This window comes from Paraburkholderia denitrificans, assembly GCF_042655705.1.
Lineage (GTDB): Bacteria > Pseudomonadota > Gammaproteobacteria > Burkholderiales > Burkholderiaceae > Paraburkholderia > Paraburkholderia denitrificans.
Window position 1 is genome coordinate 282952 of the sequence record NZ_JBHSMP010000016.1, and the last position, 91567, is coordinate 374518.

General features: G+C 62.9%; 84 protein-coding genes and 1 pseudogene (1 of these 85 cut by a window edge). 38 read left to right on the forward strand and 47 right to left on the reverse strand.

Annotated elements, in window-relative coordinates; translation table 11 throughout:
* Positions 1-1677, reverse strand: partial view of a bifunctional aconitate hydratase 2/2-methylisocitrate dehydratase gene (gene acnB / locus ACFPTO_RS14160; protein ID WP_377711960.1) — the 5' portion only. The gene continues 909 nt to the left of window position 1, outside the view; 1677 of the gene's 2586 nt are visible here — the first part of the coding sequence; its start codon is at positions 1675-1677; the stop codon falls past the left edge of the window.
* Positions 1678-2128: 451 nt separating this feature from the next.
* Here acnB and ACFPTO_RS14165 point away from each other — a divergent pair, with 451 nt between their 5' ends.
* From ACFPTO_RS14165 to ACFPTO_RS14185, 5 genes are all read left to right on the forward strand, one after another.
* Entirely contained in the window at positions 2129-2989 is an 861-nt protein-coding gene (locus tag ACFPTO_RS14165) for a MurR/RpiR family transcriptional regulator (protein WP_377711961.1), read from the forward strand.
* A gap of 265 nt (positions 2990-3254) precedes the next feature.
* Positions 3255-4301: a C45 family autoproteolytic acyltransferase/hydolase gene (locus tag ACFPTO_RS14170; protein WP_377711962.1), complete on the forward strand. Its 1047-nt coding sequence runs from the start codon at positions 3255-3257 to the stop codon at positions 4299-4301.
* Positions 4302-4344: 43 nt separating this feature from the next.
* A complete protein-coding gene (locus tag ACFPTO_RS14175) occupies positions 4345-5688 on the forward strand; it encodes an aspartate aminotransferase family protein (protein ID WP_377711963.1) in 1344 nt (447 codons plus the stop codon).
* A gap of 27 nt (positions 5689-5715) precedes the next feature.
* Positions 5716-6282: a carboxymuconolactone decarboxylase family protein gene (locus ACFPTO_RS14180; RefSeq protein WP_377711964.1), complete on the forward strand. Its 567-nt coding sequence runs from the start codon at positions 5716-5718 to the stop codon at positions 6280-6282.
* A 672-nt stretch (positions 6283-6954) separates the two neighbouring features.
* On the forward strand, positions 6955-7251 hold the full coding sequence (locus ACFPTO_RS14185; RefSeq protein ID WP_377711965.1) for a YodC family protein: 297 nt from the start codon (positions 6955-6957) through the stop codon (positions 7249-7251).
* 71 nt (positions 7252-7322) lie between these two features.
* On the opposite strand, the gene ACFPTO_RS14190 is transcribed toward ACFPTO_RS14185, so the two are convergent.
* Positions 7323-7955, reverse strand: a complete 633-nt coding sequence (locus ACFPTO_RS14190; protein ID WP_377711966.1) for a LysE family translocator — start codon at positions 7953-7955, stop codon at positions 7323-7325.
* Between the two features lie 225 nt (positions 7956-8180).
* The gene (locus tag ACFPTO_RS14195) at positions 8181-8501 is read right to left on the reverse strand and encodes a superinfection immunity protein (protein WP_377711967.1); all 321 of its coding nucleotides are present in this window, start codon (positions 8499-8501) and stop codon (positions 8181-8183) included.
* A 185-nt stretch (positions 8502-8686) separates the two neighbouring features.
* On the opposite strand from ACFPTO_RS14195, the gene ACFPTO_RS14200 reads away from it, so the two are divergent.
* A complete protein-coding gene (locus ACFPTO_RS14200; RefSeq protein ID WP_377711968.1) occupies positions 8687-10147 on the forward strand; it encodes a M20 family metallopeptidase in 1461 nt (486 codons plus the stop codon).
* Positions 10148-10258: 111 nt separating this feature from the next.
* On the opposite strand, the gene ACFPTO_RS14205 is transcribed toward ACFPTO_RS14200, so the two are convergent.
* Complete coding sequence (locus ACFPTO_RS14205; protein WP_377711969.1) at positions 10259-14971, reverse strand: DEAD/DEAH box helicase; 4713 nt, start codon at positions 14969-14971, stop codon at positions 10259-10261.
* A gap of 272 nt (positions 14972-15243) precedes the next feature.
* On the opposite strand from ACFPTO_RS14205, the gene ACFPTO_RS14210 reads away from it, so the two are divergent.
* Positions 15244-16290, forward strand: coding sequence for an aldo/keto reductase (locus tag ACFPTO_RS14210; protein WP_377711970.1), 1047 nt, complete (start codon positions 15244-15246; stop codon positions 16288-16290).
* Between the two features lie 92 nt (positions 16291-16382).
* Here ACFPTO_RS14210 and ACFPTO_RS14215 read toward each other — a convergent pair whose 3' ends face one another.
* Both ACFPTO_RS14215 and ACFPTO_RS14220 read right to left on the reverse strand, forming a co-directional pair.
* Positions 16383-17378 (reverse strand): tyrosine-protein phosphatase, encoded by a 996-nt coding sequence (locus ACFPTO_RS14215; protein WP_377711971.1) that lies wholly within the window; start codon positions 17376-17378, stop codon positions 16383-16385.
* Between the two features lie 220 nt (positions 17379-17598).
* Positions 17599-17724: a BON domain-containing protein gene (locus tag ACFPTO_RS14220; protein ID WP_377712115.1), complete on the reverse strand. Its 126-nt coding sequence runs from the start codon at positions 17722-17724 to the stop codon at positions 17599-17601.
* On the opposite strand from ACFPTO_RS14220, the gene ACFPTO_RS14225 reads away from it, so the two are divergent.
* Together ACFPTO_RS14225 and ACFPTO_RS14230 are read left to right on the forward strand one after the other, a co-directional pair.
* Positions 17705-17884, forward strand: a complete 180-nt coding sequence (locus ACFPTO_RS14225) for a hypothetical protein (protein WP_377712125.1) — start codon at positions 17705-17707, stop codon at positions 17882-17884. The genes ACFPTO_RS14220 and ACFPTO_RS14225 overlap by 20 nt on opposite strands.
* Before the next feature lie 142 nt (positions 17885-18026).
* A complete protein-coding gene (locus ACFPTO_RS14230) occupies positions 18027-19514 on the forward strand; it encodes an RNA polymerase factor sigma-54 (RefSeq protein WP_377711972.1) in 1488 nt (495 codons plus the stop codon).
* A gap of 42 nt (positions 19515-19556) precedes the next feature.
* Here ACFPTO_RS14230 and ACFPTO_RS14235 read toward each other — a convergent pair whose 3' ends face one another.
* On the reverse strand, positions 19557-21233 hold the full coding sequence (locus tag ACFPTO_RS14235) for a bifunctional aminoglycoside phosphotransferase/ATP-binding protein (RefSeq protein WP_377711973.1): 1677 nt from the start codon (positions 21231-21233) through the stop codon (positions 19557-19559).
* Positions 21234-21400: 167 nt separating this feature from the next.
* Here ACFPTO_RS14235 and ACFPTO_RS14240 point away from each other — a divergent pair, with 167 nt between their 5' ends.
* A complete protein-coding gene (locus ACFPTO_RS14240; RefSeq protein WP_377711974.1) occupies positions 21401-22366 on the forward strand; it encodes an acetyltransferase in 966 nt (321 codons plus the stop codon).
* Here ACFPTO_RS14240 and ACFPTO_RS14245 read toward each other — a convergent pair.
* Positions 22329-22601 carry a phosphoketolase family protein gene (locus ACFPTO_RS14245; protein ID WP_377712117.1) on the reverse strand — a complete coding sequence of 91 codons (273 nt, stop codon included), beginning with the start codon at positions 22599-22601 and terminating at the stop codon, positions 22329-22331. The genes ACFPTO_RS14240 and ACFPTO_RS14245 overlap by 38 nt on opposite strands.
* 221 nt (positions 22602-22822) lie before the next feature.
* The gene (locus ACFPTO_RS14250; protein ID WP_377711975.1) at positions 22823-23950 is read right to left on the reverse strand and encodes an aminotransferase class V-fold PLP-dependent enzyme; all 1128 of its coding nucleotides are present in this window, start codon (positions 23948-23950) and stop codon (positions 22823-22825) included.
* 324 nt (positions 23951-24274) lie between these two features.
* Between ACFPTO_RS14250 and ACFPTO_RS14255 the strand changes: the two genes are divergently transcribed.
* From ACFPTO_RS14255 to ACFPTO_RS14285, 7 genes are all read left to right on the forward strand, one after another.
* Entirely contained in the window at positions 24275-25261 is a 987-nt protein-coding gene (locus ACFPTO_RS14255; protein ID WP_377711976.1) for a zinc-dependent alcohol dehydrogenase family protein, read from the forward strand.
* Positions 25262-25408: 147 nt separating this feature from the next.
* A complete protein-coding gene (locus tag ACFPTO_RS14260) occupies positions 25409-25894 on the forward strand; it encodes a universal stress protein (RefSeq protein ID WP_377711977.1) in 486 nt (161 codons plus the stop codon).
* Positions 25895-26337: 443 nt separating this feature from the next.
* Positions 26338-26871: a hypothetical protein gene (locus tag ACFPTO_RS14265; protein ID WP_377711978.1), complete on the forward strand. Its 534-nt coding sequence runs from the start codon at positions 26338-26340 to the stop codon at positions 26869-26871.
* The gene (gene phbB, locus ACFPTO_RS14270) at positions 26861-27607 is read left to right on the forward strand and encodes an acetoacetyl-CoA reductase (protein WP_377711979.1); all 747 of its coding nucleotides are present in this window, start codon (positions 26861-26863) and stop codon (positions 27605-27607) included. Before ACFPTO_RS14265 ends, phbB begins: the two co-directional genes overlap by 11 nt.
* Before the next feature lie 137 nt (positions 27608-27744).
* The gene (locus tag ACFPTO_RS14275; RefSeq protein WP_377712119.1) at positions 27745-29553 is read left to right on the forward strand and encodes an alpha/beta fold hydrolase; all 1809 of its coding nucleotides are present in this window, start codon (positions 27745-27747) and stop codon (positions 29551-29553) included.
* 146 nt (positions 29554-29699) lie between these two features.
* Positions 29700-30131, forward strand: a complete 432-nt coding sequence (locus tag ACFPTO_RS14280; protein ID WP_293035398.1) for an Hsp20/alpha crystallin family protein — start codon at positions 29700-29702, stop codon at positions 30129-30131.
* A 208-nt stretch (positions 30132-30339) separates the two neighbouring features.
* Positions 30340-30543 carry a hypothetical protein gene (locus tag ACFPTO_RS14285; RefSeq protein WP_377711980.1) on the forward strand — a complete coding sequence of 68 codons (204 nt, stop codon included), beginning with the start codon at positions 30340-30342 and terminating at the stop codon, positions 30541-30543.
* A gap of 184 nt (positions 30544-30727) precedes the next feature.
* On the opposite strand, the gene ACFPTO_RS14290 is transcribed toward ACFPTO_RS14285, so the two are convergent.
* The 4 genes and pseudogenes from ACFPTO_RS14290 to ACFPTO_RS14305 form a co-directional block, all read right to left on the reverse strand.
* Positions 30728-30913: a hypothetical protein gene (locus ACFPTO_RS14290; RefSeq protein WP_377711981.1), complete on the reverse strand. Its 186-nt coding sequence runs from the start codon at positions 30911-30913 to the stop codon at positions 30728-30730.
* 254 nt (positions 30914-31167) lie between these two features.
* On the reverse strand, positions 31168-32073 hold the full coding sequence (locus ACFPTO_RS14295; protein ID WP_377711982.1) for an SH3 domain-containing protein: 906 nt from the start codon (positions 32071-32073) through the stop codon (positions 31168-31170).
* Positions 32074-32103: 30 nt separating this feature from the next.
* Positions 32104-32472: a DUF488 domain-containing protein gene (locus tag ACFPTO_RS14300; protein ID WP_377712121.1), complete on the reverse strand. Its 369-nt coding sequence runs from the start codon at positions 32470-32472 to the stop codon at positions 32104-32106.
* A gap of 48 nt (positions 32473-32520) precedes the next feature.
* Positions 32521-33141: pseudogene (locus tag ACFPTO_RS14305) on the reverse strand (uracil-DNA glycosylase family protein); the annotation flags it as partial.
* 116 nt (positions 33142-33257) lie between these two features.
* Here ACFPTO_RS14305 and ACFPTO_RS14310 point away from each other — a divergent pair.
* The 6 genes from ACFPTO_RS14310 to ACFPTO_RS14335 all read left to right on the forward strand — a co-directional run bounded on the left by ACFPTO_RS14310 (position 33258) and on the right by ACFPTO_RS14335 (position 41464).
* On the forward strand, positions 33258-34316 hold the full coding sequence (locus ACFPTO_RS14310; protein WP_377711983.1) for a patatin-like phospholipase family protein: 1059 nt from the start codon (positions 33258-33260) through the stop codon (positions 34314-34316).
* Entirely contained in the window at positions 34313-35800 is a 1488-nt protein-coding gene (locus ACFPTO_RS14315) for a GntP family permease (protein WP_377711984.1), read from the forward strand. The genes ACFPTO_RS14310 and ACFPTO_RS14315 overlap by 4 nt, the downstream gene beginning before the upstream one ends.
* Positions 35801-36021: 221 nt before the next feature.
* A complete protein-coding gene (gene hpnR / locus ACFPTO_RS14320) occupies positions 36022-37566 on the forward strand; it encodes a hopanoid C-3 methylase HpnR (protein ID WP_377711985.1) in 1545 nt (514 codons plus the stop codon).
* A 153-nt stretch (positions 37567-37719) separates the two neighbouring features.
* Positions 37720-38619 (forward strand): LysR family transcriptional regulator, encoded by a 900-nt coding sequence (locus ACFPTO_RS14325; RefSeq protein ID WP_377711986.1) that lies wholly within the window; start codon positions 37720-37722, stop codon positions 38617-38619.
* A 136-nt stretch (positions 38620-38755) separates the two neighbouring features.
* Positions 38756-40504, forward strand: coding sequence for a D-lactate dehydrogenase (gene dld / locus ACFPTO_RS14330; protein ID WP_377711987.1), 1749 nt, complete (start codon positions 38756-38758; stop codon positions 40502-40504).
* A 255-nt stretch (positions 40505-40759) separates the two neighbouring features.
* Positions 40760-41464, forward strand: coding sequence for an SDR family NAD(P)-dependent oxidoreductase (locus ACFPTO_RS14335; RefSeq protein WP_377711988.1), 705 nt, complete (start codon positions 40760-40762; stop codon positions 41462-41464).
* A 72-nt stretch (positions 41465-41536) separates the two neighbouring features.
* Here ACFPTO_RS14335 and ACFPTO_RS14340 read toward each other — a convergent pair whose 3' ends face one another.
* Positions 41537-41869, reverse strand: a complete 333-nt coding sequence (locus ACFPTO_RS14340) for a hypothetical protein (RefSeq protein ID WP_377711989.1) — start codon at positions 41867-41869, stop codon at positions 41537-41539.
* A 101-nt stretch (positions 41870-41970) separates the two neighbouring features.
* Here ACFPTO_RS14340 and ACFPTO_RS14345 point away from each other — a divergent pair, with 101 nt between their 5' ends.
* The gene (locus ACFPTO_RS14345) at positions 41971-42174 is read left to right on the forward strand and encodes a hypothetical protein (protein ID WP_377711990.1); all 204 of its coding nucleotides are present in this window, start codon (positions 41971-41973) and stop codon (positions 42172-42174) included.
* Between the two features lie 412 nt (positions 42175-42586).
* Positions 42587-42871 (forward strand): hypothetical protein, encoded by a 285-nt coding sequence (locus ACFPTO_RS14350; protein WP_377711992.1) that lies wholly within the window; start codon positions 42587-42589, stop codon positions 42869-42871.
* A gap of 85 nt (positions 42872-42956) precedes the next feature.
* On the opposite strand, the gene ACFPTO_RS14355 is transcribed toward ACFPTO_RS14350, so the two are convergent.
* Positions 42957-43940 carry an LOG family protein gene (locus tag ACFPTO_RS14355; protein ID WP_377711994.1) on the reverse strand — a complete coding sequence of 328 codons (984 nt, stop codon included), beginning with the start codon at positions 43938-43940 and terminating at the stop codon, positions 42957-42959.
* A gap of 262 nt (positions 43941-44202) precedes the next feature.
* Here ACFPTO_RS14355 and ACFPTO_RS14360 point away from each other — a divergent pair, with 262 nt between their 5' ends.
* Positions 44203-44793, forward strand: coding sequence for a BPSL1445 family SYLF domain-containing lipoprotein (locus ACFPTO_RS14360; RefSeq protein WP_377711996.1), 591 nt, complete (start codon positions 44203-44205; stop codon positions 44791-44793).
* Between the two features lie 313 nt (positions 44794-45106).
* Positions 45107-45793 (forward strand): CBS domain-containing protein, encoded by a 687-nt coding sequence (locus ACFPTO_RS14365; protein WP_377711998.1) that lies wholly within the window; start codon positions 45107-45109, stop codon positions 45791-45793.
* Positions 45794-45892: 99 nt separating this feature from the next.
* On the opposite strand, the gene surE is transcribed toward ACFPTO_RS14365, so the two are convergent.
* Complete coding sequence (gene surE / locus ACFPTO_RS14370) at positions 45893-46681, reverse strand: 5'/3'-nucleotidase SurE (RefSeq protein ID WP_377712000.1); 789 nt, start codon at positions 46679-46681, stop codon at positions 45893-45895.
* A gap of 257 nt (positions 46682-46938) precedes the next feature.
* Between surE and ydiK the strand changes: the two genes are divergently transcribed.
* Together ydiK and ACFPTO_RS14380 are read left to right on the forward strand one after the other, a co-directional pair.
* The gene (ydiK, locus tag ACFPTO_RS14375) at positions 46939-48000 is read left to right on the forward strand and encodes an AI-2E family transporter YdiK (RefSeq protein WP_377712002.1); all 1062 of its coding nucleotides are present in this window, start codon (positions 46939-46941) and stop codon (positions 47998-48000) included.
* A 237-nt stretch (positions 48001-48237) separates the two neighbouring features.
* Positions 48238-50907, forward strand: a complete 2670-nt coding sequence (locus tag ACFPTO_RS14380; protein WP_377712004.1) for an ATP-dependent Clp protease ATP-binding subunit — start codon at positions 48238-48240, stop codon at positions 50905-50907.
* A 224-nt stretch (positions 50908-51131) separates the two neighbouring features.
* Here the strand turns inward: ACFPTO_RS14380 and ACFPTO_RS14385 are convergent, their stop codons facing one another.
* Genes ACFPTO_RS14385 through ACFPTO_RS14415 form a run of 7 tightly spaced genes read right to left on the reverse strand, consistent with a single transcriptional unit; the run spans position 51132 to position 59058 of the window.
* The gene (locus ACFPTO_RS14385; protein WP_377712006.1) at positions 51132-52769 is read right to left on the reverse strand and encodes an AMP-binding protein; all 1638 of its coding nucleotides are present in this window, start codon (positions 52767-52769) and stop codon (positions 51132-51134) included.
* A gap of 54 nt (positions 52770-52823) precedes the next feature.
* Positions 52824-53234 carry a RidA family protein gene (locus ACFPTO_RS14390; RefSeq protein WP_377712008.1) on the reverse strand — a complete coding sequence of 137 codons (411 nt, stop codon included), beginning with the start codon at positions 53232-53234 and terminating at the stop codon, positions 52824-52826.
* A 43-nt stretch (positions 53235-53277) separates the two neighbouring features.
* Positions 53278-54471, reverse strand: a complete 1194-nt coding sequence (locus ACFPTO_RS14395; RefSeq protein WP_377712010.1) for an acyl-CoA dehydrogenase family protein — start codon at positions 54469-54471, stop codon at positions 53278-53280.
* 1 nt (position 54472) lies between these two features.
* On the reverse strand, positions 54473-55330 hold the full coding sequence (locus ACFPTO_RS14400) for an enoyl-CoA hydratase family protein (protein WP_377712012.1): 858 nt from the start codon (positions 55328-55330) through the stop codon (positions 54473-54475).
* Between the two features lie 37 nt (positions 55331-55367).
* A complete protein-coding gene (locus tag ACFPTO_RS14405; RefSeq protein ID WP_377712014.1) occupies positions 55368-55919 on the reverse strand; it encodes a MarR family winged helix-turn-helix transcriptional regulator in 552 nt (183 codons plus the stop codon).
* Positions 55916-56701: an SDR family NAD(P)-dependent oxidoreductase gene (locus tag ACFPTO_RS14410; protein WP_377712016.1), complete on the reverse strand. Its 786-nt coding sequence runs from the start codon at positions 56699-56701 to the stop codon at positions 55916-55918. Before ACFPTO_RS14410 ends, ACFPTO_RS14405 begins: the two co-directional genes overlap by 4 nt.
* Complete coding sequence (locus ACFPTO_RS14415) at positions 56698-59058, reverse strand: bifunctional salicylyl-CoA 5-hydroxylase/oxidoreductase (protein WP_377712018.1); 2361 nt, start codon at positions 59056-59058, stop codon at positions 56698-56700. Before ACFPTO_RS14415 ends, ACFPTO_RS14410 begins: the two co-directional genes overlap by 4 nt.
* A gap of 92 nt (positions 59059-59150) precedes the next feature.
* On the opposite strand from ACFPTO_RS14415, the gene ACFPTO_RS14420 reads away from it, so the two are divergent.
* On the forward strand, positions 59151-59336 hold the full coding sequence (locus tag ACFPTO_RS14420; RefSeq protein ID WP_377712020.1) for a hypothetical protein: 186 nt from the start codon (positions 59151-59153) through the stop codon (positions 59334-59336).
* 151 nt (positions 59337-59487) lie between these two features.
* On the opposite strand, the gene ACFPTO_RS14425 is transcribed toward ACFPTO_RS14420, so the two are convergent.
* Positions 59488-60261, reverse strand: a complete 774-nt coding sequence (locus tag ACFPTO_RS14425; RefSeq protein ID WP_377712021.1) for an SDR family oxidoreductase — start codon at positions 60259-60261, stop codon at positions 59488-59490.
* 179 nt (positions 60262-60440) lie between these two features.
* Between ACFPTO_RS14425 and ACFPTO_RS14430 the strand changes: the two genes are divergently transcribed.
* Entirely contained in the window at positions 60441-61256 is an 816-nt protein-coding gene (locus tag ACFPTO_RS14430; protein ID WP_377712023.1) for a ProQ/FINO family protein, read from the forward strand.
* Between the two features lie 142 nt (positions 61257-61398).
* Here the strand turns inward: ACFPTO_RS14430 and ACFPTO_RS14435 are convergent, their stop codons facing one another.
* From ACFPTO_RS14435 to ACFPTO_RS14465, 7 genes are all read right to left on the reverse strand, one after another.
* Positions 61399-61641, reverse strand: a complete 243-nt coding sequence (locus ACFPTO_RS14435; RefSeq protein ID WP_377712025.1) for a hypothetical protein — start codon at positions 61639-61641, stop codon at positions 61399-61401.
* A 96-nt stretch (positions 61642-61737) separates the two neighbouring features.
* Entirely contained in the window at positions 61738-62367 is a 630-nt protein-coding gene (locus tag ACFPTO_RS14440; protein WP_377712027.1) for a transglycosylase SLT domain-containing protein, read from the reverse strand.
* A gap of 112 nt (positions 62368-62479) precedes the next feature.
* Positions 62480-63376: a fructose bisphosphate aldolase gene (locus tag ACFPTO_RS14445; protein ID WP_377712029.1), complete on the reverse strand. Its 897-nt coding sequence runs from the start codon at positions 63374-63376 to the stop codon at positions 62480-62482.
* Positions 63377-63638: 262 nt separating this feature from the next.
* Positions 63639-64196: a DUF4760 domain-containing protein gene (locus tag ACFPTO_RS14450; RefSeq protein WP_377712031.1), complete on the reverse strand. Its 558-nt coding sequence runs from the start codon at positions 64194-64196 to the stop codon at positions 63639-63641.
* Between the two features lie 313 nt (positions 64197-64509).
* Complete coding sequence (locus ACFPTO_RS14455) at positions 64510-65283, reverse strand: slipin family protein (protein WP_377712033.1); 774 nt, start codon at positions 65281-65283, stop codon at positions 64510-64512.
* A complete protein-coding gene (locus tag ACFPTO_RS14460; RefSeq protein WP_377712035.1) occupies positions 65280-66806 on the reverse strand; it encodes an NfeD family protein in 1527 nt (508 codons plus the stop codon). Before ACFPTO_RS14460 ends, ACFPTO_RS14455 begins: the two co-directional genes overlap by 4 nt.
* Positions 66807-67394: 588 nt before the next feature.
* Positions 67395-67571: a hypothetical protein gene (locus tag ACFPTO_RS14465; RefSeq protein ID WP_377712037.1), complete on the reverse strand. Its 177-nt coding sequence runs from the start codon at positions 67569-67571 to the stop codon at positions 67395-67397.
* On the opposite strand from ACFPTO_RS14465, the gene ACFPTO_RS14470 reads away from it, so the two are divergent.
* The 3 genes from ACFPTO_RS14470 to ACFPTO_RS14480 all read left to right on the forward strand — a co-directional run bounded on the left by ACFPTO_RS14470 (position 67570) and on the right by ACFPTO_RS14480 (position 71176).
* On the forward strand, positions 67570-67965 hold the full coding sequence (locus tag ACFPTO_RS14470; RefSeq protein ID WP_377712039.1) for a DUF3597 domain-containing protein: 396 nt from the start codon (positions 67570-67572) through the stop codon (positions 67963-67965). The genes ACFPTO_RS14465 and ACFPTO_RS14470 overlap by 2 nt on opposite strands.
* Before the next feature lie 715 nt (positions 67966-68680).
* Positions 68681-69634, forward strand: coding sequence for a cobalamin-binding protein (locus tag ACFPTO_RS14475; protein WP_377712041.1), 954 nt, complete (start codon positions 68681-68683; stop codon positions 69632-69634).
* A 243-nt stretch (positions 69635-69877) separates the two neighbouring features.
* Complete coding sequence (locus tag ACFPTO_RS14480) at positions 69878-71176, forward strand: cobyrinate a,c-diamide synthase (protein ID WP_377712043.1); 1299 nt, start codon at positions 69878-69880, stop codon at positions 71174-71176.
* A 42-nt stretch (positions 71177-71218) separates the two neighbouring features.
* Here the strand turns inward: ACFPTO_RS14480 and cobD are convergent, their stop codons facing one another.
* Positions 71219-72301 carry a threonine-phosphate decarboxylase CobD gene (gene cobD / locus ACFPTO_RS14485; protein WP_377712045.1) on the reverse strand — a complete coding sequence of 361 codons (1083 nt, stop codon included), beginning with the start codon at positions 72299-72301 and terminating at the stop codon, positions 71219-71221.
* A gap of 6 nt (positions 72302-72307) precedes the next feature.
* Positions 72308-73303 (reverse strand): CobD/CbiB family cobalamin biosynthesis protein, encoded by a 996-nt coding sequence (locus tag ACFPTO_RS14490; protein WP_377712123.1) that lies wholly within the window; start codon positions 73301-73303, stop codon positions 72308-72310.
* Positions 73304-73459: 156 nt separating this feature from the next.
* Between ACFPTO_RS14490 and ACFPTO_RS14495 the strand changes: the two genes are divergently transcribed.
* Positions 73460-74929, forward strand: coding sequence for a cobyric acid synthase (locus ACFPTO_RS14495; protein WP_377712047.1), 1470 nt, complete (start codon positions 73460-73462; stop codon positions 74927-74929).
* 191 nt (positions 74930-75120) lie between these two features.
* Here the strand turns inward: ACFPTO_RS14495 and ACFPTO_RS14500 are convergent, their stop codons facing one another.
* From ACFPTO_RS14500 to ACFPTO_RS14555, 12 genes are all read right to left on the reverse strand, one after another.
* A complete protein-coding gene (locus ACFPTO_RS14500) occupies positions 75121-75888 on the reverse strand; it encodes an ABC transporter substrate-binding protein (protein ID WP_377712049.1) in 768 nt (255 codons plus the stop codon).
* 153 nt (positions 75889-76041) lie between these two features.
* Positions 76042-77100 (reverse strand): arginine N-succinyltransferase, encoded by a 1059-nt coding sequence (astA, locus tag ACFPTO_RS14505; protein WP_377712051.1) that lies wholly within the window; start codon positions 77098-77100, stop codon positions 76042-76044.
* Positions 77101-77112: 12 nt separating this feature from the next.
* Entirely contained in the window at positions 77113-78135 is a 1023-nt protein-coding gene (locus ACFPTO_RS14510; RefSeq protein ID WP_377712053.1) for an arginine N-succinyltransferase, read from the reverse strand.
* A gap of 209 nt (positions 78136-78344) precedes the next feature.
* Positions 78345-79316, reverse strand: a complete 972-nt coding sequence (locus ACFPTO_RS14515; protein ID WP_377712055.1) for a GlxA family transcriptional regulator — start codon at positions 79314-79316, stop codon at positions 78345-78347.
* 47 nt (positions 79317-79363) lie between these two features.
* Complete coding sequence (locus tag ACFPTO_RS14520) at positions 79364-80581, reverse strand: aspartate aminotransferase family protein (protein ID WP_377712057.1); 1218 nt, start codon at positions 80579-80581, stop codon at positions 79364-79366.
* A gap of 175 nt (positions 80582-80756) precedes the next feature.
* Positions 80757-81737, reverse strand: a complete 981-nt coding sequence (locus ACFPTO_RS14525; RefSeq protein WP_377712059.1) for a GlxA family transcriptional regulator — start codon at positions 81735-81737, stop codon at positions 80757-80759.
* A gap of 63 nt (positions 81738-81800) precedes the next feature.
* Entirely contained in the window at positions 81801-82613 is an 813-nt protein-coding gene (locus ACFPTO_RS14530) for an ABC transporter ATP-binding protein (RefSeq protein WP_377712061.1), read from the reverse strand.
* 38 nt (positions 82614-82651) lie between these two features.
* Positions 82652-83365, reverse strand: a complete 714-nt coding sequence (locus tag ACFPTO_RS14535; protein WP_377712063.1) for an ABC transporter permease — start codon at positions 83363-83365, stop codon at positions 82652-82654.
* 19 nt (positions 83366-83384) lie between these two features.
* Positions 83385-84074: an ABC transporter permease gene (locus ACFPTO_RS14540; protein WP_377712065.1), complete on the reverse strand. Its 690-nt coding sequence runs from the start codon at positions 84072-84074 to the stop codon at positions 83385-83387.
* 264 nt (positions 84075-84338) lie between these two features.
* Positions 84339-85280: a citrulline utilization hydrolase CtlX gene (ctlX, locus tag ACFPTO_RS14545; protein ID WP_377712067.1), complete on the reverse strand. Its 942-nt coding sequence runs from the start codon at positions 85278-85280 to the stop codon at positions 84339-84341.
* Positions 85281-85327: 47 nt separating this feature from the next.
* Positions 85328-86398 carry an ornithine cyclodeaminase gene (locus ACFPTO_RS14550; RefSeq protein WP_377712069.1) on the reverse strand — a complete coding sequence of 357 codons (1071 nt, stop codon included), beginning with the start codon at positions 86396-86398 and terminating at the stop codon, positions 85328-85330.
* 176 nt (positions 86399-86574) lie between these two features.
* Positions 86575-87006 carry an Lrp/AsnC family transcriptional regulator gene (locus tag ACFPTO_RS14555; RefSeq protein WP_377712071.1) on the reverse strand — a complete coding sequence of 144 codons (432 nt, stop codon included), beginning with the start codon at positions 87004-87006 and terminating at the stop codon, positions 86575-86577.
* A 240-nt stretch (positions 87007-87246) separates the two neighbouring features.
* Between ACFPTO_RS14555 and ACFPTO_RS14560 the strand changes: the two genes are divergently transcribed.
* The 3 genes from ACFPTO_RS14560 (at position 87247) to ACFPTO_RS14570 (ending at position 89419) form a co-directional block, all read left to right on the forward strand.
* A complete protein-coding gene (locus tag ACFPTO_RS14560; RefSeq protein ID WP_377712073.1) occupies positions 87247-87831 on the forward strand; it encodes a helix-turn-helix domain-containing protein in 585 nt (194 codons plus the stop codon).
* Positions 87831-88361 carry a GNAT family N-acetyltransferase gene (locus ACFPTO_RS14565; protein ID WP_377712075.1) on the forward strand — a complete coding sequence of 177 codons (531 nt, stop codon included), beginning with the start codon at positions 87831-87833 and terminating at the stop codon, positions 88359-88361. Before ACFPTO_RS14560 ends, ACFPTO_RS14565 begins: the two co-directional genes overlap by 1 nt.
* A 134-nt stretch (positions 88362-88495) precedes the next feature.
* Positions 88496-89419, forward strand: coding sequence for a glutaminase (locus tag ACFPTO_RS14570; protein ID WP_377712077.1), 924 nt, complete (start codon positions 88496-88498; stop codon positions 89417-89419).
* A gap of 20 nt (positions 89420-89439) precedes the next feature.
* Here the strand turns inward: ACFPTO_RS14570 and ACFPTO_RS14575 are convergent, their stop codons facing one another.
* Together ACFPTO_RS14575 and ACFPTO_RS14580 are read right to left on the reverse strand one after the other, a co-directional pair.
* Positions 89440-90675 carry a GGDEF domain-containing protein gene (locus tag ACFPTO_RS14575; protein WP_377712079.1) on the reverse strand — a complete coding sequence of 412 codons (1236 nt, stop codon included), beginning with the start codon at positions 90673-90675 and terminating at the stop codon, positions 89440-89442.
* A gap of 377 nt (positions 90676-91052) precedes the next feature.
* Positions 91053-91202 (reverse strand): hypothetical protein, encoded by a 150-nt coding sequence (locus ACFPTO_RS14580; protein ID WP_377712081.1) that lies wholly within the window; start codon positions 91200-91202, stop codon positions 91053-91055.
* Positions 91203-91567 lie beyond the last annotated feature (365 nt).

A 91567-nucleotide genomic window follows, 5' to 3' on the forward strand; every position in this document is an offset into this window, starting at 1 on the left:
GATGGCGTACAGCGGGATGGCGTTGACGAGGTCACGCAGGGTCACGCCCGGCTGCATCTTGCCCTTGAAGCGGACCAGCACCGATTCCGGCATGTCCAGCGGCATCGTGCCGGTGGCGGCTGCGAAGGCGACCAGGCCCGAACCGGCCGGGAAGCTGATGCCGATCGGGAAGCGCGTGTGCGAGTCGCCGCCGGTGCCGACGGTGTCGGGCAGCAGCATGCGGTTCAGCCACGAGTGGATCACGCCGTCGCCCGGGCGCAGCGCAACGCCGCCACGGGTGCTGATGAAGTTCGGCAGGGTCTGGTGGGTCTTCACGTCCACCGGCTTCGGATAGGCGGCGGTGTGGCAGAACGACTGCATGACGAGGTCGGCCGAGAAGCCGAGGCACGCCAGATCCTTGAGTTCGTCGCGGGTCATCGGGCCCGTGGTGTCCTGCGAGCCGACCGAGGTCATCTTCGGTTCGCAGTAGGTGCCCGGGCGCACGCCCTGGCCTTCCGGCAGACCGCACGCGCGGCCAACCATCTTCTGGGCCAGCGAGAAGCCCTTGCCCGTGTCGGCCGGCTGCTGCGGCAGGCGGAACAGCGTCGACGGCGCGAGGCCGAGCGCTTCACGTGCCTTGGCGGTGAGGCCGCGGCCGATGATCAGGGGAATACGGCCACCGGCGCGCACTTCGTCGAACAGCACGTCGGACTTGACCTGGAACTCCGAGATCACTTCGCCGTTCTTCAGGGCCTTGCCTTCGTACGGACGCAGTTCGACGACGTCGCCCATTTCCATCTTCGACACGTCGAGTTCGATCGGCAGGGCGCCGGCGTCTTCCATCGTGTTGTAGAAAATCGGGGCGATCTTGCCGCCGAGGCACACGCCGCCGAAGCGCTTGTTCGGGATGAAGGGGATGTCTTCACCCGTGAACCACAGCACCGAATTGGTGGCCGACTTGCGCGAGGAACCGGTGCCGACCACGTCGCCCACGTAGGCGACCAGGTTGCCCTTTTCCTTCAGCGATTCGATGAACTTGACCGGGCCGCGCTTGCCGTCTTCTTCCGGGGTGATGCCGGGACGGGCGTTCTTCAGCATCGCCAGCGCGTGCATCGGGATGTCCGGGCGGGTGGTGGCGTCCGGGGCCGGCGACAGGTCGTCGGTATTGGTTTCGCCCGTCACCTTGAAGACGGTGATGGTCAGGCTTTGCGGCACTTCCGGACGGCTGGTGAACCATTCGGCGTCGGCCCAGCTTTGCAGGACGGCCTTCGCGTTGGCGTTGCCCTTGTCGGCCAGTTCCTTGACGTCGTGGAACTGGTCGAACATCAGCAGGGTTTTCTTCAGTGCGTCGGCGGCGACGGTGCCCACTTCGGCGTCGGACAGCAGGCCGATCAGCGGCTGGATGTTGAAGCCGCCCAGCATCGTGCCGAGCAGTTCGGTGGCGCGCGTGCGCGAGATCAGCGCGCAGGCGGTTTCGCCTTTGGCGACGGCGGCCAGGAAGCCGGCCTTCACGCGGGCGGCTTCGTCCACGCCGGCGGGCACGCGGTGGGTGATCAGGTCGAGCAGCGTCTGCTCTTCGCCCGCGGGCGGATTCGTCAACAGTTCCACCAGCTCGGCGGTTTGCTGAGCCGTCAGCGGCAGGGAGGGAATACCGAGCGCGGCGCGAGCGGCCACGTGAGCACGAAAGTTTTCAAGCATGGGGGACCTGCTGAATTGGCGTTTCAGGGGGGAGGCTTGTAAGGCGCTCCGAGGCTGTTCCAGGCACTACTTTGATCGCGATTCTAATTGCAATGCCCTGTAGCGTCAAACATCTTATATCTTATATAAGAGTTGGAAAATAAAACCGTTGGGAATCATGGCTGTAAGGATGGGGGTGGATTTTTCACGCGCGGTCTGGGTGGCGCGTGGGGTGTGGGCTGCGCTCGATGGGTTCGAAGGCGCCTGTAGGGTGGGCGAGGTGCTCAGGGGAAGCAGAGAGCGTGGCTGGCGGCATGGACGTTCTGGTTCTGGTCTGTGAATCGTGTGCGAAGGCAACAATGTTTGCGACAGGACCGAGATCATTCGCCGCTCACCAGCGTCCGCCACTCTCCGCAACACTTCACAACACAAGTGCTAACATTTGTTGTCGCCACCTCCGAATGACGCCCGCATGCCAGACAGCTTCGATCAGCTTGCCGCGCTCATCCGCGCGCGCTTTGCCGAACTGAGTCCACAGTTCCAGACAGGTGCCGCGTTTCTGCTCGATCACCCCGACGAGGTGGCGGTGTCGTCGATGCGCAAGGTCGCCGAGCGTGCCTGCGTGCAGCCCGCGTCGCTCGTGCGGCTCTCGCAGCAACTCGGTTTCCCCGGCTGGAACGAGTTGCGCGCACTCTTCGTCGCGCGCGTGCGCACACGGCCCGAGCCGCTCGCGAGCCGGGCCCGCTCGCTCGTGGCGGGCAGCGCGAAAGACGCGCTCGCACACGATCTGCTCGCCGCGCAGCAGCACAACCTCGACGCCACCGCGGCGCACAACACGCGCACGATGATCGAGGCTGCACGGCTGTTGCGCAAGGCAAGGCACGTCAACGTAGCGGGTTTCCGTTCGTGCTATGCGGTCGCGTTCGGGCTCGTTTATGGCTACCGGCTCTTTCGTCCTTCGGTGTCGCTGCTCGCGGGCGAGGCCGGGACACTCGAGATGCAGCTTCTCGGCATCGAGCGCGATAGCGCGACGATCGTGGTCAGCTTCGCGCCTTATTCCGTCGAGGCGGTGCGCGTGGCCGAAGCCGCACTGGAGAAGGGCAGCCGCCTGATCGCAATTACGGACAGCGCGGTGTCGCCGATCGCACTGAACGCCGACAAGGTCCTCATCTTCACGCACGAGAGTCCGTCTTTCTTCCCGTCGCTCGTGGCGGCGAGCGCGCTGGCTGAATCGCTCGTCGCGCACCTGTTAGCGCTGGAGGGCACGGGCGGCGTCGCGCAACTCGAACAGGCTGAGCGATCGCTCAACGCCCGAGGCGCGTACGTGCCCTGAGCGTACGCCGGGCTGCTTTCCGATAGTCCACGCGCGTTTTCCCGTTTTCCAATCCGCAATTTTCGTTTTCCCGCGCGGGCTGTTCCGTTGAACGGAACGGCTGGCGTCGGCGCGTCGCCCTCAAATCCATTTGTTGTTTTGTATCCGTTGTTGACAACATATGTTGAGTGACGTATAAATTTTTCGCCTGGACCAACGCGGCTTCGCCGCGAGACGCTTCCCATCGGAAAGTCCCGGCGCGGCCCCGAACGAAGCGAGAACCCCCATGCAGGAACTGCCGTTTTTCCGGATCACCGGCGCGCCGGAAGCGATTGGGCGCCAGCTCGGCGTCCTCGCGAAACCCGTCTTCGACGCCTATATGGCGCAAAGCGCCGCCTGGCAGGCAGTGAGCCATTGGCGCGGCAGCACGTTCGCGCGGCAACTGCGCGATGCGGCAGAACACTATTTCCCGGCCTATGTCGCCGAACTCGACGCGATGGCCGACGCGCTCGGCTGGCCCGTGGAAGACCTGTTCCTCTGGAACTGCCGCGGCGAACTGATTCATCGCGTGCCGGACGGCTGCACGACACTTGCGGCGCCCACACCGGAAGGTGGCGTGATGGCGCACAACGAGGACGGCGATCCGTTTCTGCGCGGCGGCTGCTTCGTGGTCGAGGTCGCGCCCGAGGGCAAGCCGGGGTTCACGAGCTTCTACTATCCGGGCTCGCTGCCGGGGCACACATTCGCCGCGACGCGCGCCGGGCTTGCCCAGACGATCAACAACGTTCGGATCCGCGAGCCGCGTCCCGGCGTGCCGCGCATGATCCTTGCGCGTGCCGTGCTGGACGCGGCTTCGCTCGACGACGCCCTTGCGCTGTTGCGCGATACGCCGCGCGCGAGCGGATTCCATCACACGATCGGCGCTACGGATGCCTCGCACGGTGTGCGTCTGTACAGCGTCGAAGCTACCGCCGCGCGTTGCTCGATTCAGCCGATCAGCGCGCCATCGGGCCACGCGAACCACTTGATCCACGCCGGGTGCGAGTGTGAGCTGCAGATCGTCACCGAATCGTCGCGTGATCGCCAGGCGCGTCTCGCTCAATTGCTGCCCATGCGTGGCGCGCAACCGGACGGTGCCGCGTTTGTGGACGTCCTGCACGACCGCGGCGGCGACGGACTGCCGATTTTCCGCGACGATCCGCACGATCCCGACGATGAGAACACACTGGCCACGGCCTGTCTGCGCATTGCAGCGGACGGCGTGAGTTTCGATGTATGGCAGGGCGGAGAATGCGTGCTCGAACGCTTCATCGCCGCCGATTCGCGCCGCTGAACGATAGCGCGCGTCACGCTCCATTTCGCAAAGAGGGAACCTCATGTCCAAAGTCTTTCATCGCATGCCCAGGCAGACGCTACCGGTCGCGGTGGCCGGTGACGGCATCGAAATCATCGATTCGACGGGCAAGCGCTACATCGACGCCAGCGGCGGCGCGGCCGTGTCGTGCCTCGGCCACAGCAACGCGCGCGTGATCGAGGCGATCAAGCGTCAGGCGCAGCAACTGCCCTACGCGCATACGTCGTTCTTCACCACCGAGGCTTCGGAGCAGCTCGCCGATCACCTCATCGCCGCCGCGCCCGAAGGGCTCGATCACGTCTATTTCGTGTCTGGCGGCTCGGAAGCGATCGAAGCCGCGCTCAAGCTTGCGCGCCAGTATTTCGTCGAAAAGGGCGAACGCGCGCGCCACCATTTCATCGCGCGGCGCCAGAGCTATCACGGCAACACGCTGGGCGCGCTGGCGATTGGCGGCAATGCGTGGCGTCGCGAGCCGTTCCTGCCGATCCTGATCGAGTCGCACCACGTGAGCCCGTGCTACGCGTATCGCGAACGCCGCGAGGGCGAGACCGACGAAGCCTACGCGCAGCGTCTTGCCGACGAACTCGAACAGAAGATCCTCGAACTCGGGCCGGAGACGGTCGCGGCCTTCATCGCGGAAACGGTTGTGGGCGCAACGGCGGGCGCCGTGCCGCCGGTGCGAGAGTATTTCCGCAAGATCCGCGCGGTGTGCGACCGCTATGGCGTGTTGCTGATTCTCGACGAGATCATGTCGGGCATGGGCCGCACCGGCTATCTGTACGCCTGCGACGAGGACGGCGTGGCGCCCGATCTGCTGACCATCGCGAAGGGGCTCGGCGCGGGTTATCAGCCGATCGGCGCGACGCTTGTCAGCAAGCGCATCTATGACACGATCGTCGGCGGCAGCGGCTATTTCCAGCACGGCCACACGTACATCGGGCACGCTACCGCGTGCGCGGCGGCGCTCGAAGTGCAGCGCGTGATTGCCGAAGAGAAACTGCTCGATAACGTGCTCGCGCGCGGCGAGCAATTGCGCGCGCGCCTGCGCGAGCGCTACGCGGCGCACCCGTATATCGGCGATGTGCGCGGACGCGGGCTCTTCGTCGGCGTCGAGCTGGTCAAGGATCGCGAGACGCGCGCAACGTTCGACCCCGCGCTGAAACTGCACGCGGCGATCAAGCGTGAAGCGTTCGCGCGCGGTCTGATGGTGTATCCGATGGGCGGCACCGTCGACGGCAAGCACGGCGATCATGTACTGCTCGCGCCGCCGTTCATCTGCACGGCGCAGGATATCGATACGATCGTGGAACGCCTCGCCGACGCCGTCGAAGGCGCGCTCGTCGCGACCGGCGTGGGCGTGGCTTGAAGTGCGCCGCAATCACGGAGTCAACCGATGACGCAATCGAACCCACCACGGCTGCCCGCATTCGACGTGGCGCACGCGACGCCCGAGCAGAAAGCCGTGCTCGACGAAATCCTTGCCGGTCCGCGCGGCAATCTGAACGGACCGTTCCTCGGCTGGATTCACAGCCCGGAGCTGGCACAGCATGCGCAGCGCCTCGGCGCGTTTTGCCGCTACCGCACGGGCTTGCCGCTGCGGCTCTCCGAACTCGCGATTCTTGTGACGGCGGCATGCTGGCAGGCGCAGGCCGAGTGGTACATCCACTATCCGATTGCATTGCAGGCGGGCGTGCCCGAAGTGCTCGCGCAGCAGATCCGCACGGGCGCCGAACCGCACTTCGAGGATCCCGACGATGCGCTGATCCATGCTTTCGTCACCGAGTTGTACGACACGAAGCGGGTATCCGACGAGACGTACGCGCGTACGATGACGCGCTTCGGCCGTGAGGTGACGGTCAACCTGGTCGGTCTGCTCGGTTATTACGCGTTTGTCGCGATGACGCTGAACGTGTTCGAGATGCGCGCCGAGAGGCAGAACACGCTGCCGTTCGCCGAATAATCGCCCGGATCGCGGTTGCGGCCGCGAGCTGGCCGGTCTTTTGGGCATTTTTGTGCTTGTCTGAACGCCCCATCCGGTTTTGCTGGTTGGGCGTTTTGTGTTGATCGACGGACAGCGCGGATTGTCTGAAAATCCGGCTTGAACGTGTTTGCGTGACGCTGTTATTTCAATTCTGTTTTTTGAAGAATAGTCAGGCTATGACGTGAAATCGACTCGCGGTAATGATGTTGTCAAGATTATTCGAAAATCACTTCATGCGGTAAATCGAACGGGTGGACGATTCCTGCAGGAATCGCTTTCAGCCCCGGCAATCGCTCTTTTGAGCGGGCCATTATGCCGGGCGCGTGCATGTTACGCGTGTGTCGATATGTGGCATTGCGTTGCAACATAATAGCCATAAAGTTATTGAAGCTGTTTGTTCGTTGTATGCCGTTTGAAGTCATATGAAGCCTTGCAAAATCTCATAAAGTGATATGTCTGCGCGATGCGTTTCGCATCTCATGGAAAATCCCGATATGAGCGATTTTTTATAAAAATAACTTGCGTTGATTAATTCAGGTTGTTAATCTTGGCGGACCAAAAAAACTCCGACAACATTACTGGCAAAGCGGCGTGCGAGCGGGGATCGCGAAACTTATCAGGGTTTGCCTTTATCCTTTTCCGGGGAACCATATGCTTGATACGACGATCGACATAGCCGACGGCGAGCGTTCTGCCGAGGCGGGTATTGGTGACGTCGTCACCCTCAAGTCCGGCGGTCCGCGCATGACCGTCATGCATGCCGGTCCAGTGGGATTTGCCGAGGGTCACTGGCTGATCTGCCAGTGGTTCGACGAACACGGCGAACTGCGGCAGGACATGTTCGCGCAGGACATGGTCCAGAGCGTGCCGCGCTCCATTCCCGCGGCCTCAGTGAAACTTCGCCTGCCCGTCGGCCGCGCTCCGGCCAGCCGCGTCCGGGGTGTTTGAGGCGCCTCAGGCGCATTTCCCGTCTCACACTATTGCGGCCCCGACTTCGCAGGGCCGCTAGTCCTGTCTCCTCAGCGCTGACCCTCGGCCGCGATTCGCACCGCGAGGCCTGCAAGCACCGTTCCCATGAGCCAACGCTGGATCACGAGCCAGGCGGGGCGTCCGGTGAGGAACGCGGCGATCGTGCCGGCCGTCATGGCCACCGTGGCATTCACGCTGATCGAAAGCGCAATCTGGATCATGCCGAGCACGAGCGATTGCGCGAGCACGCTGCCGTGCTGCGGGTCGATGAACTGTGGCAACAGCGAGAGATACAGGATCGCGACCTTCGGATTCAGCAGGTTCGTCACGAGGCCCATCAGGAACAGCTTGCGCGGCCGGTCAGGCGGGAGTTGCCGCACCTGAAACGGCGAGCGGCCACCCGGTTTGAGCGCCTGCCACGCGAGCCACAGCAGATAAACGGCGCCGCCCAGACGCAATGCGTCGTATGCGACCGGCACCGCCATCACCAGTGCGGTAATGCCGAATGCCGCGCACAGCATGTAGAACATGAAGCCGAGCGCGACGCCGCCAAGCGAGATCAGGCCTGCCTTGCGCCCCTGGCAGATCGAACGCGAGATCAGGTAGATCATATTCGGGCCGGGCGTGAGCGCCATGCCGAGGGCGACAGCGGCAAAGGCGTAGAGCGGGGCGACGTGATGCATGACAGGCTCCGGTGGCGTTCGGGTAGGTAACCGCACTTCGGGTAGCTAACCGCACAATTAATAGCGCAGGTAACCGGGCAAATAAGCACATAAATAAGCTGGCAAAAAAGCGGGCTGGTTTGCGCGGCCGACGAGACAAGTAGCGATTATTTCATGCACGCACGCCACGCGCTCGCCCGAAACGGCCAATCAGGCCGTCTGGACGAGGCGAGGCAGTGCCAGGCCTTAGTGCGACGGACGCTCGCGTTCGGCTATCCGCGCCGCGCGTGCGGCGATGCGCTCGGACAGCAAGCGTGAAAACACGCCCATGCCGGCGCGGCGCTGGCGGTCCTTCGTTTCGGCGCCGAGATTCTTCGGCGGATTCGCCTGGAACGCCCAGCAGAGCGCAAGCACCCAGCCCAAACCGGTCCAGCCGAGCACGGCGTTGAAGAGCGCGAGGACCATCAGGTCGTGACGCCCACGCCGGTCCGCGATCAGCGCGGGCAGGAAATAGAGCGCGACCGCCGCCACGAGGACGACGATCTCGAAGATTGAGTGACTCGCCATGTCGATCCTCCAAAAACGAGAGGGTGCCGAATGTGGCCAGTGTATGGCCAGTGGCGACCGGTGATTCATTGTCGCGCCAAACCGGACGGCGCGCAGAGTCCGTACCTGGCCGGATGGCCAATGGAATATCGGCGGGCAGGGCATCGGGGCTATCATCGCTACTTTCTTCGCAGGGGTTCTCCACCATGATTTCCGATTCGACCCAGGCTACCCGGCAACTGGATCACGATGAACTCCGCACATTCGTCGAGCGCAAATGGAACGACGAGATCGTCCCCGCCCTGACTGACTACATCGCCATTCCCGCAAAAAGTCCGGCTTTTGACCCGGAGTGGGCGAAGCACGGTTATCTTGAGCGCGTCGTGCAGGATGCGGCCCAGTGGGCCGAACAACAACCGGTGCGCGGCCTGAAGCTTGAAATCGTGCGATTGCCGGGCCGCACGCCGGTGATCTTTTTCGAAGTGCCCGCCACGCGCCCCGGCAGCGAGGAGACGGTTGTGCTGTACGGTCACCTCGACAAGCAGCCGGAATTTGCGGGCTGGCGCAACGATCTTGGACCGTGGTCGCCGAAGTTCGAAGACGGGCGGCTCTATGGCCGCGGCGGCGCCGACGATGGTTATGCGATCTACGCGAGCGTCACGGCGCTCGCAGCGCTCGACGCGCAGGGCATTGAACGGCCGCGCTGTGTCGGGCTGATCGAGACGTGCGAGGAGTCGGGCAGTTACGATCTGCTGCCGTATGTCGATGCGTTGCGCGATCGGCTCGGCACGGTCGGGCTCGTGATCTGCCTCGATTCGGGTGCGGGCAATTACGACCAGCTCTGGCTGACCACGTCGCTGCGCGGCCTCGTGTCGGGCGATCTGGAGGTGGAGGTGCTCGAAGAGGGCATCCATTCCGGTTCGTATGGCGGCATTGCTCCGTCCAGCTTCCGCGTGATGCGCCAGTTGTTCGAGCGGCTTGAAGACGCAGCGAGCGGCACGCTGCTGCCCAAGGGATTCCATTGCGCGATTCCGGCGAATCGCATGAGCGAGTCCGAAGCGACCGCGAAGATTCTCGGTGAAAGCGTGTGGAAGACCTTGCCGTGGGCATGCGGACAAGACGGCCGCCGCGTGCTGCCCACGACCACCGATCCGCAACAGGCGCTGCTCGATTCGACGTGGCGCCCGTCGCTTTCCGTGACCGGCGCGGCGGGCTTGCCGGCGCTGGCCGACGCGGGCAACGTGCTGCGTCCGCGCACGGCGTTCAAGTTGTCGCTGCGGCTGCCGCCGCTCGTCGAGGCGTCGAAGGCTGTCGCCGACCTCAAGGCGCTGCTCGAATTCGAGCCGCCCTATAACGCGAAGGTCACATTCAAGCCCGATGCCGGAGCGGCCAACGGCTGGAGCGCGCCCGAACTCGCACCGTGGCTTTCGGATGCGCTCAACTTCGCGTCGCGCATGCACTACGGCGCGGATTGCGCGTATCTGGGCCAGGGCGGGACGATTCCGCTCATGAACGTGCTGCAGGCAGGCTTCCCGAAGTCGCAGTTCATGGTGTGCGGCGTACTGGGTCCGAAGTCGAACGCGCACGGACCGAATGAGTTCCTGCATGTGCCGTATGCGAAAAAACTCACGGCGACGGTGGCGGAGGTGATTGCGGCCGCACCTTGATACGGCTGGCGGCGCGAAGTCCTGGCCGGGCGCTGAGCGAGAAAGGCGTGCGCCCGATCTCTATCAGTCACGCCGCCTGTTACCGCAGCGACGCAGAGACGCTTCGCTGCGTCACCCGCTAACCGGTGCGTCGGCGTGATGGCCGCCATGCCCGCTGTGGCCACTATGTCCAGTCAGCCATGGCCGGGCGAGCCGCGCCTGCAACGCCGCGCGCGTGACATCGTCGAGTGCGCCGAGGAAGCGGGTCCGCCCGGCGATCAGTGTCGCGGCCGGTACGCCGTCGCGGAACACGACGCGGTTGCCCGCCACGGCGGGTACTTTCTCGCCGGGCAGCAGTGTGCCGGCCAGATTGAGCGGATCGGCCGCCGAAATGCAGACGAGTGCGCCTTCTCCAGCACCACGTCTCCTCACATCGCGCAGGAGCGCGACGGCCTCCGGCAGGGCGAACTGTTCGCCCGAGAGACCGGTGACGAAACGCCCGCCGCGCAGATGCCCGCGCGCCTCCATGCGATGCAGCACGCGCAGCAGATCGCGCCACGGCGGCAGCCAGGACGCCTCGCGGATCAGCAACTGCCAGCAGACCACGCCATAGCGCCGCAGCAGCACGTTCGCGACGTGCTCCATCAGTTCGGGATACGTGCTCGTGCGGCGTAGCGCCGTGGCGGCGCGCGGCCGTGCGGGTTCGCTTGCTGTTGTCGCCCGGTCATGTGTCGCGATGCTCCCGCTGTCGGCAGCGGAAGCATCGTGCGGCCCCGCTTCTGCGTCTTTCGCTTCGGGTGCACCACCACGTGCATCAATCGCCTGACCTGCAGGCAGTTCGATGCGTCTGAGCACGGCCCAGCGTCCCGCGTCGGCCATGCCGCCCACGAGCGGCGCGAAACCGCGTGGCCGTCGGCGTCCGTGGTGTGCGTTGCGCTTCGCTGCCGGTTTCACGAGCGCGCGCAGTCCGGCGAAGCTGTCCGCGTTGACCAGTCCCGCCGCGACCAGTTCGCCCAGCGCGTTTTCCAGTTCCACGCCAAGCAGATGTGCGTCGGCGGCCAGTTCGTCGAAGAACATCGCTCCGTGCCGCAACAGCATTTCGTAGACACGTCGCGCGCGCGGTGCAAGCGCTGCCGTCTCGGGCGCTTCGAGCAGCGCGGTCCAGCGCGTGAGTTCACGCCGGGGCAGCAGAACGACCGGCGTGCTGCGCACGGTCGTTCCCGATAGTACGCGCCCAGGCAACCGTCCCCATGCGAGCCACCCCGAACGGCACAGTTCGTCGAGCAGCATCGGGGTGAAATCGTCAATGCGCGCAGGCAGGATCTCGTCTTCCCATGCGAGTGCGGGCGCTTCCCAGCCCTCCATCTGTTCGATCACGGCGATGAGCGCGTCGCGGCCCGATCCGCGTGCAGCGGCAGCGACGCGCTGCCATTCGAACAGGAAGCGCATGAAATCATGGCGCTCGACGGGTTCGATCTCGCGCCGCAGCTTGCGCACCGTATAGCGGTGAATGCGCGCGAGCAGATGGCGCTCGCACCATTGCTCCGCGCGCTCGCCAGGCGTGAAGCGGCCGCGCATTGCCGTGCCCTGAGCTTCGAGCGCCGTGAGCGCGAGTGCGGCAACGCTCGCCTCCAGCGCGAGCGGCCGCGCGACCTGCGCAATCGTCAGCGGGCCGAAGCCCGAAAGCCGCGCACGCACCACCTCGATCAGCGCGGCCTCTTCGCTCCACGCTGCGTCGTATTCGGGCGGCGGTTTGAGCGCGGGTTCGCAGCGAGCCTGCGGATAGATGGCGCGCACGCACGCGAGTCGTTCGGCGCTCACCCAGAGCGCGTCGTGTTCCGCAATCGTCAGCCGGGTTGCGCGGCCCGCCTTCGCCAGCGCGTGCAGCCACTCTGGCCAGTGTGCTTCGCGTTGCGCTTCGTGTTCGGCGATGCAGCCGAGCGTGGTGAGTGCGTCGTGCATTTCATCGCTATCGCGCGCCTGCGGCCAGGCTTCTTCGCGCACGCTCTCAATTGCCTCCACGTCGAGCGCGCCGAGATCGTCCGCCGATTCGGGATCGCTCCATCGGCGGCTCAGCACGGCCTGGGTCCGGCGTTCTTCGAGCGGCGCGTCGTCGAGGAACGCATAGGGGCGCGCCGTGAGAATTTCGGCCGCGAGGGGCGACGGCGCGTTCAGCTCGCGTGATACGAGCCGCACTTCGCTCGCCTCGATGCGACGCAGCAGCGCGAGCCAGCCTTCGGTGTCCATCGCGTCGTGCAGGCAGTCATCGAGCGTCTGGTCGACAAGCGGATGCCGCGGAATCTCGCGCTCGCCCGCGAGATTTTCGACGCACGCCACCTGATCGGGAAACACCGCCGCGAGCAGGTCCTCGCTGCGCATGCGCTGGATCTGCGGCGGCGTCTTGTGCCCACCGGTCTGGCGCGGCAGCGCGAGCGCGGTCGTCGCGTTCCAGCGCCAGCGCACGCCAAAGAGCGGCGCGTCGAGCAGCGCCTGCACGAGCAGATGCTCCGCCGTATTCGAATGCAGGTAGCGCCACACATCGTCGAGCGCGAAGCTGTGCGCGCCGGTGAGCGAGAGGATGATCGCGTCTTCGGTGGCGGCGGCCTGCAATTCGAAGTTGAACTGGCGGCAGAAGCGCTTGCGTAGCGCGAGCCCCCAGGCGCGGTTGATACGGCTGCCGTAGAGCGAATGGATCACGAGTTGCGTGCCGCCCGATTCGTCGAAGAAGCGCTCCATCACGAGCGTCTCACGGGTAGGCAAGGCGGTGAGGGCGGCGTGCGAGCGCACGATATATTCGGCGATCTGGCGTGCGGCGGCGGCGTCGATTCCGAGCGCATCGACAAGCCACTGGCACACGCGTTCGATCGAGGCCGTGGCGGGCTGAGGATCGTTTCTGCGTGCACCCTCTGAATTGCAACTAACTGTCTGATCCGGTTCCCGCCCGGCAATGGATCGGTCCACGATGTCTTCCGCGGATTCAGCCGACAACGCGTCCGGGGCATTTTCATCCGTTGCGCGCAGCACACTTTCGATTTGTGTGCGCAACCGACCAATCGCAGTCGATAGCTCGTCGCTGCGCCCCGGTGCTTCGCCGAGCCAGAACGGAATATTCGGCGGCTGTCCCTGCGCGTCCTCGACACGCACGCGGCCCGCCTCGATGCGCAAAATGCGGTACGACGCATTGCCGAGTTGAAACACGTCGCCCGCAAGACTTTCGACCGCAAAATCTTCGTTGACCGTGCCGATCTGGAGGCCCTGCGGTTCGAGCAGCACCGCGTAATCGGCGTTATCGGGAATCGTGCCGCCCGACGTGAGCGCGACGAGCCGGGCGCTGCGCCGTCCGCGCAGTACCCGGTTCACGACATCGCGATGCAGATACGCCGCGCGCGGTCCGTGGCGGCTCGTGTAGCCCTCGGCGAGCATGCGCAAAACCGCGTCGAACTGCGCCCGTTCGAGCCGCGCCCACGGCGTCGCGCGGCGTACGAGTGCAAAGAGCGCGTCGTCGTCCCAGGTTTCGCAGGCCACTTCGGCGACGATCTGCTGCGCGAGCACGTCGAGCGGCGCATCGGGCACGGTGAGCCGGTCAAGCTCGCCGCGTCGCACACAATCGAGCAGTGCGGCGCATTCGACCAGATCGTCGCGCGAAGTCGGGAACAGGCGCCCCTTCGGCACGCCGCCGACTTGATGCCCCGAGCGGCCGACACGCTGCAAAAAGCTCGCAATCGAACGCGGCGAGCCGATCTGGCAGACGAGATCGACATCGCCGATATCGATGCCCAGTTCCAGCGATGCCGTCGCCACGAGCACGCGCAGATCGCCGCGCTTAAGGCGCTGCTCGGCGTCGAAGCGATGCTCGCGTGCGAGGCTGCCGTGATGCGCGGCTACCGCGTCGGCGTCGAGCCGGTCCGTGAGATGCCGCGCGATGCGCTCCGCCATGCGGCGCGTGTTGACGAACACGAGCGTCGTGCGGTGCTGCGCAACGAGTTCGGCGAGGCGGCCGTAGACGCGCTCCCACACGTCGTTGGCCATCACCGCTTCGAGCGGCACGGGCGGTACTTCGAGCGCCAGATCGCGGGCGCGCGCGTGCCCCGTGTCGACGATCTCGCAGGCGGGCGGCGTATCGGCGCTTGTGCCCATGCCGACGAGAAAGCGCGCGACCGTATCGATCGGTTTTTGCGTCGCCGACAGCCCGATGCGCAGGAGCCGCCGGCCGCACAACGCGTCGAGCCGTTCGAGACTCAGTGCGAGATGGCAGCCGCGCTTGTTGCCTGCGAGCGCATGGATTTCGTCGACGATCACGCTGCGCGCGCTCGCGAGCATGCGTCGTCCGGACTCCGAGCCGAGCAGCACATAGAGCGATTCGGGCGTCGTCACGAGGATGTGCGGCGCGCGTTTGCGCAGTGCGGCACGCTCGGATTGCGGCGTGTCGCCAGTGCGCACGGCGGTGCGGATATCGACGGGCGGCAGGCCGAGCCGCGCGAGTTCGTCCGCGATGCCTTCGAGCGGGCGCTCCAGGTTGAGCCGGATGTCGTTCGAGAGCGCCTTGAGCGGCGAAACGTAGACGACGAGCGTGGCGTCGGGCAGCGCGCCGCCGTTCGCGAGGCCTTCGCGCACGAGTTCGTCGAGCGCGGCGAGGAACGCCGTAAGCGTCTTGCCGGAGCCGGTCGGCGCGGCGACGAGCGTTGCGCGGCGGCTCGCGATCAGCGGCCAGGCGGTGCGCTGGGCGGCGGTCGGCGCCTCGAAACTGCGCCTGAACCAGCCCGCGACGCACGGATGAAAGCGCGTGAGCGGATCGTCGGCGGCAGCGGTGGCACTGCGATCTGGAGCGGAAGAGAGTGAAGTCATGCGCACGCAGTTGGGAACGTGTCGCGCGTGGTTTCAGCGCGCGCACACGATGCAGTCTCGCAGCTTTTCCGCGCGCCTGCTACGCGGCTACCAGGCGGCTACCAGGCGCCCGTCTTGCAACTGCGTGCCGTGCTGGAGCAGCACATCAGGCCGTCATGGCGCGGCACGAACGCGGCAGCATCCTGCATCCGGGTTCGCTTTCTGCACGCTCGCGCGTCGAGCGGTATGCTCGCCCCGTTGGTTTTTCCATGAACCCAGCACGGAGTCTCGACATGCGATACAACACCCTTGGCCACACCGGTCTGTTCGTTTCGGAACTGTGTCTCGGCACGATGACTTTCGGCGGCGGCGACGGTATCTGGCACCAGATCGGCGACGTTCAGCAGGCCGACGCCGACCGCCTCGTCGGCCGCGCCATCGACGCCGGTATCAATTTCATCGACACCGCCGATGTCTATTCGCAGGGCGTGTCCGAGCAGATCACCGGACAGGCCCTCAGGAATCTCAAGATCCCGCGCGAGCAGGTCGTGATCGCGACGAAGGTTTTCGGTCCGATGGGCGAGTCGCCCAATCAAAGCGGCGCGACGCGTTACCACATCATGGATGGCGTGAAGGCGAGCCTCAAACGTCTGCAACTCGATCACATCGACCTGTACCAGATCCACGGTTTCGATCCGGCGACGCCGATGGAGGAAACCGTACGCGCGCTCGACACGCTCGTGCAGCAGGGCCACGTGCGCTATGTGGGCGTCTCGAACTGGGCGGCGTGGCAGATCGTCAAGGCGCTCGGCATCGCGCAGCATCATGGGCTTGCGCGCTTTCAGTCGCTGCAGGCGTACTACACGATTGCGGGCCGCGATCTCGAGCGCGAACTGGTGCCGATGCTCGCGAGCGAAGGGCTGGGGCTGATGGTCTGGAGTCCGCTCGCAGGCGGGCTGCTGAGCGGCAAGTACGGGCGCGACAAGGACGGCGAGGCGGGCAGCCGGCGCACGACCTTCGACTTTCCGCCGGTGGAGCGCGAGCGCGCGTGGGCCTGCGTCGATGCGATGCGCGCGATTGCCGACAAAAAAGGCGTGTCGGTCGCGCAGATCGCGCTTGCGTGGCTGCTGCATCAGCCCGTGGTGACATCGGTGATCGTCGGAGCGAAGCGCATCGATCAACTCGACGACAACGTGGCCGCGACGCAGGTGAAGCTCTCAGCCGAGGAACTCGCCGCTCTCGACGATGTGAGCCGTCTGCCCGCCGAATATCCCGGCTGGATGTTCTCGCGCCAGGGCGAGCGGCGGCGCGATTTGATCAGCCAGTCGGAACGCGGTTAACGGTGCGTTGAAGTACATCGCAGGACGTGGCCGCGCACCGTACGGTGCGCGGCCTCGCCAACACGGATGAAAGCGCGCGAGCGGACTCTGCGTCACCCAAGCAATTTCGATTTCAGCAGATTCTGTGTGCCGCTACTCAGGTTCAGACCTTCAGTGATATAGCCGCTCATGGAACCGTAGCTTGTCACTGCCTGGTTAAAACCCGCCAACAGGAAATGCGTCTGAACGCCAAGCAGCGGATAGAAGTTGTCGGCGTAGGTTTGACCATAGTGGGCAATCATGGCGTTGTATTGCGACTCGATCGACGCCGCGGAATAAATGTTGGTCAGCAGATAATCCTGAATCACCACGCTTTGCGGCACTTCCGCGAGCGTCAGCAGAATCGCGGCGATCCAGCCCGCGCGATCCTTTCCGGCCGTGCAGTGAAAAAGCTGTGCATTCGCGCCGTTCGCCATGCCCGTGAGCACCTCGCCGATTCGTGCACGTATGCCGGCATCCGTGACGAATTGCCGTTCGATTTGTTCCATAAAGGCAGCGGCGTCGGCGGGCGACTGGAGCGTGGGCACGACCACGTTACCGCTCCCGAGAATATCGACGTTGACGTATTTCGCACCGGCTGGAACGGTATCGGGCGCATGCGCGACTTCCGAGCCGGTTCTCAGGTCATAGACGGCCTTGATTCCCAGTGTGTCGATCGTTGTGAGATCCGCAGCGGACAGGGCGAGTGCGTTAGACCGGTAAAACACGCCGCGGCGCAGTTTCTGCCCGCTAGCGGTCCGATAAGCCATATTGTCGTCGGCGCCTGCAAGGTCGCGAAAGTTGTTGACCGAAGCTAGGATCGGTGTAGGCGCAACCGGCGCGGGACCCGCTGGCGTGGCAGCGGCTGTACTGTCATTCCCCCCGCAAGCGGTCAGCAGCGAACTGCCGACTACTGGCAGTATCAGCGCACCGAACGCGCCCTGAACGGTTCGCTGCATCAGTCTGCGCCGGTCCGGCGAACCGAGTGCGCGTTGTGTTTCGTATCGGCAATGCTGCATTGCTACCCCTCCAAAAGAGAAAGCCGCAATGCTGCAATCCGCCGATTGCATCGATATGACCGATTAGTATTTCGAATTATTTTGGTGGTTATCCGAACACGGGCGAATGCGAGCGAACGGGTCGACATGGCGCGCGCGTTGTAACCCGTCGCCGCGTCAGCCAGCCGGAACGCGGTTCGCAGGACGTGGCCGCGCACCGTGCGGCACGCGGCCCATTCATGCAGAGCAGGGATGTCGGTGGCAATCGCCGGGGCACCGCATCACGCGGTGCTCAACGGGCCACGATCTTCAAATGATCTCTTACCTCGGTCACGCCCGTCACGTTCTGCGCGACCAGCTTCGCGTTATCGCGATCTTCGGCGCTCGGCACGGTGCCCGTGAGCGAAACGACGCACATCGCCCGCAAGGACCGCGCCGTGCTGCACAAAATCGCCTTGCGGCAGGCTACGAACGGCGGCTTATTCTGCTGCGGATGTATTAAAGCGCGGCTTGGCGGGGCTGAAACAGCCTGGAAAGAGGGTGGAAAAAAGTGCGCCAATCTTTCCGGTCGATTGTAAAAATGTCCGCTGATTCGCCGCGCACGTACGCCGCAACGATGGATTCCCCAATCCCGATTTCGTTTCAGGTCAGAGAGTTATAAAAGCTGGCACAGGTATTGCGTGAGTGCGTTCAATCTCATCGGTCAAGAATGGAACTGCCATGCCTTCCATCGCGCTTCACGCGCGTCAGCAAATTGCGCTGACGCCGCGCCTGCAGCAGGCGGTGCGCCTGTTGCAACTATCGTCGCTAGAGTTCCAGCAAGAGCTTCGCGAAGCACTCGATACCAATCCGTTCCTCGAATACGTCCCGCCCGCGCAGGAAACCGGGGAAGCCGCCGAGGCTGCGCAAGGCGCGGCGGGCATCGGCACGGTCGAGGCGGCGGTGCCCGAAGCGGGCGTCGAGATCGTCGCTAGCGACGGCATGGACGGCGCGATGGACGACGGTGCGATGTCGCTCGAATCGTCGTCGTATTCCGGCGAAATGGCCGTGCCCGGATCGCTGCGCGCGTCGAACCATCGCGGCCCCGATGACGGCGACTCCGAAGCCTCCGAGTGGGTGCGCACGCCGATATCCTTGCGCGAGCAACTACACGATGCGCTGCGGCTCGCGCCGCTCGACGACCTCGATCGCGCGGCGGCCCAGCTCGTGATTGAAGCGCTCGACGACGACGGCTATCTGCGCCAGGATCTTGCGGATATTGCGCACGTCGACGGCGTCGGCGACACGCTCGACGAAGACCGCCTGCGCGTGGCCTTGCGCGTGGTGCAGACGCTCGACCGGCCCGGCATCGGCGCCCGTTCGCTGTCCGAATGTCTCGCGCTGCAACTCGACGCGATGCCCGGCGACACCCCGCAACGCGATCTCGCGCACCGGATCGTCACGGAGCATCTCGAACGTCTTGCGCGCCGCGAGAACGGCGAATTGCAGCGCCAGCTTGGCTGCGATGCGCACACCCTGCAGTCGGCCTGCGCCCTGGTGCGCCATCTCGATCCGAAGCCGGGCGAGTATTACGGCCGCGCGGACGGCGGCTATGTCGTGCCCGACGTCATCGTGCGCCAGGTGCGCGGACGCTGGGTTGTCAGCGTGAATCCGGCGATCGAGCCGCGGGCGCGCATCCATAAGCTCTACGCGGAAATGTTCGCGCGCTCGGACCAGACGAGCCGCTCGCCGCTCGCGCAGCAACTGCAGGAGGCGCGCTGGCTGATCCGCAATGCGCACAAGCGCTGCGAAACGATCCTGCGGGTGGGCGAATGCATCGTCGCGCGGCAGAAAGCGTTCTTCCAGTACGGCGAGATTGCCCTGCGGCCGATGCTGCTGCGCGATGTCGCCGACGAGCTCGGCCTGCACGAATCGACGGTTTCGCGCGCAACGGGCAACAAATATATGGCGACGCCGCGCGGCATTTTCGAATTCAAGCGCTTTTTCCCGCGCGAACTGGAGACGCGCACGGGCGGCACCTGCTCGGCGGCTGCGGTGCGCGCGCTCATCAAGGAGATGATCGATTCGGAAGATCCACGTGACCCGCTTTCGGACGTCGTGCTCACCCAGGAGCTGGACCGGCAAGGCGTGCGCGTCGCGCGCCGCACGGTCACGAAGTATCGCCAGATGATGAAGCTGCCCGCTGCGGAAATGCGCAAGCAGTTTTGATGCGTAGGGATGCTGTGGAAGTTGTACGCTGACTCCGGCAGATTATGCGGGCGCGGTCCCCGTTTCCCGCATTCCGTGCATTCTTTCGAAAAGCGGCGCCCACCACGCGGTGCTTGCGAACGCATCCATCGGCACATTGGTGTCCAGATCGACGGTTACGTGCCGTTCCGCGCTGTCGAGCGGATCGGCGCTTGCCATCTGTGCCGCGAGCACCGCTTCCCCCGCATCCGAAGCATTCGAAGCATTCAATGCATCACGCGGCCCGCGTGCGCGCGCATTCACGCGTTCGACGAGCACCGCCGAATCGGCATGGAAGTGAAGGATCAAGAGCGGCACATCGAGCCGACGAGCCAGCGCCGCGAAACGCGCGCGATGCACGGCGTTCAGGAACGTCGCATCCACGAGCGTGGTATAGCCTGCGCCGAGCACGGTGGTTGCCAATTCGACTAGACGGTCGTAATGCGCCGCGATGGCTTCGGGCGTATAGGCGCTTGCTGGCAGCGTCTGCAAGTCGGGCGGCGCGAACGGCCGCACGCGCTTGCGTTCGATATCGCTCGAAATGCGGATTGCGCCGATTTGCTCCGCGAGCGCCTGGCTCGCCACCGATTTCCCCGAACCCGACAAACCATGGCACAGCAACAGCGTCGGCGTGCGCGCGCGCGTCGCGTGGGCCGCAAGATCGAGGTAGGGCGTGTACGGTCCGGCTCGCAGCGTCGAACCCTTCGCGTGCGGCGGCCCGGCCTTGAGCAGCGCGACCATTGCCCGCACAAGCGCCCGGTACGTCACGTAAAGCGGCAGCGCAGCGAGTCCGCCAAAGTCGCCGGTCGCTTCGAGATAGCGCGCGAGCAGGCGGTTTGCGTGGCGCGCGTGGCCGTGCGCGTGCAAATCCATGATGAGGAATGCGAGATCGGCGGTGACGTCGATCCAGCGCAGGTCGTCGCTGAATTCGATGCAGTCGAACATCAGCACCTGGCTGCCGTGACGAATGAGATTGTCGAGATGAAGGTCGCCATGACACGCGCGCACGAAGCCATTCGCACGGCGTGCATCCAGATGCGCGGCCAGACGTTCGAGTTCGCTTTCGCAATAACGCCTTAGTTGCGCAGTTCGAGCGATCTCAGCCGTGCGGGGATCACGCTCGACCGGTGCGAGCGCGGCCAGCACCTGGTCGCGCAGCAAAGCCGCCGTTCCGGCCCGCGTCGAGCCGTGCACGAGCCGTTGCGCATGCAAATGGTTTTTGGCGAGCTTTCGCGCGGCGATGTCGATATCGGTGTCGTCTAGCTCGTCATGTGCAACGCGATTGGAGAAAAGCTCGCGCTGATCGAAGCGCCGCATCCGTACCGCGTAATCGATCACGCTGCCATTGCCGCGGTCAAGGCGGCACCGTCCCGCGTCGAGCGAAAGCGGCTTCACGTCGAGGTAAATCGCACCGGAGAAGGGCCGGTTGAGCCGAATCTCGGCTTCGCCGCAGCGGCGTCGCGCATCGAGTCCGGTGAAATCGACGAAACCGAAATCGACGGGTTTCATGATCTTGTACGCGTAGCGCCCGGCCAGATAAACCACCGAAATATGTGTTTCGATGCGCACGATACGGCCCGCCGGATGCGGGTAGGTCGCGGCGCGCCGCAGCGCTGCGTCGATGGCGCGGCTATGGCGCCGGGCAGCGCGCAGACGGTTGCTCCGGTGCTGCGAGTGTGTGGGATGGGGCGCGTCGGACATGGGCTGTTGCCTCGGGCGTTATCGCGTTCGAGCATACACGGCATCGCGCAAGGCCGGTGTGCTGTCGGCCTGCTTGCCTGCCGACTGCGTCAAATGCGGGGAGATTTTGTCCGAATGGCCTTTGGTGCGCGATACTGTGAAAGTTATCGTACTGAGATTGACAGAACATGGCGCACTTCGACGTATTCAATGGCGACGCAGACGGTATCTGCGCGCTGCACCAGCTCCGGCTCGCGAGACCGCGCGAGGCCACGCTGATCACGGGCGTCAAGCGTGACACCGAACTCGTCGCGCGCGTGCCCGCGCATCGCGGCGATTCGCTGACGGTGCTCGATATTTCGTTCGATTCGAATCGTGAGGCGCTTACGAAACTGCTCGACCAGGATATCCGCATCGAGTACTTCGACCATCACTACGCGGGCGATCTGCCGCAAACGGTGAATCTCATCGCGCATATCGACACCACTGCCCAGGTCTGCACGAGCGTGCTCGTCGACCGGCATCTGGCTGGCCGCCACCGCACCTGGGCGATCACGGCGGCGTTCGGCGACAACCTGGGCGCGACGGCGCAGACGCTCGCCACGCAGGCGGGTCTCACGCAGGCGCAGACGGATCAGCTGCGCGAACTCGGCGACTCGATCAATTACAACGCCTATGGCGACACCATCGAGGATCTCATCATCGCGCCGCAGACGCTGTACGAGACGCTCAAGCCTTACGCCGATCCGTTCGATTTCATTGCTGCGGAGCCTGTTGTGCAGCGTCTCGCGGAATGCCGCAAGGAGGATCTGGCGCTCGCGCAAACCGTTACGCCGTTAATCGCGCTGCAGTACGGCAGCGTTTTCGTGCTGCCCGATGCGCCGTGGACGCGGCGCGTGCGCGGCGTGTTCGGCAACGCGCTCGCGACCGGTGAGCCCACGCGCGCGCACGCCGTGTTGACGACCAACACGGACGGCACCTATACCGTGAGCGTGCGTGCGCCGCTCGCGAGCCCGCGCGGTGCGGACGAACTGTGCCGCGCGTTTGCGGGCGGCAACGGCCGTGTGGGCGCGGCGGGCATCAACAGCCTCGAGCACGGCCGGCTCGACGCCTTCGTCACGGCGTTCGCGCGCGTGTTCGGGCGCACGCGCTAAGCGCTTCTACCCGCCGCTTCGATTTCGCCGGGGCCGCGCGCTGCGCGAGTCCGTCGACGCGATCGATCACCGCTTCGCACAGGTGATAGCGGTCGAGCCGGTTCAGCACGGTCATGTCGAACGGCGTGGTCGTCGTCCCTTCCTCGATAAAGCCGTGAACGTGGATGTTCGCGTGATTCGCGCGCCGGTAGGTGAGGCGGGGAATCGGCGGCGGATAGCTGTGATACGCGAAGATGACCGGCCGGCTCGTTGTGAAAAGTGCGTTGAAGTCGGCGTCGGAAGCGCGCGATCACGGATGCTTCGGCCGTTTACTGCGACGATACGGCCTAAGCCCGAGAACGCGCGTTCGCGTTCATGAAACGCGTTTTAGCGCTTTTCCTGCAGATGCGTTTATGCGTTTGCAATCCTGCCGAAAACGCTGCGGCAAACGCAACGCACCTGCTGCGGAAAAGCGAGTTAAAGGAAGCTGCCCAACGCCTTGTCGAACCGCGCGACCGTGCCTTCGACGTCATGCAGTTTGTCGAGGCCGAAGAGTCCAATGCGGAAGGTTCGGAAATCTTCCGGCTCGTCGCATTGCAGGGGAACGCCGGGAGCGATCTGCAAGCCGGCATCGGCGAATTTCTTGCCCGAACGAATGCCATCGTCGTCCGTGTAGCAAACCACGACGCCCGGTGCCTCAAAACCTTCGGCTGCCACGCTCCTGAAACCCTTTGCAGCCAGCAGCGCGCGAATGCGTTTGCCGAGTTCGAGCTGCTCGGCTTGCACCTTGTCGAAGCCGTATGCCTCGGTTTCCTTCATCACGTTGCGCAGCGTCACGAGACTGTCCGTGGGCATCGTGGCGTGATAACCGAACCCGCCGTTCTCGTAGGCTTCCATGATCTGCAGCCATTTACGCAGATCGCAGGCGAAGCTGGTGCTGGTGGTGGCTTCGATTCTTTCGCGGGCGAGCGTGCTGAGCATGACCAGCGCGCAGCACGGCGATGCGCTCCAGCCCTTTTGCGGTGCGCTGATCAGGACATCGACGCCACTGGCTTCCATGTCGACCCAGATCGTTCCGGAGGCGATGCAATCCAGCACGAACATGCCGCCGACAGCATGCACGGCGTCGGCGATCGCGCGCAAATAGGCGATGGGCAACATCATGCCGGAGGCGGTTTCGACGTGCGGCGCAAAGACCAGATCGGGCTTGTGTTCCTTGATCGCGGCAACGACTTCTTCGATCGGAGCCGGTGCGTAGGCGGCCTGCCTTCCCTGTTCGACCGGACGCGCTTTCAACACGGTCGATTCGGCCGGAATGCCGCCCATGTCGAAAATCTGCGACCAGCGGAAACTGAACCAGCCATTGCGGATGACCAGACACTTCTTGTTCGTCGCGAATTGCCGGGCGACGGATTCCATACCGAACGTTCCGCTGCCCGGAACGACAACCACCGATTTCGCGTTGTAGACCTTTTTCAGGGCGCGCGAAATATCGTGCATCACGCCCTGAAAGAGCTTCGACATGTGATTGATCGATCGGTCGGTGTAAACGACCGAATATTCGAGGAGCCCCTCGCGGTCGACATTGGGAAGTAAACCTGGCACGCTCGCCTCCGGTAAGAATTGAATTATCGTGAACAGTATTTTTGAATTGATACCGCTGCAACAACGCAAATAGGTTTTTCGCCTCAACGACAACAGATTCTAACGAAAGCTGCCTGCAACCTGGGGCATATTTTGTGTGTCATCTGGCGCACGCACACGCAGGATTCGCGCCACGCGACGCTCCCGTGCGCGCATGATATAGCGCGCACCGAATGCGTCAACATGCTGCACCGGCGTACAGATCGCGGCGCGCGCGCCGACCGCGTAACATGATCCGTGCGGGCGCCGTGGTGCGCGTGGCGCTTCTCCAGGAGGAGGCAGGCAATGCGAGCGATGTTGTTCGATGGCGCGAGTCCGTTGTTGCGCGAAGTCGAACTGCCCGACCCGAGGCCGGGCGCGGGTCAACTGCTGATCGACGTGCGCGCTTGCGGCGTGTGCCGCACGGATCTGCACGTGGTCGATGGCGACTTGCCGCATCCGAAGCAGCCCGTGATTCCGGGCCACGAGATTGTCGGTACGGTCGCTGCGACCGGCAGCGGCGTGACCGGCTTCGCGCCCGGCGACCGCGTCGGCGTGCCGTGGCTCGGCCATACCTGCGGCCATTGCCGCTTTTGTCTGCGGGGCCGGGAAAATCTCTGCGATGCACCGGGTTTCACCGGGTATACGCTCGACGGCGGCTACGCCGGGCGTACCGTCGCCGACGCCCGCTACTGTTTTCATTTGCCGCGCCAGTACAGCGACGTCGAAGCCGCGCCGCTCCTCTGTGCAGGCCTGATCGGCTATCGCACGCTCGCGATGGCGGGCGACGCCGAGCGTATCGGCATCTACGGTTTTGGTGCGGCCGCACATATCGTTGCGCAGGTCGCGCGTCATCAGGGGCGTACGGTCTATGCGTTCACGCGTCCCGGCGATGCTGCCGCGCAGCAATTTGCGCGACGCCTTGGCGCCGCATGGGCGGGCGGCAGCGATGAGGCGCCGCCCGAGCCGCTCGACGCCGCGCTTCTGTTCGCTCCGGTCGGCACGCTCGTGCCCGCGGCGCTGCGGGCCGTGACGAAGGGCGGAACGGTTGTCTGCGGCGGCATTCATATGAGCGACATTCCCGCGTTTCCTTACGCCTGGCTTTGGGAGGAGCGGCGCATCGTGTCGGTTGCGAATCTCACGCGCGAAGACGGCGCCGCGTTCATGGCGATTGCCGCGCGTCAAACGCTCGAAATCGATGCGACGTCTTATCCGCTTGCGCGTGCGAACGAGGCGCTGGCCGACTTGCGCGAAGGGCGGCTCACGGGAGCAGCCGTGCTGACAATGAACTGAACGCGAGTGCTTGCGGCCACAACGACGCCTGACCGTGGCAACGCACCGCATTGGCGCCAGGGATAATCCGTACCCAAATGTAGTTGAATGATCAGACAATCGTAGTGGAATGATCAGACAAACAGCGCGTGGCGTGAGCCGCGCACCATGGGCACAGCCCGGGAGGTCATGATGTACAAGCAGATTCTGGTGGCGATTGACGGCAGCCGAAGCGGCCGGCGCGCACTCGACGAAGCCGTGAAGATCGCGAAGGCGACAGGCGGCCATGTGCAGGCACTGTGTGTCGTGCAGCATCCCGCCCGGCTCGCGGACGTCGGCGCCGCTTATGCCGAAGAACTCTCCCACGATCCCAATGCAAACAATGCCGCCACGTTGGCGCTGGACGAAGCGAAGACGGTATTCGCGCAGGCGGGCGTCTCGGGCAGCACGCGTGCCGCCGATGCCGTCGGCGAGGATATCGCCGGAGTGATTTACCGCATTGCAGCAGAAGACGACGCCGAACTTGTCGTGATGGGCACACGCGGGCTTTCGGGGATGAAACGCCTGCTGCTCGGCAGCGTGGCAGAGGCATTTCTGCGTATCGCCGATCGTCCGGTCATGCTCGTGCGCAATGCCGAGGAAACCGGCGCGTAAGTGAGTGGAAAGGCACGGCAAGGCGCTTGATATTTCATGCAGCGCCTCGCACGTGCCTGATCATCTGTCGCGAAAATAGCGAATAAGCATAGAAGTAAAGCTGATCACGTGTCACATGAATCTTGATAAATGATCTGGATCATCCGGCGCGCGCGCACTCATTCCGCGCCGGCCTTTCTTCGTGCCTATGATGATGAGGGGATCTGGCGCATTTCGAACTTGCCGCACTCCAAATCATCGTAGAGACGCGGCCGTATCCGCCTTTCACGAGCCGCCGTGATCCTCCATGCACCGCCCGGACGCATTTGTCGTCGCGCCGCTTGTTGTCCGCTCTTTGCGGGTTGCTTGCGGCCCCGCGGAATGTCTGCGTCCGCGCTTCACCATTCGCGGTGCGCCGCACCTGGCGCCACGCCAGGCACTGCAATCTTGTGAGGACACTGAACATGGTCACCGCTTCCAATCCCTCGTTCGACGCCTGGCGCGTCAACGCCTCTGCTGTGCTACAGATGCTCTCGCAGGGTGAACAGTGGCGCGAGCAGCTTCTCGCGCTTCAGCAACACCGTTACGAACGCGACCGGGCCGCGCTCGAGGGCGTGATGGAGACGCTGCGCGCCGCGCAGGACTGGAGCGATTTTGCAACGGCAAGCCAGTCGGTGCTGCGCGACTATCTCGGCGCGAGTGCGGCGATCTGGCAAGAGAGCGTTGCCGCCGCCATGCAGGGCGCGGGCGCCTGGACCGATACCGCACGCGGCATCGCGCAGAGCTGGCAGGACTCGCTTGGCGGGTTGGAGCCGGGCGCGGCGACGGCATCGGCGATGCCCATGCGTGAATGGATGGCTGCATTCGAGCGCGCCGTCGGCGCGGCCGTGGCCAACGGTGTATCGATGACGAACGGCATGACCCATGGCGCGGCGGGACACGCGCACAACAACGGCAAGCAGGCTGCACACACACAAGGAGAACAACATGGCAGCTAATCGCATCGCATTCGTAACGGGGGGTATGGGCGGTCTCGGCGCGGCAATCAGCAGGCGGCTTTGCGACGCAGGCATGACGGTTGCGGTGTCGCACTCGCACGGCAACGATCACGTGCTTTCCTGGCTCGACGCCGAGGAGGCCGCGGGCCGTCACTTCGTGACGTACGAGATGGACGTCAGCGATTTCGAATCGTGCCATCACGCCGCCGAACAGGCGCTCGGCCAATTCGGCCATGTGGACGTGCTCATCAACAACGCGGGCATCACCTGCGACCGCACGTTCGTGAAGATGACGAAAGCCGATTGGGATTCGGTGCTGCACACCGACCTCGACGCGCTCTTCAATACGACGAAGCCCTTCATGCCCGGCATGCTCGAACGCGGCTTCGGGCGGGTCGTCAATATCGGTTCGGTGAACGGCTCGCGCGGCGCGTATGGACAGACCAATTACGCGGCGGCGAAGGCCGGGTTGCACGGCTTTACGAAATCGCTCGCGCTGGAAGTAGCGAAGAAGGGTGTGACCGTGAATACGGTGTCGCCTGGCTACCTCGCGACGCAGATGGTCGAGGCCGTGCCGAAGGAGGTGATGGACACGCGCATCCTGCCGCAGATTCCGGTCGGACGGCTCGGCCAGCCGGACGAAATCGCGGCGCTGGTGGCGTTCCTGTGCTCCGACGAAGCGGCGTTCATCACGGGTGCCGATATCGCAATCAACGGCGGGATGCACATGCAATGAAGTCTGCGACGAACCACACCAGGCCGAATGCACGGCATGCCGATACCGCATTGCAAGGGTCGGGCGCGATCAGCGCACCGAAAGGCAAGGAACCGGCGCACGCGCACAGAGCGGCGGTGCGGCCCGCGCCGCCCGCGATGACTCTCGTCGGCCTGCACGACGATCCGCTCGATCTCGTTGCGCATGCAAGTGTTGCTGCGCTCACGGGAGGGCTTTCGCCGGTTTCGGCCGTGCTGGCGTGCCTCGATTGGGGCATGCATCTGGCGATTTCGCCGGGAAAGTGTTTCGATCTCGCCCTGCGCGCTTCGCACGACGCGGCCGCTGCCTGGCGCGCCGCGCTGCCAGTGGTGGCTGGGGTGGCTGGGGTGGCTGGGGTGGCTGGGGTGGCTGGGGTGGCTGGGGTGGCTGGGGTGGCTGGGGTGGCTGGGGTGGCTACGGCGGCTGCGCCGCCGGTGAAGGCGCCGGAGGCGCCCGCAGACGATCTGCGTTTCATTGCGTCGTCGTGGTCCGCGTGGCCGTTCAGCGCGTGGCGCGACAACTTCCTGCGCACGCAGGAATGGTGGCAGGAAGCGACGACCGGCGTGGCGGGCGTCGAGCGCCATCACGCCGACATCGTGCGTTTTCTGGCGCGTCAGTGGGTCGATGCGTGCTCGCCGGGCAATTTCATCGCGACCAACCCGGTCGTGCTCGAAGCCACTTTGGCGAGCGGCGGCGCGAACTTCGCCCAGGGCATGAAGCACTGGATACAGGATTACGCCGCCGTGACAAAAGGTATGGGCGGTGCGCCTGTCCATACGCCGCTCGCGTATGAACCGGGCAAGGATGTTGCGCTCACACCGGGCAAGGTCGTTTGGCGCAACGCACTGTGCGAGTTGCTCCAATACGATCCGGCAACGACCAGCGTGGCGCGCGAACCTGTTTTCGTGGTGCCGTCGTGGATCATGAAGTACTACATTCTCGACCTCCAGCCGCACAACTCGTTGATCCGCTATCTGGTCGAGCAGGGGTTCACGGTGTTTGCGCTGTCCTGGCACAATCCGCGCGCCTCGGCACGCGATCTCGGCCTGGACGATTACCTGCAGGCGATGCTCGATGCGCTCGATGCGGCGCGGACGCGCTGCGGCGGCGAAGCGGTCCAGGCCGTGGGCTATTGCCTCGGCGGCACGCTGCTTGCCATCGCAGCGGCGGCGCTCGCGCGCGACGGCAAAGACGATGCGCTACGTTCCATCTCGCTGATTGCCGCGCAAACCGATTTCAGCGAGCCCGGCGAGCTAGGTTTGTATATCGACGCGAGCGAACTGGCTGCGCTCGACGCGCTCATGTGGCGGCAGGGCTATCTGGACGGCTCGCAAATGGCGGCGACTTTCCAGTTGCTCAACGCACGCGATCTTGTCTGGTCGCGCATGATGAGCGAGTACCTGCTTGGCCGCCGTTCGAAGGCCAACGATCTGATGTCGTGGAATGCGGACACGACGCGCATGCCGTACCGCATGCATATCGAGTATCTGAACGATCTGTTCCTCCACAACGATCTCGCCGAGGGACGCTATTGCGTGGGCGACGAACCGGTTGCGCTTTCGGATATCGAGCAGCCGATGTTCGTCGTCGGCACCGAGCGCGATCACGTTTCGCCGTGGCGTTCCGTCTACAAGCTGCTGCTCTCGACTCACAATCCGCTCACGTTTCTGCTGACCGCGGGCGGTCACAACGCGGGCATCGTGTCTGAACCTGGGCATCCGCGGCGTCACTACCGCTGCGCCACGCGCGAACCCGGAATGGCGTATCGCAGCCCACAAGCGTTCCTGGACGGCACGCCGCCGGTTGAAGGATCGTGGTGGCCGCGCCTCGCGGCGTGGTTGCAGGAACAATCGAGCGGTGAAATCGAGGCGCGCGCCGTAACCGGAGGATTTGAGGACGCACCGGGCGTCTATATTTTCGAGCGATAAGCGGTAAGCCACGCGAGGCGTGTGAAGCACATGGGGCCACGGTGCTCATCACCGCCTTGCGTTGCAGGGACGGTGAACGAATTAGGCCTGCGAATCATCGATCGGATGATTTGTGAACAGAGTGAACACAGCTCAAGGAGGCGAAAATGAGCAATATTTCGCGTTATGACCCGTTCGGGATCGAAGGCGTGCCCGAACTGTTTCATGGGCTGTTTCGTCCGTTGCGCAGCGCGGGCGGCGCGGAGGCGCAGCCTGGCGGCATCAGGATCGACGTGACCGAAGATGACGCGACGTATACCGTGAAGGCCGAGCTGCCGGGCGTCGAGAAAAATGACATCGATGTGAAGATCGAGGGCAATCTCGTTTCAATCGCAGCGAAGGTCGAGCGCGACACCGAGTTGAAGGACGGCGAGCGCGTACTGCGGCGCGAGCGTTATACCGGCAGCGTGAGCCGCGCGTTTACGCTCGCATCCGATATCGACGAGGCGTCGGCCGGCGCGCAATACAAGGACGGCGTGCTGACGCTGACGTTGCCGAAGCGGGCGGCGAGCGCGCGCAAGCGCCTCGAAATCAGTTGATGCCGAGAGCGGCGCGCTGCAATTTCCGGGCGACCGGGAGCGGTGTGTGAGCGCCGTGGCACGCAGGCCCATGCTGCGCGCGGTTCGCCAGTTTAAGGCCTGCGCGCGGTTGCGTACGCGTAACAAAGCGAAACACGTCTATAGCGAAACTGTACGTTTCGGCCACTATGCTACGCAACACCGGGCGTTTTCGCACAGGAGAGATTCGATGCTCAGTCACCACGAACTAGCGGCGCTGTTGCTGATTCGCGATGCACATACGCCAATCCAGACGCTTGACTCCGATTTTCTGGCTCTGCAGCACTATCAGCTCGTGGAAATGGACGAGCAGGCCGACGACACCGTGCCGCGACTCACGATACGCGGGCGCGAATTGCTGAGACGCCTGGACGGCGACGGCGCAGGGGGTTGAAACCCGCGTAAAAGGGATCAAAAGCGAGGGATTAAAAGCGAACGATCAACGGCAAGGACGCAATGGATCTGGGACTGTCAAGTGGCTGACATTTGACGCTACGCCGGTTACAAACGCGTAATGAAGTGCGACGCCTTCCGCGTTAAACTTCCGTGCCGTTTCAAAGCGGCCCTTTTTAACCGTATTACGCTGCCGTTAAAAATCCCAAAACATGAAAGCCGCATTCAAGCCTGTTTTCCGTTTGTCCGCCCTTATTTGCTGTGCTGCCATGGTCGCGCCGATTGCCGCGTTCGCGTCGCCAGCTCACGTTGTCTGCCACGTCGAGCATCACCATCATCATCCCGTGCGCGTTTGCCATCGCATTCACCATCGTTGAACTCAGGGTGCGACACCGCAACGCCGCGCATACACGCGGCGTTTTTGTTTGCTTCACGTTAATCAGTAATCCGTATATATAAGCACCGCGCCAACGCGATGCCCGGCAGCGGATCGGTTGTGGGCGTGCGGGTGGCCGGGTTGTTCGAAGCTGGCGCAGAAAGCGGGGGAAATGTTGAGAATCAGATGGACGGTGTGCGGCAAGTGGCACACCGTCCAGTGGGATGGTTGTTATCAACTGTTGCGGACTCAATTACCGCCGCCAGGTTGCCGGTTTCTGCCGCCGCCAGACGAACGGTCGCCGCCGCGAGCATCAGGCGGGCGTCCGCCGCCCTGACCGGCCTGCGCACCGGGTGGGCGACCTCCGCCGCTTGCGCCGGGCGGGCGTCCGGGGCCGGGTGCCTGCGCGCCTGGTCCCTGCCCAGCGGGCGGCCTGCCAGCGCCGGGCGGGCGGCCCCCGCCTGACGGCCTGTTGCCACCGGGTGGTCGGGCGTTGTTTCCGGGCCCGCCGCCCTGAGGCGGACGCCCGCCGACTCCGGGCGGTCGGTGCGGCGGCCGGATGGGAGGCGGCCTGACCGGCCGCGGCGGCGGACGACGCATCCAGTACGCCTGGTTGCGGAACCAGGGCCGGTCGCGATAGAAGTTGCCCCAGTACGCGCCGAGCGAAAACGTCACGACAGGCAGGCCGATCATGGGGCCGTAGCTCATGACGGGAACAGGTCTGCCCTGGAACGTGTAATTCAGGAAGCCGCCCCAGACCCAGCCGCGCAGGCCAGACAGACTGATGTCGCACCAGCTGAAGCCCGAGAGGCATCCCCACACCGAAACCGGGACGCCGCCCGGTACTTGCGCGACGATCGGATAATCGCCGGCAGGTCCGGCGAATAGATTCACAGTCGTATTGGTGAACGCCGGAGTCTGGGCGGCGGCCGGTGGCGAAGCGATGAAACTTCCCGCCAGACCGGCAAATACCGCACCGACGAGATGCTTGCGCATCGCAGTTCCTCCTTGAAGGGAGATCGCCCGACGATCGTTGTGCGATCTGTCACTACGGTAGCAGATAAGCCAGTTTGGGCACCGTCCCGCGTGTAACGGGGTATTTCGCGCGCCGCGCACCATACCGCTGCGGCTTGCGCGGTCAATGAGATCGCGCATGCGACCACGTATGCGACAGATTGCGCAGCGCTATTTGTGTTTGATTTTCTTCAGCAGATAGTCGCGCAGCAGGATCGCGTGGTTGTGCTCGACATCGCGCGTGCCATAGAGCAGGGCGATCGGCCCTTTCGCGCACGCGTCGGCGAGCGGCTGCCACGCTTCGGGATTCGCGTCGAGTTCGGCGAGGTAACGCTTGCCGAATTCGTCCCATTGCGAAAGATTCTGGTGATACCACTGGCGCAGCGGCGTGCTAGGCGCAACGTCCTTGAGCCATTCGACGTGCCCGAGCGCTTCCTTGCGGATGCCGCGCGGCCACAGCCGGTCGATGAGGAAACACGCGTGATCGCCGGTGGGCGGCGCTTCGTAGACGCGCTGAATGTCGATGGTCGGCTTGGTCATCGTTATATCTCCATTCTGCGGTTGCCGCGCCAGCGGGTGCGCGGCAGCCAGCGTTGCCGCAACGCGCTCGCGCAGTGCGGGCAGCACATCGTGCTCGAACCACGCATGGCGCGCGAACCAGGGTTGATTGCGCGGCGACGGATGCGGCAGCGGCACAAAGCCGGGAGCGTACTCGCGCCACGCCTCGACAGTTTCGGTGAGCGTTGCCTTGCGCCGGTCGCCCAGAAAATAGCGCTGCGCGTATTGCCCGATCAGCAGTGTGAGCTGCACGTCCGGAAGTTGCGCGAGCAAGCGTGCGTGCCAGCGCGGCGCGCACTCGGGGCGCGGTGGATTGTCGCCGCCAGCGCCGCGGCCCGGATAGCAGAAGCCCATCGGCACGATGGCGACTTTCGAGGGGTCGTAAAAGGTCTCGCGATCGATGCCGAGCCACGTGCGCAGGCGCTCGCCGCTCGCGTCGTCCCACGGCACGCCCGATGCGTGCACCTTTGTGCCGGGCGCCTGCCCCACGATCAGTAAACGCGCGCCCGGACCGGCTTGGAGCACCGGGCGCGGGCCGAGCGGCAGCGTGTCGGCGCACACGGTACAGGCGCGGATTTCGGTAAGCAAACGCGAGAGCGGGTGGGAAGGCGAGCGGGTGGAGGGCACGGTGAGCGGGCGGGGATTGCCGATGCAAGGAATGGTTTCGAGTCTACCAAAGGTATCGAAATGCGGCGGCGTCACATCTGTGCGAGCTGCTTGCGCCTTTTCCTGTACCCTCGTGAAGGTCGCGTTTTCACGGAGCCGCCATGCCCGCAGGAACAGAAACGACACGCAGCACGACCCGCACCGAACCTTTGCCGGTCGATCTCGCGCTGCAAGGCGGCGGTTCGCACGGCGCCTATACGTGGGGCGTGCTCGACCGGCTGCTCGAAGAACCGTGGCTGCAGATCGAGGGCATTTCGGGCACGTCGGCGGGCGCAATGAACGCTGCGGTGCTCGCAAGCGGTCATGCGAAGGGCGGCGTGCCGGGCGCGCGCGCCGCGCTCGAACGCTTCTGGCGCCGTGTGGCCGACGCCGCGCGTTTCAGCCCGTTCCGGCGCGGCTTTTTCGACATGATGCTCGGGCGCTGGACGCTCGATCATTCGCCGGTCTATCTGGCGTTCGACATGATGGCGCGCGTCATTTCACCGTATGACATGAACCCCGCGAGCATCAATCCGCTGCGCACGATCCTTGCGGACACAATTGATTTCGACGCGCTGCGCGACTCGCGCATCAAGCTCTTCGTCACGGCGACGCGCGTGCGCAACGGCCAGGCGCGCGTATTCCGCAACGCCGATCTCACGGCCGACGCGCTGCTCGCATCGGCGTGTCTGCCGACGCTGTTCCGCGCCGTCGAGATCGATGGCGAAGCGTACTGGGACGGCGGCTACGCCGGTAACCCCACCATCACGCCGCTCGTGCGCGAGACCGATTCGGTCGATACGATCCTCGTGCAGGTCAATCCCGTGGAGCGTCCGGGCACGCCGCGCTCGGCGCGCGAAATCGTCAACCGCATGAACGAGATCGCGTTCAATTCGCCGCTGCTTAAAGAACTGCGCATGATCGCGCTGCTGCATCAGGTGGCTGACCCGGGCAACAGCGAAGGCCACCGCTGGGCGACGATGCGCGTGCACCGCATTCACAGCGACAAGCTCGTCACGCTCGGTACATCGTCGAAGCTCAATGCCGAATGGTCATTCCTGACCATGTTGCGCGACGAAGGCCGGCAAGCCGCCGATACCTTTCTCGCGACGCACGGCGCGAGTGTCGGTGTCACGTCGTCGTTCGATTTCGGCGCGCTGCTCGACGGGGTGCTGCAATGAGCGCGGGCACGCTCGCGGTGGGCCTCGCGGGCATGCTCGCGAGCCTTGCGCTGCTCATCTGGCTCGCGTATCGCGGCTGGAGCGTGCTGCTGCTCGCACCGCTCTGCGCGATGCTCGCCGCGCTCATTTCGGGGCAACCGGTGCTCGCGCACTGGACGCAGACTTTCATGGGCAGCACGGGCCGGTTTCTCGCCCAGTTCTTTCCGCTTTTTCTGCTCGGCTCGCTGTTCGGCAAGCTCATGGAAGACAGCGGTTCGGTCGACGCCGTCGCGCAGTTCATGATCGACAAGCTCGGCTCGCGCCATGCGCTCGTCGCCGTCGTGCTGGGCGGCGCGCTCGTCACGTATGGCGGCGTCAGCCTCTTCGTCGCTTTCTTCGTGCTCGCGCCGATGGCGCAGGCGCTGTTTCGCTCGGCCAATCTGCCGCGCCGCCTGATGCCCGCCGCGATCATGCTCGGCACGGCAACCTTCACGATGTCCGCGTTGCCGGGCACGCCCGCGCTGCAAAACGCCATTCCGATGCCGTTCTTCGGCACCACGCCGTTCGCCGCGCCGGGGCTCGGCGTGATTGCGAGCATCGTGATGGCGGGCTTCGGGCTCTGGTGGCTTTCGCGCGTGGCGGCTTCGGCGCGCCGCAACGGCGAGGGTTTCGTCGAACCGGAGAACGGCGCTGCAAAGCAGCAGGAGGATGGCACGTCCGCGCTCGTGCGCGAACGCGCAAGCGTCGCGCAGACCTTCGACCCGGCTGAAATCGGCGGCGCCGAGCCGTCGAAGGAAGCCGGTCCGCCGCCGCCGTGGGTTGCGCTCACGCCGCTCGCGGTGGTCGTGGGCATGAACTTCGTGATGAATGTCGTGGTGTTTCCGCGCATCGATGCGTCGTATCTCGCCGAGCCGCGCTGGGGTGCGACGACGCTTTCTGCCGTGGCGGGCGTGTGGGGCGTGTCGGTGGCGCTCGCGCTCGGCATCGTCGTGCTCGTCGCGCTGAACCGGCAGCGCCTCGGCGCGCTGCGCGAAAGCGTCGACGCCGGTGCGAATGCGTCGGTGCTGCCGGTATTGAGCGTCGGCAGTCTCGTCGGGTACGGCGCGGTGATCGCCGCGCTTCCCGCGTTCGAGGCGGTGCGCGACTGGGTGCTCGGCATCGGCGGCGGCCCGCTCGTGTCGCTCGCCGTCGCGACAAACCTGCTTGCCGGGCTGACCGGTTCGGCATCGGGCGGCCTGACCATTGCGCTCGATGCGCTCGGCGAAACTTACATGCAACTCGCGGCTCAACATCACATTGATCCGGCGTTGCTGCACCGCGTTGCCGTCATGTCGTCGGGCACGCTCGACAGCCTGCCGCACAACGGTGCGGTCGTCACGCTGCTCGCTGTCTGCGGCTCGACACACCGCGAAAGCTACCGCGATCTCGTGGTGGTCAGCATCCTCGGCGCGTTGCTCGCGCTCGCGGTCGTCATCGTGCTGGGGACGTTGTTCGGCAGCTTCTGACGCTGCGGGGCAGTCTCAGCGCTTCCCCGGGCGTAGCCCGTCGAACGCGCGTAAACTCCCACGAAGCAGCAATATCGAATGGCTGGGGCACGCTTCTTGCGCCGCTGGTGAGCACCTCGCGTGCCTCGCGTACCTCGGCGGCGCGGTGTATGACGCCCGGCAAATCCGCGCGCGATGCGACAAGCGTGCTGCGACGGGCTGGCGCGTCGCAAGGAGGCTTCATGAAACTGCTTGCTGTCCATCCGAGCGGCCTGATGTATACGCGCGTATTCCTGCGGCTGGAACCGCTGGGGCTCGAATCGGTCGCCGGGGCCGCACGCGAGGCGGGCCATGACGTGCGCCTGCTGGACCTGCAGGTCGAAACGCACGCCGATCTGATGCGCCTCGTGCGTACCTGGCGGCCCGAGGCGCTTTGTTTCTCCGGCAACTATCTGGCGAACATTCCCGAGATCGTCGATCTCGCGAAAGCCGTCAAGGCGGCGCTGCCGTCGTGCTTTGTCTTCGTGGGCGGCCATAGCGTCTCGTTTACCGCGCACGACCTGGTGCGACACGCCGAAGGCGATATCGACTGCGTGGTGCGCGGCGAGGGCGAGGCCTCGATTGCCGCGCTGCTCGACGCCGTCGCGCACGGCGGCGATCTGCTCGCGGTGCCGGGCGTCGTGACGCTGCGCGGCATTGGGCCGCCGCCGGGCTTTGTCGAGCATCTCGATGCCGTGCGTCCCGCGCGCGACCTCCTGCGGCATCGCCGAAAGTACTTTATCGGCACGCTGGATCCATGCGCGTCCATCGAATTTGCGCGTGGCTGCCCGTGGGATTGCACCTTCTGTAGCGCGTGGACGTTCTATGGCCGCAGCTATCGCACGCGCAGCCCGGAAGTCGTCGTCGAGGATCTCGCCGCGCTGCACGAGCCGGGCGTATTCATCGTCGACGACGTGGCCTTCGTGCACGCCGAGCACGGCATGGCCATCGCCGAAGCGATCCGGCGGCGCGGCATCGAGAAACACTATTACCTGGAGACGCGCGGCGACGTTCTGCTGCGCAACAAGGAGGTGTTCCGGTTTTGGCGCACGCTCGGCCTCAATTACATGTTCCTCGGCCTCGAAGCTATCGATGAGGAAGGGCTCAAGGCGTTTCGCAAACGTGTCAGCCTCGACCGCAATTTCGAGGCGCTGGAATTCGCGCGCTCGCTCGGCATCTCCGTCGCGATCAATCTGATCGCCGATCCCGACTGGGACCGCGATCGCTTCGAGACGATTCGCAAGTGGTGTCTTGAAATTCCCGAAATCGTCAATATCAGCGTCAATACGCCGTATCCGGGCACCGAGAACTGGCAACACGAATCGCGCCCGCTCACGAGTCTCGATTACCGGCTTTACGACATCCAGCACGCGGTGGTGCCCACGAAACTCCCGTTGCCCGAGTTCTACGCGGAACTGGTGCGCACGCAACAGGTGCTGAACCGCAAGCATCTTGGCTGGGTGGCGCTGCGCCGCGCGTCTCGCCAGGCGGCGCGCCTTCTGCTGCACGGCCAGACCAACTTCGTACGCATGCTCTGGCGGTTCAATTCGGTATTCGACCCCAACCTGCAACTGGCCGATCACGCGCGCGCGGTGCGCTACGAAATGACGCCGCCGCCGCGGATATCCGGCGAATCGCATATCGATATGAAAACCATCTACATTCATGGCCCGGCCGGACGCAAGGGCCGCAAGATCGACGACGCCACTGAAAAGTTCGTCGACGAGACGCGCACGGGCACCGAGTGAGCCTGGCGGACGCCCGGAAAATGCCCAAACGGGGGACGTGTTTTCTTGTCTGCGCCGCGCGATGATGCCGGTCTGACGCGCGGGTTTCCGGTTGCCTGGACGCCGGCGAGATTCCAGTCCACTATTGCGCGTGTGCAACAAGACGAAAAACATATGGAATTCCGGCAACTACGCTACTTTCTCGCCGTCGCGGAGCATCTGCATTTCAGCTCGGCCGCAAGATCGCTCGGCATCGCCCAGCCGCCGCTCAGCCAGCAGATCCTCAAGCTCGAAGGCGAGATCGGCACGCGGCTGTTCGTGCGGCATTCGCGCCACGTCGAATTGACCGAGGCGGGGCGGCTCTTTCGCGAACGTGCACGCCGTATCGTCGAAGAAGCCGAACTCGCGCTGGCCGAAGCGCAGAACGCCGGGCGCGGCGAGACGGGGCGGCTCAGTCTCGGCTTTGCCGGGTCGACGGTGTTTCACCCCCTAGTCGCGGCCGCGCTCCAGCGCTTTCGCAGTGCCTGGCCGGGTGTTTCGATCGGTTGCGAGGAAAGCAATAGTTCGGTGCTGCTGGAACGCGTGGGTGAAGCGCGGGTGGATGCCGCCTTCGTGCGCCTGCCGCTCGACTGCCGCGTGCTCGCCACCCAGCCGCTCGTCGAAGAGGACGTGCTCGCCGTGCTGCCGCCGCGGCATCGCTTTGCGCGGCGGCGCAGCCTGGATCTCGCGGATCTCGCGGGCGACCCGCTCATTCTTTTCCCGCGCCCAATCGGGCCGGATCTGCACGATTCGATCATCAGCGCGTGCCATGAGGCGGGTTTCCATCCGGTCATCAGCATGGAGTCGCCGCAGATTTCCTCCGCCGTGAACATGGCGGCGGCGGGCTTTGGTGTAACGCTGATTCCTTCGTCGATGCGGCAGATTCAGGCGAAAGGCGTGACGTATCACGCGCTCAGGGGCGGCACGCTGCATACGACGATTGCGCTCGTGTACCGTCCACAGGATCGGGCGCCCGCCGTGCAGAATTTCATCGGAATCGTGCGCGATATCGCACGGCACCCGCAGCAGATTTGACCCCCATCGATTGATAGGATTTTCGTCTTGATCGCGACGTCTTGCGATATTGGACGTATTCATTGGGTCGGCCTATCCTTGCGCAAAATTTGCTGGCGCCGCCGGCACCTTATTATTCCGTGCAGGAGACGCCTTCATGTCCACCGTCCGCCAAGGCACCGTTTCGCATGCCAATTCCCGGGTCGAAGGGCGAGCGCCGCTCGTTGAATCGCTGCAGTCCATCGTCGGCCGCAACTATGTGTTGACCGGCGACAAGGCCACGCGGCGCTATCGCACGGGCTTTCGATTCGGGCAAGGTTCCGTTGCGGCCGTGGTGCGGCCCGGCTCGCTCGTGGAGCAGTGGAAGGTGCTGCAGGCATGCGTGGCGGCGAACGTGGTCGTGATCTCGCAGGCGTCGAATACCGGTCTCACCGGCGGCTCGACGCCCGACGGCGACAACTACGACCGCGATGTGGTCATCGTCAGCATGACGCGCATGCGCCAGGTCTACGTCATCGACAGCGGCAAACAGGTGATCTGCCTGCCCGGCTCGACACTCGACCAGCTCGAACAGACACTCAAGCCGCTCGGCCGCGAGCCGCACTCGGTGATCGGCTCGTCGTGCCTCGGCGCGTCGGTAATCGGCGGCATCTGCAACAACTCGGGTGGCGCGCTCGTGCGGCGTGGCCCGGCGTACACGGAAATGACCGCGTACGCCCAGGTGGATGCGCAAGGACAGCTCAGATTCGTGAACCATCTGGGCATCGGTCTTGGCGAAACGCCGGAGGAAGTGCTTGGGCGCCTCGATCGCGGCGATCTGCCGGAAGACGCTATCCGTCACGATGCGGGCGCCGCATCCGATCATCAGTACGCGAAACATGTCCGCGATGTCGACGCCGACACGCCCGCGCGCTATAACGCCGATCCGCTGCGCTTGCACGAAGCGTCGGGATCGGCGGGCAAGGTGATGGTTTTCGCGGTCCGGCTCGATACTTTTCCGATCGAGAAGGGCACGAAGGTGTTTTATATCGGCACGAACGAGACGTCCGAGCTGACCGATCTGCGTCGCCATATTCTCGGTGAGATGTCGAACCTGCCTATCGCGGGCGAATACATGCATCGAGACGCTTTCGATATCGCCGAGCGCTACGGCAAGGATATGTTCCTGCTCATTCAGCACCTGGGCACGAAGCGCCTGCCCGCGTTGTTCAATCTGAAGAGCCGCTGCGATGCAATCTTCGAGCGCATCGGCATTTTGCCTTCGCATTTCACCGATCGCGTGGCGCAGGCGGTGAGCCAGCTTTTCCCGAGTCACTTGCCGGTGCGGCTGAAGGACTATCGCAATCGCTTCGAGCATCATCTGATGCTCAAGGTCTCTGCCGATATGGCTGAAGAGACGCACGATTATCTGAAACGCTATTTCGCGGGCGCAAGCGGCGACTTCTTCGAGTGCACGGCTGAAGAGGGCGCCAAGGCGTTCTTGCATCGCTTCGCAGCGGCGGGTGCGGCCGTACGTTATCGCGCCGTGCACAGCGCGGAAGTGGAGGATATCGTCGCGCTCGATATCGCCCTGCGCCGCAACGATCGCGAGTGGTTCGAGCAACTGCCCGAGGCAGTCGAGAAACCCATTGCGATCAAGCTCTACTACGGCCACTTCCTCTGCCACGTTTTCCATCAGGATTACATCGTGCGCAAGGGCCACGATTGCCTCGCGCTCGAACACGAAATGTGGAAACTGCTCGACGATCGCGGCGCCCAATATCCGGCCGAGCACAATGTGGGGCATCTCTACTATGCGAAACCCGAGCTGAAATCGTTCTACGAATCCCTCGATCCGTGCAACTGCTTCAACCCGGGGATCGGCCATACGTCGAAGTTCGCGCGCTATCGCGAGACAGCCGAATAACGGTAACCGCGGCGCGGAGCCGCCGTTGCGTCGAAGGAGCAGGCTCAACATGAGCTTGCTTTTTTATTTCTGGTTCGTTTATTCGACATGCTTATTTATCGCTTCTGTAGCGCGACGAGCGCTGTCGAGTGCGGCCCGCTTCGAAGCGGCGGCCGTGTCGAATGCGTATGCTTGAACAAAGCCGCGCGGTCGGCTCACGCGCGCGCAGGGCGCGGCCTGCTGCCGCTGTATCACACTTGATTGGTGTCGAAACATATGGAAACCGGAATCGATGGAAAGGTCGTGGCGATCACGGGGGGATTCGGCAGCCTCGGCCTGGCGACAGCCGCGTTGCTGATCGAGCGCGGCGCGCGCGTGGCGCTGATCGGCCGCAGTGCCGTGCCGGGCACGCTTCCGGCAGGCGTGACGGCCGCACTGGGCCTTGGCGGCGTCGATCTCGCAGATCTGCAAGCGGCGAAGCAGGCGCTCGATGCCGTCAACGATCAACTGGGCCGCCTCGACGCGGTGCTCAACATTGCGGGCGCGTTCCGATGGGAAACCATTGCAGACGGCGATCCGGCCACGTGGGATCTCATGTACGAGGTCAACGTGAAGACGGCGCTCAACGCATCGAAGGCCGCTTTGCCGCATCTACTCAAGAGCGGGGCGGGGCGCATCGTCAACATTGGTGCGGGCGCGGGCCTGAAGGCCGGTGCCGGCACAGGCGCGTACGGCGCGTCGAAAGCAGGTGTCGCGCGGCTCACGGAGGCGCTTGCCGAAGAGCTGAAAGACAAGGGCATAACCGTCAATGCGATTTTGCCGAGCATCCTCGACACGCCGCAAAACCGCAGGGACATGCCCAATGCGGATTTCACGCGCTGGGTTCAGCCGCGCGAAATTGCGGCGCTGATTGCGTTCCTGCTTGGCGCCGATGCGCAGGCGATCACGAGCGCGTTGATTCCGGTGAGCGGACGCGTATGAATGGCGTGCGCACAGCCTGAGGCATGCGGCGATCAGGGCGCGTCGATGCGTATGGCGGATCGTATGTTGGATTCAATGTCCGCGCGGGCCGCCGCCGTGCCCCATGCCACCGCTTTCCCAGTGCCCGCCACCGCTGAAATGTCCCCCGCCGCCATGAAAGCCTCCGCCGTGTCCCCGGAAGCCGTGATGGAAGCCGTGATGGAAGAACCTGCCACCGCCACCGCCGAAGACTCCGATGCTCGCGAAGCCCGGGTAGTAGCCCGGGTAATAGCCGTAATAGTCGGCGTACGGATAGCCGTAGTACGGGTAGCCGTATCCATAGTCGTAGTAGTCGTAACCCGAATAGGGTTCGACGGCGCAGCCGGCCAGAACGGTCGCTGCCGCCAGTGCCAAAGTGAGCCGCAACACGATTGTCTCCCTCTAATATTGCTTTGAAACCGAACTAGGGGATCGGGTTCAAAAGCAATTGTGTCCACAGTTTACCGTTGCCGTGTGTAGCAGAACGAATGCGGCGCGCGTTACCGGAAAGCCGCGAATGGCGCTCGTGTCGCTCGTGGCGCAAGCCAGCACCTCATCGGTCATACCAGTTGATTCAGGATATCGAAATAACGGATTACGCGCCCATCAAATTCCATGTCGAATCGCTGAAAAAAACCGGCGATGCCGATTTACGGCTGATCTGGCGCTTTACATCGCTGGACTGCATGTGAAGTGAAGATCGAGTGAAGAGTGAGGAAATCGCGCTCGCGGTATCGACGGCGTTCACGCACGCGGAACACGGTCCGCGACGCGCAGTGACAAAGTGACCCATCGGCGTGATTCACCTGCGGCACAAGCTTGACGCGCCATCTCGCGAGAAAGCCGGGGCATGCGGCCCACAGCGGGCTTGCATACAGCCATGAATATGAAAGAGAATTCGTACCGCATTCAAAGAATGGTCGAGCTCCTTCGTGCTCCCGGCTTCATGGGTATGAGCGATGCAATACGACGCTGGCACCCGGCGCTTTCACACCCGCTTTTGTACCCGCTTTTGTACCTTTACGATGCCACGGCCTGTATGCACGTATCGGCATGTGGACGTACGCAACTGTATTTGCCGCTTTCTCTGGAGGCTCTTGAGCCATGCCCGCCGTACTTTCCCATGAGCCGCCGGTCCTCGACGCGCGCACTTGCCGTGTCGATTCGGACCCGGGCTGCTGCGCGCCGCCACGGCATCGAAGCGATGGCCGCACGGCGCACTGCGGTCTCGTCCTGCCGCTCGCGTTCGCCGCACGCGTCGAAATGCGCTCGCAGACTTCACCGCGCGATGCGGCAGCTTGCCCGCTCGATGGGAGCATCCTGCGCCTTTGGTGCCTGCGCGTGCGTCACGGAGCCTGTCCGAACCGGGCGCCGGACAATCGCGCTTAGCGGCTGCAGCGGCTGCAGCGGCTGCAGCGGCTGCAGCGGCTAAGCGTGACTCCCGCCATTTGCCGGACGCCCGGAATCCGGCGCTTCAGCGTCCCTTGCCGCGTCCGTGGTTTGCGCGCTTCGGTTGCGCGGCGGCGTACCAGTCGCGGATAGTCGACCAGATCTCGTCAGCCGTTTCGCAGAACGTGAACAGCGCCTTGTCGACGTGATCGATCATCCCTTCATCGGCGAGAAATTCGAAATTCACCGCTTGATGCCAGAACGCACTGCCCACCAGCACGACGGGCAGCGGTGTGATCTTGCGCGTTTGCAACAGCGTGAGCACTTCGAAGAGTTCGTCTAATGTGCCGTAGCCGCCCGGAAAGAACACCGCTGCCTTCGCGCGTTCGAGCAGATGCAACTTGCGGATGCCGAAATAGTGGAAGCGGAAGCACAGTTCGGGGGTCTGCCATGGATTCGGAAACTGTTCGTGCGGCAGCGTGATATTGAGCCCGACGCTCGGCGCGCCGGCCTCGCTCGCGCCGCGATTGGACGCCGCCATGATGCCCGGGCCGCCGCCGGTGACGATCGTCAGCTTCGGCAAGGTGGCCGTGGCTTTCGCCGCACCGACGAGCCGTCCGAATTCGCGTGCGACTTCGTAGCCGGCACTGCGTTCGACGAGCCTGCCAGCCGCGTGTACGGCGGTCTGTAGCGCGTGGTCGTCGGGTTGCGCGCGCAGTGCGCGGCGTGCCTGTGCGAGACGTTTGCGGGCTTCAGCGGGTTCGAGCGTGCGACTCGCGCCATAAACGACGACAGTGTGATCGATGCCCGCGGCCTGCAAACCCCGCTGGGCCTTTTCGTATTCGAGTTGCAGGCGCACGCCACGCATGTCCGGCCGTTGGAGAAAGTCGGGATCGCGGCTCGCGTCGCGCCACGTCGGGCCGGACATCAAACGCTGCACGCGCGGCGGCAACCCGGAGCGGGCAGGTGTGTCGAGACGCGGATCGGTAGCGGGCTTTGTTGTTACCGCAGTTACTGAAGTTACGGAAGTTACCGAAGTTACATTCAGGCGTTTGGAAGAGGCTTTCATCGATGCGTGCCGCAGAGCGGAGAGGTGACATGCCCTTTATCGTAACGGTGGCGCGCATGAAATGTTCGGTGGCGCGATGTCGGGCGTGGCCGTCGCACTGTAACCGGCCGGGTCGTTCGTGCGTTCATGATCGAGGTTGAATCTGCAGGTGCACGGGCACTCGCGCTATCCTGTTGTACCTTTTAGCGCATGCCCCCCCAATTGACGGGTGTCGGAATCCGCGCAAAGGTAACCGCATACCTATTTTTACAGGGATACCCTAATGCGCCGACGTGAATTTCTCATCAGCTCCAGTGCCGCACTCGCTACCGGCAGCCTCGCGCTGGCCGGTTGCACGACGACCTCCCTTGGCGGGCGTGACGCCGCTTCACAAAACGCGGCGAAGCGCCAATCGATCGACGCCAACGTCGACGCCACGCTCGCACGCCTCTACAACACCGTGAACGGCTCGCGCGAACTGCTTTCGAGGGCGAATGGCGTACTGGTGTTCCCGAGCGTGTTGGCTGCGGGCTTCTGGATCGGCGGGCAATACGGCACGGGCGCACTGCGCGTGGATGGCCGCACGACGGGTTACTACAGTACCGTGGCAGGCTCGTTCGGTTTGCAGATCGGCGTGCAGTCGAAGGCGATCATCTTTGCGTTCATGACCCGTGAGGCGCTCGACAGCTTCCTCAACAGCCAGGGCTGGTCTGCGGGCGCGGACGCAACCGTCGCGCTCGTCACGGTCGGGGCGAACGGCAAGGTCGATACTTCGACTGCAACCAGTCCAGTCGAAGCGTTCGTGCTCACCAATGCCGGTTTGATGGCGGGTGTGTCGCTCGAAGGCGTCAAGGTTTCGCGCCTCATTATCTGAAGCGGCGGTTATTCCGGTGCGTGTGGGGCGTGTCGAATCATTGACGAAACACCCGCCACACGAACGGCGCAGCCGTTTGCAGCAGTTATCCGGATCGAAGCGGGCGGCACGCTACGCGTGTCGCCCCGCATTCGAATTTCGGGGCGAACGACGTGTCGATCCGGCGCAGTCCAGCGCGTCAATTTCTTCATATTCGTCACATGAATGCGGTTGCCTGGTCCTAATGTTGAGATGCATCAACGCCGCAGCGCAGCAAGCCACTACGCTTTGATAAGGAACACCTCTGTCAAATACGCGAACTGGGAGAAGCATTATGCGTGCAGTGGATGTCATGACCACCAACGTCATTACCGTCAAGCCGGAAATGAGTATTCGCGAGGCAGCGGCATTGCTGCTCGAGCGGCACATCAGCGGCGCGCCGGTGCTCGACGCGAACGGATTGCTCATCGGAATCATCAGTGAGGGCGATCTTCTGCGGCGCGTCGAGATCGGCACCCAGGAGCTGCGCCGTTCGCGCTGGCTCGACTTCTTTACGACGCGCGCCGATGCCGAAGCCTATGTGAAATCGCATGCGCACCGCGTGGAAGATGTGATGACACGTGACGTGATCTCCGTGAGCGAAGAGGAACCGCTTTCGAGGATCGCGACGATCATGGAAACACGCGGCGTCAAGCGCGTGCCCGTACTGCGCGATGGCCGCCTCGTCGGCATCGTGAGCCGCGCGAATCTGCTTCAGGCACTGGCGAGCAGCACGGCCGACTCGCAGACGGTGTCCGCCAGCGACCGCGAAATCCGCGAAGAACTGATTGCCGAACTCGAAGGGCGTCCGTGGGCTTTCGCCGGGCGGAACATCGTCGTGACCGATGGCGTCGTACACCTCTGGGGCATCTTCAGTTCGACGGAAGCGGTGCAGGCCGTGCGAGTCGCGGCGGAGCGCATTCCGGGCGTGCGCGGCGTGGAAGACCACACCGAGCCGTATCCGGTCATGCCGGGTTTCTAAACGCCGGTTAATACGCGTTGCTTTAAATTCGTTGCCTGAATTAATCGCGTGAATCAATTACCTGAATTGATCACCCGAGCGCCGTGCGGCGGCCACGATTCAGCGGCTAGCGTCGAGTGCCGACTGCAATCTTGCAAAAGCTTGTTCGTCGGTCCGTTCGAAGCGCAGCGGCGTCACCGAGACACATCCTGAATTAACCACAGCCGTTTCCGTGTCGGGGCCGTTTTCGCGTGGCCCGCGATTGAAACGCAGCCAGTGGTAGTCGATACCACGCGGGTCGATCTGCGGTACGACGTCGATGCCCTGAACGAGTCCCACGCCCTGGCGCGTGACCTTCAACGGGCCCACCGCACTCGCATCGATATCGGGAAAATTCACGTTCAGGCAGATGGGTGCGTCGTGCGAAACCGCAACGAGACGACGGATCGTGTCCGGGGCAAGTGCGCGTGCGGTATCCCAGCGCACGCGTTCGCGGTCACGGAAAGTCTGGCTGAGCGCAATGGACGGCAGCCCGAGCAACAGGCCGGTCATTGCTGCGCCCACCGTGCCGGAAAACATCGTTTCCACGCCGAGATTACCGCCGCGGTTGATACCCGACAGCACGAGCGAAGGCGTCACGTCGCCCATCAGGGAACGCACGGCCATCACGACGCAGTCGCCCGGCGTGCCCATCACACCGAAGCGCCGCTCGCCCCGGCGGCTCACGCGCAGCGGCGAATGCAGGCTGATCGAGTGCGATGTGCCGCTCTGATCGTGTTCGGGCGCGACAACCCAGACTTCGTGCGCCAGTTCGGCCGCGACGGCCTCGAGCACGGCGAGGCCAGGCGCGTCGATGCCATCGTCGTTGGTCAGCAGCACGCAGGGCAGTTTCTGATCAGAAACAGACATGACGGATTTCTCCGGGTGAGACAAGTTGGGGAATGGTCATTATTCCAGAGCGCCGCACGGACCTGTGACGCCCTTTACAATCCCTGACGTTTCTCGCGTCCGTCATGCGCGATGTGACGCCATAATCTCGACGGCCCATCGCGCATCCGGGATAGACTGGCGCGTCAACAGCCTGGCGCGCGCTGTTCCGCAAGGAGAGAGGCCACCGGGCGCCGTATCGATTGCAGAGCGTGGCTGCATGCCGCGAGGAGGACGTAGTGAAGCCGCAAGATTCACCGGATATTGCCCGCATCCTGTTCGTCGTCGCGATTCTCTGCGCGCTGACGATCGGCTCGCTCTATGTGATGCGCCCGTTTATCCCCGGGCTCATCTGGGCGACGACGATTGTCGTCGCGACCTGGCCCGCGATGCTCGCCATCGAGCGCCGTTGTGGCAACCGCCGCTGGCTGGCCACCTTGATCATGCTGCTGATCCTGCTCGTCGTGATGGTGCTGCCGCTCTACGAGGCGATCTCGACGCTCGCGCAGCACGGCGGCGAGATCATGAATGTGGTTCGCAGCCTGCCCGATTACACGCTCGCGCCGCCGCCGGACTGGGTGCGTGATGTACCCGTCATGGGCGCGCGTATCGCAAGCAGATGGCAGTCTCTCTCGGACGCCGGTCCTGGCGGCCTGCTCGCGCAACTCGAACCGTACGTGTCGATTGCGGCGCACTGGTTGATCACGCACGCCGCATCGGTTGGCGTATTCGTCGTTCACATGTTCGTCACGGTCATCATCACGGGTGTCCTCTACAGTCAGGGCGAACACGCGGGCGCGTACGTCGTGCGCTTCGCGGACCGCGTCTCGCCGGACCATGGCGCCGAAACGGTTCGGCTTGCGGGCGCGTCGATCCGCGCAGTCGCACTCGGTATCGTCATCACGGCGGTGATCCAGTCCGCGCTCGGCGGCATTGGATTATGGGTTGCGGGCGTGCCTGGCGCAGGTGTGCTGACCGCTGTGCTGCTGATGATGTGCCTCGCGCAGATCGGTCCGGTGCTGCCGATGGTTGGCGGCGTCGTCTGGCTCTTCATACACGAAGCACGCGTCGCGGCCATCCTGCTGCTCGCGTGGTACGTGGTCGTCGAACTGGTCGACAAATTGCTGCGCCCCATGCTTATTCAGCGCGGCGTCCGTCTCTCGATGCTGCTGATACTCTCCGGCGTGCTGGGCGGCATGTTCGCGTTCGGCATCGTCGGGCTCTTCATCGGTCCGGTGATCCTGGCCGTATCGTCGACCCTGCTTTCCGAATGGATCAAGGAATCGCGCGCCACTGTCTGAGCCGCTTTCCTATGCGAAACGCACCCCGCCAGCATGCGTTTGCACCGGGCCGTACGGCTCAGCAGCCTGCCGACGCGCCGTTGCATTCGACGCTACGATGTTGGCTGAACGACGGAGCGGCAACCGAGCGGTAATCGAGCGGCATTTCCTCAAGGCTTTCGTGCGCCAGCGCAGCATGCTATGGCGTGAGGCAAGCGGGCGGTCGTCCATGCGGCGCGGCGTTCTCAAGGAGACGAAATGGCTCAGTTCAACTGCGACATTTGCGGCGTTCGTCCGGCGACGGTGCGGGTAGCCGTATTGCAGGACGGCAGGCGGCGCTACATCGATGTCTGCGATTATCACTATGCGCAACTCACGCGCCACCAGCACACGCTGAGTCCACTCGAAGCGCTGTTTCGCAGCGCGCAGCAAGAAGATGCCGCGCCGCAAGGCGTCCGGCAAACGGTGGAATCCGGCGAAAGCGCCGTTGTCGAGCGTTATTTCAGCGACGTCGCGCGCGAATTGCTGCAGCGCGCGGCCGAACGCGCGGTCCAGTACGGCCGGCGCGAAGTCGACACGGAACACCTGCTGTACGAAATCGCCGGGAATGATGCGGGCGCCGCCATGCTCAAGCGCCTCGGCATCGAACCCGACGAAGTGCGCGCGTATATCGATGCGAATGCACAGAAGCGCGAACCGTTGAGCGCAGCGGATGCGGCGCGCATCGCCGTTTCGCCTCGGCTCAAAGGCGCGCTCGACCGCGCGTTTCTCGTCTCGCGCGAGTTTCGTCATGGTTACGTTGCGCCCGAGCATCTGCTGTTCGGACTCTCGCAGGTGCCGGACAGCTTTGCGGGCCATCTGCTCGGACGCTACGCCGTCACGCCGCAAAAGGTGCTGGAGCAACTGGTTGCGGCCGAAGGCGATAAACACGAACGTCCTGCCGCCAAGGGCCCCAATCCCACGCCGCACCTCGACCAGTACAGCCGCGACCTGACCGCACTCGCGAGCGAAGGCAAGCTCGATCCTGTGATCGGCCGTTCAGTCGAGATCGAAACGATCGTGGAGGTGCTCGCGCGGCGCCGCAAGAACAACCCGGTATTGATCGGCGAGCCCGGCGTGGGCAAGACGGCCATCGCGGAAGGTCTCGCGCAGCGCATGCTCAACGGCGACGTGCCGGAATCGTTGCGTGGGCGGCGTCTTGTCGAATTGAACGTGAACGGATTGATCGCGGGTGCGAAATACCGCGGCGAATTCGAAGAGCGCGTGAAGCACGTCATGGACGACATTGCCGCACAGCGCGATACGCTGGTGCTCTTTATCGACGAAGTTCATATGATCGTCGGCGCGGGTCAGGGCGGTAACGAAGGCGGCCTCGATATCGCCAATGTTTTCAAGCCGGCGATGGCGCGCGGCGAACTGAACCTCATCGGCGCAACGACGCTTGCGGAATACCAGAAGTACATCGAAAAAGACGTCGCGCTCGAACGCCGGTTCCAGCCTGTTTTCGTCTCGGAGCCGAGCGTCGATCAGACGATCAACATCTTGCGCGGCCTGCGCGACAAGCTTGAAGTGCATCACCACGTCACGATCCGGGACGACGCGCTGGTCGCAGCCGCGGAGTTGTCGGATCGCTTCGTGACTGGCCGCTTCCTGCCCGACAAGGCAATCGACCTCATCGATCAGGCGGCGGCGCGCGTGCATCTTTCGGCAACTTCGCGGCCCGCCGCGATTCTCGAACTCGAATCCGAGCTCGCGCAATTGCGCCGCGAGCAGGACTACGCGGCCACGCGCAAGAATTTCGAGCGCGCGCACGCGCTCGATGAGCCGATTGCGGATCGGGAAAAGGCTTTGGCCAAAGCAACCGAGGAATGGAAGGGCCGTCTTGGCTCCGTGACCTCCGATGTCACGCCCGAGCACGTTGCGGAAATCGTTTCAAAGCTGACGGGTGTGCCCGTTACGCAGCTCACCGCCGAAGAGCGCACGCGCCTGCTCGACATGGAAAAACTGTTGCATGAGCGTGTGATTGGCCAGGACCAGGCAATCGTCGCCGTTAGCGACGCGGTGCGCCGTTCGCGCGCCGGTTTGCGGCGCGGGCACCGGCCGACTGCCGTGTTCCTGTTCCTCGGACCGACTGGCGTGGGCAAGACGGAACTGGCGAAGGCGCTTGCCGAGGTCGTGTTCGGCGACGAAAACGCGATCGTGCGCATCGACATGAGCGAGTATATGGAGCGCCACGCGGTGTCGCGCCTGATTGGCGCGCCGCCGGGCTATGTCGGCTACGACGAGGGCGGCCAGCTCACGGAACGCGTGCGGCGCCGGCCGTATTGCGTGATCCTGCTCGACGAGATCGAGAAGGCGCATTCCGATGTCTACAACGTGCTGCTCCAGGTGTTCGACGATGGGCGGCTTACCGACGGCAAGGGCCGTGTCGTGGATTTCAGCAACACGGTGGTCATCGCGACCAGCAATCTTGGCTCGGACGTGATTTCCGGTCAGAAACGTTCGGGGCCGGGGTTTCTTTCGAGCGCCGAGGCGTCCATGCAGAATGCCGTGCTGAGCGAATTGCGCCAGCATTTCCGGCCCGAGTTTCTGAACCGCATCGACGAAACCATCGTGTTTCAGCCGCTCTCGGACGATCAACTTCGCGAGATCGTGCGTCTGCAGCTGGAGCAGGTGAAGCGCATGGCGCACAGCCAGGATATCGAATTGACGTTCGATGAAAGCGTGATCGATTATCTGGCTGCCGATGGCTACCGGCCCGAATACGGCGCCCGTGAACTGCGCCGCCAGATTCAGCAGACCGTCGAAAATGAACTGGCGAGAGAAATGCTCAAGGGCGCAGTGAAGGAGGGCGTGAAAGTCGTCTGCCACTACGATGCTGCGCAGAAGCGCATGGAATTCGTCACCGCGACCGAGAGTGCGGGCTAGGGCCTGGCGCCAGGGATGCTGTGTGATGGGTTGCAGTGTGCGCACGCGCGTACATCGCCCGTTTCCGTTGCGAACATACGGTGCCTGATCGCGCACCGGCAATTTAGTAGCGGATTGGAAATATGTCGTATTACGTTAGATTATCAATTCTCTGGCGTCGGTTCCGATCGTAAATCGGGAAAACAAATGGCGCGAAGGCGGGCAAGGAAAATCCCGCCTGAACGTCACATCGCTCGCAGCACGGCGCGCTTGAGCTTGCCGGTTTCCGTCCGGGGCAGCACATCGATAAAGACAATGACGCGCGGATATTTGTACGCCGCCACGGCATTTTTCACGAACTGCTGCAATTCGCTCACCATCGCGGCGTCGCCCTGGAAGCCTGGACGCAGCACGACAAACGCCTTCACCACCTGGCCGCGCAGTTCGTCGGGTGCCCCAACCACGCCGCATTCCGCTACGGCCGGGTGCTGCAAGAGCACCGTCTCAACTTCCGGACCGGCAATGTTGTAGCCGGATGAGACGATCATGTCGTCGGCGCGCGCCTGATAGAACACGTAACCGTCCGCGTCGATCGAAACGGCGTCGCCCGGTAGATTCCAGCCGTCGCGCACGAATTTCATTTGCCGCTCGTCGGCCAGATAACGGCAGCCGGTCGGCCCGCGCACCGCCAGATGTCCCGTGACGCCGGGCGCGACCGGCTGGAGCGCGTCGTCCAGCGCCTGCACGACATACCCCGGCACCGCGCGTCCGATCGATCCGGCGCGCACATCGGCTCCTGCCGAAGAGACGAAGATATGAATCATCTCCGTGCCGCCAATCCCGTCGATCATTTCGATTCCCGTCGCTTCGCGCCAAAGATCGCGCGTCGCCGGTGGCAGCGCTTCGCCAGCCGAAACCGTCTTGCACAGGCTGGAAAGGTCGTGGTCTTTCGCAAGCGGCGCCATCTGCCGGTAGAACGTGGGCGCAGTGAACATGATCGTCGCGCGATAGCGTTCGACAACTTGCAGCAACAGTGCAGGAGTGAGTTTTTCGATCAGCACTGTCGAGGCCCCCACCCGCAGCGGGAAGCACAACAGTCCACCCAGACCGAACGTGAACGCGAGCGGCGGCGTGCCGCAAAACACGTCCTCGGCGCCTGGCTTGAGCACATGACGCGGGAACAGGTCGCACATCGCCAGCACGTCGCGATGGAAATGCATGCAGCCCTTCGGCGTGCCGGTCGTGCCGCTCGTGAAGGCGATCAGGCACACGTCGTCGATTGCGGTATCGCACGCCGTAAAGGTCGCTGGTTTACCGTTCGCGAGCGATTCGAGACTCTCCGGTGCGTCGTCGTGGAAATAGCACACTTGTTTCATATCTGCGCAGAAGAGCGCATCGGCGGGATCCGTGCAGTGCGACAGTTCACCCGCGAGCCGCACGTCACACAGCGCCGCGCCAATCTGCGCTTTATCGATGATCTGCTTGAGTTCTTTCGCGCGCAAAAGCGGCATGGTCGGCACGACCACGAGCCCCGCCTTGAGCGCCGCAAGCATGGCTACGGCCATTTGCAGCGTATTCGGGCCGTGCAGCAACACGCGATTGCCTGGCTGCAATCGCATATCCTCAATCAGCACATGGGCACTGCGGTCAACGAGTGCACGCAATTCAGCATAGCTCGTGGCATGCGGCGCGCCGTCGACATCGGACCAGATGGCTGGCTGGTCGCCGCGACCAGTTTCGATGGTACGGTCGAGCAACTCCGCCGCGCAGTTCAGGCGCGCCGGATACGCAACATCGGGATTGTCCAGCAGCAGCGCGGGCCATTGCGATTCGGGCGGCAAATGATCGCGCGCGAAGGAATCGACGTGGGCAGTAGGGTGCATAACGTCTCCATTCAATGTTCTCGAACTGTCTGCCGCAGCTTTGCCGTGGCTCGATCAGGCGGCGCGCGCGCTATCGGGAATGACGGCAGTGGCTTCGATTTCCACCTTGGCGTCGTCTTCGATCAGCGCGACGACCTGAACCGCGCTCATGGCAATGTCGTAGTCGCCGATCAGTTCGCGAAACGCCGCACCGATCGCTTTAAGCGAGGCCAGATACTCGTGCTTGTCGGTGACATACCACGTCATGCGGACGAGATGTTCAGGCCTGCCGCCGGCGGCGTCGAGCACCGCGACAACGTTGCGCAGCGCCTGCACGGCCTGCGCGCCGAATTCGCGGCTCGTGAAGCACGCGTTCTCGTCCCAGCCGATCTGACCGGCGATATAGACCTGCGTGCCGCTCGCGGCGACACCGTTTGCGTAGCCGCGCGGCTTGACCCAGCCTGCGGGCAGAAGGGCTTTTTTCATGTGTCGTTCAATTCGATGAGTGACATGTCCGGTTGCAGATGCATCACGCTTGCGCCGCCGCGTGCTCCTTGAGCAGGTCGCGCCCGACGATCAGTTGCTGCACTTCCGTCGCGCCTTCGTAGATGCGCAGCGCGCGGATCTCGCGATAGAGCGTCTCGACTGTCGTGCCGCTTTGCACGCCCAACCCGCCCCAAAGCTGGACGGCTGCATCGATCACCTGTTGTGCGCCCTCGCTGGCATGCCATTTCGCCATCGCCGCTTCGCGCGTGACGCTCTCGCCCTGATCGCGCAGCCAGGCCGCGCGATAAACGAGCAGGGCGCTGCTGTCGATTGTCAGCGCCATCTGCGCCAGCTTCGCCTGCGTCAACTGAAAATCGCCGAGCGTTTGCCCGAACATCTTGCGCGACGCAGCACGTGCGAGTCCTTCGGCCATGGCGCGGCGCGCAAAACCCAGCGACGCCGCAGCAACCGAGGTGCGGAAGATATCGAGCGTGCGCATGGCGATCTTGAAGCCTTCGCCGGGCACACCGAGCATCTGGCTGCGCTTTACGCGCGCACCGGCGAAACGCAGTCGCGCAAGCGGGTGCGGCGCAATCACGTCGATGCGTTCGGCAATCTGGAGTCCCGGCGTATCTGCGTCGACGATAAACGCGCTGATACCGCGCGAGCCCGGCGCTTCGCCGGTGCGTGCGAACACAACGTAAAAGTCGGCGATACCGCCGTTCGAGATCCACGTTTTCTCGCCGTCGAGCACATAGTCTTCGCCCTCCGCGCGTGCGGCGAGCGTCATGGCGCCCACGTCCGAGCCCGCTTCCGGTTCCGAAAGGGCGAACGCGGCGAGCGCTTCGCCGCGCGCGACACGCGGCAGATAGTGCGATTTCTGCGCGTGGTTGCCCGCGAGCGAGATGGCGCCGGAACCGAGTCCTTGCATCGCGAGCGCGAAATCCGCGAGACCGGCGTGCTTCGCGAGCGTCTCGCGCAACAGGCACACGGCGCGCGTGTCGATCATGTCGCCGTGGCCGCCGTATGCGGTGCCGCCTACGCCGTAGCGCAGCCAGCCGCCGTCGCCGAGTTTGCGCACGAGTGCGCGGCAGGTAGCGTCGATGTCGTCGTGTGGCACGTGGGCGAGATGTTCTCGCGCCCACGTTTCGATGCCCGTGGCGAGCGCGCGATGGCGGTCCTCGAAGAACGGCCAGGCGAGTGCGTCGTGAAGATTGATTGCAGCGGCTGCGTTCAAATCAGTCTCCCTCGAAAACCGGACGGGTCTTTGCCGCGAATGCCTCGTAGGCGCGGCCAAAATCGCGCGTCGCCATGCAGATGGCCTGGGCCTGCGCTTCCGATTCGATCGCTTCGTCGATGCTCATGGTCCATTCCTGATGCAGCATCGTCTTGGTGATGCCGTGCGCGAAGGTCGGACCCGCGGCGAGATCGGCGGCGAGTCGCTGCGCATCGGCGAGCAGCGTGTCGGGATCGCACAGACGGTTGTAAAAGCCCCACGCCATGCCTTCCTCACCGCTCGCGGAGCGGCCCGTGTACAGCAGTTCGGCTGCGCGCCCCTGGCCGATAATGCGCGGCAGGATCGCGCACGCCCCCATATCGCAGCCCGCAAGGCCTACGCGCGTAAAGAGAAATGCGAGCTTGCTGCGGGCCGTCGCGTAGCGCAGGTCGGAGGCCATCGCGAGGATCGCGCCCGCGCCCGCGCAGACACCGTCGACCGCGGCGATCACCGGCTGCGGACAATGGCGCATGGCTTTGACGAGATCGCCGGTCATGCGCGTGAACATCAGCAGTTCCGGCATCGGCAGATCGATTAGCGGCGCGATGATGTCATGCACGTCGCCGCCCGAGCAGAAGTTGCCGCCCGCGCCATACAGCACGACGGTTTTGATGTCGGTGGCATAGGCGAGCTGACGAAAGAGGTCGCGCAGCTCGGCATACGAGTCGAACGTGAGCGGATTCTTGCGCTCAGGGCGATTGAGCGTGATGGTCGCGACGCGGCCTTCGACCGACCAGCCGAAATGTTGTGCGCGGTAGCCGGCCAGCGTGACGCGATTGCCTGAGAAAAGTGTGCTGGCGTCGGAACGTGTTGTCGTCAAGATATGTCTCCTGTCATGCCTGTGCTTTAGCAGCGGTTCAGTCTTGCTGGCTGTCGTGCAGATGCTGTTTGAGCTTGCCGAGGCGCTCGTGCATTTCCGACTTGTCGTCGAGCGACAGGCCGCCGAACATTTCGACCACCCATTGCTCGTGCGCAACGGCCATGCGATCGAACAGCGCGCGGCCTGCGGGCGTGAGGCGCACTGCAATCGAGCGACGGTCGCCGGGATCGACATCGCGCACGACGAGGCCTTCTTTTTCGAGTTGATCGGTAATGCCCGTGACGTTGCCGCCCGTGACCATCATGCGGCGCGACAGCTCGGTCATGCGCAGCCCCTCCGGATGGCGTTCGAGCTGCGCCATGAGGTCGAAGCGCGGCAACGTCGTATCGAACTCGATGCGCAGGCGGCGGCGCAGTTCGGTCTGCACGAGGTTCGTCGTGGTGAGCAGTCGCAACCACAGACGCAGGCCCATGTGGCTGTCCGCGCCCGTGCTCATCTCCATGTCGACGACGTTATCGGCCGGCATCGCCACACCTTTGAGCGGCGTCTTCGCGGCGGACGTCTTGCGGGAGGATGCGGGCGAGGTCATGTGATTTCTCCACCAGAAACGGATAGGGACTGCCCGGTAATCGCGGACGAACCGGGCGCGCAGAGCCACAGCACCGCGTCGGCGACCTCGTCGGGCGTGATGAAACGCTGCTGCGGGTTGTGGCGCAGGAGGATGCTGCGCGCTTCGGCGATGCTGCGCGATGTTTTACGCGCGATCTGCTCGAGCGATGCATCGAGAAGTTCGGTTTCCGTGTAGCCTGGGCACACCGCGTTGACGGTCACGCCCTGCGTGGCGACTTCGAGCGCGAGTGCACGCGTCATGCCGATCACGCCGTGTTTCGAGGCGCAATACGCGGCCACATAGGGATAACCGACCTGACCCGCTGTGCTCGCAACGTTGACGATGCGCCCATGTTTTTGCGCGAGCATGCCGGGCAGCACGGCGCGCGTGCAGAGGAATGCTCCGGTCAGATTTACGTCGAGCATGCGCCGCCAGAGCGATAGATCGGTTTGCACGAACGGCGCCGCCTGCGCCTGGCCCGCGTTATTGACGAGAACGTCGACGGTGCCGAAGCCTTTGGTTGCATGCGCAAAGGCGGCATCGACAGCGGTTTCGTCGCTGACGTCGACGCTCACGCACGCCACGTTTTCGCCGCCGCCCAGCGCTACACGCCGGCTTTCGAGGCGTGCGCCGTCGCGGCCCATCAGCGTGACACGCGCGCCCGCGCGCAGCAGGGCGGCCGCAGTTGCTGCACCGATGCCGCTGCCGCCGCCCGTAACGACGGCGTGACGGCCGGAGAGAGATTGCGCTGTCGTGTTCATACCGCTCCTTCCGCGCGCTGCGCACGTTGAAGCGGAGAGAGGCCCGCGCTGGCCGCGGCCATAGCGCGCTCACGCTCGATATTGCGTTCGAGTTGACTCTTGGCCGCCGTGTACTGGCGCGGCCACATCACGTCGAAATAACCGATCTTCGCGGCTTCGGTGAGTGTCCACGCAGGATTCGCGAGGTGCGGACGCGCAATCGCGCACAGGTCCGCACGGCCCGCTGCGATGATGCCATTCACGTGATCGGCTTCGGAAATTGCGCCAACCGCGATGGTGGCAATGCCGGCCTCGTTGCGGATGCGGTCGGCAAACGGCGTCTGAAACATGCGGCCGAAGACCGGACGCTCGTCCTTGCTCACCTGCCCCGACGAGACATCGATCATGTCGGCGCCCGCCGCCTTGAAGGCGCGTGCGATCTCGACGGCATCGTCGGGCGTGTTGCCGCCTTCCACCCAGTCGTGAGCCGAAATCCGCACGGAAATCGGCTTGTCTTTCGGCCACACTGCGCGCATGGCCGCGAATACTTGCAACGGGTAGCGCAGCCGGTTGGCGAGCGATCCGCCGTATGCGTCGGTACGCCGGTTCGTGAGCGGCGAGAGAAAGCTCGACAGCAGATAACCGTGTGCGCAGTGCAATTCGAGCCAGTCGAAGCCCGCTTCAACCGCCCTCTGTGTCGAGCGCACGAATTGCGCCTCGATTTCTCGGAGTTCTTCGATGCTCGCCTCATGCGACCATTGGCTCACGCCATGCAGATACTGTTGCGGCGAAGCCGAGACGAGCGGCCAGTTGCCATCGGGCAGTGGCTGATCGATGCCTTCCCACGCAACGCGAGTCGAGCCCTTCGCACCCGAGTGACCGAGCTGAATACCGATCTTCGCATCCGACTGCGCGTGCACGAGATCGACGATGCGGCGCCATGCATCGCGCTGTTCGGCCGTGTACAGCCCCGGACATCCCGGCGTGATGCGCGCCTCCGGAGACACGCACGTCATTTCGGTCATCACGAGTCCCGCGCCGCCCATTGCGCGCGCACCGAGATGCATGAGGTGATAGTCGCCGGGGATGCCGTCGCGCGCCGAGTACTGCGCCATCGGCGACACCATTACGCGGTTCTTCAGCGTGACGCCGCGCACCGTGTAGGGCGTGAACATCGGCGGAACGGCGCGCTCGCCAGCACCGGCTCGCGACGCGAGCCACGACTCGAAACCGCCGAGATAGCGCGCGTCGCGCTCGCGCAGATTTTCGTGCGAAATGCGTTGCGAACGCGTAAGCAGCGAATAGGCGAACTGTTCGGGCTCGAACTGCGCGTAGCGCTCGACGTGCTCGAACCATTCCGTCGAATTGCGCGCGGCGTTCTGGATCCGCAGCACGTTCACGCTGCGCACGCTCGTGTAGTGCGCGAGCGCGCCGTGTAGGTCGCCGGGATGCGCATCCATGCTGTTGGCGAGTTCGATGGCGTCTTCGAGCGCGAGCTTCGTACCGGAGCCGATCGAGAAATGCGCCGTATGGGCCGCGTCGCCCATCAGCACGACCGGAGTCTGGCGGCCCGCTGCGCGCGGCTTCCAGTGCACCCATTCGCGGTTGACGACGCGCGGAAAGCGGATCCATTGCGACGAGCCGCGCAGATGGGCCGCGTTCGAGCGCAACGTATGACCGTCCAGATAGCGCGCGAAAAGCTTTTCGCAAAACGCGATGCTGTCTTCCTTGCTCATCGTGTCGAGGCCCGCGGCGCGCCAGACGTGCTCGGGCGTTTCGACGATGAACGTGGACGTGCTGTCGTCGAAGCGATAGGCGTGCGCCTGGAACCAGCCCCATTTGGTTTGTTCGAACGCGAAGGTGAAAGCCTCGAAAAGCTTCGAGGTGCCGAGCCATACGAAACGGCAATCGCGCACGTCGATGTCGGGCTGATAGGTGACCGCGTATTTCTGGCGCGTGGCGCTGTTGAGGCCGTCGCTCGCAATGATGAGGTCGGCTTCACCGACGTCGTCGTCCGTGCTTTGCGTCTCGAACACGAGCTTCACGCCGAGCGCTTCGCATCGCGCCTGAAGAATATTCAGGAGGCGCTTGCGGCCGATGCCGCAAAAACCGTGTCCTGACGAGCGGATCGTGCGGCCGCGAAAGTGAATTTCGATGTCGTCCCAATGATTGAACGCGTCGAGAATCTCGTCCGCGCTTTCGGGGTCGGCTACACGGAGGTTGCCAAGCGTCTGATCCGAAAACACCACGCCCCAACCGAACGTGTCATAGGGCCGGTTCCGCTCGAATACCGTGATTTCGTAGTCCGGGTGACGGCGCTTCATCAACAGGCCGAAGTACAGGCCGGCGGGGCCGCCGCCAATACAAGCAATGCGCATGCTCGCTCCCTTGCCTTGGTTATTCCGTGTTTCGCAGATTCAATGTAGAGCCAGTTACTTTAGGTGTCAAGTAAATTGACGGGATGGCGAGAATGCCACGATGCGACGGGTTCGCATGGCAGGCCACGTTCATGCCCGGCTTGCCGTGCAGGTTGTACCCGTTATCGCACACGTTTCAGGTATCGGTGATGGGTCGCTCGATCACCGCGCTCGCCATCGCGCTGGCAGGTGGTGCACGGCGCCTGAAGGCCGTACACCCGCGTGTCGTGCTGACCTGACCGGCACGATTGCCAGGCTGTGGTGAGAGTTTGCGGGAACGGATCATTCATGCGCGTGGCAAAGCTGCCTAAAACGCAGATGAAACAACCCTTTGTGTTGCGCGATACCCTCTTGGGAATCACGCTGAGGTGAGCGTTTGCGGGATCGGTTTCAGGATTTTGCGAGTTCGCGAACATCGGCAATCGGCGTCGCACCGAATGCATCACTGAGCGCATAGTCGATCAACTGCTGCGCCGCCGCCTCCGGCGTCGTGAGCTGGCCGTTCTGCTTCAATAATTCGAAGCGCTCGCGCAAGGGAAATTGTTCAACGCTTGTCGAGCGAATCGCCGCCTGCATGGCCGTATCGACCACGCCAGGCGCCACGCTGCAGATACGCACGCCGGGCGGCGCTTCGAGTGCCACTGCGCGCGCGTGATGATCGAGGGCCGATTTCGTCGCGCAATACACGCTCCAGCCCGCATAGGCGTTACGCGCCGCACCGCTCGAAACATGCATGATGCGGCGCGTGGTTTTCGCACTGGCTATGCGTGGTGAAGCGAGCGCGTTCGCGAGCATGAGCGGTGCGGCAACATTCAACGCAATGGCGCGCGCAATTGCGTTCGCGTCTTGCGTGCCGCACGGCGCAATGGGGTCGACCGTGCCCGCGTTATTGAACAAGAGCACGCAGTCGGCTTCGCCGACGAAGGTGCGTAGCGCGTCCGTGGTGAGCCATTGATCGATGGCGGCGGTATCGGCGAGATCGAGCACCGTTTGCGAAAATGCCGTGACGTGGCGTGTGGCAAACGACGCATGTGCGTTGCGTGCGAGGCCAAGCACCCGAATGCCGCGCGCGAGCAGATTGTCCGCGAGCGCGGCGCCGAGACCGCGGGTATGTCCAGTGACGATGGCGCAAATCGAGCCGCCGGAGAGCGTGGAAGGAGTCATTGAAATCCGGGGAAAAAAGGCGAGGGCACACGCGCATAATCGCGCAGCGCCGGATGGACGAATACGGGCCGCTTGTCACATCACACCGTGATATTGAGCGGCGCGCAAATCACCGCGCCGGAAATGCGGCTCGCGATTCGGTATCATAGCGTCCGATCCCATATGGAAGAGAGCTGGACGTGAAAGCCGCATCGCAACAACGCCGCACCCTGAGCTTCAAGGAAGGTCTTCTGGAAATCCGGAAAAGCATGGGGAAGGGCTCGGGGCAAACGCCCGAAGAACAACAGCAGGCGCCGCAGGATAAACCGGCGCGCAAGGCGCAGCCTGCGCCTGCAAAAGACGCCCCGTCGCGGGACGCACGTTCGCGCGCGCGCCCGCAGCCGGGCGGCCGGCCACAGGGCGGAAAGCCCCAGCAGCCGAAGCAGGCTCGTCCGCAAAAGCCCGGCGAGCGCCCCGCACAGCAGCGCCAGCGGCCCGCACGCCCGCAGCCGCAGCCCGCTGCCAACCTGAGCGATGCCGAAAAGGCGCGCATCGAGCGCAACCGCCAGCTCAACACCATCTGGAACGTTTTTGCAAAACTCTATCCCGCGTTTCGCGAACGTTCGCCGCTGAAAATCGGCGTCGCCGAAGATCTTGTTGCGCGTCACCCCGACTATGAACGCACGGTTATCGTGGCGGTGCTCAAACGCCACGTGAACCATCCGCGCTATCACGAGCGCGTCGCGGCGGGCGGCTCGCGCTACGAACTGGACGGCAGCGTGTCGGCCGGTCCGGGCATCGATCCGTCGCATATCGGCCGCGCGAACGCGGCGCTGGCGCGCCAGAAGGCGAAGGCCGAAGCAGCCGCCAAGGCGAAGGAAACGGACAAGGCCCAGCCGCAGGAAGCCGCTCAGGCGCCGTCCGAGGCGCAACCGCAGCAGCCGCAGCCGCAAATCGAAGCAGAGGCTCCGGCGCAGGCCTCCGAGGGCGCCGAGCCCCCTGTGACTGGCGCATAAGCGATATTGGCCGATTGCCGGGCCTTGGCGCCCGGCGCGGGCATACCCCGCCTTTTGTATGTCCCCGGATATTCGACTGAATAGCCGGGGTTCTTTCGTTTGCGCAGGTGTTTTGCGTTGGATCAGGCGAAAGCAAACACGCTCATGCGGTCGCACGGTAAGGCATCCGCAAGCCGACGCATTCAATCCGCATCTCGCCGACGCAGTTGCGCAACACAATCGTCAGTGATTGACGCCGTACGTGACGCGCGACAACAAGGCGCATCGCCCGGTTATCAACCGTTTTTCGCGATCGATCTTTATGAAAATTCGTCGGAATGAGATCGATCAGAATGTGGAGCGCAGCAAGTTCGCACACCGCGGAATCGACGATGCCGCTACGCAATTCTTATCGATAGTCAGATAAAACCACGACTCGATTTGCGCTAACGGGTCTAATGCTCCGGCGCAGCCAGGCGGCAATTCACCGGTTCACATGAACTCAGTTTGCGCCGTGTCCGGCGGTTGAGATGGCTGTAACTTCGGGCGTGGCCGGTACGGCCGATGCGGTGATGGTGGATGCGTCGGCATTGGCATCCGCAGCCGCGACCACGGTGGATGCGCTCGCAACATTCTGGCCCGTTTGTGCGCTCTTGAAGAGGGATGCGAATTCGGCAGCGCGCGACTCGATCTTCTCGACGTAGGTGGACGAGCCGCCATAGTTCTTCATCGCGGCGCTCAGGTCGCCGCCCGCGGCACGCCGGTAGCCGTAAAGGATCGACGAACCGACGTCGATATTGACGTCCGGGCTAGTGAGGTTTTTTACGTTGTGCAGCAGATTGCGGTGCGCCGACGGCACGATCTGCATGAGGCCAGTCGCACCGTTGGCGCCGCGCGCGCGTTCGCGAAAGCGCGATTCGATCGAAATGATCGCGAGGAGGACGGCGGGCGGCAGAGAATATTTTTCCGCGGCCGAAGTGACCGCTGCCGATATCTGGACGGCCTTGGCCTTCGCCACGCCGAACCGTTGCGTGAGGTACGTCGAAATAGTGTCGGCGGCAGGTGGCTGCTGGGCCCACGTTTGTTGAAGGAGGCCCGGCAGCAGGACAAACAGGCAAATCAGTCGCCTCATGGCCAGTGCGTGTCGAGAAGAAGGAGAAAGCGTCAAGTATAACCTTATGCCTTGAAGGCAAGATAATTGTGCACGCATCCTTCTGCGGCCACAGAAAACAGGCGCACCAAGGTCAGACTTTGTCGACCGATGCCTTCCAGATCTCGTCGATGCTCTGCGCAAGCGCAGCATCGAATTCGGGCTCGCTCATGGATTTCGTGAGATCGTTGATAAGCGCCCGCGAAAAGCTCGCGATCATCCGGTGGTTGGCGGCGAGGCGCCGGCACGCATCGCTGCGCGTATAGCCGCCCGAGAGCGCCACCACGCGCACGACGCGTGGGTGATCGATCAGCGGCAAGTAGAAATCCGGTGTATCGGGAATGGTCAGCTTGATCATGACGTTGCGCGTGCTGGGCAACGCATCGAGTCCCTTGAGCAATTCGGTGCGTAAGAGCGACTCGGCTTCCGCTTTGTCGGCGATCTTGATGGACACCTCGGGTTCGAGGATCGGCACGAGGCCGTGTGAGCCGATCTGAGCCGCCAGTTCGAACTGTTGGGCGACTACGCCCGCAATGCCCGATGGAGAAGCGCGCTCGATCACCGAACGCATCTTGGTGCCGAAAATACCCGCTTTCACCGCGCGGCCCAGCAGGCCATCGAGCGCGGGAATCGGCTTCATGAAACGCACGCCGTCCACTTCGGCTTCCAGTCCTTTATCGACCTTCAGGAACGGCACGACACCGCGGTCCTCCCACAGAAACGCGGGTACCGGCTTGCCCTGCGCCATGCCGTCCATGGTGGCCTCGAACAGGATCGCGCCGATCACCTTTTCACCCGTAAACGCGGGTGCCGTGATAATCCGCACGCGCATTGCATGGATGAGACGGAACATTTCGTCGTCGCCGTTGTATGCGCTATCGGGAATGCCGTACTGACGCAGCGCACCGGGCGTCGAACCGCCGCTCTGGTCGAGGGCCGCGATAAAGCCGGGTTTGTCGCGCATCTGCATCAGCATCGTGTCGTTCGCCATGACTCTTCCTCCGAAATAGGGCGCCATTACGGCGCGAGCCTTCGAACCCGTCGCGGGCCGTCTTCACGAAGTGTACTTGTGTCACGGCGAATTCACGCTTTGTTGTGTGCGGGCGGACACAACAACGTGCGCGGCGCAATGGCCGCTCAGTAGCCGCTCATTTGCCGATATGAAGCAGTCAGGATTGATCTTCACCAGGGCTGCGGCAGCGCCGCGCTTTTATGCGGATATATTTTTATGCCGGTTCTATGCCGACAGGCCGCTAGGTAACATGGGTCGCAAGCCACTGCAGATTTTTCCAGAAATCTTTCTGCAGCCTGGCGATATCGACAGAGCGAGGATTGGTCGTGTCCGCTTCGCACGCGCGGCGCGCCTCTTCAAGCTTGCTCCAGAACGCCTTCGCGTGGTTGTGCAGATCGTTGCGCTTTATATACTCCGTGTCGAGTTGATTGCCTCGCCAGGCGCGCGCAAGTTCTTCGAACCAGTTGCCGACGTGGACAATCCGCTTGAACGAATCGGGATTCTTCAAACGCTCCGGGCTAGTCAGATCATCCATGGCATCGCCGATGGCCATCTCCCAATCGTCGTCGCTGAATTGGCTGACGAAATCCATGGACGTTTCGAGCGCCGCCTTTCGGGCCTGGTGGCGGTCACTGATGGTTTTGAAAAGCAGCGTGAAAATCGCGGAGAAAACGGCGGCGGCCACGGCCGGTATCCACCACTGCGCCGATTGTTTTTTCTCCAGCGCATCGAGACGCGTGCCCATTGCCTGGCTCGCCGCATCGAGCCGTGCGCCGACGCTCGCATCGAGATCGCTCAATTTGCCGTCGATTTCTTCACGCGAATAGCTGTCGTATTGCGCCGGTCTGTGCACGGCGGCGGCGGCCGCGCGATGCGCGCCGCGACGGTGATGCTGTCCGTAGGCCGCTGAAACGGCAGCGCAAAGAACGGCAGCCAGAAGTAGTCTCGATACAAGCGAAGCGAATTTTGCCAGTTTCTTCATCTCTTCAGGCCGGTTTCGCGAGACAAGGTACCAAGATAAGCCTCGATATCCGGCGTATCAAGCAGGTGCATTTACTACGTTTGCGCCAAAGAATTTGCCTGCGGATTTGCGTGGGATTGCGCGTTGAAGTTCAGCGCTCACCGCGAATGCCGAGTCGGTCGAGCAGGGTGGTCAGCAAGTCGATCGGCAACGGAAAGACGATCGTCGAGTTCTTGTCGGCGGCGATCGTGGTGAGTGTCTGCAAGTAGCGCAACTGCATCGCCTGCGGCTGCTGTGCGAGCCGCTGCGCAGCCTGCAGCAGCTTTTCGGATGCCTGCAATTCACCTTCCGCGTGGATCACCTTTGCACGGCGTTCGCGCTCGGCTTCGGCCTGGCGCGCGATGGCGCGAATCATCGTCTCGTTCAGATCGACATGCTTGATTTCGACGGTCGACACCTTGATTCCCCATGCGTCCGTCTGCGAGTCGAGCGTCTTCTGAATATCGGCGTTCAGTTGCTCGCGTTCGGCGAGGAGGGCGTCGAGTTCATGTTTGCCGAGCACCGCACGCAGCGTCGTCTGCGCGAGCTGGCTCGTCGCCTCCATGTAGCGCGCAACCTGAATCACGGCCTTTTCCGGATCGACCACGCGAAAGTACACGACGGCGTTGACTTTCACCGACACGTTGTCGCGCGTAATCACGTCCTGCGAAGGCACATCGAATACGACCGTGCGCAGATCGATGCGTACCGCCTGCTGGACCATCGGGATGATGAGCACGAGTCCCGGTCCCTTGACCTTCCAGAAGCGTCCGAGCATGAACACGACGCCGCGTTCGTATTCGCGGAAGATGCGTATCGACGAGGCGGCGAGCAACAACACCAGTAAAAAGAGAATGCTGGAAAAGCCGAACGTGTAGCCGATCATGATTGTTCTCCCTGGCGCACCGCTCCGGCGAGCGGCACGACGGTCAGCATCAGGCCGCTGCGGCCAGTCACGCGAATCCGGCTGCCGGCGGCGAGCGGCGCATCGCAGGCGACCCGCCAGCGCTCGCCACGGACGCGCGCCCAGCCCGTGGCCGCCGATGCAGCGCCTGCGGAACCGGCCGGGTGATCGTGCCGCAGGCCATCGTCGATCACTTCGCCGACACTGCCGATGATCGCCTCCGCACCCGTCACGACGGGCCGACGCCGGGCGCGCAACGCAACGCTCGACACCGCCGCGACGAACGCCGCGCCGCCGAACGCGAGGCCCGCGATGAGCGGCAGCGGGATGCCGTAGCCGGGCGCATTGGTGTCGATCAACATCAGAGAGCCGATCGCAAATGCCACAATGCCGCCGAAGCCGAGCACGCCGAAGGTGGGCAGGAACGCTTCGGCGACAAGGCACGCCAGCCCCATCAGCACGAGGGCAAGGCCCGCGAAATTGACGGGCAGCAGTTGCATCGCGAACAGGCCGACCAGCAGGCAGATCGCACCGACCACGCCGGGCAGCACGAATCCGGGGTTTGCGAATTCGAAGAAAAGGCCGTACACGCCGAGCGACAGCAGGATAAGGGCGACGTTCGGATCGGCAATGATCGACAGGAACCGGTTGCGCCAGTCCGGCTCGACGTATTCGAGCGGCACATGTGCGGTTACAACGTGCACCGTGCCGGCTGATGTCGTGACGGTGCGGCCGTCGAGCTGACGTGCGAGATCGGCGGGGTTCTGCGCGATCAGATCGATGACGTGCTGCGCCAGCGCCTCGGTGTCCGACAAGCTCACGGCTTCGCGGACCGCACGCTCGGCCCATGCGGCGTTGCGCCCGCGCAGCTGCGCGAGTCCGCGGATGTACGCGGCGGCGTCGTGCATGACCTTGCGGGTTTCAGTCGATTCCGTGTCGCCTGGCGCGGCGCCGGGCTGCGCGCCCGATGCTGGACCGGTTGGCGCACCCGCGGGGGCAATTGCGGGAGCACCTGCGGGGCCGCTTGGGCGGCCCGCGCCGCCGATGCCGAACTGCACCGGCGACGCCGCGCCGAGGTTGGTGCCCGGCGCCATCGCCGCAAAATGGCTCGCGTACTCGATATAGGTTCCCGCGCTCGCGGCGCGCGCGCCACTCGGCGCGACGAAGGTGGCGACCGGCACCGGCGAAGCGAGGATGGCCTTGATGATCTGGCGCATCGACGTGTCGAGTCCGCCTGGCGTGTCGAGCTGAAGGATGGCGAGCGGCGCGTGCTCTTTCGCGGCATGGTCGAGCGTGCGCACGATGAAATCGGCGCTCGCCGGGCCGATCGCGCCGTTGACGGTCATCACGACGACGGCCGGCGGCGCGGTGGGCGCCGCAGCAACGGCGCAGACGACGAGCAGCGCCGCGAACAGCGCTGCGCGGACGACCCGTGCCGACACTGGATGGCGCGGGTGGGACGGCGGCGCATCAAGCGCCGCCTGTGAAGTACGATGAATGGGCATCGGAACTTCCGGACGGCGTGCAGTAAAGGAAATGGCCCGATATCTAAAGATTAGGCGGTTTCCGGGCGAGGCGCGATGCGATCCCAATTGCCGGCGTGAAAAAACAAAAACGTTAACTAACCTCTTTTAAATCATGGAAAGCGCGCCATTGCGAAGACGTCGCTGACCGGCTGACGCGGCAAGCCGATTTCAGCGCCTGAAAAATTCCGGAGTGAAGCGCTTGACCCGGGGTGTGAGCGTCGTCTGTGCACTAGTGGAGTACCCTGGGCCAGGCCAAAGTTTCACGCAAAAACCTTCGAGCGTTGGAAATCCGAAATGCGGCCGAATCGCGGCTGCATACAATGGCCACACACATCAGATGTATCCAGTTCAACCGGCCGCTCGCAGCGTGTGCGACGGCCTATACCACGATGATCAGCTCGGTACCCGATCTCGTGCTGATGCTGCTGTTGTTGATCGATTTCGAATTTCGCACTGGTATGGCTCGAACGCCGCTACTCGGTCGCCGTTCGTCACGCGCAACTCTAACTTCAGATTATTAGGTTTTCGTAATTAAACGTTTTAAAGAGCAGTGAAATTTTGGTGATGTCATGAGGCGGGTTGGCGCACATTGATCGAGAAGGCGTACATGAAGATGCCGCCTTGCTCAGCTTTCACATTGCCATCATCGTTGCTCGTGCATACTGCCCTGGCCGGACGCGTTTCATCCATGACGTATCGACGTGGATGCACACCTGCAATCCTGATCCAGACGAGGGCAAACATGAGCATTTTCGGCGATATCGTGAATAAATTGTTTCAAAAGGCCAAACCCGACGCTGCGCCTCCCGCAACGGAGGCGACACCTGACCCGGCCGCCGCACAGGCAGCACAGCCCGAAGCAGCACCGGCACCGTTGGCAGACGTCGATGTCGGCGCAGTAATGGATCAATTCGTTGCGGAAAGCGGGCAGACGCTGAACTGGCGGACATCGATTGTCGACACCCTTAAAGCACTGGGAGTAGAGAGCAGCCTCGAGCATCGCAAGCAACTCACCCAGGAACTGAAATACACGGGTGAAACGAACGACTCTGCGAGCATGAACGTCTGGTTGCACAGTCAAGTAATGACTGCACTCGCAGCGAATGGCGGCAAACTGCCCGACGATCTTGCCCACTGAATTGGGGTGACGCGGCACCGGACCCGGCCGCTTTTCTAATTGCAAATGCGTAGAGACAGCGCGCCGGGCTCCGAGACAAGTTCAACACAAAGCGGTGACGGGCCTTGCGGTTGTCGCAGAATGCGTCAGTGTCCTTTGTTCGTTTCGCTTGCCAACTAAAACGCAAAAAGCCACGTGAAGGTGGCTTTTTTATTGCATCCACTGTAATGTTTTGACAGTACATCCATGCAACATGGCTTTGTCCAATGACAGGGCAGCCACAAGCCGCTTAAGCTTTGCGTTTTCCTCTTCGAGTTGCTGCGTTTTTGGGAACTAAACATTGGAAACGGCTGCATTGCAGCGTTTTCCTTGATTTAGTTCCAAAATCTTCCAAAATTCAGTTCCCAGAGCTGCTTTTTCTGACGGGGGGTCTGCTAGCGAATTAACGTTGTTAATTTATCTTATGTAAAATTTTAGATAAACGCGGCACCAAAGGATTGCAGCACTTCGCCGCACGGTCGCGGCGGTGATCAACAGATACCCTTCACTGCACAGCGTCCCGAGCCACGGAGCAAAAAGTGGCGACGTCGACCTACAATCCCGCATGCGCCCAAACCAGTTCTCCTTCACTGGCTGAAAAATCCATCCATCTCACTCGTGTGTTCCTCCACGGTAGCGATCCCGCTCAACATGTACTGAATGATTATTTGATGCCCACGCTAAAGACCCCACGCACATGACGATCGCGACCACCGCCTTTGGCGCATGGGCGCAATACCTCGCTCGTTGCGTGCTCGTAGTGGGTGCGATCGCCTCGCCGCTAGTACATGCCCAACCCGTTTCGGCCACCGACGATTCCGGCAACACCGTGTCATTACCCGCACCTGCGCAACGCGTCATCAGTCTTGCGCCGCACATCACCGAACTCGTCTATGCAGCAGGCGCCGGCGACAAACTGGTCGGGGCCGTCTCGTACAGCGACTATCCACCGCAGGCTAAAACGCTACCCATCATTGGCAGCTACAATTCGCTCGACCTCGAAGGTATCGTGGCACTGCATCCGGATCTGGTGATTGTGTGGCCGCATGGCAATGCTCAACCGCAAATCGACCGGCTGCGCGCCTTGCATATACCACTGTTCTTTAGCGCACCGCGCCGTCTGGACGATGTGGCGACTTCGCTGCAGCGCATCGGCACCCTGCTCGGCACGGAAAGCACGGCACAGACGGCAGCCAGCGCGTACCGGCTGAAAATCGATCAGCTACGGGCGCATTACGCGAACCGGCCTACGGTCGATGTCTTCTATCAGGTGTGGGACAACCCGCTGATGACGCTCAACGGCACGCAGTTCATCAGCGATGTCATTGCGATGTGCGGGGGCAGAAACGTATTCGCGAACTTGCCGTCCGCCGTGACCACACTATCGACCGAGTCCGTGCTCGCCGCCGCCCCGGAGGCAATTGTGTCCGCCTCGCCCGGTGCGACCGCCCCAGAGAAGCACGGCCAAAGCATTGAGCGTTGGCTCGCATGGCCCACGCTCACCGCCGTGGCGCGGGGCAACCTGTTCACCATCGATGGCGATCTGATCAACCGCCCCGCCCCACGCCTTGCGCAGGGTGCCGCGCGACTGTGTGAGGATCTGGAGGAGGCTCGATTGCGACGGCCAACGGGAGGTGCTATGCCGAGGTAGTCGATGTGCGGCCGCGTATTCGCCGTATGCGCATCTGTTCCGATGTGGAACCTGTACGTCGGTTGACGATCGGCCTCGGCTTCCGGCACGATGTCACGCCTCACCCACCAGACATCAGTCACGAAGACACTGCGACTGGAACAGGTAAGCCATGAAGACCGATACCGAATCCCATGAACGCATGACCCAAGGCCGCCGCGAAGGGCACGATGTGAAGGGGCAAAAATGCGTGGAGTTCTGAGCGTGCCCTCCTGCCCCGCACTATTGATCAGCGGTCCCGCCTCAGGCCAGGGAAAAACCACGGTTACGGCCGGTCTGGCGCTGCTGCATCGCCAGCTCGGCCGACGGGTACGTGTGTTCAAAACGGGCCCGGATTTTCTCGATCCGATGATCCTCGAACATGCCAGCGGCGCGCCGGTACAGTCGCTCGACCTGTGGATGGCAGGCGAACATGGATGCCGCCAGCTACTTGCCGAGGCCGCGCAACAGGCGGACCTGATCCTGATCGAAGGCGTAATGGGGCTTTTCGATGGCACACCGAACAGCGCCGATCTCGCCGCGGCTTTCGGCATTCCCATCGTGACTGTGATCTCGGCCCAGGCAATGGCGCAGACGTTTGGCGCCATTGCGCTGGGCCTCGCGCAGTATCGGCCGGATGTCGTCATTCACGGTGTACTGGCCAACCATGTCGGCTCGGCGCAACACGCACAGATGCTTCAGGACGGCCTGCCCACTGGCCTGCGCTGGCTCGGTTACCTTGCGACATCCGAACACATCGCGCTGCCTGAGCGGCACCTCGGGTTGCATCAGGCAGCCGAAATCGACGGCCTCCAGTCCCGCATCGCCGTCACCGCACGGGCACTGGCCGATACCGCACTGGCGGAATTGCCGGCGCCGGTCAGCTTTCATTCGCTGCCCGCCTGCCCGCAACCCGAATTGCTTGCTGGCATGCATATCGCCATTGCGCGCGACGCAGCTTTTTCGTTCATCTATCCGGCCAACGTGAGCCTGCTCGAAAGCCTCGGTGCGCGCGTCACGTTCTTTTCGCCGCTGGCGAACGAACGCATACCGGGCGACGCCGATGCGCTATATCTGCCCGGCGGCTACCCGGAACTGCATGCGACCGCGCTGGCCGGAAACCAGGCCAGCACCACGAGCATTCGCGCACACGCCTCGGCGGGCAAACCGATTCTCGCCGAATGCGGCGGCATGCTGTATCTGCTCGACGAATTGACCGATGTCGAAGGCACATCGACGACCATGCTCGGCCTGCTACCGGGACGGGCGGCCATGCAGAAGCAGCTCGCGTCGCTCGGCATGCAATCGCTGCACACGAAATACGGCGCGCTGACCGGCCACACGTTCCACTACTCCAGCATGACGACTCCGCTACAGCCCGAGTATCACGCCATCGGGCCGCAGTCCGCCACGGCCGGCGAACCTGTTTTCCGGTCGGGCGCGATCGTCGCAACCTACATGCACGGCTACTGGCCATCCAACCCAGCCCTGATCGCAGCGATCTTCCGTGGCAAAACCTTTTAGCAGGTTCGAGTGGGCTGCACGAAATCCTTCTGTCCGGTCTTTTCAATCTTGTTGATTGCGCACGCACTGCCCGTTCGCTTCCTGGCTGGCAACGTCAAGCGCGGCAGCTAACCGCGCCCATTCCGGCTCATCCGCGGGCAGGCCGAAACGCAGCCCGCGCACGACCTCGAACCGCCGTGTCCAGATGCCATGACGGGCCAGTGCATCCTGCCACCGCGAAGCCCGCTCATCGCGTAACCAGCAGAAGAGCGACGTATGCTGCACGCCAGCGAAGTATTGCCCGAGCAAACACGCGAGCCTCTCGCCCGAGGCGGCAAGCCTGATTCGCGTCTGCGCCTGCCACGCCGTGTCCAGCAACGCAGAACGTGTCACGATGCGCGCCGGACCCGATATGCTCCAGGGGCCACGCAGGTAACGCATTGCCCGATCGACATGCGCACCAGCCAGCACGAACCCCACGCGCGCACCAGCGAGCCCGAAAAACTTGCCGACCGAGCGCAGCACGATCAGGCCGTCACGGTCCGCGAACTTCGCCACGCTGAGTTCGGGAGTCGACTCGATGAAAGCCTCGTCGATTACCAGCGTGCCGCCGCGCATCGCGAGTTCTTTGTGCCAGCCGAGGATGACCTCAGGCGTGAACCGTTCGGCCCCCGGGTTGTTCGGATTCACCAGGACCAGATGCTTTAAATCCACAGGCAGCGGCTTCCCTGGCTCCAGCACGAACGAAGCTGCACCGTGCATGTCAGCACATTCCCGCGTGACGAAACGATCCACGAAAAACGCCGCATGTTCGAAGGCGGGTGCGTATTCCCCATACGTGAGCAAGCCGATGCCGATACGCCCTTTGGGCAAAACGGCAGGCAGCATCCGGATGGCGGATTGCGTGCCGGCCACTGCGAGCGCTCGCGCAGCACCGTAATGCGCGGCAGCAATGGCCTCCAGATCGTCGTCGTCATCGGGGAGCCGGAGCCACGTCTGCGCATCGACCGGCGGCACCGGAAACCCGTTGGGATTGATTCCCGTAGACAGGTCCAGCCAGGTTTCACGTGCAATGCCATATCGGCGGGCAGCCTCGCCGAGATTGCCGCCATGGGGCACGTGTGTTGAGTGAGTGAAATCGAGCATACGTTTTTAGACAAGTGCAGACGCGGTCGCAAGCAAGGCCATGACCGCAAGCCACGCCACGATTGAGCGTTTGACCAGTGACAGTGCGCGGCCAACATCGGCTGCGCCGGGACCATGGCCGCATCCCAGTGCAGGCCGCGCTTCCAGCACGCCATGGTACCAGGCGGCCCCACCACAGGCGACGTTGAGACTGCCGGCGCCGCTGGCCATCACCGGCCCGGCGTTGGGACTGTCCCACGCCGACGCCTGCGTCCGCCAGCACGCGACGGCCAACCTGAAATTGCCGCACAGCGCGTACGTCAATGCGGTTAGCCGGGCCGGCAGAAAATTCGCCGCATCGTCGAGCCGCGCGGCCGCCCAGCCGAAATACCTGAAACGCGGCGTGCGGTATCCCCACATCGCATCGAGCGTGTTGACAAGGCGAAACGCCAGCGCACCGGGCCCCCCGGCCACAGCGAACCAGAATAACGCCCCGAAGATCGCATCGTTGCCGTTCTCCAGCGCGGACTCGATTGCCGCCCGCGCGACAGCCGGTTCGTCGGCGTCGGAAAGATCGCGCGTCACCACCCGGGCAGTTAGCGCTCGGGCCTTTGCCAGATCGCCTGCACGCAGTGCCTGTTCGACCGGCGCGATATGATCGATCAGGCTGCGCGCGCCGAGCGCGAACCACAGTGCGGCGACGTGCAACGTCCATGACAACATCGTGGGAAGGCGATGCGTTAGCACGGCCAGGAGCGCCACGGGAGGAACGACCGCGAGTGCCCATGCTGCCACGCCCGCCAGCCGGGCAAGCAACGCATGCGCAACAACCGGCATGGCATGCACATGCGCTTCGGACGCGTGCGCGGCCTGCCTGTCTGGATTGCATGCGCGCGCAACGCACGTGGCCCACCGGCCGAAGCCAACCAGTGGATGAAACCGGGAAGGTTCGCCGAATATTGCGTCGAGGATAACGCCCGCAAAACACAGCATGCAGACAGTCGATGCACTGAGTGCGGCAATCATCCGGCACTCCGGCACAACGTCCAATGGCTTCGATTCAACACGTTCAATTTCACTCCCGTTTTTCAGACCCTTGAGCGAGTGACATAATACGACCCCGCCCCACCGCGCGTGATGCGGCAAGCGCGGAGATTCCACACTGCTCAGGTACGCGACATGGCCAACACGTTGATGATCCAGGGGACGAGTTCCGACTCTGGAAAGAGCACCCTCGTCGGGGCGCTCTGCAAGATTGCCGCCCGTGATGGCAAACGGGTCGCCCCGTTCAAGCCGCAAAACATGTCGCTTAACAGCGCGGTGACCATCGACGGCGGAGAAATCGGTCGCGCGCAGGCGTGGCAGGCACTCGCCGCCGGCATCGCACCTGAAGCCGACATGAATCCAGTCCTGCTCAAGCCAAATAGCGATACGGGCTCTCAGGTCATCGTGCAGGGCCATTCGCGCGGCAATCTCGATGCGCGAGCCTATCACCACTACAAGCCCATCGCCATGCAGGCCGTGCTCGAATCGTACAACCGCCTGAAGGCGAAAAGCGATCTCGTGCTGGTCGAAGGGGCAGGCAGTCCGGCCGAGGTCAACCTGCGTCAGGGCGATATTGCCAACATGGGGTTCGCACTCGCCGTCGGCTGCCCGGTCGTGCTGGTCGCGGATATCGATCGGGGCGGTGTTTTCGCCCAGATTCTCGGCACGCTGGCCTGTCTGCCCGAAAATGAACGTGCTCTTGTGAAAGGCATCGTCATCAACAAATTCCGCGGTGACGTATCCCTGCTGAAACCCGGGATCGACTGGGTTCAAATGCAGACGAACAAACCCGTATTCGGCGTCGTGCCGTTCGTCCCGGGATTGTGGCTCGATGCCGAGGACATGCTGCCGAAACAGCACCGAAAAGACCTGGCCTCCGGCGAAGTGCTGCGCGTCGTCGTTCCTGCGCTGCCGCGCATCAGCAACCATACGGATTTCGATCCGTTGCGTGCGCATCCGCAAGTCGACTTCCGCTTCGTTCGTGCCGGCGAGCCTCTGCCGGCTGCGGATCTCGTGATCCTGCCGGGTAGCAAGAGCGTCCAGCGCGATCTCGCCTGGTTGCGCGAGCACGGTTGGGACACGCACCTGCGTCGCCATCTGCGCTATGGCGGCAAGCTGATTGGGGTCTGCGGCGGATTGCAGATGCTCGGGCGCGAACTGCACGATCCGCTCGCCATCGAAAGCCCCGTAACACGCACAGCGGGCCTGGGGCTGCTCGATTACGTCACGACACTCGAACCGCACAAACAACTCGTGAACACGGCCGGCACGCTCCTCGTAGACGGAGAAGCACCGGTGCGCGGATACGAGATCCACATGGGCATCACCGAAGGACCCGCCTGCTCCCGCCCCGCGCTGCGCCTCTCCAACGGCAACGCGACACGCCACGACGGCGCACTCTCGGAAGACGGCCAGATTCTGGCGACTTACCTGCACGGGCTGTTCGATTCGCCCGACGCCTGCACGGCCCTGCTGCGCTGGGCGGGTCTGGGTCAGGTGGAGCGCGTCGATCATGATGCGCGCAGACTGGCATCCATCGAACGGCTCGCCGACGCAGTCGCATCGAGCGTCAATCTCGACGCACTCTGGGAGAGCATGACCTGAAGGTCCGCGTGTGGTGCGCTGTGATTCGCCTGGGTCACATTCACTCGATGAACTGCTGCTCAGGGTTCGAAGCGAGTTTTTTCGGGGGCGCCCGTCAATGCCTGCCACGCCACAGCGCCTTGCGGCAACAGAACCACCAAAAGTAAATGAGCTCCCGAAGGAGCTCATCGTGATACGGCCGGCGTGCGCAATTACTTGCCGTAGATATCGAAGTCGAAGTATTTCTTTGCGAGCTTCTGGTACGTGCCGTCCTTGAGCATCGCGACGATCGCTCCGTCAATCTTTTGCTTCAGGTCGGTATCGTCCTTACGCAGGCCGATCGCTGCCGCCCCAGTCGGGATTTCCGCGCCCGTGAACTGGAAACCCGCGCCACGGGGCGTTTTCAGGAACCCGAGATCCGCCTGCACTTCATCCTGCAGCGCCGAATCCAGACGGCCGGAAATCAGGTCGCCATAAACCTGATCCTGATTCTGGTACGACACGATCTGTACCCCCTTCGACGCCCAGTTCGCCCGGACGTACGCTTCCTGAACCGACCCCTGCTCGACCCCGACTGTCTTGCCCTTCAGCGACTCGATGGTCGGTTGGAGCGTCGATCCCTTCGGCACGACGAGACGGGTCGGCGTGTCAAACAGCTTCGCCGAGAACGCAACTTCAGCTGAACGCTGCGGCGTGACAGACATCGAAGAGAGGATGCCGTCGAACTTCTTCGCCTTCAGTGCAGGAATCACACCATCGAAGTCCTGCTCGACCCACACGCATTTCGCGTTCAGACGTCGACAGATTTCGTTGCCGAGATCGACGTCGAAACCCACGACCTTCCCTGCGGCCGACTTCGATTCGAATGGAGCATAGCTCGGGTCCACGCCAAACCGGATCGTCGTCCAGTCATTGGCATAGACGCTTCCCGCTGAAGCGGCGAGCGCGCAAACGATCAACTTCGAAAGAATTTTTTTCACTGTTTGACTCCTCGTATATCTCGATCGATGTTATTCATGCGGGGCAACGTTCGTCGCATCGACATAAAGCATCGTTCTATTTTTTAAAAAGGTTTATTAAAAACACCCACTTTTCAATAACATCATGGGTGGCCGCAAAAAAATTTGATCCGGTCAGCTGGCTTTACTCCGGATTTCCTGGCCATTCATTGCGACCACTCGAACGGGGTCGCCGGGCTCAATGCCTAGCGCGGCGAGTTCTTCCCGCCCCAAAGCAATGGAGCCGAACTGCGGCTCCGCATAGCTCACGATGACGCGGAAATCCTTGCACAGCGTGTTGCTTACCATCATCGGGCGCCGGCCTGAGGTTGCTTCGTCGGAATGCTGTTCACTGCCCTGTCGTGCGATGGCCAACTCACTATCCTGGGTAATGCGCAGTTGGCTGACATGCCCCTGGAGGACAGGACCTGCATCAAAAATATCGACAAGCCCTTCGAAATTCAGCCCCTCCTGTTCGAGCAGGCGCTTCGCCGGTGCTGTTGCCGAATGGACCGCGCCGATGTATTCACGTGCATCTTCCGTGAGGAAATCGGTGTAAATCGGAAAGCGCGGCATCAATTCCGCAATAAATGATTTGGTCCCCACGCTCGACATGTCGTCGGCCTTGCCGAAATCCATTTTGAAGAAATGCTTGCCAAGGCTGTCCCAAAAGGGAGAGGTTCCGTCGTTCCGTTGATACCCGCGCATCTCCGCGAAAATAAGCTCTGGCAGAAGATGAATGAAATTCGACGCAAACATCAGCCGCCCTTTTGAGAGCAGCTTTCCGTTGGTGCCGCCCCGAAACTCGGGATTCAGGTACAGCGTACAGAGTTCGGCGGCCCCCGTAAGATCGTTCGTCAGAATCAGTGTTTCCTTCTGCGAATAGATGTCGAGTTTAGGGCTGGAGTGAACGAGGCGGCAGACCCGGTAGCTATAGAACGGCTCGTCCAGACCCACCGAAGCCTTGACGGCACTGACACCAACAACCTGATTCGACCCGGTGTCCTCGAGGACGAACATGTAATCCGCAAGTTTAGAGTCGATGGCGCCCGAAAAGGATGCCTGGGCAACCGCAATCCGGTCCTCCAGTGCCGACCGGTCGGCTTTGAGGGTCGTCATGCCGATACCGACACTGCGCGCGAGCGAAAACAGCGCGTCAAGATCCGAATTTCTGATTGAACGGAATACGATCATGATGTTTGAACTTCACATTGGAGCAACAATGACAGAGTCGTTGCTCGACAGACACAACGCGTCCAGCGTTTCCTTCGGCAATGCCACGTAGCCGTCGCCGATCCACGGCGTCGCACGCGAAACCACGCAGCGGAATGCCTCTGGTGCCCCAACGTTCGCGACCAGATACCTCTCCGCCGTCTCGGCGACTTCGGATGCGTCAATCGAGTACGTGCGCGCCTCGGCGATGGTGCGAATCTGCGATGCATTTGCGACGAGAATCGGTCCGCCGTCAAAAATATCGATGTAACGATCCGACCTGAACCCTTCCTTCTCAAGAATCTCGAATGGCAGATTGGATTCGCTGTGCATCTGCCCCATCAATGCCCGGACATCGTTGGGAAGGAGCGGAACGTATACCGGATAGTGCGGCATGACTTCGACGATGAGCGTGCCGTTGCGCGCGCCACGGATCATGCGCTCGGCACTGATCAGATCCATATCGAAGAATTTGCGGCCGATCGCATTCCAGAACGGAGACTGGTAGTCCTGATCCATGCAGCCAGCGAGCGAAACAACGAAGTCCTCGCCAAATCGCTGCCGGTCGCGGGCCGCAAACATGAGGCGGCTACGCGAGAGTAACGATGCAGCCCATGGCGCATCGCAGCCCTCGCCAATGAAGAAGCCCTGGAGCTGCGAGTGGTGGGTCAGATCGGAACAGAGTGTCAGTGCGTGGACACTGTTGGATATTTTTAGATCGCGCGACACGTGATGTATCACGTCGTTCCGATAGACGAAAAATGCGCCGCCGGACCCGGCAGCCGAACAGATTGCGGCAGCACCGCGCAGATCGCCGGCCGGGTCTTCAAGCACCATCAAATAGTATTCGTCACAGGGAACATCTACCTGCAAAGACAACGCATCATTCGTGCGCGCGATGGCATCCTCGATACTCGCCCTGTCACGGGGAAAGGTATGCACCAAAGGGTCGGCCTGCGCTGCAATGGCGAGCAGTTTTTCAGCATCCGCGTCGCGTGCGGGGCGAGTAATCCACATAGGTCGTTTCATCCTGGGTACTGCGTTTGCAAGCGCCCGGAAAGCATGCGTGGTGCACGCCTGGGCTCGATGCCGTTCATCTGTCTGAGCCATTGTATGCAGCCGTAATTCGACCGCAATTCAGATTTGCGACATCCGAGGGTTTTTGCGTGAAATTCCTGCGTTGCCCACGGTACCGCACGACCGCCAGCGCGTTCACACGCGATCCATCAAACGTTGATACCCAGCGACTTCAAAATCTGCTGACGCTCTTCCCTCGGCGCAATTCCGAAGACGGTTCGATAGGTGGTCGAAAAATGCGCCGCCGATGAAAAGCCGCACATCAACCCGATCTGCAAGATCGAATGATCGGTTTGTCTGAGCATCTGCTGCGCGCGCTGCAAGCGCAGATCGAGGTAATACCGCGACGGAACGGTATCGAGGTGCTGCTTGAACAGTCGCTCGAGTTGACGCCGTGACATACCGAGCAATTGTGCGATTTCCTCTGTCTGCAACGGCTCCTCGATATTGGCTTCCATGAGCGCAATGGCCTCGCACAGCTTCGGCGCGGCCTCGCCGAAGTGAAACCTCGTATCCGCGCGCTGGCGCTCATGCGGTTCGCGAATACGATCTTTTGTGAGCACACCGAGCAGTTCGCTCGCAACCTTCGTGCCGAGAATATCCCTCACGAGTTGCAAGCCGAGATCCAGCGTGGAGGCTCCGCCACAACAGGTCGTCCATTTTCCGCAATGTTCGATGATCGACGGTGAAACGATCACATGTTCAAGGCCGGCACTCAGCGGAGGCGAATCATTCCAATGCAACGCAACGCGCAAGCCGCGCGCCCATGGCGTGCCCGAAAACCATTTGACCGCTTCGCCGATCAACATGACGCGGCTTGCCACCTCTATCCACTGCCTTAACGTGTGAAGCGCGCTATCGGTATCGGACGGCGGCATTTCACATAGCACCAGCACGTCACACCGCATACCCGGCGCCGGATTGCCGCAACCGGCATCGTGGACATGGATCTGATCTGTCTTGCTGATCAGACGCCCCATGTCGAGCACATGCGAAATCAGATAAAAATCGAGCGGCTTTGCCTGACGCCAACCCAGCAAGACAACGTTGAAGCGCGAGGTGCTCGCGGATGGCCGCAAGCGGCCATCCTGGGGCGCAGCCGCATAAGGTGCTGAATTCATCGAGTTTCTAATTTATTCAGTTCAAGTCCAGCCGCCAGCACCCGGCTTTAGCGCGCGCCGATTACGTCCTCGAAAGCCTGTTCGATGCGCTTGAAACCCTCGCTGATGTCGGCTTCGGGAATGATGAGCGAAGGCGCGAAACGCAGTACGTCGGCGCCAGCGATCAACATCATCACGCCGCGCTTCGCAGCCGCTGCGTTGAAGTCCTTCGCGCGGCCCTTAAAGCGTGCGCTCAGTTCAGCGCCGATCAGAAGACCCTTGCCGCGGACGTCCTTGAATACGTCGAAACGATCGTTGAGCTTCGCGAGTCTGGCGCGTATCGCCTCGCCGCGAGCGCGCACGCCAGCGAGAACCGCCGGGTCGCTGATGAGTTCGACCACCTTGTCCGCGATGGCTGCGGCGAGCGGATTGCCGCCGTACGTCGTGCCGTGCGCGCCCACCTTGAAGTACGCCGCGAGGGCCTCGGTCGTGATCATCGCGCCGATCGGGAAGCCGTTGCCGAGCGCCTTCGCGGTGGTGAGGATGTCCGGCGTGACGCCTGTGTCCTCATACGCGTAGAAGGTGCCCGTGCGGCCCACGCCCGTTTGCACTTCGTCAAAAATCAGCAGCGCGTTGTTCGCGTCACAGGCCGCGCGCAGCGCGCGCAGGAAGGCTGGATCGGCGGGAATCACACCACCCTCGCCTTGAACCGGCTCGACGATCACCGCGCAGGTCTGCGCACCGATCGCGCGCTTCGCCGCTTCGATGTCGTTGTACGGCAGGTGCACGATGCCTGCCGGCACCGGCCCGAAGCCTTCCGAATACTTCGGCTGGCCGCCCACGCTCACGGTGAAGAACGTGCGGCCATGAAACGACTGTGTGAAGGATACGATCTCGAATTTTTCAGCGCCGTGGCGCTCGAACGCCACGCGACGCGCAAGCTTGAGCGCAGCTTCATTGGCTTCTGCGCCCGAGTTCGCGAAGAATGCGCGCTCCGCGAAACTCAGCGCTTCGAGCTTGCGCGCGAGACGAAGCACCGGTTCGTTGGTGTAGCCGTTGCCGACGTGCCAGAGCTTGCCGCCCTGCTCGTGCAGCACGCGCAGCAGTTCGGGATGGGCATGACCGAGCGACGTCACGGCGATGCCGCACGCGAAGTCGATATAGTCGCGGCCCTCGGTGTCCCATACGCGCGAGCCCTCGCCCCTGACCGGAACGAATGGAGCGGGCGAGAAGCACGGCACCATCACTTCATCGAAGGTTTTACGGCTCACGGTCTGTTCATTCATAAAAATTCCTGTTGGACTCAATTCGGGTTTTCACTTTGGGCTGCAACTTCCCGCTGTGGCGCGACACCTTTTATCGCGATGGCACACACAGTGTAGGTAGTCGTGCCCAAACCGTCTTGCGCAGCCGCGACGCGTTTTTTTCTATATGTGCCGAATGTGCGCGGCAAACGCGTGGTCAGCCGCGCTCGGGCGACTCCATGCGTGTCGCGGCGCGCGGGGCCAGCACAACGTCTGGCGCGCTGCCATGCTGGCGTTCGATCCAGTTGCGGCGTTCGTCGCGCGGCGTCATGCCAAAGCGCTCGCGATACGCATTCGAAAAGTGCGCGGCGGAAGAAAATCCACAAGCCATGCTGATCTGCATCACGGACTTGCTGGTGCGCTGAAGTTGAGAGCGGGCTTTCGCGAGGCGCAGTCCCAGGTAGTACTTCGCGGGCATGGCATTCAGATACTGTTTGAAAATCCGCTCCAGCTGACGGCGCGAAACTCCCACGTGGCCGGCGATCTCGTCGGTCGTGAGCGGATCTTCGATATTCGCATCCATCAACTTGAGCGCGTCGTTCAGGCGCGGATGACGCTCGCCGGGCGCGGTCACGAACGGAATGCGCTGGCGCTCGTCGCCGCCGCGCAAAGTGCTCGCCCCCAGCACATCGGCGACACGCTCCGCCAGCTCCGGGCCATGTTCGCGGCGGATCATCGCGAGCATGAAATCGACCGTCGCCTGGCCGCCCGCGCAGGTTGCACGATCGCGGTCGATCTCATAGATGTGTTGTGTCGCGACGGTGCGCTCGAACTGCTCCGAGAATTGCTGGTACGCCTCCCAGTTGACCGCTACGCGATAGCCGTGCAACTGCCCTGCCATCGCGAGCCACCAGATACCGTGGTGAATGCCGGTGACGAGCGGCGTGCGCTGCGCCACGCGTGCGAGGCTGGCAAGAAAAAGGCGGTAGTCGGCGAACGGCTGGTAGCGCTCATTCACAACGATGAGCCAGTCGCACGACACGGCGTCGCTGAACGCGCAATCGGCTGCGCATTGCGCGCCACCCGCAAGCGGCACGGGACGGCCGTTCCACGAGTACATCCGCCAGCGATAGAGCGCGCGCCCGTCGATCTCGTTGGCGAGGTTGAGTGCGTCGATGACAGGACCCAGGCCGGACATCGAGACCCGCGGCAACACAACGACTGCAACCTCGGTGGTACACGACACGTTACAGCGCCCCGCTTACTTGAGACTGCCCGAAAGGAACTGGCGCAGCCGCTCGCTCCTCGGCGCGCCGAGCACGTCGGCAGGCGCACCCTCTTCCTCGGTGCGGCCCTGGTGCAGGAACATCACATGATTCGAGACGTTGCGCGCGAAACCCATCTCGTGCGTGACAACGATCATCGTGCGCCCTTCCTCGGCGAGCTTCTGCATGACCTTGAGCACTTCGCCCACAAGCTCGGGATCGAGCGCGGAAGTCGGCTCGTCGAACAGCATCACGTCGGGGTGCATCGCAAGCGCGCGCGCAATCGCTACGCGCTGCTGCTGGCCACCCGAGAGGTGTGAGGGATACTGCTTTTCCACGCGTGGCGCGAGACCCACCTTCTCCAGATAGGCACGCGCGCGTTCCTCGGCTTCCTTGCGCGGCACGCCGAGCACATGCATGGGCGCCTCGATCACGTTCTCGATCACGTTCATGTGCGACCAGAGATTGAAATGCTGAAACACCATCGCGAGCTTGGTGCGAATACGCTGCAGTTGCTTCTGATCGACCACTTCGAGATTGCCGTTGCGGCCCGCTTTCGTCCGCACGGCCTCGCCGTCCACAATGATCTCTCCTGCGTTCGGGTTCTCGAGGAAATTAACGCAGCGTAGAAATGTGCTCTTGCCCGAACCGCTCGCGCCGATAAGGCTGATCACATCGCCCTTCTTCGCGTTGAGCGACACGCCCTTGAGCACCTCGTTATCGCCGAAGCGTTTATGGACGTCGCGCGCAACCAGTTTGCTCTCCGGGTTACAGTGCGCGCCCGGCGTAGTTTGCATCGTCTGAGCCAAGATGGTCTCCCAAAAATTATCGCGTGGCCTGCCGCCACTTAGTGTGTACGGACGGCAAGGTGGCCGAGCCAGCGCTTCTCGGCGCGGCGGAACGCAGCCACCACCACGAACGATACTGCGCAGTAGATAAGCGCCGCGATGCCGAACGATTCGAACGAGCGGTACGTGGCCGAATTGGCATCACGCGCGACCTTCAGGATATCGGGCACCGTGGCCGTGAACGCGACCGTCGTGGCGTGCAGCATCAAGATGACTTCGTTGCTGTACAGCGGCAACGCGCGGCGCAGCGCCGAAGGCAGGATGATGCGCCAGTACATCGTGAAAGGACTCATGCCGTAGGCACGCGCGGCCTCCACTTCACCGTGCGAGGTGGCGCGAATCGCACCCGCGAAGATCTCGGTGGTATAGGCGCACGTGTTGAGCGCGAACGCGAGAATGGCGCAGTTCAGTCCGCTGCGGAAAAAAGCGCCGAGCAGCGGCTCGGAGCGCACGAAGGCGAGACTGTACACACCCGTATAGATGAGCAACAACTGCACGTAAAGCGGTGTGCCGCGAAACACAAAGGTGTAGAAGCGCACCGGCATGGAGAGCCAGCGCCGGCTCGACACGCGAGCAACGGAGAGCGGCACCGCACAGACGAAGCCGATCGCCACGGAGATCACGAGTAGCCAGAGCGTCATTGCGAGCCCGGAGACGTGCCCGCCGTCCCAGTAGAGGAATGCGCGGCCGAATTGCTGGAGGATTTCGTTCATCGGTTCGGATTTCCTGAGGTCACAGTTGCGCTTGGCGCACGCCCACGGAGTAGCGGCGTTCGAGCCACAGCAGCGCGAAATTGGAAATGGTCGTAATCGCGAGGTAGACGAGCGCCGCGATCATCAGGAAGAGAAACAGATTGAAGGTGCTGCGGCCCGCATCCTGTGCGGCCTTCACGACATCAGCGAGACCGATGATCGACACGAGCGCAGTCGCCTTCACGATCACCTGCCAGTTATTGCCGATGCCGGGCAGCGCAAATCGCATCATTTGAGGAAACAGGATGCGTGCGAATACACGTGTGCCGCTCATCCCGAACGCGTAGCCCGCTTCCAGTTGGCCGCGCGGCACCGCGAGAAACGCGCCCCGGAAAGTCTCGGTGAAGTACGCGCCGTAGATAAAGCCGAGTGTGATGACACCGGCCACGAACGGATCGATGTCGATCTGCGCCATGTTGAGCGCTTCGGTCGCATCGTTCAGGCCGATCTGGATGCTATAGAACAAAAGCAGCATCAGCACGAGATCGGGAACCGAGCGGATCAGTGTTGTATAGGCCGTCGCACAGGCTGCGAGCGGCCGGTTGAACGAAAGCTTCGCCGCTGCGCCCGCGAGGCCGAGCAATACGGCCATACCGAGCGAGAGCAGCGAAAGCTCGATCGTCTGGAGCGTGCCGGCAAGCAGCAACGGGCCAAAGCCATAGAGAGTCACGTGCGTCTCCGTGAAATTCGTTATCGATGCCCAAGGGATGTCTCAGGCACTTTTTTGAAGGTTTGCGCTGATTGTCGCTGTGCGCAATGTACGGTGATGGCACGGACCAGAAACATCGGCATGCGCTCACGTGTGCTCATTGCGTTTCAACGCTTGGTCATTGTATGCAGCCGCGATTTGGCAGCATTTCGGATTTGCGACACCTGAAGGTCTTTGCGTGCAACTTTGGCGCGACCCAGGGTACTCCACTACGCCACTTCGCTTTCAATTGCGTTTCGAGAGATGAATGCCAGCGAGCATGCAGCGCACCGATCCGCCTGCCATCTCGATCGTCGGCACATCGAGCGGCAACAGTTGCGCCGAACGCTCGATCAACCGACGCTGGCGCAGCGAAAGACTGTCGAGGGCGCGCTGTGAAAGCGCCAGCACGCGCCCTTCCCGCCCCGTCAATTCAATGGCGTTGCCCGCGAAGTTGTCGATCTGCGCGTTCTCAAGGCCGATGACGGTGCGCCCGGTTTGCGCGAGACGTCGTTGAATTTCCTCACGGCGAGCAGCATCGCAGATCACGTCGAGGCCAATCAGCGCAAAATCCGTTGCGACGCTCATCATCACGTTCGTGTGATAGATGGGCTGGCCGTCGCTACCCGCCGTGTCGAAGCACATCGGCTCGAAATTGAAGTGCGTGCAGAAGCGTTCGAGTGCGACGGGATCGGCACGGCGCGAGCGCGCCGTATAAGCCACACGCGCCACATGGTCAAGCACCATCGCCCCGGTGCCTTCGAGAAAGAGACCGTCATATTCGAGGCCGGAAAAGTCGATCACATCCTGCACGCGATACTCGGACTTGAGCATCTCGATCACGTCCGTGCGCCGCTCGCGCCGACGATTGCCGCTATACATCGGATAGAGCGCGACATGGCCCCCGGGATGCGTCGAGAACCAGTTATTCGGAAACACCGAATCGGGTGTGCTGCGCTCGCCGAAGTCGTCGAAGACGTGAACCTGCACACCGGTGTCGCGCAACCGTTGCGCGGCTTCGGTCACTTCGTCGCGCGCTGCTTCGGCAATGGCGTCTGTGGCCGTGCCGTCGCTCGCGGGCTGCGCGCATTGAAACGCGTTGTCGGCCGAGGTTTCGGGGTTGGGATGAAAGCGGTGCGGCCGGATCATGACGACAGCGCACGGCGCCTGAATCGAAAGAAGGCTCATAGGGCGTAGCTGAATTGGGGCAATGAAAACCAGACGATGCAGTGCGGTCAGACCGCCTGCTCCAGCGCTTCAGCCACGCTTTCCACGCGCGACGCAGGGACGTGTTCGGCGATCAGCGCAAACAGGTTCTTCGGGTCGGCGGCAGGCGGAACCAGCGAGATATCGTCGCCCGCACCGTGTTGCAACGCGCGTGAATAGAGGTAGCGCAGCGCAGAATAATCCTCGAGCGCAAAACCCACGGAATCAAAAATGGTGACTTGCGTTGCGTTCTCGCGCCCCGGCACTTCGCCCTGCAGTACGCGCCAGAATTCGACCACGGGAAAATCCGCGGGCAATTGCTGGATCTCGCCTTCGATACGGCTCTGCGGTTCGTATTCGACGATCACGCGCCCCATGCGCACCACCTGCTCGTGCAGCTCGGTCTTGCCAGGGCAATCTCCGCCGACAGCGTTCAGATGCATGCCCGGCTCGATCATCTCCGGCGTGATGATCGTGGCGTAAGCCTTGTCGGCCGTGACGGTGGTCACGATGTCGGCGCCCCGCACGGCCTCTGCGGTCGAGCGGGCGCGCACCAGCTTCAGGCGAGGAAACGCCGCGAGATTACGCACGAGCTTGTCGGTCGCATGCTTGTCGATATCGAATACGCGAATCTCGTCAATGCCCAGCAGCGTATGAAAGCCGATTGCCTGGAATTCGCTTTGCGCACCGTTTCCGATCAGCGCCATCGTTCGCGCTTCACGACGCGCCAGCTGCTTTGCGGCCATGACCGAAGTCGCGGCTGTGCGCAGCGCCGTGGTCAGGGTCAGTTCGGCAAGCAGCACGGGATAGCCGGTATCGACGTCGCCAAGCGCACCGAACGCCATGACGGTGTGCAGGCCGCGCTGCGCGTTCACGGGATGACCGTTCACATATTTGAACGCGAACAGTTTCGAATCGGCAACGGGCATCAATTCGATCACGCCATCGCGGGAATGGCAGGCGACGCGCGGTGATTTATCGAAATCGGCCCATCGTCGGTAGTCGTTTTCGAGTGCCTCGACAAGCTCGCTCAGGCAACGTGGCACGCCTATCTGCGCAATGAGTTTGCTGGTGGCAGGTACGTCGAGAAAGCGGGTCATGAAATGTCTCCTGTATTGACTGTGCGGTGTGCGGCGCTCATGCGCCACGCAATGAGGAGATTATTTCGATTAAGCGCGCCAACAGAAAGATGGCAAAGCTGGCAAAACGCACAGGAAACCGATCACTTTGCCGGTTCGCGATGCCATCTTGCACATCCTGATCGCGGAATGACCGTTCAGGCCTTGTGCGTTGAAAGCAGAATACTGGTTTCGGTATTGCCGATGCCATCGAGCAGGCGAATTGAGGCCAGCACCCGGTCGAAACTTTCCAGCGAATCGGCCTGCAATTCCGCGACCAGATCCCAACGCCCGTTGGTGCTGTGGATGGCCGCTACATTCGGATAGCCGCGCAACGCCTTCACGACATCCGCCGCGCGGTTGCCCTCGACCGCAATCGACATGAGTGCGCGAATGCGGTGTTTCTCCACGGAAGGCTTCAGTCGCACCGTATAGCCGACGATCACGCCGTTTTCTTCAAGCCGCGCAATCCGGTTCTGGACAGTCGCTCGCGCCACCCGCAATTGCCTCGCGAGTGTTACGACCGAAGTGCGGGCGTTGTCGCGCAGCAGCGCGATCAGTTGTCGGTCGACGTCGTCGAGGTTGATCATGTCGATTTTTCCTGGCTAAAAGCTGCGAGCCGCGAATATGCCGTGCGGTACGAGCCTACGCCATGCCGACTGGTCAGAATGCTCGCCACGCATGGCAATTTGCCAGGATTATCGGCGATTTCGTCGCGTTTGCCACGTCTGTACCGACGCGGTACTCGGGCACGAATGCCGATTGACCACGATTTTCGCAACATGGCCAGGAGCTATTACAATGGAATTTAAATCCAGTATCATAGAAAAATGACTATCGATACCCTCATTGCCAGGCGTGTTCGTGATCTGCGCAAAGCTCGCGGCTACACGCTGGACGAACTGGCGGAGTCGAGCGGTGTCAGCCGCTCGATGATTTCGTTAATCGAACGTCAGGAGACGAGTCCAACGGCCGTCGTGCTCGCAAAGCTGGCTGACGCTCTGGATGTCACGTTGGCCGCGTTGTTTTCGGATGAACCCGGCAGCGCCGCGGCAGAACCGCTTGCCCGGTTGTCGCAGCAACATGTCTGGAAGGATCCCGCGTCCGGGTACGTTCGCCGGCATGTCTCGCCGAGTGGATTTGCATCGCCCATCGAACTGGTAGAGGTCACCTTCCCATCGGGCAAAAGCGTCGCCTTTGAAAACGTGATGAGCAACGTGGTCAGGCATCAGCAAATCTGGGTACTGGAGGGTGAAATGGAAGTCACCTTGGGGGATCGGACCTGGCATCTCCAGGCAGGCGATTGCCTTGCCATGGTGCTGGATCAACCCCTCGTTTTTCGTAACTCGAGTCGGAAGCAGGCGCGCTATGCGGTGGCGCTGACGACCCATCCAATCAATTCAAGGAAAGCGTGATGAGCAACCACTCCATCGTGCACTGCACCTTCGATCGTCATGCCGATGCGATCCTGGAGATATTCAACGACGCAATTCTGAATTCCACCGCGCTCTACGAGTACAAAGTTCGGACCTTGCAGACCATGGCCAGCTGGTTCGATACCAAAAGAGCCGGCGGCTTTCCCGTGATTGGTGTCGAGGATCACGATGGAAAACTGTTGGCCTTCGGCAGTTATGGTTCGTTTCGACCGTTTCCGGCCAATAAGTACACGGTGGAACATTCCGTCTACGTGCACAAGGACCAGCGCGGCCGTGGACTGGGGCGCGTGGTGATGCAGGAAATCATCGCTGCAGCTCGGCAGAACGGTCTTCATACGTTGATCGGCGGAATCGATTCGACCAATGCCGGAAGTATCGCCTTGCACGAGCGGCTCGGCTTCAGGCACGTTGGCACGTTACCCCACGTCGGCTTCAAGTTCGGCCGCTGGCTCGATCTGGCGTTCTATCAATTGCTGCTGGATACGCCCGCTCATCCGGTTGACGGCTAAACACACCGCCGCCCGGCTACCATTTCGGTGTGCCCGGCGGCGAAATGCTCAAGAAGCGCTCAAGAAGCGCGGGCATCGGCATGCCCGCGAATGAAGTATCATCGCGCTCCAACCCGATTGAGAGGGAGCCACCGATGACCGGCCAGAACTATCAAGCCATCCTCGAAAGGATTCATCGAGACATCACGCCGTGGCGCACAGCCGGCCGTGTCGCCGATTACATTCCGGAACTCGCGACGGTTCGCGCCGATCACTTCGGCATGGCCATCGTCACAGTGGACGGCCAGGTGTACCGCACCGGCGATGCCGACGTGCGCTTTTCCATTCAGAGCATTTCGAAGCTGTTCGCATGCACGCTCGCGTTCCAGTTGCTTGGCGACGCACTGTGGAAGCGTGTCGGCCGAGAGCCGTCGGGCACTGCCTTCAACTCGCTCGTGCAGCTCGAATTCGAAGCGGGCAAGCCGCGCAATCCGTTCATCAACGCAGGCGCGCTCGTGGTCACCGACGTACTGTGCCGCCGCTTCGTGCAGGCGGAAACCGCGCTCGTCAATTTCGTGCGGCGGCTATCGGGCGTCCCGGATATCGACTACGACCTGCGCGTCGCGCAATCGGAACTGGCGCACGCCGAACGCAACCGCGCAATGGCGCATTTCATGGCGAGCTTCGGCAACCTTGAGATGCCGGCCGACGCCGTGATCGACGCGTATTGCCGGCAATGCGCGATCTCGATGAGCTGCGTGGAATTGGCCCGCGCGGCGCTCTTTCTGGCCAACGGCGGTGTGTCGCCCGCGAACGGCGAACGCGTGCTCGATGCGAGTTCAACGAAGCGGCTTTCGGCACTGATGCTCACCTGCGGCACATACGACGCGGCGGGCGACTTCGTCTACCGCGTGGGATTGCCCGCAAAGAGCGGCGTGGGCGGCGGGATCGTGGCCGTGCTGCCTGGGGAGTTTGCCGTGTGCGTGTGGTCGCCCGGACTCGATGCGACGGGAAATTCGCTGGCAGGTATTCAGGCCCTTGAGACCCTGACCTCAATCACCGAGCGGTCAATCTTTTGAGGCTGCGGGAACCGGCTCACTCAGCACGACTCTTTGACATCCCGAACCACGTTCTCGTCGTCATCCGATGTCATGACGACGCGGTTACGCCCTGCCGCCTTCGCAGCGTAAAGCGCCGTGTCGGCGCGCACCATCGCGCTCTCCAGCGTATCGCCCGCCGTGAACCCGCCCACGCCGCCGCTCAACGTGCAGCGCGCAACGTCGGCGGACGATCGTTCGACAGCAAGTCTGAGCGCATTGGTCAGCACCGTCGCATCGCTCATTTCTGCGTCCGCGAACACAATGGCGAATTCCTCGCCGCCCAGCCGCCCGAAAAGATCGCATGAGCGCAACTGACCCGAGACGACCGATGAGACATGCGCGAGCAATCGATCTCCGACCGCGTGGCCAAAGCTGTCGTTGACAGCCTTGAACCTGTCGATGTCGAGAATCGCAATCGACAACGGCAGGCCTTTTTTCAGCGCGTGCGCACACAACACGTTTGCCTTGGTCATGAATGCGCGACGCGTCAGCGCGCCGGTCAGTTCATCGAATGTCGCGAGCATTTCCATCTTCTGAAGAATCTGGTCGTGTGCGAGCATCACCATGCCAACCGACATGCAAGGGAGCGTGACGATCGCTAACCCGAGAAACATGACATTCCATAGCGATGGCTCCAGGAATGTGAGCTGCGGCACAACACCGATGACGATCGCGACAATTCGCACGATATAAACGAGCGCGCCCAGCCAGGCGGCCCCTGCGACGAGACGGCCGGCGTAGCGCGTCGCATCCCGCGACGCGTGACGCAGCGCCAATGCGCCCACCGCGATCCGCCCATAAATCAGCGCAACGGATATCAGCACGCCGCGCACATTGGCGTTCGGTGAAACGCATGTGAAGTACACGAGCAAGACGTAGATAACGATAGCCGCCGCCAACTCATCCCGCCTTACGGGACGCGTTCCAGAAAACTCACGCGTACCCTGCACGAGGAGCACCACCGCACTCAGCGTGGCAAACGTTACCCCAAGGATTTCGATCGCGTTTGGCCCGCTGCCGCCCAGCATTATCCAGACTGCAGCCGCGGCGAGGAGACCGTAGCCCGCGCACCAGCGGCGTACGCCGGGCACCGCAGATCGAATCAGCGACCCCAGAATGGCCACGCTCATCAGGCACGACGCAATCAGGATCCCGACTAGAGAGAAAACGCTAAGCATTTGAGCGGACCGGGCAACGAAAGTGAAGCAAATCGGGACGCGCGAGGCGTTATTCATCCCGGTGAAAGCGAAGCGAAAACCTCCGGCAACGCTGCAATACTGTCGCGCAACCGGTATCGATCTGAACCAGTCGGCTTCAATGATCCCCGTGGCGATTCAGCCGCCTGTATTAGCTACCTATAACGGCCTTTATTGTTAGCGCAATGGGCGGAATTGTAAAACAGTTTTCCACGATCCGCCCCTATAATGAATTTCGTGCGACACAGCGGCGCTAAAATCCCGCCCGGCGTTTTACGTGCCGCCCTCCGGCTAATCGGCGATTCAGATAGAACTGTACCCATCCTGCTCGCTAAACCCGCTTGGGAAAAACACTAAACTAATCCACACCCGCGAAATCTCCAGGCCGCATTGGCGTGAATGCGTGCTTCGGTTAACTATTTTCCAGAAACCGGGATGCCCTGTTGAATCGATAGAGCCGCATTCCAGACAGCGGACGCAGCGAAATTCCCGACGCCGAGCTTCGCGACCTTAAATCGATCTTCGCGAATGCCTTGCGCCATTTCGATGCCGGTCAGGCCGTACACACACTACGTCAGCGAGAAGCCGCCGCTATCATCCGCGTACTCTTATGCATAGTTCGCATATCGCTATGCGGATACAGCATTAGACGATCAAGGCACGCCACTTCATTATCGCGTCTCCGTTGAAATTGCGGCTGCCGTTGCGTCCCGGAAGCAACTGGCCAACACCACAAGGACGCGCATTATCGGCGCCCCGTGGCCCGCGAAGACGACCTCGGTATAGCGCACGCATACCGTCCTCGCCTGCATGGCTCGCACGCAATAAACATAGAGAAGGGGACAATGTGAATCAATCAATTCAAAGGCATATCGGCCCGTTTGCGCTGATGTTTACCGGTCTTGGGTCGATTATCGGCTCGGGCTGGCTG

Coding starts and splice junctions, on each gene's coding strand:
- ACFPTO_RS14165 (WP_377711961.1), top strand. CDS start 2,129: ATGCCAGACAGCTTCGATCAGCTTGCCGCGCTCATCCGCGCGCGCTTT.
- ACFPTO_RS14170 (WP_377711962.1), top strand. CDS start 3,255: ATGCAGGAACTGCCGTTTTTCCGGATCACCGGCGCGCCGGAAGCGATT.
- ACFPTO_RS14175 (WP_377711963.1), top strand. CDS start 4,345: ATGTCCAAAGTCTTTCATCGCATGCCCAGGCAGACGCTACCGGTCGCG.
- ACFPTO_RS14180 (WP_377711964.1), top strand. CDS start 5,716: ATGACGCAATCGAACCCACCACGGCTGCCCGCATTCGACGTGGCGCAC.
- ACFPTO_RS14185 (WP_377711965.1), top strand. CDS start 6,955: ATGCTTGATACGACGATCGACATAGCCGACGGCGAGCGTTCTGCCGAG.
- ACFPTO_RS14190 (WP_377711966.1), bottom strand. CDS start 7,955: ATGCATCACGTCGCCCCGCTCTACGCCTTTGCCGCTGTCGCCCTCGGC.
- ACFPTO_RS14195 (WP_377711967.1), bottom strand. CDS start 8,501: ATGGCGAGTCACTCAATCTTCGAGATCGTCGTCCTCGTGGCGGCGGTC.
- ACFPTO_RS14200 (WP_377711968.1), top strand. CDS start 8,687: ATGATTTCCGATTCGACCCAGGCTACCCGGCAACTGGATCACGATGAA.
- ACFPTO_RS14205 (WP_377711969.1), bottom strand. CDS start 14,971: ATGACTTCACTCTCTTCCGCTCCAGATCGCAGTGCCACCGCTGCCGCC.
- ACFPTO_RS14210 (WP_377711970.1), top strand. CDS start 15,244: ATGCGATACAACACCCTTGGCCACACCGGTCTGTTCGTTTCGGAACTG.
- ACFPTO_RS14215 (WP_377711971.1), bottom strand. CDS start 17,378: ATGCAATCGGCGGATTGCAGCATTGCGGCTTTCTCTTTTGGAGGGGTA.
- ACFPTO_RS14220 (WP_377712115.1), bottom strand. CDS start 17,724: ATGTGCGTCGTTTCGCTCACGGGCACCGTGCCGAGCGCCGAAGATCGC.
- ACFPTO_RS14230 (WP_377711972.1), top strand. CDS start 18,027: ATGCCTTCCATCGCGCTTCACGCGCGTCAGCAAATTGCGCTGACGCCG.
- ACFPTO_RS14235 (WP_377711973.1), bottom strand. CDS start 21,233: ATGTCCGACGCGCCCCATCCCACACACTCGCAGCACCGGAGCAACCGT.
- ACFPTO_RS14240 (WP_377711974.1), top strand. CDS start 21,401: ATGGCGCACTTCGACGTATTCAATGGCGACGCAGACGGTATCTGCGCG.
- ACFPTO_RS14255 (WP_377711976.1), top strand. CDS start 24,275: ATGCGAGCGATGTTGTTCGATGGCGCGAGTCCGTTGTTGCGCGAAGTC.
- ACFPTO_RS14260 (WP_377711977.1), top strand. CDS start 25,409: ATGGGCACAGCCCGGGAGGTCATGATGTACAAGCAGATTCTGGTGGCG.
- ACFPTO_RS14265 (WP_377711978.1), top strand. CDS start 26,338: ATGGTCACCGCTTCCAATCCCTCGTTCGACGCCTGGCGCGTCAACGCC.
- phbB (WP_377711979.1), top strand. CDS start 26,861: ATGGCAGCTAATCGCATCGCATTCGTAACGGGGGGTATGGGCGGTCTC.
- ACFPTO_RS14275 (WP_377712119.1), top strand. CDS start 27,745: ATGACTCTCGTCGGCCTGCACGACGATCCGCTCGATCTCGTTGCGCAT.
- ACFPTO_RS14280 (WP_293035398.1), top strand. CDS start 29,700: ATGAGCAATATTTCGCGTTATGACCCGTTCGGGATCGAAGGCGTGCCC.
- ACFPTO_RS14285 (WP_377711980.1), top strand. CDS start 30,340: ATGCTCAGTCACCACGAACTAGCGGCGCTGTTGCTGATTCGCGATGCA.
- ACFPTO_RS14290 (WP_377711981.1), bottom strand. CDS start 30,913: ATGGTGAATGCGATGGCAAACGCGCACGGGATGATGATGGTGATGCTC.
- ACFPTO_RS14295 (WP_377711982.1), bottom strand. CDS start 32,073: ATGCGCGATCTCATTGACCGCGCAAGCCGCAGCGGTATGGTGCGCGGC.
- ACFPTO_RS14300 (WP_377712121.1), bottom strand. CDS start 32,472: ATGACCAAGCCGACCATCGACATTCAGCGCGTCTACGAAGCGCCGCCC.
- ACFPTO_RS14310 (WP_377711983.1), top strand. CDS start 33,258: ATGCCCGCAGGAACAGAAACGACACGCAGCACGACCCGCACCGAACCT.
- ACFPTO_RS14315 (WP_377711984.1), top strand. CDS start 34,313: ATGAGCGCGGGCACGCTCGCGGTGGGCCTCGCGGGCATGCTCGCGAGC.
- hpnR (WP_377711985.1), top strand. CDS start 36,022: ATGAAACTGCTTGCTGTCCATCCGAGCGGCCTGATGTATACGCGCGTA.
- ACFPTO_RS14325 (WP_377711986.1), top strand. CDS start 37,720: ATGGAATTCCGGCAACTACGCTACTTTCTCGCCGTCGCGGAGCATCTG.
- dld (WP_377711987.1), top strand. CDS start 38,756: ATGTCCACCGTCCGCCAAGGCACCGTTTCGCATGCCAATTCCCGGGTC.
- ACFPTO_RS14335 (WP_377711988.1), top strand. CDS start 40,760: ATGGAAACCGGAATCGATGGAAAGGTCGTGGCGATCACGGGGGGATTC.
- ACFPTO_RS14345 (WP_377711990.1), top strand. CDS start 41,971: ATGCGGCGCGCGTTACCGGAAAGCCGCGAATGGCGCTCGTGTCGCTCG.
- ACFPTO_RS14350 (WP_377711992.1), top strand. CDS start 42,587: ATGCCCGCCGTACTTTCCCATGAGCCGCCGGTCCTCGACGCGCGCACT.
- ACFPTO_RS14355 (WP_377711994.1), bottom strand. CDS start 43,940: ATGAAAGCCTCTTCCAAACGCCTGAATGTAACTTCGGTAACTTCCGTA.
- ACFPTO_RS14360 (WP_377711996.1), top strand. CDS start 44,203: ATGCGCCGACGTGAATTTCTCATCAGCTCCAGTGCCGCACTCGCTACC.
- ACFPTO_RS14365 (WP_377711998.1), top strand. CDS start 45,107: ATGCGTGCAGTGGATGTCATGACCACCAACGTCATTACCGTCAAGCCG.
- surE (WP_377712000.1), bottom strand. CDS start 46,681: ATGTCTGTTTCTGATCAGAAACTGCCCTGCGTGCTGCTGACCAACGAC.
- ACFPTO_RS14380 (WP_377712004.1), top strand. CDS start 48,238: ATGGCTCAGTTCAACTGCGACATTTGCGGCGTTCGTCCGGCGACGGTG.
- ACFPTO_RS14385 (WP_377712006.1), bottom strand. CDS start 52,769: ATGCACCCTACTGCCCACGTCGATTCCTTCGCGCGCGATCATTTGCCG.
- ACFPTO_RS14390 (WP_377712008.1), bottom strand. CDS start 53,234: ATGAAAAAAGCCCTTCTGCCCGCAGGCTGGGTCAAGCCGCGCGGCTAC.
- ACFPTO_RS14405 (WP_377712014.1), bottom strand. CDS start 55,919: ATGACCTCGCCCGCATCCTCCCGCAAGACGTCCGCCGCGAAGACGCCG.
- ACFPTO_RS14410 (WP_377712016.1), bottom strand. CDS start 56,701: ATGAACACGACAGCGCAATCTCTCTCCGGCCGTCACGCCGTCGTTACG.
- ACFPTO_RS14415 (WP_377712018.1), bottom strand. CDS start 59,058: ATGCGCATTGCTTGTATTGGCGGCGGCCCCGCCGGCCTGTACTTCGGC.
- ACFPTO_RS14420 (WP_377712020.1), top strand. CDS start 59,151: ATGCCACGATGCGACGGGTTCGCATGGCAGGCCACGTTCATGCCCGGC.
- ACFPTO_RS14425 (WP_377712021.1), bottom strand. CDS start 60,261: ATGACTCCTTCCACGCTCTCCGGCGGCTCGATTTGCGCCATCGTCACT.
- ACFPTO_RS14440 (WP_377712027.1), bottom strand. CDS start 62,367: ATGAGGCGACTGATTTGCCTGTTTGTCCTGCTGCCGGGCCTCCTTCAA.
- ACFPTO_RS14445 (WP_377712029.1), bottom strand. CDS start 63,376: ATGGCGAACGACACGATGCTGATGCAGATGCGCGACAAACCCGGCTTT.
- ACFPTO_RS14455 (WP_377712033.1), bottom strand. CDS start 65,283: ATGATCGGCTACACGTTCGGCTTTTCCAGCATTCTCTTTTTACTGGTG.
- ACFPTO_RS14460 (WP_377712035.1), bottom strand. CDS start 66,806: ATGCCCATTCATCGTACTTCACAGGCGGCGCTTGATGCGCCGCCGTCC.
- ACFPTO_RS14470 (WP_377712039.1), top strand. CDS start 67,570: ATGAGCATTTTCGGCGATATCGTGAATAAATTGTTTCAAAAGGCCAAA.
- ACFPTO_RS14465 (WP_377712037.1), bottom strand. CDS start 67,571: ATGTTTGCCCTCGTCTGGATCAGGATTGCAGGTGTGCATCCACGTCGA.
- ACFPTO_RS14475 (WP_377712041.1), top strand. CDS start 68,681: ATGACGATCGCGACCACCGCCTTTGGCGCATGGGCGCAATACCTCGCT.
- cobD (WP_377712045.1), bottom strand. CDS start 72,301: ATGCTCGATTTCACTCACTCAACACACGTGCCCCATGGCGGCAATCTC.
- ACFPTO_RS14495 (WP_377712047.1), top strand. CDS start 73,460: ATGGCCAACACGTTGATGATCCAGGGGACGAGTTCCGACTCTGGAAAG.
- astA (WP_377712051.1), bottom strand. CDS start 77,100: ATGATCGTATTCCGTTCAATCAGAAATTCGGATCTTGACGCGCTGTTT.
- ACFPTO_RS14510 (WP_377712053.1), bottom strand. CDS start 78,135: ATGTGGATTACTCGCCCCGCACGCGACGCGGATGCTGAAAAACTGCTC.
- ACFPTO_RS14515 (WP_377712055.1), bottom strand. CDS start 79,316: ATGAATTCAGCACCTTATGCGGCTGCGCCCCAGGATGGCCGCTTGCGG.
- ACFPTO_RS14520 (WP_377712057.1), bottom strand. CDS start 80,581: ATGAATGAACAGACCGTGAGCCGTAAAACCTTCGATGAAGTGATGGTG.
- ACFPTO_RS14525 (WP_377712059.1), bottom strand. CDS start 81,737: ATGTCCGGCCTGGGTCCTGTCATCGACGCACTCAACCTCGCCAACGAG.
- ACFPTO_RS14535 (WP_377712063.1), bottom strand. CDS start 83,365: ATGAACGAAATCCTCCAGCAATTCGGCCGCGCATTCCTCTACTGGGAC.
- ctlX (WP_377712067.1), bottom strand. CDS start 85,280: ATGAGCCTTCTTTCGATTCAGGCGCCGTGCGCTGTCGTCATGATCCGG.
- ACFPTO_RS14550 (WP_377712069.1), bottom strand. CDS start 86,398: ATGACCCGCTTTCTCGACGTACCTGCCACCAGCAAACTCATTGCGCAG.
- ACFPTO_RS14555 (WP_377712071.1), bottom strand. CDS start 87,006: ATGATCAACCTCGACGACGTCGACCGACAACTGATCGCGCTGCTGCGC.
- ACFPTO_RS14560 (WP_377712073.1), top strand. CDS start 87,247: ATGACTATCGATACCCTCATTGCCAGGCGTGTTCGTGATCTGCGCAAA.
- ACFPTO_RS14565 (WP_377712075.1), top strand. CDS start 87,831: ATGAGCAACCACTCCATCGTGCACTGCACCTTCGATCGTCATGCCGAT.
- ACFPTO_RS14570 (WP_377712077.1), top strand. CDS start 88,496: ATGACCGGCCAGAACTATCAAGCCATCCTCGAAAGGATTCATCGAGAC.
- ACFPTO_RS14575 (WP_377712079.1), bottom strand. CDS start 90,675: ATGAATAACGCCTCGCGCGTCCCGATTTGCTTCACTTTCGTTGCCCGG.